The 112,393-nt window shown below is 62.9% G+C and carries 103 protein-coding genes and 2 pseudogenes (2 of these 105 only partly in view); 60 read left to right on the top strand and 45 right to left on the bottom strand.

All coding sequences use genetic code 11. The features are described from left to right. The 5 genes from LNV07_RS14190 to LNV07_RS14170 form a co-directional block, all read left to right on the top strand. Window positions 1-115: the 3' end of a VOC family protein gene (locus LNV07_RS14190; protein ID WP_263571818.1), read on the top strand. The gene continues 263 nt to the left of window position 1, outside the view; only the last 115 of its 378 coding nucleotides appear in the window; the start codon falls outside the window, past its left edge; the stop codon is at window positions 113-115. Then, on the top strand, window positions 112-603 hold the full coding sequence (locus LNV07_RS14185) for an EVE domain-containing protein (protein WP_263571817.1): 492 nt from the start codon (window positions 112-114) through the stop codon (window positions 601-603). Before LNV07_RS14190 ends, LNV07_RS14185 begins: the two co-directional genes overlap by 4 nt. A gap of 64 nt (window positions 604-667) precedes the next feature. Continuing rightward, complete coding sequence (locus LNV07_RS14180; RefSeq protein ID WP_263571816.1) at window positions 668-3,010, top strand: DUF3141 domain-containing protein; 2,343 nt, start codon at window positions 668-670, stop codon at window positions 3,008-3,010. Between the two features lie 10 nt (window positions 3,011-3,020). Then, window positions 3,021-3,965, top strand: a complete 945-nt coding sequence (locus tag LNV07_RS14175) for a phosphate acetyltransferase (protein ID WP_263571815.1) — start codon at window positions 3,021-3,023, stop codon at window positions 3,963-3,965. Continuing rightward, window positions 3,962-5,143, top strand: coding sequence for an acetate/propionate family kinase (locus LNV07_RS14170; RefSeq protein ID WP_263571814.1), 1,182 nt, complete (start codon window positions 3,962-3,964; stop codon window positions 5,141-5,143). Before LNV07_RS14175 ends, LNV07_RS14170 begins: the two co-directional genes overlap by 4 nt. Window positions 5,144-5,593: 450 nt before the next feature. Here LNV07_RS14170 and LNV07_RS14165 read toward each other — a convergent pair whose 3' ends face one another. After that, window positions 5,594-6,160 (bottom strand): GGDEF domain-containing protein, encoded by a 567-nt coding sequence (locus LNV07_RS14165; protein ID WP_263571813.1) that lies wholly within the window; start codon window positions 6,158-6,160, stop codon window positions 5,594-5,596. Between the two features lie 457 nt (window positions 6,161-6,617). Between LNV07_RS14165 and LNV07_RS14160 the strand changes: the two genes are divergently transcribed. From LNV07_RS14160 to LNV07_RS14090, 15 genes are all read left to right on the top strand, one after another. Further along, the gene (locus LNV07_RS14160) at window positions 6,618-7,130 is read left to right on the top strand and encodes a YbaK/EbsC family protein (RefSeq protein WP_263571812.1); all 513 of its coding nucleotides are present in this window, start codon (window positions 6,618-6,620) and stop codon (window positions 7,128-7,130) included. After that, window positions 7,127-7,360, top strand: a complete 234-nt coding sequence (locus LNV07_RS14155) for a DUF1289 domain-containing protein (RefSeq protein ID WP_263571811.1) — start codon at window positions 7,127-7,129, stop codon at window positions 7,358-7,360. Before LNV07_RS14160 ends, LNV07_RS14155 begins: the two co-directional genes overlap by 4 nt. A 16-nt stretch (window positions 7,361-7,376) precedes the next feature. After that, window positions 7,377-8,027, top strand: a complete 651-nt coding sequence (locus tag LNV07_RS14150) for a 2-hydroxychromene-2-carboxylate isomerase (RefSeq protein WP_263571810.1) — start codon at window positions 7,377-7,379, stop codon at window positions 8,025-8,027. Window positions 8,028-8,209: 182 nt separating this feature from the next. Then, window positions 8,210-9,898, top strand: a complete 1,689-nt coding sequence (locus tag LNV07_RS14145; protein WP_263571809.1) for an MFS transporter — start codon at window positions 8,210-8,212, stop codon at window positions 9,896-9,898. Window positions 9,899-10,060: 162 nt separating this feature from the next. Further along, window positions 10,061-10,264 (top strand): hypothetical protein, encoded by a 204-nt coding sequence (locus LNV07_RS14140; protein ID WP_263571808.1) that lies wholly within the window; start codon window positions 10,061-10,063, stop codon window positions 10,262-10,264. 87 nt (window positions 10,265-10,351) lie between these two features. Then, a complete protein-coding gene (locus tag LNV07_RS14135; RefSeq protein ID WP_263571807.1) occupies window positions 10,352-12,259 on the top strand; it encodes a type IV pili methyl-accepting chemotaxis transducer N-terminal domain-containing protein in 1,908 nt (635 codons plus the stop codon). A 29-nt stretch (window positions 12,260-12,288) separates the two neighbouring features. Next, on the top strand, window positions 12,289-12,951 hold the full coding sequence (locus LNV07_RS14130; protein WP_263571806.1) for a response regulator: 663 nt from the start codon (window positions 12,289-12,291) through the stop codon (window positions 12,949-12,951). Window positions 12,952-13,184: 233 nt separating this feature from the next. Beyond that, on the top strand, window positions 13,185-14,498 hold the full coding sequence (locus LNV07_RS14125) for an MFS transporter (RefSeq protein WP_263571805.1): 1,314 nt from the start codon (window positions 13,185-13,187) through the stop codon (window positions 14,496-14,498). A 30-nt stretch (window positions 14,499-14,528) separates the two neighbouring features. Continuing rightward, window positions 14,529-16,181: an MFS transporter gene (locus tag LNV07_RS14120; protein WP_263571804.1), complete on the top strand. Its 1,653-nt coding sequence runs from the start codon at window positions 14,529-14,531 to the stop codon at window positions 16,179-16,181. A gap of 26 nt (window positions 16,182-16,207) precedes the next feature. Beyond that, a complete protein-coding gene (locus LNV07_RS14115) occupies window positions 16,208-19,993 on the top strand; it encodes a nitrate reductase subunit alpha (protein ID WP_263571803.1) in 3,786 nt (1,261 codons plus the stop codon). A 160-nt stretch (window positions 19,994-20,153) separates the two neighbouring features. Continuing rightward, window positions 20,154-21,677 carry a nitrate reductase subunit beta gene (gene narH, locus LNV07_RS14110; protein WP_263571802.1) on the top strand — a complete coding sequence of 508 codons (1,524 nt, stop codon included), beginning with the start codon at window positions 20,154-20,156 and terminating at the stop codon, window positions 21,675-21,677. Between the two features lie 7 nt (window positions 21,678-21,684). Beyond that, on the top strand, window positions 21,685-22,374 hold the full coding sequence (gene narJ, locus LNV07_RS14105) for a nitrate reductase molybdenum cofactor assembly chaperone (RefSeq protein ID WP_263571801.1): 690 nt from the start codon (window positions 21,685-21,687) through the stop codon (window positions 22,372-22,374). Further along, window positions 22,371-23,093 (top strand): respiratory nitrate reductase subunit gamma, encoded by a 723-nt coding sequence (narI, locus tag LNV07_RS14100; RefSeq protein ID WP_263571800.1) that lies wholly within the window; start codon window positions 22,371-22,373, stop codon window positions 23,091-23,093. The genes narJ and narI overlap by 4 nt, the downstream gene beginning before the upstream one ends. 11 nt (window positions 23,094-23,104) lie before the next feature. Then, complete coding sequence (locus LNV07_RS14095; protein ID WP_263571799.1) at window positions 23,105-23,953, top strand: peptidylprolyl isomerase; 849 nt, start codon at window positions 23,105-23,107, stop codon at window positions 23,951-23,953. Window positions 23,954-23,969: 16 nt separating this feature from the next. After that, on the top strand, window positions 23,970-24,671 hold the full coding sequence (locus LNV07_RS14090; RefSeq protein ID WP_263571798.1) for a carbonic anhydrase: 702 nt from the start codon (window positions 23,970-23,972) through the stop codon (window positions 24,669-24,671). A gap of 3 nt (window positions 24,672-24,674) precedes the next feature. On the opposite strand, the gene LNV07_RS14085 is transcribed toward LNV07_RS14090, so the two are convergent. Together LNV07_RS14085 and LNV07_RS14080 are read right to left on the bottom strand one after the other, a co-directional pair. After that, on the bottom strand, window positions 24,675-26,240 hold the full coding sequence (locus LNV07_RS14085; protein WP_263571797.1) for a sensor histidine kinase: 1,566 nt from the start codon (window positions 26,238-26,240) through the stop codon (window positions 24,675-24,677). Between the two features lie 170 nt (window positions 26,241-26,410). After that, on the bottom strand, window positions 26,411-27,487 hold the full coding sequence (locus LNV07_RS14080; protein WP_263571796.1) for a GGDEF domain-containing protein: 1,077 nt from the start codon (window positions 27,485-27,487) through the stop codon (window positions 26,411-26,413). Between the two features lie 293 nt (window positions 27,488-27,780). Here LNV07_RS14080 and LNV07_RS14075 point away from each other — a divergent pair, with 293 nt between their 5' ends. Together LNV07_RS14075 and LNV07_RS14070 are read left to right on the top strand one after the other, a co-directional pair. After that, window positions 27,781-28,704 (top strand): DMT family transporter, encoded by a 924-nt coding sequence (locus tag LNV07_RS14075; RefSeq protein ID WP_263571795.1) that lies wholly within the window; start codon window positions 27,781-27,783, stop codon window positions 28,702-28,704. Window positions 28,705-28,714: 10 nt separating this feature from the next. Next, entirely contained in the window at window positions 28,715-29,503 is a 789-nt protein-coding gene (locus LNV07_RS14070) for an SDR family oxidoreductase (RefSeq protein ID WP_263571794.1), read from the top strand. On the opposite strand, the gene LNV07_RS14065 is transcribed toward LNV07_RS14070, so the two are convergent. The 6 genes and pseudogenes from LNV07_RS14065 to LNV07_RS14040 all read right to left on the bottom strand — a co-directional run bounded on the left by LNV07_RS14065 (window position 29,497) and on the right by LNV07_RS14040 (window position 34,366). Next, window positions 29,497-30,819, bottom strand: a complete 1,323-nt coding sequence (locus LNV07_RS14065) for a M1 family metallopeptidase (protein WP_263571793.1) — start codon at window positions 30,817-30,819, stop codon at window positions 29,497-29,499. The two genes, LNV07_RS14070 and LNV07_RS14065, sit on opposite strands and share 7 nt — an antisense overlap. A 32-nt stretch (window positions 30,820-30,851) precedes the next feature. Beyond that, window positions 30,852-31,610: an MgtC/SapB family protein gene (locus LNV07_RS14060; RefSeq protein ID WP_263571792.1), complete on the bottom strand. Its 759-nt coding sequence runs from the start codon at window positions 31,608-31,610 to the stop codon at window positions 30,852-30,854. 103 nt (window positions 31,611-31,713) lie between these two features. Beyond that, window positions 31,714-32,061 (bottom strand): FKBP-type peptidyl-prolyl cis-trans isomerase, encoded by a 348-nt coding sequence (locus tag LNV07_RS14055; RefSeq protein ID WP_263572070.1) that lies wholly within the window; start codon window positions 32,059-32,061, stop codon window positions 31,714-31,716. 30 nt (window positions 32,062-32,091) lie between these two features. Beyond that, window positions 32,092-32,436, bottom strand: a pseudogene (locus LNV07_RS14050) (FKBP-type peptidyl-prolyl cis-trans isomerase); the annotation flags it as partial. A 12-nt stretch (window positions 32,437-32,448) separates the two neighbouring features. Next, window positions 32,449-33,363, bottom strand: a complete 915-nt coding sequence (gluQRS, locus tag LNV07_RS14045) for a tRNA glutamyl-Q(34) synthetase GluQRS (protein ID WP_263572069.1) — start codon at window positions 33,361-33,363, stop codon at window positions 32,449-32,451. A 16-nt stretch (window positions 33,364-33,379) separates the two neighbouring features. Then, complete coding sequence (locus LNV07_RS14040) at window positions 33,380-34,366, bottom strand: LysR family transcriptional regulator (RefSeq protein WP_263571791.1); 987 nt, start codon at window positions 34,364-34,366, stop codon at window positions 33,380-33,382. A gap of 147 nt (window positions 34,367-34,513) precedes the next feature. On the opposite strand from LNV07_RS14040, the gene LNV07_RS14035 reads away from it, so the two are divergent. Together LNV07_RS14035 and LNV07_RS14030 are read left to right on the top strand one after the other, a co-directional pair. Further along, window positions 34,514-35,227, top strand: coding sequence for a pirin family protein (locus LNV07_RS14035; protein ID WP_263571790.1), 714 nt, complete (start codon window positions 34,514-34,516; stop codon window positions 35,225-35,227). A gap of 35 nt (window positions 35,228-35,262) precedes the next feature. Further along, the gene (locus LNV07_RS14030; protein ID WP_263571789.1) at window positions 35,263-35,988 is read left to right on the top strand and encodes a DUF599 domain-containing protein; all 726 of its coding nucleotides are present in this window, start codon (window positions 35,263-35,265) and stop codon (window positions 35,986-35,988) included. A gap of 40 nt (window positions 35,989-36,028) precedes the next feature. Here LNV07_RS14030 and LNV07_RS14025 read toward each other — a convergent pair whose 3' ends face one another. From LNV07_RS14025 to LNV07_RS13990, 8 genes are all read right to left on the bottom strand, one after another. After that, window positions 36,029-36,274, bottom strand: coding sequence for a hypothetical protein (locus tag LNV07_RS14025; RefSeq protein ID WP_263571788.1), 246 nt, complete (start codon window positions 36,272-36,274; stop codon window positions 36,029-36,031). Window positions 36,275-36,850: 576 nt separating this feature from the next. Then, complete coding sequence (locus tag LNV07_RS14020; protein ID WP_263571787.1) at window positions 36,851-37,621, bottom strand: ABC transporter ATP-binding protein; 771 nt, start codon at window positions 37,619-37,621, stop codon at window positions 36,851-36,853. Between the two features lie 21 nt (window positions 37,622-37,642). Further along, a complete protein-coding gene (locus LNV07_RS14015; protein ID WP_263571786.1) occupies window positions 37,643-38,758 on the bottom strand; it encodes a succinylglutamate desuccinylase/aspartoacylase family protein in 1,116 nt (371 codons plus the stop codon). Between the two features lie 11 nt (window positions 38,759-38,769). Beyond that, a complete protein-coding gene (locus LNV07_RS14010) occupies window positions 38,770-39,456 on the bottom strand; it encodes an ABC transporter permease (protein WP_263571785.1) in 687 nt (228 codons plus the stop codon). Continuing rightward, window positions 39,453-40,157, bottom strand: a complete 705-nt coding sequence (locus tag LNV07_RS14005) for an ABC transporter permease (protein ID WP_263571784.1) — start codon at window positions 40,155-40,157, stop codon at window positions 39,453-39,455. The genes LNV07_RS14010 and LNV07_RS14005 overlap by 4 nt, the downstream gene beginning before the upstream one ends. Before the next feature lie 39 nt (window positions 40,158-40,196). Continuing rightward, window positions 40,197-41,000: a lysine/arginine/ornithine ABC transporter substrate-binding protein gene (locus tag LNV07_RS14000; protein WP_263571783.1), complete on the bottom strand. Its 804-nt coding sequence runs from the start codon at window positions 40,998-41,000 to the stop codon at window positions 40,197-40,199. A 62-nt stretch (window positions 41,001-41,062) separates the two neighbouring features. Continuing rightward, a complete protein-coding gene (locus tag LNV07_RS13995) occupies window positions 41,063-42,019 on the bottom strand; it encodes an alpha/beta fold hydrolase (RefSeq protein WP_263571782.1) in 957 nt (318 codons plus the stop codon). Next, window positions 42,016-42,813 carry a sulfurtransferase gene (locus LNV07_RS13990; RefSeq protein WP_263571781.1) on the bottom strand — a complete coding sequence of 266 codons (798 nt, stop codon included), beginning with the start codon at window positions 42,811-42,813 and terminating at the stop codon, window positions 42,016-42,018. Before LNV07_RS13990 ends, LNV07_RS13995 begins: the two co-directional genes overlap by 4 nt. A 221-nt stretch (window positions 42,814-43,034) precedes the next feature. Between LNV07_RS13990 and LNV07_RS13985 the strand changes: the two genes are divergently transcribed. Further along, complete coding sequence (locus LNV07_RS13985; protein ID WP_263571780.1) at window positions 43,035-43,250, top strand: SlyX family protein; 216 nt, start codon at window positions 43,035-43,037, stop codon at window positions 43,248-43,250. A 25-nt stretch (window positions 43,251-43,275) separates the two neighbouring features. On the opposite strand, the gene LNV07_RS13980 is transcribed toward LNV07_RS13985, so the two are convergent. The 3 genes from LNV07_RS13980 to LNV07_RS13970 form a co-directional block, all read right to left on the bottom strand. Continuing rightward, window positions 43,276-43,821 carry a LuxR C-terminal-related transcriptional regulator gene (locus LNV07_RS13980; protein ID WP_263571779.1) on the bottom strand — a complete coding sequence of 182 codons (546 nt, stop codon included), beginning with the start codon at window positions 43,819-43,821 and terminating at the stop codon, window positions 43,276-43,278. Window positions 43,822-43,833: 12 nt separating this feature from the next. Next, window positions 43,834-44,940: a substrate-binding periplasmic protein gene (locus tag LNV07_RS13975; RefSeq protein ID WP_263571778.1), complete on the bottom strand. Its 1,107-nt coding sequence runs from the start codon at window positions 44,938-44,940 to the stop codon at window positions 43,834-43,836. Window positions 44,941-45,007: 67 nt separating this feature from the next. Then, complete coding sequence (locus LNV07_RS13970; RefSeq protein WP_263571777.1) at window positions 45,008-46,237, bottom strand: hypothetical protein; 1,230 nt, start codon at window positions 46,235-46,237, stop codon at window positions 45,008-45,010. Between the two features lie 112 nt (window positions 46,238-46,349). Between LNV07_RS13970 and LNV07_RS13965 the strand changes: the two genes are divergently transcribed. From LNV07_RS13965 to LNV07_RS13910, 12 genes are all read left to right on the top strand, one after another. Beyond that, complete coding sequence (locus LNV07_RS13965; RefSeq protein ID WP_263533218.1) at window positions 46,350-47,054, top strand: CoA transferase subunit A; 705 nt, start codon at window positions 46,350-46,352, stop codon at window positions 47,052-47,054. 2 nt (window positions 47,055-47,056) lie between these two features. After that, window positions 47,057-47,695, top strand: a complete 639-nt coding sequence (locus tag LNV07_RS13960; RefSeq protein WP_263571776.1) for a 3-oxoacid CoA-transferase subunit B — start codon at window positions 47,057-47,059, stop codon at window positions 47,693-47,695. A 220-nt stretch (window positions 47,696-47,915) separates the two neighbouring features. After that, a complete protein-coding gene (locus tag LNV07_RS13955) occupies window positions 47,916-48,662 on the top strand; it encodes an ABC transporter ATP-binding protein (RefSeq protein WP_263571775.1) in 747 nt (248 codons plus the stop codon). Continuing rightward, the gene (locus tag LNV07_RS13950; RefSeq protein WP_263571774.1) at window positions 48,659-51,091 is read left to right on the top strand and encodes an ABC transporter permease; all 2,433 of its coding nucleotides are present in this window, start codon (window positions 48,659-48,661) and stop codon (window positions 51,089-51,091) included. Before LNV07_RS13955 ends, LNV07_RS13950 begins: the two co-directional genes overlap by 4 nt. Before the next feature lie 17 nt (window positions 51,092-51,108). Continuing rightward, window positions 51,109-51,852, top strand: a complete 744-nt coding sequence (locus LNV07_RS13945) for a response regulator (protein WP_263571773.1) — start codon at window positions 51,109-51,111, stop codon at window positions 51,850-51,852. A gap of 5 nt (window positions 51,853-51,857) precedes the next feature. Then, entirely contained in the window at window positions 51,858-53,228 is a 1,371-nt protein-coding gene (locus tag LNV07_RS13940) for an ATP-binding protein (protein WP_263571772.1), read from the top strand. Between the two features lie 164 nt (window positions 53,229-53,392). After that, on the top strand, window positions 53,393-55,792 hold the full coding sequence (locus LNV07_RS13935; RefSeq protein ID WP_263571771.1) for a catecholate siderophore receptor Fiu: 2,400 nt from the start codon (window positions 53,393-53,395) through the stop codon (window positions 55,790-55,792). Between the two features lie 31 nt (window positions 55,793-55,823). After that, window positions 55,824-56,507, top strand: coding sequence for a Fe2+-dependent dioxygenase (locus LNV07_RS13930; protein ID WP_263571770.1), 684 nt, complete (start codon window positions 55,824-55,826; stop codon window positions 56,505-56,507). Continuing rightward, window positions 56,504-57,169, top strand: coding sequence for a PepSY-associated TM helix domain-containing protein (locus tag LNV07_RS13925; RefSeq protein ID WP_263571769.1), 666 nt, complete (start codon window positions 56,504-56,506; stop codon window positions 57,167-57,169). The genes LNV07_RS13930 and LNV07_RS13925 overlap by 4 nt, the downstream gene beginning before the upstream one ends. Window positions 57,170-57,178: 9 nt before the next feature. Next, window positions 57,179-57,694: a DUF2271 domain-containing protein gene (locus tag LNV07_RS13920; protein WP_263571768.1), complete on the top strand. Its 516-nt coding sequence runs from the start codon at window positions 57,179-57,181 to the stop codon at window positions 57,692-57,694. An 11-nt stretch (window positions 57,695-57,705) separates the two neighbouring features. Next, window positions 57,706-58,521, top strand: a complete 816-nt coding sequence (locus LNV07_RS13915; protein WP_263571767.1) for a DUF4198 domain-containing protein — start codon at window positions 57,706-57,708, stop codon at window positions 58,519-58,521. 169 nt (window positions 58,522-58,690) lie between these two features. Next, window positions 58,691-59,713 (top strand): FAD:protein FMN transferase, encoded by a 1,023-nt coding sequence (locus LNV07_RS13910; protein ID WP_263571766.1) that lies wholly within the window; start codon window positions 58,691-58,693, stop codon window positions 59,711-59,713. A 220-nt stretch (window positions 59,714-59,933) separates the two neighbouring features. On the opposite strand, the gene LNV07_RS13905 is transcribed toward LNV07_RS13910, so the two are convergent. The 5 genes from LNV07_RS13905 to LNV07_RS13885 all read right to left on the bottom strand — a co-directional run bounded on the left by LNV07_RS13905 (window position 59,934) and on the right by LNV07_RS13885 (window position 65,200). After that, window positions 59,934-60,305, bottom strand: coding sequence for a response regulator (locus tag LNV07_RS13905; protein ID WP_263571765.1), 372 nt, complete (start codon window positions 60,303-60,305; stop codon window positions 59,934-59,936). Next, on the bottom strand, window positions 60,302-62,737 hold the full coding sequence (locus tag LNV07_RS13900; RefSeq protein WP_263571764.1) for a PAS domain-containing sensor histidine kinase: 2,436 nt from the start codon (window positions 62,735-62,737) through the stop codon (window positions 60,302-60,304). Before LNV07_RS13900 ends, LNV07_RS13905 begins: the two co-directional genes overlap by 4 nt. Before the next feature lie 590 nt (window positions 62,738-63,327). Beyond that, window positions 63,328-63,777: an MAPEG family protein gene (locus LNV07_RS13895; RefSeq protein ID WP_263571763.1), complete on the bottom strand. Its 450-nt coding sequence runs from the start codon at window positions 63,775-63,777 to the stop codon at window positions 63,328-63,330. A gap of 49 nt (window positions 63,778-63,826) precedes the next feature. After that, the gene (locus tag LNV07_RS13890; protein WP_263571762.1) at window positions 63,827-64,240 is read right to left on the bottom strand and encodes a hypothetical protein; all 414 of its coding nucleotides are present in this window, start codon (window positions 64,238-64,240) and stop codon (window positions 63,827-63,829) included. A gap of 63 nt (window positions 64,241-64,303) precedes the next feature. Continuing rightward, window positions 64,304-65,200, bottom strand: a complete 897-nt coding sequence (locus LNV07_RS13885) for an alpha/beta fold hydrolase (protein ID WP_263571761.1) — start codon at window positions 65,198-65,200, stop codon at window positions 64,304-64,306. A 99-nt stretch (window positions 65,201-65,299) separates the two neighbouring features. Here LNV07_RS13885 and LNV07_RS13880 point away from each other — a divergent pair, with 99 nt between their 5' ends. Beyond that, window positions 65,300-66,295, top strand: coding sequence for a GlxA family transcriptional regulator (locus tag LNV07_RS13880; protein ID WP_263571760.1), 996 nt, complete (start codon window positions 65,300-65,302; stop codon window positions 66,293-66,295). A 173-nt stretch (window positions 66,296-66,468) separates the two neighbouring features. Here the strand turns inward: LNV07_RS13880 and LNV07_RS13875 are convergent, their stop codons facing one another. Further along, a complete protein-coding gene (locus LNV07_RS13875) occupies window positions 66,469-67,611 on the bottom strand; it encodes a GGDEF domain-containing protein (RefSeq protein ID WP_263571759.1) in 1,143 nt (380 codons plus the stop codon). Between the two features lie 192 nt (window positions 67,612-67,803). Here LNV07_RS13875 and LNV07_RS13870 point away from each other — a divergent pair, with 192 nt between their 5' ends. Next, window positions 67,804-69,684 carry a gamma-glutamyltransferase family protein gene (locus LNV07_RS13870; protein ID WP_263571758.1) on the top strand — a complete coding sequence of 627 codons (1,881 nt, stop codon included), beginning with the start codon at window positions 67,804-67,806 and terminating at the stop codon, window positions 69,682-69,684. Here LNV07_RS13870 and ubiM read toward each other — a convergent pair. The 3 genes from ubiM to LNV07_RS13855 all read right to left on the bottom strand — a co-directional run bounded on the left by ubiM (window position 69,681) and on the right by LNV07_RS13855 (window position 71,966). Next, a complete protein-coding gene (ubiM, locus tag LNV07_RS13865) occupies window positions 69,681-70,934 on the bottom strand; it encodes a 5-demethoxyubiquinol-8 5-hydroxylase UbiM (RefSeq protein ID WP_263571757.1) in 1,254 nt (417 codons plus the stop codon). The two genes, LNV07_RS13870 and ubiM, sit on opposite strands and share 4 nt — an antisense overlap. A 67-nt stretch (window positions 70,935-71,001) precedes the next feature. Continuing rightward, entirely contained in the window at window positions 71,002-71,493 is a 492-nt protein-coding gene (locus LNV07_RS13860; protein ID WP_263571756.1) for a disulfide bond formation protein B, read from the bottom strand. Then, a complete protein-coding gene (locus LNV07_RS13855; RefSeq protein WP_263571755.1) occupies window positions 71,493-71,966 on the bottom strand; it encodes a RidA family protein in 474 nt (157 codons plus the stop codon). Before LNV07_RS13855 ends, LNV07_RS13860 begins: the two co-directional genes overlap by 1 nt. A 130-nt stretch (window positions 71,967-72,096) precedes the next feature. On the opposite strand from LNV07_RS13855, the gene LNV07_RS13850 reads away from it, so the two are divergent. Continuing rightward, complete coding sequence (locus tag LNV07_RS13850) at window positions 72,097-74,577, top strand: DNA internalization-related competence protein ComEC/Rec2 (protein ID WP_263571754.1); 2,481 nt, start codon at window positions 72,097-72,099, stop codon at window positions 74,575-74,577. Here LNV07_RS13850 and mltB read toward each other — a convergent pair. The 4 genes from mltB to LNV07_RS13830 are packed head-to-tail and all read right to left on the bottom strand — an operon-like array spanning window position 74,560 to window position 79,689. Further along, the gene (gene mltB, locus LNV07_RS13845) at window positions 74,560-75,648 is read right to left on the bottom strand and encodes a lytic murein transglycosylase B (protein WP_263571753.1); all 1,089 of its coding nucleotides are present in this window, start codon (window positions 75,646-75,648) and stop codon (window positions 74,560-74,562) included. The genes LNV07_RS13850 and mltB overlap by 18 nt on opposite strands. 9 nt (window positions 75,649-75,657) lie before the next feature. After that, entirely contained in the window at window positions 75,658-77,724 is a 2,067-nt protein-coding gene (locus LNV07_RS13840; RefSeq protein WP_263571752.1) for a transglutaminase TgpA family protein, read from the bottom strand. Next, entirely contained in the window at window positions 77,724-78,737 is a 1,014-nt protein-coding gene (locus LNV07_RS13835; protein ID WP_263571751.1) for a DUF58 domain-containing protein, read from the bottom strand. Before LNV07_RS13835 ends, LNV07_RS13840 begins: the two co-directional genes overlap by 1 nt. A gap of 1 nt (window position 78,738) precedes the next feature. Beyond that, complete coding sequence (locus tag LNV07_RS13830; RefSeq protein WP_263571750.1) at window positions 78,739-79,689, bottom strand: AAA family ATPase; 951 nt, start codon at window positions 79,687-79,689, stop codon at window positions 78,739-78,741. A gap of 98 nt (window positions 79,690-79,787) precedes the next feature. Between LNV07_RS13830 and LNV07_RS13825 the strand changes: the two genes are divergently transcribed. From LNV07_RS13825 to LNV07_RS13795, 7 genes are all read left to right on the top strand, one after another. After that, window positions 79,788-80,723 (top strand): histone deacetylase family protein, encoded by a 936-nt coding sequence (locus tag LNV07_RS13825; protein WP_263571749.1) that lies wholly within the window; start codon window positions 79,788-79,790, stop codon window positions 80,721-80,723. A 52-nt stretch (window positions 80,724-80,775) separates the two neighbouring features. After that, window positions 80,776-82,065 (top strand): mechanosensitive ion channel family protein, encoded by a 1,290-nt coding sequence (locus LNV07_RS13820; protein WP_263571748.1) that lies wholly within the window; start codon window positions 80,776-80,778, stop codon window positions 82,063-82,065. 138 nt (window positions 82,066-82,203) lie between these two features. Continuing rightward, complete coding sequence (locus tag LNV07_RS13815; RefSeq protein WP_263571747.1) at window positions 82,204-82,839, top strand: CerR family C-terminal domain-containing protein; 636 nt, start codon at window positions 82,204-82,206, stop codon at window positions 82,837-82,839. An 11-nt stretch (window positions 82,840-82,850) separates the two neighbouring features. Beyond that, window positions 82,851-84,302, top strand: a complete 1,452-nt coding sequence (locus tag LNV07_RS13810) for an efflux transporter outer membrane subunit (protein WP_263571746.1) — start codon at window positions 82,851-82,853, stop codon at window positions 84,300-84,302. A gap of 20 nt (window positions 84,303-84,322) precedes the next feature. Then, entirely contained in the window at window positions 84,323-85,474 is a 1,152-nt protein-coding gene (locus LNV07_RS13805) for an efflux RND transporter periplasmic adaptor subunit (protein WP_263571745.1), read from the top strand. Between the two features lie 12 nt (window positions 85,475-85,486). Further along, entirely contained in the window at window positions 85,487-88,576 is a 3,090-nt protein-coding gene (locus LNV07_RS13800; RefSeq protein ID WP_263571744.1) for an efflux RND transporter permease subunit, read from the top strand. 31 nt (window positions 88,577-88,607) lie between these two features. After that, entirely contained in the window at window positions 88,608-89,750 is a 1,143-nt protein-coding gene (locus LNV07_RS13795) for an alpha/beta hydrolase family protein (RefSeq protein ID WP_263571743.1), read from the top strand. Here the strand turns inward: LNV07_RS13795 and LNV07_RS13790 are convergent. The 3 genes from LNV07_RS13790 to LNV07_RS13780 all read right to left on the bottom strand — a co-directional run bounded on the left by LNV07_RS13790 (window position 89,645) and on the right by LNV07_RS13780 (window position 93,284). After that, window positions 89,645-90,277, bottom strand: coding sequence for a hypothetical protein (locus LNV07_RS13790; protein ID WP_263571742.1), 633 nt, complete (start codon window positions 90,275-90,277; stop codon window positions 89,645-89,647). The genes LNV07_RS13795 and LNV07_RS13790 overlap by 106 nt on opposite strands. Before the next feature lie 476 nt (window positions 90,278-90,753). Continuing rightward, entirely contained in the window at window positions 90,754-91,596 is an 843-nt protein-coding gene (locus tag LNV07_RS13785) for a PEP-CTERM sorting domain-containing protein (RefSeq protein WP_263571741.1), read from the bottom strand. 194 nt (window positions 91,597-91,790) lie between these two features. Further along, entirely contained in the window at window positions 91,791-93,284 is a 1,494-nt protein-coding gene (locus tag LNV07_RS13780) for a DNA-3-methyladenine glycosylase 2 family protein (RefSeq protein WP_263571740.1), read from the bottom strand. A gap of 171 nt (window positions 93,285-93,455) precedes the next feature. On the opposite strand from LNV07_RS13780, the gene LNV07_RS13775 reads away from it, so the two are divergent. Beyond that, window positions 93,456-94,295 carry an isocitrate lyase/PEP mutase family protein gene (locus tag LNV07_RS13775; RefSeq protein ID WP_263571739.1) on the top strand — a complete coding sequence of 280 codons (840 nt, stop codon included), beginning with the start codon at window positions 93,456-93,458 and terminating at the stop codon, window positions 94,293-94,295. Between the two features lie 6 nt (window positions 94,296-94,301). Here LNV07_RS13775 and LNV07_RS13770 read toward each other — a convergent pair whose 3' ends face one another. Then, entirely contained in the window at window positions 94,302-94,907 is a 606-nt protein-coding gene (locus LNV07_RS13770) for a superoxide dismutase family protein (RefSeq protein ID WP_263571738.1), read from the bottom strand. 141 nt (window positions 94,908-95,048) lie between these two features. Between LNV07_RS13770 and LNV07_RS13765 the strand changes: the two genes are divergently transcribed. After that, window positions 95,049-95,579: a GNAT family N-acetyltransferase gene (locus LNV07_RS13765; protein ID WP_263571737.1), complete on the top strand. Its 531-nt coding sequence runs from the start codon at window positions 95,049-95,051 to the stop codon at window positions 95,577-95,579. Here LNV07_RS13765 and LNV07_RS13760 read toward each other — a convergent pair. The 5 genes and pseudogenes from LNV07_RS13760 to LNV07_RS13740 all read right to left on the bottom strand — a co-directional run. Further along, window positions 95,542-95,805: pseudogene (locus LNV07_RS13760) on the bottom strand (DUF3734 domain-containing protein); the annotation flags it as partial. The gene LNV07_RS13765 and the pseudogene LNV07_RS13760 overlap by 38 nt on opposite strands. 264 nt (window positions 95,806-96,069) lie before the next feature. After that, a complete protein-coding gene (locus tag LNV07_RS13755; protein ID WP_263571736.1) occupies window positions 96,070-96,243 on the bottom strand; it encodes a hypothetical protein in 174 nt (57 codons plus the stop codon). A gap of 182 nt (window positions 96,244-96,425) precedes the next feature. After that, window positions 96,426-97,802 (bottom strand): phenylacetate--CoA ligase family protein, encoded by a 1,377-nt coding sequence (locus LNV07_RS13750; RefSeq protein ID WP_263571735.1) that lies wholly within the window; start codon window positions 97,800-97,802, stop codon window positions 96,426-96,428. Further along, complete coding sequence (locus LNV07_RS13745) at window positions 97,762-99,588, bottom strand: PHA/PHB synthase family protein (RefSeq protein ID WP_263571734.1); 1,827 nt, start codon at window positions 99,586-99,588, stop codon at window positions 97,762-97,764. Before LNV07_RS13745 ends, LNV07_RS13750 begins: the two co-directional genes overlap by 41 nt. Before the next feature lie 80 nt (window positions 99,589-99,668). After that, window positions 99,669-100,532: an HDOD domain-containing protein gene (locus tag LNV07_RS13740; RefSeq protein ID WP_263571733.1), complete on the bottom strand. Its 864-nt coding sequence runs from the start codon at window positions 100,530-100,532 to the stop codon at window positions 99,669-99,671. 135 nt (window positions 100,533-100,667) lie between these two features. Here LNV07_RS13740 and LNV07_RS13735 point away from each other — a divergent pair, with 135 nt between their 5' ends. The 3 genes from LNV07_RS13735 to LNV07_RS13725 all read left to right on the top strand — a co-directional run bounded on the left by LNV07_RS13735 (window position 100,668) and on the right by LNV07_RS13725 (window position 104,406). After that, complete coding sequence (locus LNV07_RS13735) at window positions 100,668-101,339, top strand: transglutaminase-like cysteine peptidase (protein ID WP_263571732.1); 672 nt, start codon at window positions 100,668-100,670, stop codon at window positions 101,337-101,339. A 31-nt stretch (window positions 101,340-101,370) separates the two neighbouring features. Then, on the top strand, window positions 101,371-103,290 hold the full coding sequence (locus LNV07_RS13730) for a bifunctional diguanylate cyclase/phosphodiesterase (protein WP_263571731.1): 1,920 nt from the start codon (window positions 101,371-101,373) through the stop codon (window positions 103,288-103,290). A 177-nt stretch (window positions 103,291-103,467) separates the two neighbouring features. Continuing rightward, the gene (locus LNV07_RS13725) at window positions 103,468-104,406 is read left to right on the top strand and encodes a LamG domain-containing protein (RefSeq protein WP_263571730.1); all 939 of its coding nucleotides are present in this window, start codon (window positions 103,468-103,470) and stop codon (window positions 104,404-104,406) included. Here the strand turns inward: LNV07_RS13725 and LNV07_RS13720 are convergent. Continuing rightward, window positions 104,398-106,098: a M14 family zinc carboxypeptidase gene (locus LNV07_RS13720; protein ID WP_263571729.1), complete on the bottom strand. Its 1,701-nt coding sequence runs from the start codon at window positions 106,096-106,098 to the stop codon at window positions 104,398-104,400. The genes LNV07_RS13725 and LNV07_RS13720 overlap by 9 nt on opposite strands. Before the next feature lie 263 nt (window positions 106,099-106,361). Between LNV07_RS13720 and LNV07_RS13715 the strand changes: the two genes are divergently transcribed. From LNV07_RS13715 to LNV07_RS13695, 5 genes are all read left to right on the top strand, one after another. Next, entirely contained in the window at window positions 106,362-106,889 is a 528-nt protein-coding gene (locus LNV07_RS13715; RefSeq protein ID WP_263571728.1) for a TonB-dependent receptor plug domain-containing protein, read from the top strand. Window positions 106,890-106,947: 58 nt separating this feature from the next. Next, window positions 106,948-107,730 carry a TonB-dependent receptor domain-containing protein gene (locus LNV07_RS13710; RefSeq protein WP_263571727.1) on the top strand — a complete coding sequence of 261 codons (783 nt, stop codon included), beginning with the start codon at window positions 106,948-106,950 and terminating at the stop codon, window positions 107,728-107,730. A gap of 8 nt (window positions 107,731-107,738) precedes the next feature. Continuing rightward, window positions 107,739-108,425 carry a TonB-dependent receptor plug domain-containing protein gene (locus tag LNV07_RS13705; protein WP_263571726.1) on the top strand — a complete coding sequence of 229 codons (687 nt, stop codon included), beginning with the start codon at window positions 107,739-107,741 and terminating at the stop codon, window positions 108,423-108,425. 164 nt (window positions 108,426-108,589) lie between these two features. Further along, complete coding sequence (locus tag LNV07_RS13700) at window positions 108,590-109,378, top strand: substrate-binding periplasmic protein (RefSeq protein ID WP_263571725.1); 789 nt, start codon at window positions 108,590-108,592, stop codon at window positions 109,376-109,378. 19 nt (window positions 109,379-109,397) lie between these two features. Continuing rightward, window positions 109,398-109,946 carry a hypothetical protein gene (locus tag LNV07_RS13695; RefSeq protein ID WP_263571724.1) on the top strand — a complete coding sequence of 183 codons (549 nt, stop codon included), beginning with the start codon at window positions 109,398-109,400 and terminating at the stop codon, window positions 109,944-109,946. Between the two features lie 2 nt (window positions 109,947-109,948). Here the strand turns inward: LNV07_RS13695 and LNV07_RS13690 are convergent, their stop codons facing one another. Beyond that, the gene (locus LNV07_RS13690) at window positions 109,949-110,497 is read right to left on the bottom strand and encodes an NUDIX hydrolase (protein WP_263571723.1); all 549 of its coding nucleotides are present in this window, start codon (window positions 110,495-110,497) and stop codon (window positions 109,949-109,951) included. A gap of 52 nt (window positions 110,498-110,549) precedes the next feature. On the opposite strand from LNV07_RS13690, the gene maiA reads away from it, so the two are divergent. Both maiA and pgeF read left to right on the top strand, forming a co-directional pair. Further along, a complete protein-coding gene (maiA, locus tag LNV07_RS13685) occupies window positions 110,550-111,182 on the top strand; it encodes a maleylacetoacetate isomerase (RefSeq protein ID WP_263572068.1) in 633 nt (210 codons plus the stop codon). Beyond that, the gene (gene pgeF, locus LNV07_RS13680) at window positions 111,172-111,963 is read left to right on the top strand and encodes a peptidoglycan editing factor PgeF (RefSeq protein WP_263571722.1); all 792 of its coding nucleotides are present in this window, start codon (window positions 111,172-111,174) and stop codon (window positions 111,961-111,963) included. Before maiA ends, pgeF begins: the two co-directional genes overlap by 11 nt. Here pgeF and LNV07_RS13675 read toward each other — a convergent pair. Then, complete coding sequence (locus tag LNV07_RS13675; RefSeq protein ID WP_263571721.1) at window positions 111,895-112,179, bottom strand: hypothetical protein; 285 nt, start codon at window positions 112,177-112,179, stop codon at window positions 111,895-111,897. The genes pgeF and LNV07_RS13675 overlap by 69 nt on opposite strands. A 208-nt stretch (window positions 112,180-112,387) precedes the next feature. On the opposite strand from LNV07_RS13675, the gene phaC reads away from it, so the two are divergent. Beyond that, window positions 112,388-112,393 carry the 5' portion of a class I poly(R)-hydroxyalkanoic acid synthase gene (gene phaC / locus LNV07_RS13670; protein ID WP_397545572.1) on the top strand. 1,680 nt of this gene lie beyond the right edge of the window, so the window shows 6 of its 1,686 coding nt (coding positions 1-6); it begins with the start codon at window positions 112,388-112,390; its stop codon lies off the right edge, out of view.

Genomic DNA, 112,393 nt, shown 5'->3' with positions numbered 1-112,393 from the left:
GGCGCTTGGCCTGCCCATCATTCAGTCGCCCACCTCGATGGACTTCGGCTACACCTTCACCGCAGTTGATCCGGATGGTCACCGGTTGCGGGCCTTTGCGCCGCACCCGCAATGAGGGCGTTGAACGCAAGCCTGCCGGGTTTTGAGCCCGAGGCGTTGCCGGTGGTCCGAAACTGGATCGCTGTGGCCAGCGCCGAGCATGTGCGGCGCGGGCGTGCCGAAGGCTTTATGCAGGTCTGCCATGGCAAGGCCGCGCCGCTGCGGCGTTTGCGGCCCGGCGACCGGGTGGCGTATTACTCGCCCAGCACCCAGTTCGGCGGCAAAGACAGGCTGCAGTCCTTCACCGCCCTGGGCGAGGTGCTGGACCGCTCGCCTTATGCATTTGATATGGGCGGTGGCTTTGTGCCGTTTCGGCGCGATGTGGCTTGGCGGGCCAGTCGCGAGCTGCCAATACAAACCGTGCTGGAGCGGCTCGAGTTTTCGCGTGGACAAAGGAACTGGGGTTATCAGCTGCGCTTCGGCCTGTTCGAAATCAGCGATCACGATATGGGCTTGCTTGCCGAGGAGATGGCGGTGCGCAGGGCCTGCCATTCGCATGCTTGATACCGGTCAAAAATGATTCACATCCCCGTGCTAGGCTGACTTCAGTTCCATGGAGTAGGTCGATATGTCAACGGTACCGAATCAGCAAGTTCCCGCGGCCGCGATGGTCACCATGGCCGGCATGACGAGCGCCCTGCAAGCCTGTGGCCCGGCCGGCGAGTACATGGTGGATCTGATGCAGCGCAACGTTCTGTTCTGGGACGTGATGCGCCAGCGCAGCCAGCAGTATTACGATCAGAAGGGCAAGAACGTACCGCATGTGCTGAGTTTTGATGCCGAGCTGGTACTCGATGCCCGCCGCTTCGAGAAGCCGGTCAATTACTTGCTGGTGCACATCAAAGAAGCGCCCGGTGTGACGATTGATCCCTTGAAGCGGCCCTTCGTGGTGGTCGATCCGCGCGCCGGTCATGGGCCTGGCATCGGCGGTTTCAAGGCCGACAGCGAAATTGGTGTGGCCATGCGGGCCGGCCATCCTTGCTACTTCGTCGGCTTCACGCCCGAGCCGATGCCGGGCCAGACCATCGAAGACATCATGTATGCCGAGGCGATCTTCCTGGAAAAGGTGATCGCGCTGCATCCGCAAGCCGAAGGCAAGCCCTGTGTCATCGGCAACTGTCAGGCCGGCTGGGCGGTGATGATGCTGGCGGCGCTGCGGCCCGAGTTGTTCGGCCCCATCATCGTTCCGGGCTCGCCGCTGTCCTATTGGGCCGGCGTCGAGGGTGAGAATCCAATGCGCTACGCCGGTGGCTTGGCCGGAGGCAGTTGGATGACGGCGTTAGCGGGTGATATGGGCCAGGGCAAATTTGACGGCGCCTATCTGGTCGAGAATTTCGAGAAGCAAAACCCCGCCAACACCTTGTGGGGCAAGAACTACGCGCTCTGGTCCAAGGTTGATACCGAGGGGCCGCGCTTCATCGAATTCGAAAAATGGTGGGGCGGCCATGTCAAGCTCAACGCCGAAGAGATCCAATGGATTGTTGATGAGCTCTTCATAGGCAACCGCCTCGCCACCGGCGAGATCCTGACCAAGGCGGGGGAGCGGATCGATCTGCGCAATATCCGCTCGCCCATCGTCTGCTTTTGCTCCAAAGGCGACAACATCACGCCGCCGCAGCAGGCGCTCGGTTGGATCGTTGATCTCTATGCCTCCGACAACGAGTTACTCGCTTGCGGCCAGACCATCATCTACACGATCCATGAAACCGTCGGCCATCTGGGCATCTTTGTCTCGGCCGGCGTGGCCAAGAAGGAGCATCAGGAATTCGCGTCCAATATCGACCTGATCGATGTCTTGCCGCCCGGTTTGTACGAGGCGGTGATCTCGCCCAAGACGGCCGATACCGTCAATCAAGGCGACATCAACGACGAGTGGATCGTGCGCTTCGAGCCGCGCAGCTTGAGTGATATTCGGACCATCGTGGCTCCCAGCCTGGAGAACGAGCGACGCTTTGCCGCCGCCCGGCGGGTGTCGGAGATCAACCTCGGCCTGTATCGTTCGCTGGTTCAGCCCTTGGTCAAGTCGCTTGTCAATGATCAGACGGTCGAGTTGATGCGGCAACTCAAAGCTGCCGAGTTGCCGTTTGAGATCTTCTCGGAGCGTAATCCGCTGACCCCGCAAATTGCCCGCCTTGCCGAGCAGGTGCGTGAGCAGCGCCAACCGGTGTCGCCAGATAACCCCTTATTGCAGTGGCAAGCGATGGCGTCGCAGCAGATCACGGCTGCGCTGGACGCTTATCGTGATATGCGTGACAGCATGACGGAGAAAACCTTTCTGGCGATCTACAGCTCGCCGCTGCTGCAGGCCATGGTCGGCTTGGGGGCGCCGGACGAGGCGCCGCGCCGAGGCCCAGGGATCGAGGCCGAACGCCGGGCGGCCATCGAGCGACGCATTGCCGAGCTCAAGGCCGGCATCGCCGAGGGCGGCGCGCGCGAGGCGGCCATTCGTGCGCTGGTCTATATCGGCATGGGCGGGGAGGGCGTCGATGAGCGCAACTTCAAGGAGTTGCGCGAGATCCGTTCCAAAAATTACGCCATGCCGCTGCAGGAATTCAAGCAGACCCTGCGCGAGCAGTACTTCAGCCTGAAGCTCGATACCGAGGGGGCGCTCGCGGCGATTCCGCAGATGTTGCCTGCCGATGCCAGCAGCCGTGCCCTGGTGTTGGAGGCGATCCGCCGAATTCTTCAGGCGACCGGCACGGTGAGCGGCGAACGGGCGCAGCGCTTGGCGCAGATTGAGCAGCTGTTTGAGGTCGATCAGGTGCTTGCCCTTGAGCAGCCAGTAACTGCGCCAAAACCGGCAACTAAACCGGCGCCAAAACCGGCAACCAAGGCGGCAACCAAGGCGGCAACCAAGGCGGCCCGCAAGGCGCCAGCCAAGGCCAATGCCGTCAAGGCAAGCAAGCCCTAAAAGGAAGAGCATGGAACGCAAACACGAAAAATACGATCGCCTGATTGCGCACTGCAAGGAGTTGGCGCCGGTCGCCTGCGCGGTGGCGCATCCCTGCGATGAGAGTTCCTTGCGTGGCGCCTTGCAGGCCGCCGAGATGGGTTTGCTCAAACCCATTCTGGTCGGCCCCAAGCGGCGCATCGAGGCTCTCGCAGCGCAGTTCGATCTCGATATTTCCGGCTGTCAATTGTTTGATGCACCGCATAGCGTGGGCTCGGCCGAGATCGCCGTTCGCCTCGCCCGCGAAGGCAAGGCCGAAATGCTGATGAAGGGCAGCCTGCACACCGATGAGTTGATGGCCGCGGTCGTCAAACGCGATACCGGTTTGCGCACCGGTCGGCGGGTCAGCCACTGCTTCGTCATGGACGTGCCGGCGATCGACAAGGTGCTGATCATTACCGATGCGGCGGTGAATATCTTCCCGACGCTGCAGGACAAGGTTCACATCGTCCAAAACGCGATCGACCTTGCCCATGCGCTTGGCATGGCAGAGCCCAAGGTCGCGATCCTGTCCGCCATGGAGACCGTCAACCCGGCCGTGCCGTCAACGATCGAGGCGGCCGCCTTGTGCAAGATGGCGGAGCGCGGCCAGATTACCGGCGGCATCCTCGATGGCCCGCTGGCGCTGGACAACGCGATCGACCTGGGTGCCGCCAAGATCAAGAAGATCAACTCGCCGGTGGCCGGTTGCGCCGACATCCTGGTGGTGCCCGACCTGGAGGCCGGCAATATGCTGGCCAAGAGCCTGAGCTTTATGGCCGAAGCCGATGCCGCCGGCATCGTGTTGGGCGCGCGCGTGCCCATCATCCTGACCAGTCGGGCCGATTCGCTGCAAACCCGATTGGCCTCCTGCGCGGTCGGGGTCCTGGTCGCCCAAGCCAGGCGCGTGAACGCCGCCAAGGCAGTGGCGCCATGAGCCGGGCCATTCTGGTCCTCAATGCCGGCTCATCCAGCATCAAGTTCTCGCTCTTTCTTGAGCAAGGCGAGTCCTTGGAGTTCTTTCTTGGTGGCCAACTGGAGGGGCTCTACACCTCGACTCGCTTCAAGGCCAAGCAGGCGCAAGGCCTGTTGATGCGCGAAAACGATTGGCCGCAGGGGCTACCGCTTGGACATGATGGCGCCATCGCCTACCTGGCCGACTTTTTGCGTGAAGAACTCGGGCAGCACAGCTTGGTCGCCGTGGGCCACCGGGTCGTGCACGGTGGGCTTGATTTCGCCGCACCGCTGCGCCTGAACGCCGAGACGGTCGAGAGGCTTGAAAAGCTCAACCCGCTGGCACCGCTGCACCAGCCGCACAACCTCAAACCGATTCGCCTTCTGCTTGATCGCCTGCCCGATTTGCCTCAGGTGGCTTGTTTCGATACCGCCTTCCATCGCACGCAGCCCGAGTTGGCGCAGATGTTCGCCTTGCCCAAGGATTTGCATGACGAGGGCGTGCGGCGTTATGGCTTTCATGGCCTGTCCTACGAATACATCGCGTCGGCGTTGCCGGCACTCGACCCGGCCGCCGCGCAGGGCCGCTGCGTAGTCTTGCATCTCGGCAATGGCGCCAGCATGTGCGCGATCTCCGGCGGCAACAGTGTTGCTAGCACCATGGGTTTCACCGCGCTGGACGGCCTGCCGATGGGCACGCGCTGCGGCGCCTTGGACCCGGGTGTCATCCTCTATCTGATCGACCAACATGGCCTGGACGCGCGGGCGATCGAGGATCTGCTCTACAAGCAGTCGGGCTTGTTGGGCGTGTCCGGCCTGTCCAGCGATATGCGCACGCTGCTGGCGAGTGAGGAGCCGCGCGCCAAGCTGGCGGTGGACCTGTATGTCTACCGCATCGTGCGTGAGTTGGGCTCGCTGGCCGCCGCCTTGGGCGGGCTGGACGCGCTCGTGTTCACCGGCGGTATCGGTGAGAACAGCGCCGAAATTCGTGCGCGCGTGTGCCGTGCGGTGGCCTGGTTAGGTCTTGAGCTGAATGAGTCGGCCAATCAGAGCGGGCTCGCGAGGATCAGCGCACCGGCCAGCAAGCTGTCGGCCTGGAAAATTCCGACCGATGAGGAATTGATGATTGCCCGCCATACCCGGCGGCTGCTGGCTGAATAGAAGGCCGCAAGGCATCGTTCGCGCGCTCGACCCCTCGCGAACGAGCTCGGCAAGACCGTCTTCGATCCTTGCAAGCTTGGGCATTCTGTCAAAGAGATCGTCCCGCTGGTGCTGATGTGCGAGTCCCGCAGCCAGCGCCGTGCACGATCGAGCGAATCTTGAAAAGTGACGCCAGCGTTTGAGTCAAAGAAAAGCCGGCCTCATTGGGCAAACTGCACGGCCTTTTGTTGATGCAGGGCCAGGATCATGCCTGGGCCTTGGCGGGCGCCTGGGCGGCGCGGGCATCAAGGCCGTGCCGATCAGTTCTTGCCTTGATCGACAGGGTTTGCACAAACCCTCAAGAGCTCAGCGCTCCGAATCGCCCGGAGCGAAACCGCATGCCGGGTGGGATGGCAGGGCCGCAGCCAACATTGCGGCCCCCTTTGCCGAAGCCCCGTCAGAGGCGAGCAATCAAATGCTTGGCCAGACCTCTGCCTGAACATCAAAGCGTGGGTACCAATCGGAGGGCAGGGTGCCGGACCAGACCCGGTTGTGGTGCGGCAACAGGCGTTTTTTGCCAAAGGTCATGCGGGCATCTGCGAGGGCCAGCAGGCTGCGGGCGGTCCAGTCGGCCCCGGTCGGGCTGGCGGCGGCACCCAGCGTCACGGTCAAGGGCGCCGGGCCGGTAAGCGCTGCGAATTCTGTCTCGACGGCAAGACGCAGCGTCTCGGCGGTGGCGACAGCCGCGGCAAGGTCGGTGGCCGGCAGCAGCATCACGAATTCATCGCCACCCAAATGGGCGAGGCTGGCGCCGGCAGGCAGCAGCGAAGTCAATAGATTGGCCGCCCGTGTCAGCACGGTTTGGGCTTGTGCATGGCCTTGGTCTTCCAGATAGGCCTTGAAGTGGTCGAGATCCAGCGTTAGCACGGCCAGTGGCTGCGCGCTCGCTCGCGCCGCGGTGGCCGCCTGCTCCATCAGGCTCTGCAGGGCTTGGCGATCCAGCAGGCCGGTCAATTGTTCGGCAATCAGATTGGGCATTGAGCACTCCATTCAGGAACTGAGAGCCCATAGTATGCAGGCCGGCGAGCTTTGACATCCTCCAAATCCCGATGTTTTTGCGCTCAGTTCCTGATCCGGCTTAATTTGCCGACTCGCCTTCGATCAAGAACGGCTCGATCAGACGCGACGCGCATCGACCTTTCAGGCCCTAGAGGTGTTCGCAGACCCGCAGCGCAGGTCCCGGTGCGCCACCACAAGCCCTGGTCCCCTGATGATGGCGCGCAACTTGTCCGATTCCGGTCGAGGTGGCTCAGGTGGATGACACCGTGCCGGGCTTGCAAGTAGGCCACGTGCCAATTGCTTGACGATGGCGCGCATTTAGTCATCGACGGTGTGGCCGACCTGCTGCCGCTGATCGACGAAATTGAGCAAAGCATTGCCGAGGGTGAAAGGCCTGCCTGGGCAAGGGCACCTGCCGGCCTGAGACAATGGCGACATGAGTGAAATTCAAAACAGCAGCGAACGCCCGGACGGCTTTATTCGCGTACAAGCGGCGCTGGCCGAGGCCTGCCATGCCCACGCACCGGAATGGTTGGAGGTGGCCGCACGCACCTCGCAGGAGGCGGCCGATGCCTTGGGCGTGAGCCTGGGGCAGATCGCCAAATCGGTGGTTTTCAAACGCAAGTCGGACGAGGCCGCCGTGCTGGTGATCGCCTCGGGTGACAAACGCGTGGACGAGAAGAAGCTCGTCCCGCATGCCGGCCCGCTGGGCCGCGCCGACGCGGACTACGTCAAGGCGCGCACCGGTTTTTCGATCGGCGGCGTCTCGCCCTTGGGGTTTTTGCCGGCCGCTGATGCGCCGCAGCCCTTGCTCTTTATCGACCAGGAGCTGTTTCGCTTCGAGGTGATTTGGGCCGCAGCGGGCCACCCCAATGGCGTGTTCAAGATGTCGCCGGCCGAGTTGACCGCGCTGACCGGCGCGCCGGTGATCGACGTGGTGCAAGCATGACGACCCTTGTCAGCGCCCCTGCGGTCAAATCACCTTGCACCAATGTCTGCAAGATCCATCAGCCGACCGGTTATTGCGAGGGTTGCGCGCGCACGATTCCTGAAATCACTGTCTGGTCCAAGTCCGACGACGCTGCCCGCTTGGAGATTTTGAGCCGCTTGCCGCCGCGCCGCGAGCACTTGCTCGACCTTGGCATTTTCAGCGCCGCCGAACAAACCCACGAGCCTTGAAAGGCCAAGCCCCACCATGAAGCAATTGCGTTTTTATTTCGACCCGATCTCGCCCTACGCGGCGCTGGCCTTCGAGCGTCTACCCGAAGCCTTGAGCGGCATCAGCTACAGCGTCGAGTACCGGCCGATTCTGTTCGCGGCCCTGCTGCATGCCTTGGGCCAAAAAGGCCCGGCCGAGATCGAACCCAAGCGTCAGTGGACCTTCCGCCAAGTGGCTTGGGCCGCGCACCAGCTGAATATTCCTTTGCAAGTGCCGGCGCAGCACCCGTTCAACCCCTTGCCGCTGCTGCGCCTGGCCTGGGCCTGTGCGCCCGCCGGTGGCACGCCGAATCGCCTGCAGGTCGAGAAGATCCTCCGCCATGTCTGGCGCGGCGAGGGCGCCGATGCCAATCAGCCGGAGCGCCTGGCTCAGCTGACGCAAGACCTGACCCCGGTGCGCGATGTCGCCAGCGAGGAGATCAAGGAGGCCTTGCGCGGTGCGACCGAACAAGCGCTGGAACTGGGCGTCTTCGGCGTGCCGACGATTGAGGTGGATGGTCGTCTTTTTTGGGGCCTTGATTCACTCGAAATGCTAGCGGCTTATTTGCGCGGTGACCCCTGGTTTGAGCAGGGTGCCTGGGAGGCGGCCGCCAGACCAAGGCCCGGCGTGCGGCGCGCCAGCCATTGACCCCCGGGACTTACCCTTGATCTGGATTAAATTTTGCATCATGAAATCATAGGCAAGGGTTTCAGCGGATTTTGTAAGCGAACGTTCAGCGCGGCGTCAGAGTGGGGTCAGAGGGCGCTTCCATAGTTGCACCAAGAGCTGCCGGTCGGTGGTTCTCAGGCAACAATTTGGAGACATCCACCATGGCAACTGCAACAGCAGTCTCCACGAGCAACACGCCAATGACGGGTGAAGAGAAGAAGGTCATCTTCGCCTCCTCGCTGGGCACCGTGTTCGAGTGGTACGACTTTTACCTCTACGGTTCTTTGGCGCCAATTATCGCCAAGCAATTCTTCTCGGGGCTTGACCCGCAAGCGGCGTTCATCGCGTCCTTGCTGGCCTTTGCCGCCGGCTTCATCGTGCGCCCCTTCGGCGCTTTGGTGTTCGGCCGTCTGGGCGACATGATCGGTCGCAAGTACACCTTCTTGGTGACGATTCTGATCATGGGCTTGTCGACCTTCATCGTCGGCGTGCTGCCCAATTACGCCACCATCGGCGTCGCCGCTCCGGTCATCTTGATCGGCCTGCGCATGCTGCAAGGCTTGGCTCTGGGTGGTGAGTACGGCGGTGCCGCAACCTATGTGGCCGAACATGCGCCACATGGTAAACGTGGTGCTTACACCTCCTGGATCCAAACCACCGCAACGCTGGGCTTGTTCCTGTCGCTGATGGTGATTCTGGGTACCCGCACGCTGATCGGCGAGACCGCCTTCGGTGACTGGGGCTGGCGCGTGCCTTTCATCGTGTCGATCTTGTTGCTGGCCGTCAGCGTCTGGATCCGCTTGTCGATGAACGAAAGCCCTGCTTTCCAGAAGATGAAGTCCGAGGGCAAGACCTCCAAGGCGCCGCTGTCGGAATCCTTCGGTCAGTGGAAGAACCTCAAAATTGTCATGCTGGCGCTGTTCGGTCTGGTTGCCGGCCAGGGCGTGGTTTGGTACTCGGGCCAGTTCTATGCGTTGTTCTTCCTGACCAGCGTCTTGAAAGTGGAAATGTCCACGGCCAACATCATGGTGGCGGTTTCGCTGCTCTTGGGCACACCGTTCTTCGTGATCTTCGGCACCTTGTCGGACAAGATCGGCCGCAAGCCCATCATCATGGCCGGCCTGCTGCTCGCCATCGTTACTTACTTCCCGCTGTTCAAGGCGCTGACCAATGCCGCCAACCCTGACCTGGCCAAGGCGCAAGCTAGCGCCCAGATCACGCTGACGGTCGACATGGCCACTTGCTCCTTCCAGGGCAGCCCGATTGCTCGTGAAGTCGACTTCACCAGCAGCTGCGACATCGCCAAGCGTGCGCTGGCTCAATCTTCGGCCAGCTACGAAACCATTGCCGGCCCAGCCGGATCGGTGGCCCTGGTCAAGGTCGGCGACAAGGCCATCAATGGTCTGAACGCTACGGTGATGGCCGGTGGGCACAAGTTTGACGAAGCCAGTGCCAAGGGCATCGCCGCCTTCAAGAAGGAATTGAGCGAAGCGATGAAGGCCGCCGGCTACCCCGCCAAGGCCGACCCCGCCAAGATCAACCAGCCGCTGGTGGTGGCGATCCTGTTCGTGCTGGTCTTGTACGTGACCATGGTCTACGGCCCGATCGCCGCGATGTTGGTGGAGTTGTTCCCGACCCGCATTCGTTACACCTCGATGAGCCTGCCTTATCACATTGGCAACGGCTGGTTCGGTGGACTGCTGCCTTCCATCACCTTCGCGATGGTGGCGCAGAACGGCAACATCTATCACGGTCTGTGGTACCCGATCGGCGTCGCCGCAATGACGCTGGTGATCGGCCTGCTGTTCGTGCGTGAGACCAAGGACGTGGATATTTACGCGAACGACTAAGAGGCAATCGCCTCGGCGTCAAACGCTTGATTTGAACGGGGTGGCCTTCGGGCTGCCCCTTTTTTATTGACGGGCGCTTTTCGCTGACTTTGCTCAGGCTGGAGTCAGCAAGGCCGGCAACAATGAAATTTATCGCTCACCTTTTTGAACTGGAATCGAATCATGTGGAAAATTCTCGTCGGCTTCGCCGTCTTCGCTGCTCTGGCCATCTTCATCTTGATGAAGAGCGGCGGAAACATTGACATGGGCGGAGAGAAGCACGATGTGGCTGCGCCGCATGCCGAAGGCACGGCAGCTTCTGGCGCTTCGGCAGCATCGGCCGTAGCGGATGCCGCTGTAACGCCAGCTTCGGCTGCCTCTAACTGACCGGCGTTGCCGCGTCAAAGGAATCATTGGGCGGGCGTAGCTTGATATACATCAATAGCGCCCCGTCTTGCTGATGTACGCTGCGGCATGCGCAAGCTCTTTAGAAGTCTGGCGGGCAAGCTCGCCCTGATTCAAACCACCTTTTTGGTCGTGGCCCTGGCCTCGATCGCCTTCACGCTATGGGTGTCATGGCAGTTGGAAGGCGGGGCGGGGGCTATCAACGAGGCCGGTCGCATGCGCATGCTGACCTATCGGCTGACGCTGATGCATCAGGCCGGCGAGCACGCCGATGTGGTGGACGGTGTGGCCAAGTTTGACGCCATGGTGTTGAGCCTGCGTAACGGCGATCCTTCGCGGCCGCTCTTTATTCCCGACAACCAGGCCAGTCTCGACCGTTTCGCCGAAGTCGAGTTGGCTTGGCTGCCTCTGCGCGGCAAGCTGCTTGCGCCAGCCGATGGCGCGGCCCTGCGTCACCAAGCCGATCAATTCGTCAACACGGTTGATGCCTTTGTTTCGGCCATAGAGAACGCGATTGCCACTCGCACCGCCTTGCTCGGCGGCCTGTGTTTCGGCCTGGTGGTGCTGGTGGCGGCGGCCTCGGTGGTGTTTGTGTCCGGTACTTTTGTCTGGATTATTCAGCCGCTGCAGCGCCTGCGTGATGGCTTGAAGCAGATGGCGGCGCGCGATTTTTCTCAGCGCATCGATGAGCGCAACACGGTCGAAGAATTCGCGTCGCTGGCCTTGGGCTTCAATGCCATGGCCGACGCGCTCGAGGGCGCCTATCGGGGCCTGGAGCAAAAAGTGGCCGAGAAGACGGCGGATCTGGCGCGCCAGAACGAACGCCTGGCCGCGCTCTACGATGTCGCGCTGATGGCGGTGCAAAGCCAGCCCAGCATCGAAGATCTGGCGCAGGAATTTGCCTCAAAGATCAGCCGCATTGCCGGTGCCGACGCGGCGGCAGTGCGCTTGGCGGCCGAGGACGGCGAGCGCCTGCTGATGTTGGGTCAGGTGCGCTTGCCTGCGAGCATGGCCACGGCCGAGGCCTGTGTGCGGCGCGGTGATTGCGCTTGCGGCGAGCACCTTGAGACCGTGATCGGTGCTCGCATCATCCCGATCCGCGCCTTGGGTGAAAAGAAGCTCAAGCATTGCGAGGCTGCCGGCTATCAGACGGTGGTAGCGGTGCCCATGCGCACGCCCAATCGCACGGTCGGCGAGGTGGAGTTGTTCTATTACGGTGAGCGCCATATCTCGGACGAGGAGCGCCATTTGTTCGATGCTTTGGCCGGTCAGGTGGCGACCCAGCTTGATAACCTGCGCCTGGCCTCACGCGACCGTGAAATGGCCGTCAGCGAGGAGCGCAATCTGATGGCGCAAGAGTTGCACGACTCGATCGCTCAGTCTCTGGCCTTTTTGAAAATCCAGGTGCAATTGCTGCGCCATGCGATCAAAGATGGCAAAACAGCCGAGGTTGAAGCCAGCTTGGCCGAGATTGATACCGGTGTACGCGAGAGTTATGCCGATGTGCGCGAGTTGCTCTTGCACTTCCGCACGCGCCCCGGCCACGAGGACATTGCCCATGCGCTGCGCGCGACGCTGTCCAAGTTCGAGCTGCAAAGTGGTCTGAGCACGCATCTGACCATTGCCGGCCAGGGCGTGCCCTTGCCGCCGGATCAGCAGGTGCAGGTCTTGCATGTCTTGCAGGAAGCACTTTCCAATGTGCGCAAGCATGCCGGTGCAAAGTCGGTGGAGTTGCGTGTGACGCAGGCGCCGCAGTGGCGTTTCGAGGTGCGCGATGATGGCTCCGGCTTTGATGCGCTGACCGGGCGTTTCGATGAAACCCATGTCGGCCTGCACATCATGCGTGAGCGGGCTCAGCGCATCGGCGCCAAGTTGCAAGTCAACAGCCAGGTCGGGCAGGGCACGCAGATCAGTTTGACCTTGCCACCCCAGAGCCGCTTGGCGGCGCTGCAGAATCTTGAATCCGAGTCCGCATGAGTTATGCGGCTGAGCCCAGTGTGACTGCAATGAATATTCGTGTGATGGTGGTCGACGACCACAGCCTGTTTCGGCGCGGCCTGACCGCCTTGTTGGCGCATGAGCCGGGGCTGGAGGTGGTGGGTGAAGCGGCAGACGGCAGCGAGGCCTTGCGTCGGGTTAAAGACTTGCAGCCCGCCGTGGTCTTGCTGGACAACCACATGCCCGGTGTGCGCGGGGTTGATTTGCTGCCTGGGCTATTGGAAATCGCTCCGGATACGCAGTTCATCATGCTGACCGTCAGCGAAGACGAAGAGGACCTGGCCGCCGCCCTGCGCGCCGGTGCGGCCGGCTATTTGCTCAAGACCATCGATGGGCAAGACCTGGCGGCGGCGATCCGCCGGGCGGTTGGCGGGGAATCGGTGGTCAGCGCCGAGATGACGCACAAGTTGGTGCGCGTCTTCAAGGCGTCCAGCGCCGCGGCGCCGCCGGCTGCGCCCGTTAGCGCCTTGGTCGAGGAGTCGCTGCTGTCGCCACGCGAGCAGGAGTTGCTGCGCGAAATCGTGCGCGGCGCCAGCAACAAGGAAATCGCCCGCACGCTGGGCATCGCTGAAACGACGGTGAAGATCCACGTCCAGCATATTTTGCGCAAATTGAACCTGAGTTCGCGGGTGCAGGTGGCGGTGTGGGCGAGCGAGCGGGGCCTGGGCTAGTCGGGCTCTTGCATTGTTGGCCGCTGAAGCCGGCCGCAATCTGCCCAAGCTGAAGACGAGCTCCGCCTTGATCCAGCGCAAACCTTGGGCCACTGCCTGGTGAGCTAGTTCCAAAGAACTATCGGCGGCGTAGCGCCATCGTTCTTCTGCTGTCGGCAAGGGGGCCCATGGAAGGATGTTCGCGAGGGTCGTGATCTCGGATAGTCATAGACATACAAAAGAGGAGAACCTCAATGTCTGTGAATCCCGCAAGTCCCGCCGGTGCCAGTGGCCAAGCTGCCAGCAATGGCCGCAAGGCGCTCAGTGTGTTGATCGTCAGCACGCTGGCTTTCACCGTTTGCTTCATGGTCTGGATGATGTTCGGCGTGATCGGCATCCCGATCAAGAAGGCGCTGAATCTGAATTCGACCGAGTTCGGCCTGCTGACCGCGATGCCGGTCTTGAGCGGCTCGCTGATCCGCGTGCCGCTGGGTATCTGGACCGATAAATTCGGCGGCCGCATCGTGTTCTTCTGCCTGATGATGGCCTGCGTTTTGCCCATCTGGCTGATGAGTTATGCCACCGCCTACTGGCATTTTCTGGTGATCGGCCTCTTCGTCGGCCTGGCCGGCGGCTCTTTTTCCGTCGGCACGCCCTATGTGGCGCGCTGGTTCCCGAAGAATCGGCAGGGCTTCGCGATGGGCGTGTTCGGCGCCGGCAATTCCGGTGCGGCGGTCAACAAGTTTGTGGCCCCTGGCTTGGTGGTGGCCTTCGGCTGGACCATGGTGCCGCATGTCTATGCCGCCGTGTTGCTCGGCACCGCCATCCTGTTCTGGTTCTTCAGCCATTCGGATGACAAGCATCTGGTGACCAGCAATGCCAGCTTCGTGTCGCAGTTGAAGGCCTTGAAGGACCCGCGGGTCTTGAAATACTGCCAGTACTACTCCATCGTGTTCGGCGGTTATGTGGCGCTGAGCCTGTGGATGGTGCAGTACTACGTCGGCGAATACGGCCTCGACATTCGCGTTGCCGCCTTGCTGGCCGCCTGCTTCTCCTTGCCGGGCGGCGTGTTGCGTGCGGTGGGGGGTTGGATGTCGGACAAGCATGGCGCGCACAACGTCACCTGGTGGGTGCTGTGGGTCAGCTGGATCTGTTTGTTCATCTTGTCCTACCCGCAAACCGACTTCACCGTGATGACGGTGAACGGCGCCAAGACCTTCCACATCGGCCTGAATGTCTATGTTTTCACCGGCCTGATGTTCACCCTGGGCATTGCCTGGGCCTTCGGCAAGGCCAGCGTCTTCAAGTACATCAGCGATGACTACGGCGCGAATATCGGCACCATCTCCGGCATCGTCGGTCTGGCCGGCGGCCTCGGCGGCTTCGTGCTGCCCATCATGTTCGGCGCCTTGATGGACTTGACCGGCATCCGCTCCAGCGCCTTCATGCTGATGTATGCGGTGGTCTGGGTCTCGCTGATCTGGATGTATTGGACCGAAGTTCGCAAGACCGAAATGATGGGCAAGAACGCCCCCGCTTCGCCCATTTCGCAGTCCTTCGCTCGCTGAGTCGAGCGTCAACAAAGGAATAAAAAAGATATGAACACCATGAGCAAGGCCGGCGCACCCGTCGCCGATGGCGGGTCGGCAGATATTGCCGACTGGCGGCCCGAGGACGAAAAGTTCTGGGAATCTACCGGCAAGAAGATCGCCTACCGCAACCTCTGGATCTCGATCCCTGCGCTGCTCTGCGGCTTCGCGGTCTGGGGCATGTGGGGCATCATCACGGTGCAGATGCTCAACCTGGGCTTCCCCTTCAGCAAGGACGAGCTGTTCACGCTGACGGCCATCGCCGGCATCTCGGGCGCCACCATGCGCATCCCGGCCTCCTTCCTGATCCGCATGGCGGGTGGGCGCAACACCATCTTCTTGACCACCGCGATGCTCTTGGCTCCCGCCATCGGCACCGGTGTGGCGCTGCAGCATCCCGAGTGGCCGCTGTGGGTGTTCCAGCTGATGGCGCTGTGGTCGGGCGTGGGTGGTGGCAACTTCGCCTCCTCGATGTCCAATATCAGCCCCTTCTTCCCCAAGCGCTTGCAGGGCACCGCCTTGGGTCTGAATGCCGGTCTGGGTAATTTCGGCGTCACGACGATGCAGATCGTGATCCCGCTGGTGATGACGGTCGGCCTGTTCGGCGCCTTTGGTGGCGACTCGCGGCCGCTGATCAAGGACAGCGGCTGGATTCTCGGCAAGATTCTGGCCGGCACGCCGACCTGGATTCAGAACGCCGGTTTCGCCTGGGTGGTGTCCTTGGTGCCGCTGTCGATTCTGTGCTGGTTCGGCATGAGTAATCTGAAGACGGTGTCGCCCGATACCGGCTCGCCGCTGACCGCTTTTGCCAAGATCACCTATCTGTACTCGCTGGCCTTTGTGCCATCGATCGGCATGCTCTACCTCTACCTGCCGGCTCCGACGGGCCTGGGTCTGCTGAATATGTGGGTGGCGATTCCACTCGACATCATTGCGGCTTTGCTGGTGATGAAGCTGGCCGCCTTCGGCACAATGAAGGAGGGCGTGGCCAAGCAGTTCGCGATCTTCAAGAACAAGCACACCTGGGCGATGACGGCGCTGTATGTGGTGACCTTCGGCAGCTTCATCGGCTTCTCGATGGCCTTGCCCTTGGCGATCACGGTGATCTTCGGCTTCATCCATGCGCCCGATGCCGCCGGTGTGATGCAGCATGCGCTGAAGAATCCTAATGCCCCGTCGGCACTGACCTATGCCTGGATCGGCCCCTTTGTCGGCGCGGCGGTGCGCCCCATCGGCGGCTGGATCGCCGACAAGGTCGGTGGCTCCATCGTCACGCAGGCGATCTCGGCCATCATGGTGTTCGCTTCCGCAGCGGTTGGCTACGTGATGATGCAGGCCTACAGCTCAAGCACGCCGGAGCAGTATTTCCAGCTCTTCATGGGCCTGTTCATCCTGCTGTTCGCCGCCACCGGCGTGGGCAACGGCTCGACCTTCCGCAGCGTTGGCTTCATCTTCGACAAGACCCAAGCCGGCCCGGTGCTGGGCTGGACCTCGGCCGTCGCGGCTTACGGCGCCTTCATCGCCCCGGTGCTGATCGGTCAGCAAATCAAGGCCGGCACGCCGCAATACGCGTTCTACGGTTTTGCCGTCTTCTACGCCGTTTGTCTGGTTTTGAACTGGTGGTTCTATCTGCGCGCCAATGCCTACGTCAAGAACCCCTGAATTGAGAGAAAAAAAGGAATAAGACCATGAGCCATTTCCTCGACCGTCTGAGCTACTTTGCTCAGCCCAAAGAAAGCTTCTCCGACGAGCACGGCGTGACCACCGCCGAAGATCGCACCTGGGAAGACGCCTACCGCGCCCGCTGGGCGCATGACAAGATCGTGCGCTCCACCCACGGTACCAATTGCACCGGGTCCTGCTCCTGGAAGATCTATGTCAAGGGCGGCATCGTCACCTGGGAAACCCAGCAGACCGACTACCCGCGCACTCGGCCCGATCTGCCCAACCACGAGCCACGTGGTTGCGCGCGGGGAGCGAGCTACTCCTGGTATCTGTACAGCGCCAACCGGGTCAAATACCCGATGGTGCGCGGCTCCTTGCTCAAGCATTGGCGCGCCGCACGCGGCGTGGCCAAGAGCCCGGTCGATGCCTGGACCAACCTGGTCGAAAACCAGGAACAGCGCACCGAATGGCAAAAAGACCGGGGCCTGGGCGGTTTTGTGCGCTCGACCTGGGATGAGGTCAACGAGATCATCGCCTCGGCCAATATCTACACGGTCAAGAAGCATGGCCCCGACCGCGTGATCGGCTTCTCGCCGATTCCTGCCATGTCGATGATCAGTTATGCCGCCGGCAGCCGCTACTTGAGCCTGATGGGCGGCGTTTGCATGAGCTTCTATGACTGGTATTGCGACCTGCCACCGGCCAGCCCGCAGGTCTGGGGCGAGCAGACCGACGTGCCCGAGAGCGCCGACTGGTACAACAGCAACTACATCATCGCCTGGGGCTCCAACGTTCCGCAGACGCGCACGCCGGACGCTCACTTCTTCACCGAGGTTCGCTACAAGGGCGCCAAGACGGTGGCGGTGACGCCAGACTATTCCGAAGTCGCCAAGCTGGCCGACATCTGGATGCACCCGAAGCAGGGCACCGACGCCGCGATCGCGATGGCGATGGGCCATGTGATCTTGAAGGAGTTCTACTTCGACAAACGTTCCGCCTACTTTGACGATTACGCCCGCCGCTACACCGACCTGCCGCTGTTGGTGAAGATGAAGAAGACCACCACCGCCGACGGCCGCGAGTTGCTGGTGCCCGACCGCTATCTGCGCGCCAGCGACTTTGGCGGCAAGCTCGGCCAGGACAACAACCCCGACTGGAAGACACTGGCCTTTGATACCGCCGGCAAGGTGGTGCTGCCGAACGGCTCGATCGGCTTCCGCTGGGGTGCCGGCGAGCGGCCGGACCTGGGTAAGTGGAACCTCGAATCGAAAGAGGCCGTACACGACAGCGACGTCAAGCTGAAGCTGTCGGTGCTCGAAGATGGTGAGCAGGCGCATGAGATCGCCACCGTCGGCTTCCCTTATTTTGGCGGCATCGACACGCCGAACTTCCAGTCCAACAAGCAGCAAGACGTGCTGAGCCGCAATGTGCCGGTCGTGCGCATGAAGCTGGGCAAGCATGCCGACGCGGCCGAATGCCTGGTCGCGACGGTGTTCGATCTGCAAGTCGCGCAATACGGCATCAACCGCGGCCTGGGTGATGACTGCCCAACGAGCTACGACGACAACCTGCCCTACACGCCAGCCTGGGCGGAGTCCATCACCGGTGTGAAGCGTGAGCAGATCATCACCGTCGGCCGTGAGTTCGGTGACAACGCCGACAAGACCCGTGGCAAATCGATGGTCATCATCGGTGCGGCGATGAATCATTGGTACCACTGCGATATGAACTACCGCGGCATCATCAATATGCTGATGATGTGTGGCTGTATCGGCCAGTCGGGCGGCGGCTGGGCCCATTACGTCGGCCAGGAAAAGCTGCGTCCGCAGACCGGTTGGACGGCTTTGGCCTTCGCGCTCGACTGGATCCGCCCACCGCGGCAGATGAATTCGACCAGCTTCTTCTACGCCCATACCGACCAGTGGCGCTATGAGAAGCTGGACGTGTCCGAGATCCTGTCCCCGCTGGCCGACAAGGCCAAGTACGGCGGCAGCCTGATCGACTACAACGTGCGCGCCGAGCGCATGGGCTGGTTGCCATCGGCCCCGCAACTGCAGACCAACCCGATGCAGGTGGTCAAGGACGCGGCCGCAGCCGGCATGGACGCCAAGGACTATGCGGTCAAGAGCCTGAAGGAAGGCTCGTTGCGCATGAGTTGCGAGGACCCGGACCACCCGGCCAACTGGCCGCGCAATATGTTCGTCTGGCGCTCCAACATCCTCGGCTCCTCGGGCAAGGGCCATGAGTATTTCCTCAAGCATCTCTTGGGCACGACCCACGGTGTGCAGGGCAAAGACTTGGGCAAGGATGATGTCAAGCCGGAAGAAGTGGAATGGCATGCCAAGGCGCCCGAGGGCAAGCTGGACTTGCTGGTGACGCTGGACTTCCGCATGAGCACGACTTGCCTGTACTCGGACATCGTCTTGCCCACCGCGACCTGGTATGAGAAGAACGACCTCAATACCTCGGACATGCATCCCTTCATTCACCCGCTGTCTACGGCGGTGGATCCGGGCTGGCAGGCGCGCAGCGATTGGGAGATCTACAAGGGCTTCGCCAAGTCCTTCAGCGAGCTTTGCGTCGGCCATCTGGGCGTCGAAAAAGAGCTGGTCTTGACGCCGTTGATGCACGACACCCCGGCCGAGTTGGCGCAGGCCTTCGAGGTGCAGGAATGGAAGAAGGGAGAGGTCGAGCTGATCCCCGGCAAGACCGCGCCGCAGATCGCCGTGGTGGAGCGCGACTACCCGAACCTGTACAAGCGTTTCACCGCGCTTGGCCCCTTGATGAACAAGGTCGGCAACGGCGGCAAGGGCATCAGCTGGAACACCGAGACCGAGGTCGAGCAACTCGGCGACTTGAACGGCCGTGTGCGCGATGAAGGCGTGACCAAGGGCATGCCCAAGATCGAGACCGATATCGATGCGGCCGAGGTCGTGCTGCAGTTGGCACCCGAGACCAACGGCCATGTGGCGGTCAAGGCCTGGGAGGCTTTGAGCAAGCAGACCGGTCGCGAGCATGCGCACTTGGCGCTGCACCGCGAGGACGAGAAGATCCGCTTCCGCGACATCCAGGCGCAGCCGCGCAAGATCATCTCCAGCCCGACCTGGTCGGGGCTTGAGAGCGAGAAAGTCAGCTACAACGCCGGCTACACCAATGTGCATGAGCTGATCCCATGGCGCACTCTGACGGGCCGTCAGCAGTTCTACCAGGACCACGCCTGGATGCAGGCCTTCGGCGAGGGCTTCTGCAGCTATCGTCCGCCGGTCGATTTGAAGACCCTCGTGGAAGTGCAAGGTCTCAAACCCAATGGCCATACCGAGATTGCGCTCAACTTCATCACGCCGCACCAGAAATGGGGCATCCACTCGACCTATAGCGACAACATCATGATGCTGACGCTGAACCGGGGCGGCTCGGTGATCTGGATCAGCGAGGACGATGCCAAGAGCGCCGGCATCGTCGACAACGACTGGGTCGAGCTGTTCAACGCCAATGGCGCGATTGCGGCGCGGGCGGTGGTCAGCCAGCGGGTCAAGAACGGCATGGTGATGATGTATCACTCGCAAGAGAAGATCATCAACACACCGGGCTCGGAGATCACCGGCACGCGCGGCGGCATCCACAACTCGGTCACCCGCATCGTCACCAAGCCGACCCACATGATTGGCGGTTATGCGCAGCTGAGCTACGGCTTCAACTACTACGGCACGATTGGTACCAACCGCGATGAGTTCGTGCTGGTGCGCAAGATGGCCAAGGTGGATTGGCTGGACGACGAGCCCACCAACGCCGCCGCTGCGCACGCCTGAAACGTGACTCAAACATGTTGATGAGACCAGTTTCGACGGCCCGGCGGTGCGGACTGATAGCCAGCTCCTTGCTTCTATTAGACACAGTTCGCACCCCCGTGGCTTTCGAATCCGGTTTATCAAATCCCACAAGACAGCAAGTTATTCAAGGAGTCACGCGATGAAAGTGCGCGCTCAAATCGGCATGGTGCTGAACCTGGACAAGTGCATTGGTTGCCACACTTGTTCGGTCACCTGCAAGAACGTCTGGACCAATCGCCCCGGTGTCGAATACGCCTGGTTCAACAATGTTGAGACCAAGCCCGGCATCGGCTACCCGAAGGAATGGGAGAACCAGGACCGCTGGAACGGCGGCTGGCACCGCAAGGCCAATGGCGCGATCGAACCGCGCCAGGGCGGCAGGTGGAAGTTGCTGATGCGCATCTTCTCCAACCCCAATCTGCCCGAAATCGACGATTACTACGAGCCCTTCACCTTCGACTACGACCATCTGCAGTCGGCGCCGAAGTCGAAGGCGCCGCCGACGGCACGCCCGCGCAGCCTGATCACCGGCAAACGGATGGAGAAGATCGAATGGGGCCCGAACTGGGAAGAAATTCTCGGTGGCGAGTTCGCCAAGCGCAGCAAGGACCAGAACTTCGAGAACGTCCAGAAGGAGATGTACGGTCAGTTCGAAAACACCTTCATGATGTACTTGCCGCGTCTTTGCGAGCATTGTCTGAACCCAGCCTGCGTAGCGTCTTGCCCGTCCGGCTCGATCTACAAGCGCGAGGAGGACGGCATTGTCTTGATCGATCAGGACAAATGCCGCGGCTGGCGCATGTGCGTGTCGGGCTGCCCTTACAAGAAGATCTATTACAACTGGCAGTCGGGCAAGGCCGAGAAATGCATCTTCTGCTATCCCCGCATCGAGGCCGGCCAGCCGACCGTCTGCTCGGAAACTTGCGTTGGACGAATCCGTTACCTGGGCGTGCTGCTGTATGACGCGGACCGCATTCAGGAAGCCGCCAGCGTCGTCAATGACAAGGATCTGTACCAGGCGCAGCTGGATATCTTCCTCGACCCGAATGATCCCAAGGTGATTGAGCAGGCGCGCAAGGACGGCATCCCCGACGCCTGGATGGCGTCCGCCCGCAAGAGCCCGGTCTACAAGATGGCGGTGGAGTGGAAGGTGGCCTTGCCGCTTCACCCCGAGTACCGCACGCTGCCCATGGTCTGGTATGTGCCGCCGCTGTCACCGATCAGCGCTGCCGCCAACTCGGGGGCTTTGGGTATCAATGGTCAGATTCCGGACGTCAAGCAGTTGCGCATCCCGGTCCAATACCTGGCCAATCTGCTGACCGCAGGCGATGTGCCGCCGGTTGAGCGGGCGTTGGAGCGGATGCTGGCGATGCGCGCCTACCAGCGCAGCAAGCATGTCGACGGCGTCGAGAACAAGGCGGTGCTGGATCAGGTCGGCCTGCTCAAAAACGAGGTCGAGGACATGTACCAGACCATGGCGATTGCCAATTACGAAGATCGCTTCGTGATCCCGACCACGCACCGCGAATATGCGGAGAACACCTTTGATATGCGCGGCGGATGCGGCTTCAGCTTTGGTAATGGCTGCTCCGACGGGCAGACCGAGACCAGCCTGTTCGGCGGCCCCAAGAAGCGGACTATCTCGATTAAAGCTACGGTGTGAGGCGGCGATGAAAACAGCAATTTTTTCCAAATCCTGCCGCGTGTTGGCCCGCTTGCTCGACTATCCGCATGCAGAAATGCGCGCAGCCTTGCCGGAGCTGTTCGCCGTCTTGACGGAGGAGGGCGCCTTGAGCCCGGTCCGTCTGGCCGAAATGAAGGCCTTGATGGCAACGTTGCAGCAAGGCGACGCCTACGAGGTCGAGGCTCGCTATGTCGAGAGCTTCGACCGCGGCCGCGCGACCAGCCTGCATATGTTCGAGCATGTGCATGGCGACTCGCGCGACCGTGGGCCGGCCCTGGTTGACCTGCAGCAGACCTACGCGGCCGGCGGCATGTTCTTTGAAGCCAGTGAACTGCCGGATTACTTGCCGGTGGTGCTGGAGTTTGCATCCACCCAGCCGGCCGAGACGGCCAAGGCCTTTTTAGCCGAGATGGCGCATATCCTGAACGCCATCCACAGCGGCTTGATCAAGCGCGACAACCCTTATGCCGCAGCGATTGGCGCTGTGCTGGAGTTGGCCGGTGAGACGCCGCAAGCGGTGCAGATCACCGTCGACGAGGCGCTCGATGAGGCCTGGCAAGAGCCGGCCGCTTTTGATGGCTGCTCCAGCAAAGGCCAGAGCAAGCCCGGTGCGCCTCAGCCGATTCATATCGTCAGAAAGACTCATCATCATCAACAAGAAGGAGTGCGGCCATGAACTCGCTCGATTTCGCCCTCTTTGGCATCTATCCCTATATCTGCCTGGCCGTCTTTCTGGTCGGCAGTCTCTTGCGCTTTGATCGCGATCAGTACAGCTGGAAGAGCGATTCTTCGCAGCTGCTGCGCGCGGGCTCGCTGCGCTGGGGCAGCAATCTCTTCCATGTCGGCGTGCTGTTCCTGTTCTTTGGCCACAGCTTCGGCATGTTGACGCCGCACTTCATGTACGAGCATTTCATCAGCGCCGGCAACAAGCAGTTGATGGCGATGATCAGCGGCGGCATCGCCGGTGTGTTCGGCTTCGCCGGTGTCTCCATCCTGCTGCACCGGCGCCTCAGCGATGAGCGCATCCGCATCAACTCCAAGCCCAGCGACATCTTGTTGCTGGTGCTGCTGTGGGTTCAGCTGGCGCTGGGTCTGGCAACCATCCCCTTGTCGGCGCAACATCTGGACGGCGGCATGATGATGAATCTGGCCGGTTGGGCGCAGCGCATCGTGACCTTCCAAGGTGGCGCGGTGGAGTTGCTGGCTCATGCGTCCTGGGTTTTCAAACTGCATATGTTCCTCGGCATGACGGTGTTCCTGGTCTTCCCTTTCACGCGTTTGGTCCATGTGTGGAGCGGCTTCGGCACGGTCGCCTATCTGTTCAGGCCTTACCAGATGGTGCGCAGCCGGCGCTTGTCGCTGCCGCCCGGCCACAATCAACCGCAACAACATTGATAGAGGTCAGCATGAGTCAAAACCAAGGATGCGGCGGCGGGAGCTGTGGCTGCGCCAGTACGGCGCCCGCCGTTGACGATGTCAAGGTGGCCGTGGCGATGGTCAACGGCGTGCCCTTGCATGGCGAGGGCGAGTCGCCGGACCCGGAGGCCTTGCGGCAGCGTGCCTATAGCGAGCTGTTGCGTCAGGCCGCGCAGAGGAGGGGGCTGTTGGCGGTCGGTGATCTGCCTTCGCTGGACGGCGTGCTGAGCGAGGCGGCGTCCGATGCCACCCTGGCCCTGCTGGAGCGCGAGCTGCAATTGCCCGAGCCCGACGAGGCCAGCTGTAAACGCTATTTCGATGCCCATCCGGCCCGCTACCATCTGGGCGAAAAGGTCCAGGCCAGGCATATTCTGTTCGCCGTAACGCCGGGTGTCGACGTGCCGGCCTTGCGTCAGCGGGCCGAGGCCTTGCTGGTGGGCTTGCGCTGCGAGGCGCTGGACAGCCCCGCTTTTGCCAAGGCTGCGGCCGAAAATTCCAACTGCCCGAGCGGCGCCGAAGGTGGCGATCTGGGTTGGCTGGAGGCACAGGACTGCGCGCCCGAGTTTGGCTCGGCCTTGTTTGCGCAGGACGAAGCCAACGCCCATATCGGCGTGCTGCCGCGTTTGATCAGCACGCGGTTCGGCTTTCACATCATCCAGGTCTTGGCCCGCGAGGCCGGTGTGGCGCAGAGCTTCGAGGCTGTCAAAGGCTCGATCGCTCAGGTGCTGCGTCAGCAGGCCTATATGACGGCGCTGCGCCAATATTTGAGCTTGCTGGCGGGTGAGGCGGAATTGACGGGGCTTGATCTGGAAACCGCGGACTCACCGCTGTTGCAGTGATTTTCGGTATCAGGCCATGAGCGATGAACTGCTGACGCGCCTGCGTCGTTTCAACACCGACTACTTCCCTCAGTACCAGGCGCAGTTCAAGGATCTGGTCGACCAGGGCCAGCATCCGACCACGCTGTTCATCGGCTGCTCCGACTCGCGTCTAGTGCCCTATATGCTGACCGGGGCCGGGCCGGGCGAGCTCTTCATGGTCCGGAACGTTGGCGCCTTTGTGCCCCCGTACGATGGCTCCAGTGGCCTGCACGGCACCGCCGCCGCGATCGAATACGCGGTCTTGGCGCTGCATGTCCAGCACATCATCGTCTGCGGCCATAGCCATTGCGGCGGCATCCGCGCGCTCTATGGCGAGGTGCCCCCCGAGGCCACCAATTTGAAGTCCTGGCTGGAGCTGGGTCGCGAGGCGACGCTGCCGGTGCAGCTCAGCGATGAGGCCTTGCGCCGCACCGAGGAGCGCTCGGTGGTGCTGCAACTGGAGCGGCTGATGGACTACCCGATGGTGCGCTCGCGCGTCGAGGCGGGGCAGATTGCCTTGCACGGCTGGCACTGCGTGATCGAGGCCGGCGAGGTCAATGTGTTTGATGTCAACCTGGGCCGCTTTGTGCCGGCATCGAGCGCCGAACACAGTGGCACCGGACCCTACCGGGCGCATGCCGAGGAGCCCGGCGCCTTGTTCAACGAGATTGACGACGCCTGGGCGCCGAAAGCTTGACGGCTAATGCAGTGATGCTTCGGCGCCACCGCGCTCCGGCGCCACCGTCGGCAGGCGAATCATCATGCGCGCACCCTGGCCGGGTGAGCTGATCACCTCGATCTGACCTCCCAGCACATTGGTGACGATGTTGTGCACGATGTGCATGCCCAGACCCGAACCGCCGGTGCCGAGCTTGGTGGTGAAGAAGGGGTCGAAGATGCGCCGGCGCACCGATTCGTCCATGCCGCGCCCGTCATCGCTGATACTCAGTTCCACCTCATCGGCGCTCAGTTGCGCGCAGCGTATTGTGACCAGCCCTTCGGTCTTGCCCTCGAAGCCATGCACCAGCGCATTGATCAGCAAATTCGTCAGCACCTGGCCCAGTGAGCCGGGGTAGCTATTCATTGCCAGGCCTGCGCCCAACTCGGTCTTGATGATGAAAGGCGTGTGTTTGAAGCTGGGCTCCACCATGATCAGCACATCTTCGACGACACGCGCCAACTCGAAGTCACGACGCAGGTCGGTGGTTTGGTCGATTGCCACTTGCTTGAAGTCACGCACCAGATCGGCGGCCTTCTGCACATTGCGCTGCAGGATGTCCTGACCGCGACGGGTGTCGCGCACCAGGTCTTCGAGCAAGCTGCGCCGCATCGGCGTATTGCCCTGAAGCATCTCGTCCAAGGCCTTGTAGCGATCCGCCAGCGAGGACACCACGGTCAGAGAATTGCCCAGCGGGGTGTTCAATTCATGGGCGACTCCGGCGACCAATCGGCCCAGCGAGGCTAGTTTTTCAGACTCCACCAATTCATGCTGCGCGGTTTTTAAATGTGCCATCGCCAGCGTCAGTTCGTCATTGCTGGCGGTCAACTCCGTGGTCCGTTGTTCGACTTGTTCTTCCAGGGTGTTGGCATGTTGGCGCAGCGCTTCAAAGGCGGCCAGCAGCGATTGGCGCATCCTCTCCATGGCCAAGCCAACCCGGGCAATCTCGTCATGGCCACTCAAGGTCAGGGGCTGTTCAAGCTTGCCAGCGGCCAGTTCTTCGGCTGCCTGCGTCAATTGCGTCATTGGCAGCAGCACCCGCCGGCGCATCACCCACAAAATCAGAATCGAGGAGGACGTTAACGTCAATACGCTGCGCCAAATGGTGCGCACCGTGTCTGCTTGTTTGGCTGCCACCAGCGGCGCGGCGCTCATCTCTATCGTCAGTTCGGCGATCTGGCGGCCGTCGCGTTTGACGGGTAAGGTCTTGCTGAGGGTCAGGTCTGGGTCGCCGGCTCGTTCCGGCCAATGCTGCTCTTGAAACGCGGTCGACGCAGACTGTTCCCGAACCACCACCGAGATGAAGCGGGGGTCATCGCCCTGCGCCTTGATCATCGGTTCGGCCAAATCGGGCGAAACCTGCCAGACCGGTTCGGCCAGCGACAGCGCCATGACCTGGGTGATGCGCTCAAGATCTTTGCCCAAATTCTCTTTGGCGGTACTCCGGGTGGACTGCGCGTCCCACAACAGGGCCACGGCGGTCGGCACCAGCAAGCCGATCAACAGGGCGATCACGACCGCATAGCGAAGTGAAGCGCGTTCAAACATCAGCAATTGCCCCAGGGCACTTGGTCGGCAGCAGCCATCGCTTGTGGGTACTCACAAATGATCCTGAATGACATTGTCTTTGCCGGGAAACTTTTGGAAGCCCAGTGTAGGGGCAAGCGGGTGTTGATGGGCGCTACTGTTGCTAGGATTTCTACCCACCTTGACGCGGTTCAGGCGGCCGCCAAGACGGTGACGCAGTTGCGGCCGGTGTGCTTGGATGCATAGAGCGCCCGGTCGGCGCGTTTGAAAAACGTTTCGGCGCAATCACCGGCGCTCATTTGAGCGACGCCCAGCGAGATCGTCACGCGCTTGATGTCTTGTGCGCTGTCACCGCGCCGAATGCGGCCCGCCGCCACGCTGCTGCGCATGGTTTCGGCCATTGCTTGCGCCTGCTGCAAATTGCCCGTTGGCAGCAGCATGGCAAATTCTTCACCGCCAACACGGGCCGCAATCGTCGCTGCTTTGGCTGCCCCGATGGCTCCGGCTTGCTCAGTTATTGCTGTTTGCTCCGCCACGTTCTTCAAGGTTTGAGCTACGGCGCGCAATACCCGGTCACCGAAGGCGTGGCCATAGCTGTCATTGATCTGTTTGAAGAAGTCGATGTCGCCCAGCACCAGGCATGGAGCCTGCGCGGCGTCAGCCATTGGCGCGCTGATGCATTGCTGCAATTGCTGGTCAAAAGCGCGCCGATTGGCCAGGCCCGTCAAGGCATCCAGCAAGGCTTCGCCGCGCGCTCGCTGCACTTCTTCGCGCAAGCTATGGATTTCGCCCTGACTGCTGTCCAAACGCTGTTGCAAATCGCTCAAGGCACCGCGAATTTCGCGCGTTCCGCACAGCAATTCCTGCAGCACATCGGCCTGCGCCTGCGGCGGTGGGTTGCTCAATAGCTGTTCCACCCAGGCCGACAAGGAGGTGTCAAAGCGTGCCGATTCTTGACCCGCTTGGGCGGCTGACGCGGCCATTGAATCCAGCACTTGGCTGAAGCCATCGGCGATTCGGCCGCCCAGGGCCGGGTCCAGCTCACAGACATGCTCCCGGTACATGGCCCAGGTCTGTTGCTCGTCCAAGGTGTTGCCACCGGCGGTGTGAATTTGCAATGCTTGGTTCAGCCTCGGATTTCTGCCGCTGACAAATTCATACCAAACGGCATAGCTGGTCGGATGAAGGGCCGCCCGCTGTTTGGTCATCAGGGGCAAGGCCGCACGCAGATGCTCGGCGCTGCGCGCCATGCTGTCGCTATATCTCATGTCCTCATCCTCATATTATTCCCCGTCCATTTGCATAGTTAGCTGCGCTAATCTTCAAGTCGAACCAGACCATGGCGTTGACCAGGCGCGCAGGTTTGATGGTCGCTCACGCTTTTGGCCGCGTCGGCGCGCTGCGATGCAATCAGCGAGACCGGCACCCGCTGGTATCGACCGCACAATCGCGCTCATAAGGGGAATTTGAATGCTCATCTAAGCTTGACGAAGCAAGCGTTAATTAATGCCGAACCTTCGCAGCCAAGCTTGGCCGCGATGCGGAATTTAGAATCAAGGCAATGACAGCTCCCGTTTCTTCTCGGCCAGTTCCCCCTCGGCCCGCTTTGCTCTTATGGCCCGGCCTTGCCTTGGCCTCGCTAGGCGCGGTGGCTTTTTCCGGCAAGGCCATCATCGTCAAGCTCGCCTACCGCCACGGCGTTGACGCCGTAACCTTGATCATGCTGCGCATGCTGTTTGCGCTGCCGCTGTTTGTGGCCCTGGCCTGGTGGGCGGGTCGAGGCAAGCCGGCCTTGACTCGGCGCGACTGGATCGTCATTTTCGGCCTGGGCTTTAGCGGCTACTACCTGGCCAGTTTTCTGGACTTCGCGGGGCTGGCCTATGTCAGCGCCAGTTTTGAGCGTTTGATTCTTTACTTGAATCCGACCATTGTTTTGGCGCTGGGCTGGCTGCTGTTCAAACGGCGGGTGACGGCGCGGCAATTGCTCGCCTTGGCCGTCAGCTATGCCGGCGTACTGCTGGTGTTTGGCCAAGAGCTGCATCTGCAAGGCGCCAATGCCTTGCTTGGCGCCGCCCTGGTATTCGGTAGCGCCATCAGTTATGCGGTCTATCTTTTGTTCAGCGGTGAAGAGGTCAAACGTCTCGGGGCCTTGCGTCTGACCGGCTTGGCCACAACGGTGGCTTGCCTGCTCTGTATTGGGCAGTTCCTGGTCCTGCGGCCGCTGAGTTCGGCCTTTGCCGTGGCACCCGCGGTCTTGTGGCTGTCGCTGCTGAACGCCACCGTCTGCACTTTTGCGCCGGTCTTGATGGTGATGATGGCGATCGAGCGCATCGGCGCCACTTTGGCGGCGCAGACAGGCATGATTGGGCCGATGTCAACCATCTTGATGGGCAGCCTGATTCTGGGCGAGCCCTTCACGCCCTGGGTCGCTGCCGGCACTTTGCTGGTGATGACCGGGGTTTGGCTGTTAACGAAATGGCGTTGAGGTAGAAGCAATGGATCTTGGACTGAATGGCCGTTGGGCCTTGGTATGTGCGGCGAGCAAGGGCTTGGGTGCGGCCTGCGCCGAGGCGCTGGTGCGTGAGGGCTGCAACGTCGTCATCACCGCACGCGGCATGGCGGCCCTGGAGGAAAAGGCCACCGAGTTGCGCCTGCTCGATCCCGCGGTGCAAGTGCTGGCCGTGGCGGGCGACATCGCCACGCCCGAGGCCAGAGCGGCGGCGCTTGCCGCCTGTCCGCAGGTGGATATCTTGATCAACAACGCCGGCGGGCCACCGCCGGGCGACTTCCGGGACTGGGACCGCGCGGTTTGGTTGGCCGCCATCGACGCCAATATGTTGACGCCGATCGAGCTGATCAAAGCGACGGTTGACGCGATGGCCGCCCGTGGCTTTGGTCGAGTAATCAACATCACCTCGGGCGCGGTCAAAGCGCCCATCGATGTCTTGGGTTTGAGCAACGGCGCACGCTCGGGCCTAACGGGTTTTGTCGCCGGGCTGGCGCGCCAGTCGAACTTGGCCGGGCGCAATGTGACCATCAATAATTTGCTGCCCGGTGCTTTTGATACCGAGCGGCTCCACAAGACCCTCGCGGCCGGCGGGGCGAAGGCTGGCCTATCGAGCGAGGAATTCGCAGCCAGGCGCCGAGCCGGCATTCCGGCCCAGCGTTTTGGCAGCGCGGCCGAGTTCGGCGCCATCTGCGCGATGTTGTGCAGTCAGCAGGCTGGCTACCTGACCGGGCAGAACATCTTGCTGGATGGCGGCGCTTATCCCGGCGTTTATTGACCGGTCGAGGCGGCGTAGACCCAAGCATCGAACAGCGGCTGCAAGCTGCGCCCGGCCGCCGCTTCCATGGCGGCTTGCAGATCGCCGGCGCGCACTTGGCGGCCGGCATTGTTCTGGCTGTAGCGTTTGAAGCCGGCCCAGAAGGCCTCCTCACCCATGTCCTGGCGCAGCGCATGCATGAAGAGGGCGCCCTTGCTGTAATGGATAGAGCGTTTCAGGCTCAGTGAGGGATAGTCGCCCGGCCAACTCAGCGGCTTGTCAAAGCCCGCATCCTTGGCCCGCTGCCAGCCGCGCGTGGCAATGTCGAGTTCGCGCTGGTAGGCGGCCTCGCCCCAGCGTTGCTGCTTCCAGGCGGCGGTCATGAAGACGGTGATGCCTTCATTGAGCCAGAACTCGCTCCATTGTTCGCAGCTGATCCAAGTGCCCCACCATTGATGGGCCAACTCATGTGCAATGACCCAGTCCTCTTGCTCGTTTTCCAGGATGGGGTCCAGCATCTTGTGGCCAATCGCCGCGTAACTGCTCATCTCCTGGGCGACGCCGCCGGGCAGCAGCAACTGGCTGTACGCGGGGTGCGGCAGGGTCAAGCCAGCCTTGGCGCTGAAGAAGGCCAGCATCGCGGGTGTGGTTTTGAACTTGGATTGCAGCGCAGCGGCGTCATCGCCAACGCTCAAATAATGCAGCTCCTTGCCGTCTACGCTTTGGCTGGTTCGCGTGAAGCGGCCCGCCGCAAAGCCCAGCGTGTAGAGCGGGTAGGGTGCAGCTTCCAGCCACTGCTGCTGCTGCTGCTGTTCTACTGGCTGCGGCGCGACCGGCACGCCGCTGGCCAAGGAGCTGAAACCGGCGGGCAGCTCCAGCGTGGTCTTCAGGCTGGCGCGCCCCAGATCGGATCCCAGGCAGGGCAGCCAGCGGCAGGTATGAAAGGCAGTGTAGACATAGTCGGGGCCAAATACCAAGCCCTCGCCGGCGCGGGCGAGATAGTCCAGTTTGAGGGACATATCCAACCTTGCGGCCAGCAGCGGAGGCATCTTGATCAGCCAATAGCCGTCGTGTTTTTCGGGGCTCAGGGCGATGCCGTCGACGCCGGCGCTGTGAATCTCCAGAGCCGGCGCGCTCAGACGCAATTCGTCTTCAAGCTGAGCCCCTCGGCGCAGGCTGACAACGGCCTGTGCCGCCACGGTCTTGGTCTCGAAGTCGGGCCGCAGCCTGAGCTCATAAGCGGGAGCCTGCCACTGGGCTTGGGAGGGGGAGGCATTGAATGCCAGGGCGAGGCTGGCGGCGACGAAAACGGGGCGGTCCAAAGAGAATATGCGCATCCGTGCAATTTAAGGCTTAGGAAGGCTGTGCTTCAGTTTCTGGCATGCGTGACGCGGTACTGCACCACGCCCGGGATCTCGGTCACTCGGCTGGCAAAGCGCGTTAGCGTCTGGCCGCCAAAGTTGTGCTTGGCGGTACAGACAAAGCGCCATTCTTCCTGCTCGCCCACCATCTCGACACTGAGGGAGCCGGGCGCAAAACGAAAGCCCAAGCTATTGCTGAAATCGGCCAGTTCTTGCTGGGCAAATCTGCGCATGGGTTCGCCGCGCAGCATCACCGCAATGGCAGGGTGCGAGGGCAGGTGCGATTCCAGCTTGGCGCCCCACATCATCAGGCTGGCACAGAGCAGGGTCAGCATGATGGCGGCGAAATAGAAACCCATGCCGAGCAAAACGCCTATCGACGAGGCAGCCCAGATCGAAGCGGCGGTGGTCAGGCCGCTGATATTCATGCCCTCTTTCATGATCACACCGGCGCAGAGGAAACCGATGCCGGTCACGATGCCTTGGATGACCCTCGTTGGGTCGGCCAGCTGCGGGGCCAAGTTGCCGCCTTGCATGCCGCCGTACCACTGCTGCGGATAGGCCAGCAGGATGATCACGCCGGTCGAGGCCATGCAGACCAGCGCGTAGGTGCGCATGCCGGCGGCGCGGCCGTGATAAGCCCGCTCATAGCCCAAAACCAGGCCCAGTCCCATCGCGCCGAGCAGGTGGAACAGCATCAGCACATTGGCCTGCCATTGCTCGGCGGTCCAGTAGCGCAAGAGGTGATCGAGGTCGAGTAGGTTCAAGGCAGGTCTCCCTCCGTGGCTGAGTCAATACTAACCCGTTTGTGGCTCGGCTCTAGCCAAAAAAAAGGCCTCAATCGAGGCCTTTGTATATGAGTCCGGCGTTTTAGACCGACAGCAATTCCACTTCAAACAGCAGCGTCGCATTGGGCGGAATCACGCCGCCGGCGCCGCGTGCGCCGTAGCCCATATCGGCCGGGATCACCAGCATGCGGGTGCCGCCAACCTTCATGCCTTGCACGCCTTCGTCCCAGCCGCGAATCACTTCGCCGCCGCCCAGGGCAAAGCGGAAGGGGTCGCCGCGGTCCTTGCTGGAGTCGAACTTCTTGCCCTTGTTGCCGTTCTTGAACAACCAGCCGGTGTAATGCACGGTGACGCGCTGGCCGGCCTTGGCCTCCAGGCCGGTGCCGACTTCGGTGTCTTCGAACTGCAGACCGCTTGGATTGGTCGTCAGGTTCAGCTCGACGGCGGTGTCGCCGCCGCTTAAGGCCAGCAGCTCGACTTCGAAAATCAGCGTCGCGTTGGGCGGAATCGCGCCGCCGGCGCCGCGTGCGCCATAGCCCAGCTCGGGAGGAATGACCAAGGTGCGGCTGCCGCCGATTTTCATGCCTTGCACGCCTTCGTCCCAACCACGGATGACCATGCCGCCATCGAGTTCGAACTTGAAGGGCTGGCCCCGGTCCTTGCTGGAGTCGAACTTCTGGCCTTTGACGCCGTCATTGAACAACCAGCCGGTGTAGTGCACCGACACATCGTGGCCGGACTTGGCGACCGCGCCTGTGCCCTCAACGGTGTCGTCGATCTGCAGGCCGCTTGGGGTGGTGATCATGATGAAAACTTCCTATTTGTGTGAATACGTGGCCGGCATCATGCCACCAAATGAGCTTTGCCAGCGCTTGACGGCTTGGGCCAGTATCTCAGCCACCGTGTCGCCTTCGACCTGCAGGCCCAGCACGCTCGCCGCCGAGCGCAGGGCCAAGGCAGCGTCCCTCAGCTCAAGCGCGGCAGCGCCGTTTTGCTTGGACAGCTTGTTGCCGTCCGCGCCCAGCACCAGCGGCGTGTGCAGATAGCGCGGGGTGGGCAGGCCGAGCAATTGCTGCAGCCTGATCTGGCGCGGCGTGTTGTCGGCCAAGTCGGCGCCGCGCACGATGTCGGTGATGCCTTGCGCCGCGTCATCAATGACGACGGCGAGCTGATAGGCCCACAGGCCGTCGGCGCGCTTGAGCACAAAGTCGCCGACCTCGCGGCTGAGGTTCTGCGTCTGCGCGCCCAAGCGCCGGTCTTGCCAAGTCAGGGTCAGGTCTTGCATGCCGGCGAGGTCAAGCGTGCTGCGCAGGCGCCAGGCCCGGGTTGTGCGGCCTTGCAGGCCAGCGCGGCAGGTGCCGGGGTAGACCAGTTCGCCATGGCGCTCGCTCTGCCATCCTTGCGCCTGCAGCGCGCCGGCAATTTGTTTGCGTGAACAGGCACAGCCATAGACCCAGCCGCTGTTCTGCAGCGTGGCCAGGGCCTGCTCATACAGCGACCCGCGCGCCGACTGCCAAAGCGGCGGCTCGTCGGGGTGCAGGCCGCATTGCGCCAGCTGGTCGAGGATCACGCGGTCGACGCCGGGCGGGCAGCGCGGCCCGTCCACATCCTCGATGCGGATCAGCCAGCGCCCGCCATGCGCGCGCGCATCGAGCCAGCTGGCGAGTGCGGCGACCAGCGAGCCCGCATGCAGCGGGCCGGTGGGCGAGGGGGCAAAGCGGCCGATGTACATGCTCAATTCAGCGCGCTCACAAGATCAAGCCGGCATGCTGCTCCAGCAGGGCCTGCCTTGTGGTCGGACTTTGCAGCTGCTCCAACCACCAAGCCAAGGCGCGCCCGGGCGGTTGGCCGCCCGCGGCCGAGGTTTTGCGCCAGGAGTAATGCAGCGGAAAGATGCGTTGCCCTTGGCTCGTTTCCTTGATGACAAGCCGGCCGGCCTCGACATGACGGCGCACCATCTCCAGCGGCATGCTGCCGCAGCCCATGCCGCGCAACAAGGCCTCGAGTTTGGCGGCCATCGAGGGCAGGGTCAGCACTTCCTGGCCGGGCATCACGCCAATGGTTATCGGGGTCAGGCTGCGTGCAGTGTCGGCCACTGCAATGATGCGGTGGCTGACCATGGTGGTTGACTCCAGCGGCTCGGTAGCGTTTGCCAGCGGGTGATGAGGTGCAACGCAGAAGACCATCTTCATCTCGCCCATCAATTCGCAATGGACCGCCGCGCCGGGTGGCTGGGCCGAGGTGCCGATGGCCAGGTCGGCCTGGCCCGAGATCAAGGCCTCCCAGGTGCCGGACAAGACCTCGACGCGCAGCTTCAGCCGCGTCGGAGGCCCCGTGTCGCTGCCGTCCAAGCCTGCCGGCAATTGGTAGAACGCTTCCATCAGATCGAACAAGGCACGGCGGGCGACGGCATCGTCGATGACGATGGTCAGCTCACTCTCCCACCCGGTGGCAATGCGGCGCACGCGGTTGGCCACCGCATCGATTTCCTGTAGCAGGCGGCGGCCTTCCAGCAGCAATTCTTTGCCGGCCGCGGTCAGCTCGGCCTGGCGCGAGCGGCGATCGAACAGCAGCACGTCGAGCGCCTCTTCCAGTTGGCGCACGCTATACGTCAAGGCCGAGGGCACCTTGCCCATCTCGCGCGCGGCCGCCGCAAAGCTGCCGCTGCGGGCGATGGTGTCCATCATGATCAGCGCCTCGGGTGTCAGCGCGCGGCGTTTTTCCGGGTTTTGCATGCGGTGCTTGGATTCACATATGGGCGGGGAGCTTCATCTTATTTGAATGGTGACATCAAGCCGCTGCGACGATGGCGGGTTGGCCCGCTTTTACAGTCAAGGCCTGGTCACCAAAGTGGTAGACCAAGCCTCAGGAGTCGAAAGAACATGCTTGAACTGATCAAATCTTCGGAGCGCGGCTATGCCGATCATGGCTGGCTGAAGTCGTTTCACAGCTTCTCGTTTGCCGACTATATGAACGAGAAGCGCATGGGCTTCGGCGCGCTGCGCGTCATCAACGAAGACCGCATTGCCGCCGGCACCGGCTTTGGCACCCATGGCCATCGCGACATGGAAATCATCAGTTATGTGCTGGCGGGCGAGTTGGCCCACAAGGACAGCATCGGCGATGCACCTTCAGGCCCCGGCGTGATCCGGCCCGGTGATGTGCAGCGCATGAGTGCGGGCAGCGGCGTGCGCCACAGCGAGTTCAACCATGCCGAGGGGCAGAGCACGCATTTTCTGCAAATCTGGATCCAGCCCGACCGGCTCGGCTTGGCGCCCAGCTATCAGCAAGAGCATTTCGCCGCGAGTGAGAAACGCGGTCGGCTGCGTTTGATTGCTTCGGGCAACGGCGAGCAAGGCTCGGTGACCCTGAATGCCGACGCCGAGCTATATGCCGGTTTGTTCGATCTTGACGAGCGTGCCGAGCTGGCGCTGGCGGCCGGGCGCATCGCCTATGTGCATCTGGTGCGTGGCAGTTTGAGCGTGAACGGTCAGTGCTTGCAGGCTGGCGACGCCTTGCAGCTCAGCAACGAGACTCGCTTGCTGATAGAAGGTGGGCAGGACGCGGAAGTGCTGGTGTTTGATCTGGCGGCTTAATATGCAGGCCTTCCGAGCCCCCTGAATATTGCCCCATGAAAGAGATGCTGAAAGTCCTTGCCTTCTTGCCCTTGGTCGATTGGTTGGCCTTGTTGGGGTTTTTCTTGGGTTGGCTGGGCTACGCCAACTTCGCCAGCCGACGCTCGCACTTTGATGGCTCGCTGCTGGCCGCCACCAACCGGGAGCGCTGGCGCTGGATGTATCGGGCCACGTTCCGGGAGGTGCGGGTGGTGGATGGCGTGGTGGTGCAGAACCTGTCCACCAGCCCGTCCTTTTTTGCGTCCACGACGATCCTGATCATCGGCGGCCTCCTGGCGATGTTGGGGGCGGGAGAGAAGGCATCCGAGATGGTGGCCGACTTGCCCTTTGCGGCGCGTACCACGGAGCTCGTGTTCGAGCTGAAACTGGTGCTGCTGACGGCGATCTTTGTCTATGCTTTTTTCCGCTTCACCTGGAGCATGCGGCAATACACCTTCGGCGCACTGCTGGTCGGTGCGGCGCCGGATTGCCTGATTTTCGAGCGGGGCGAAGCCTCGCGCGAGGACTTCGCCGACCGCGCCGGCCGCGTGATGGGCCTAGCCGCCGAGACCTTCAATGACGGCCTGCGCTCCTACTACCTGTCCTTTGCCGTCGTGGCCTGGTTCTTCTCGCCCTGGGCTTTCATGTTTTCCACTGCCGGCGTGATCTTCATCCTCTACCAGCGCGAATTCCGCTCCGAGGTCCTGGAGGTCTTGCGCTCCGGCGCGGGCGACTCCCCGTGAAGCAGCCGGAGCTTTGGGCCGATCGATCTGCGCTTGCTGCCTAGCGGTCAGCCCCTGAGCCAGGGTTGCGCGACATGTCTTGGACGCGAATCGAATCACGTACATCGTTTTTGTCCATTTTTCCAACGTAGAGCGGGCCACGGTAGGGAATGCGCGTGCCGGTCACGTAAGTTCTGTCCTCATCCTGATCGGCATCATTCTTGGCGCCGGTACTGCTGCAGCCCGACGCCACAAAACTCATCAACAAGGCGATCATGATCACGCTTGTGCGCTGTTCTTGGTTCATGTCTAACTCCCGATTCAATGGTGGTGAATCTATATTAGCGACCCGGATCGGGCCCCATCAACATCGCCGGCACGCCGGTCTTGTCGATGTGCTTGGATTTTGCGGCAGTTTTTCCTGTCGCACCAGTGCGGGGAAACCTGGGGCGCGATACCGGCGAAGTCGTCGGTCAGCTCGGCAAAGACCCAGCCCGGGAGTCGACGGCCTAAGGCGCCGCCGCCGTTGCTGCCGTCAATGGTAGGGTGATGTAGGCACGCTGGTGCCTTGACCCAAGTGGGACTCCAATCGAATAGACCCGCCCATGAGCTTGCGGATCAAGAGCCGGCTGACCGGGGATTCCCACCCCCAGCGCGCGTTGATCCGCAGTGTTCCTGTGTCGAAGCTATATGCATGCTCAGGCTAAGCAGCATCTCCGCACAAGCTAAACACCATGGCCGATCTCCGGTTGTCGCTGGTGACCCGATCTCGGTGTGTAGCTCTACGCGCCTTGGCGCGCAAGCTACGCTGTTGGAGATCGGCCCCCCTGCATTTACATTGCGGCGACCACGCAGACCAGGGCTCTGCCTTGGCCAGTTGCCGCTATTTCAGCCCGCCGCTCAGGAACTGCTGCAGCCTTGGGCTTTGCGGCCTGACCAGCACCTCGCGCGGATTGCCTTCTTCCTCGACCCGGCCTTGGTGCAAGAACATCGTGTAGTTCGAAACCTCGCGGGCAAAGCCCATCTCATGCGTGACGACGATCATCGTGCGCCCCTCGGCCGCCAGATCACGCATCACCTTGAGCACCTCGCCGACCAACTCGGGGTCCAGCGCCGAGGTGGGCTCATCAAACAGCATCACCTCGGGTTCGACCGCCAAGGCGCGCGCTATCGCCACGCGCTGCTGTTCGCCCCCCGACAGTTGTGCCGGGTATGCGTCCTTGCGGTGCGACACGCCGACCCGCGCCAACAAGGCCTCGGCCTTTTCGATCGCCTCGGCCTTGGGCACACCCAAGACATAGACCGGCGCTTCGATGACGTTTTCGAGCACCGTGCGGTGGCCCCAGAGGTTGAAGTTCTGGAACACCATCGCCAGGCGCGAGCGCCAGCGCTGCAACTGCTTGGCATCGTCGGCCTTCAGGCTGCCGTCACTGTCACGCACCAGCTTCAGCTCTTCTCCGGCCAGCGACAGTCGGCCCTCAAACGGCTGCTCCAGCAGGTTCAGACAGCGTAAAAAAGTGCTTTTCCCCGAACCGCTGGAACCGATCAAGGTGATCACATCGCCGGTTTTGGCCGATAGTGACACGCCCTTCAATACGACGCGCTCGCCGTAGCGTTTGTGCAGGTTTTCGACAATCAGACTGGCTTCGGACATCTCGAGCTTTCTTGTTTCAACTCAGGCACTGAGCAATTTGCCGGTGCGCAATGCTTCGCGCCCCGCGACCTTGGCGACCGTCATGCCGGCACTCGCGAAACGAACAAAATCGCGGGCAAAAAACAGGCCATCGACAGGGCTCTTCAGCTCGGCAACCGCGCCGCTCAAAGGGCAGATCACATGGGCCAACACATCGCCGACGGCGACCGCCTCGCCGGCTTGACGCAGAAAGGTCAACACGCCGGCGCTCGCGGCCTTGATCGGCATGCAGCCCGCCAGTGGGCGGGCATCGCCGGCGGCCGCGGGCATGGCCGGCACCTCCCCGCTGATCAGTCCGCGATAGCCAAGGAAATCGATAATGTTTTGCGCGTCCGCCTCAGCCAGGCCATGCTCCACATCGGCGGCGCCGCGCAACTCGACCGTTACGGCGAGGCAAGCCTGCGGAATCGGGAAGCGGCCCTCAAAGCGCTTGGCCCATTTCCACCAGACCTGCGAGCAGGCCTCATCAAACGGGTTGTCGCCGGAGTCCTGCGCCAGCAAGGTCACGCGTGCGCCGAGGTAATTGGCCAGCGCCTCGCATTCGGGCCAGCAGGGCGTCTCGGTGTAGAGATGCATGACGGCCTGCGCGTCGCAGTGCAGGTCGAGCACGATGTCGGCATCGCAAGACAGCGCCATCAAGGTGCGGCGCAGCGACTTCAACTCGGTGTCGGCCACAGAGGCTTCGACTGCCTGCTTCAACTCGCGCCGCAATACCTGCACGTTATGGGCCGAGTCGGTGCCCAGTTGCGCTTGTGCCGCCAGCGCTGCCGCTTCGGTCTGGTCGGGGTAATGGCGGTTGAAGTTCTCGCCGCTGCCGGTCTCGAAACGGCCTTGATGCATATGCAGCAAATATTGCGACAAGCCGATCGGATTGGCCATCGGCACCAGGATGATCTCGCCGCTGATCCGTCCGGCGGCCTGCAAGGCGTTCAGCTTCAGGCGCAAATGATGGGCGACCAGCATGCCGGGCAATTCGTCGGCATGCAAAGAGGCTTGGATATAGGCTTTGCTGCCGCCGGTCTTGCCGTAATGCAGCGAGATCAGCTCGCGCTGGGTGCCCGGTGCGGGCGAAAGAAGGGCGTGTTTTTGTAGTTGCATAGTGGCGAGGATCAGCGTGGCATCAAGGGCTTGAGCCAGCGCGCTTCGGCCTTGTGGAACAGGCCCACCAGCGTCAGCGTCATCAAGAAGTAAAAGACCGCTGCGGTAATGAAGGCGGAGAAGGGGATGTAGTGGGTCGAGTTGACCTGCCTGGCGGCGCCGGTCAGATCAAGAATGGTGACGATGCTGGCCAGCGAGGTGCCATGCAGCATGAAGATGGCCTCATTGCTATAGGCCGGCAGCGAGCGGCGCAAGGCCGAGGGCAAGACAATGCGGCGAAACATCACCCATCGACTCATGCCTATCGACTTGGCCGCCTCGATCTCGCCGGCCGGCAGCGCCTTGATCGAGCCGGCGATGATCTCGGTCGTATAGGCGCAGGTATTGAGCACAAAAGTCAGGCAGGCGCAGAACCAGGCCGAACTCAGAAACGGCCACAGCACGCTCTGCTGCACCGCCTCGAACTGGGCCAGACCGTAATAGACCAAGAACAGCTGCACCAGCATCGGCGTGCCGCGAAACACATAGGTGTAGACCCAGACCGCGCGTGAGATCCAACTGCCCCGCAGACTGCGCAGCACACCCAGCGGCACGGCAAACAGTAGGCCCAGCAGCAGCGAAACCAGCAGCAATTGCAGGGTGGTCCAGGCTCCGCTCAGATAGAGCGGCAGGTTCTCGATGATGGTGTCGAGATTCATAAGGCGTTCTTTCTCACACCGGTAGAGAAGCGCCGCTCAAGCCAGTTGAACAAGAACTCGGACGCCGTCGTGAACAGCAGGTAGATCAGCGCCACCGCCATATAGAACATCAAGGGCTGACGGGTGGAGCCGGCCGCTTGCTGGCCGCGCGTCATCAGGTCGGACAAACCGATCACCGACACGATGGCCGTGCTCTTGATAAGCACCAACCAATTATTTGACAAGCCCGGCAGCGCGTGGCGAAACATCTGCGGCAAGGTGATGCGGTAGGCAATCTGCCAGTTCGTCAAGCCGAAAGCCAGGCCGGCCTCGCGCTGACCCGGCGGCACCGCCAGGAAGGCGCCGCGGAAGGCTTCGGTCAGGTAGGCCCCGAAGATGAAACCGATCGTCAGCACGCCGGCCACATAAGGGTTGATGTCGACGTACTCCTCGTGGCCGAGCGCCAGCAGCGCCTCATTGAGGCCGATCTGGCCGCCATAGAAGATCAGCAACATCAAAACCAGGTCCGGTACGCCGCGAATCAAGGTCGTGTAGAGATAGGCCAATCCACGGGCCCAGCGCCATTTGGATAATTTGGCCAGGGCGCCCATCAGGCCCAGCGTCATCGCCATCGTCATTGAGGCCAGGGCTACGCTCAGCGTCACCCCGGCCCCTTCGAACAGGCTGGGCAGGAAGTCAATCAACAAGCCATGCAAAGCCATTGGCGCTATCTCAATTTCTATCTGTCAATTTGGAAACAATTACTTCTTCGGGGCGAGATCGTAAGGGAAGTATTTGTCATTGAGCTTTTTGAACGTGCCGTTGGCAGCGATCGTTGCAATCGCGTCATTGAACTTCTTGCCCAGCACCTTCTCATCGGCCTTGCGCATGCCGACGCCTGAACCGGTGCCGAAGTATTTGACGTCGTCGTAGCTCGGTCCAACCATCGCGAAACCCTTGCCGTCCGGCTTGGCCAGAAAGCCTTGATCGATCGCCACCAGGTCGGCCAGGGTCAGGTCGATACGGCCCGATTTCAGATCCAGAAAGGCCTGATCCTGGGTCGCGTAGCGGACGATTTCGCTTTGCTTGAAGATCGCGGCGGCGTAGGTTTCATGGATGGTCGCGCGCTGCACGCCGATCTTCTTGCCCTTCAGGCCGGCGGGCGTGAAGTCGAGCTTGGCGTCGGCCTTGCCGGCGAATCGTGCCGGCGTGTTGTAGTAGGCATTGGAGAAGGCGATGGCCTTTTTGCGATCATCGGTGATCGACAAGGAGGCAATGATGGCGTCGATCTTGCGGGCTTGCAGGGCCGGGATCAGACCGTCGAAGTCGACCTGAACCATCTCGCATGTGACTTTCATTTCGGCGCAATAGGCATTGGCGAGGTCGATCTCGAAGCCCTGGACCTTGCCGTCCTTACCCACTTCGGAGAAGGGCGGGTAAGCACCTTCGACACCAATGCGGATCTTTTTCATGTCCGCGGTTTGCGCTTGGGCGCTGAAGGCGGTGAATCCGGTCAAGGCACTGCAGGCGATGGCGGCGAGGGCAATCAGATGACGTCTTTGCATGGCTACTCCAAGAGTGTGAAAAATAAAGCCTACATCTTGCTATGGATATAGGGCTTGCGGACCTAGGGTTTGAGCGTAGTGAGAAAGCTTTGCACCGTTGCAACGGTGGCGATCGGATCTTCTTCTTGCGGAACATGTCCCAAACCGGGAAACGTAATCAGTTGGCTGGCCGGAATATCGCGCGCGAAGGCCGCGCCGTTGCTGGGCGGAATCAGCCTGTCTTTGGCTCCCCAGAGGATCAAGGTCGGCTGATGCAGGGTCTTGATGCGTTCGGCTTGATCACCCAAGACCATCTGATTGATGCGCTGGCGCAAAGCGGCCCGGTTGCCCGCGCGCAGGGTCAACTCGTAATAACGCTCAAGCAGCGCCGGGCTGATCTTGGCCGGATCGCCGTAGACACTCTTGACGCTGTGCTCGATGACGGAGCGCGGCAGCATGTACTCGCTCAAGACCCCGAGACCGGGCAGGCGGGCCAATTGAAAGCCGATCGGCACCGACTCGGGCGTGAAGGCGTAGCCGCCGGCGTCGACCAGGATCAGCGCGGCCACCCGTTCGGGTGCGGCCGCTGCCACCATCCAGGCGATCTCGCCGCCGAGCGAATTGCCGCCCAGCACGACCCGGTCAAGCTGCAAATGATCGAGCAGCTTGCGCACAAATTCGACGTAAGCGTCGGCGCTGTAGTCACCCGAAGCAGCGGGACCGGTGAGCCCGAAACCGGGTAGATCAAAGCTGATGACGCGGCGCGTCTTCGAGAGTTCCTTGACCCAGCCCTCCCAGGTGTGCAGGCTGGCCGAGGTGCCGTGGATCAGCACGATGGGGAGCTTGTCGCCGGCCGGGCCCTGGTCGCGCAAGTGCACCAACTGCCCTTGCAAATCGATGAACTCGGAGGGCGGCGGTGCCCAGCGCAGGACCAGACTTTCCAGTGGGCGATCGGGGGCCTTGCTGGCGGCGAAGCCCAAGGCGCCCAGCAGCAAAAGCAGGCCCAGCGCACGCAGCAGGCTTTCCGCCAGGCGACTCATCCCTCGGCAGGGGCGCGGTGAGCCTCGCTGGCCGGGCGGCAGATTTCCGTTGACGCGAGCAGGCCGGCGTCGAGCGCCTCGCGCTGGTCAAACACAAAGCAATCGCCCCGGTAATGGGCGCCGCCGGCCTCCTCGAAGTATTTGAGAATGCCGCCTTCGAGTTGGTAGACCGGGCCGTCCAGGCCTTGTTGTTCGAGGTAGATGGCGGCCTTCTCGCAGCGGATGCCACCGGTGCAGAAGCTGACGATGGTCTTGCCCATCAACTCGGCGCGGTGCTCTTGCACCGCCTGCGGGAATTCGCTGAATTTGTTGATGCGCCAGTCGATCGCGCCCTCAAAGGTGCCGTAGTCGATCTCGAACGCATTGCGGGTGTCCAGCGTCACGACCGGCCGACCCTCGTCGTCATGGCCTTGCGCCAGCCAGCGCGCCAGCGTCGTCGGGGCGAGAGTCGGCGCACGCGGCAGCGCGTCGGGCCGGATGGCCGGGTGGTTCATGCGGATGATTTCGGCCTTGACCTTGACCAGCAATTTCCTGAACGGGACGGCCTCGCTCCAGCTTTCCTTGGGCTCGAGGTCGGCGAACCGGCCGTCGGCCTTCAGTGCCGTCACCCAGGCGCGCACGTTTTCGGCGCTGCCGGCCAGAAACAGATTGATGCCTTCCTCGGCCAGCAGCACGGTGCCCTTCAAGTCCAGCGCGGCGGCCCGCTCGAACAAGCTGTCGCGCAGCGCGTGGCAGTCCGGCAGGCCGACGAACTTGTAGGACGAAATATTGAGAATGGGCAGGATGTTTTGCATGATTGGCGCAATTGTAGGCAAGCGGCCGTGTTCATTCCGAGCAATGCGGACGCAGAGTGAAGTGCGGAGCGCGCAGCGGGGTCCGGCTGCGCTCAATTGAGTCGCGGGGTGTCACTTTGGATGGCGGCTGCGGGCACCGACCGGCTGCTCGGCATCAAACCGGACCGGACGCTTGTTTGGGGCTGAACTGCGCGCTTGCCAGAATGAAGTCCAATACCGCCATGGACTCAACAAATATCGAACATCGCCTGACCGAGCTGGAAATCAAGGCCAGCTTCTCCGAAGATCTCTTGGATCAGCTGAACCTGATCATCACGCGCCAACAAGAACAAATCGATTTGCTGCTGCGCGAGCTTGCTGCCCTGCGCCAACAGGCGCCCGAGTCAGGGCCGCCCGTGTTTCGCAGTTTGATGGATGACTTGCCTCCGCACTATTGAGCGTGTTGAACCTGCGCGACCGAGTCTAGGCGCTCAGCATCTTGTGGATCAGCTCCGGCGTTGACGCCGCCGAGTATTTTTTCATCAGGCGTGCCCGGTACACGTCGACCGTGCGCGGGCTGATGTCAAGCCGGCGACCAATCATCTTGCTGCTCAGGCCCTCGATCAACAGGGCGGCAATCTCGCGCTCGCGTGCGGTCAGGTCGGCCTTCAGTTGGCGATGGGCCGACAAATCCTCAAAGCTCCAAATGCCTTGCGCATGCGGGTCGGCCGGGTTCAAGGCTCGGCCCGAGACATGGCACCAGAACAGCTCGCCGCTGCCGACCCGTTTCATCACCCGGTCATCGGCGTAGAAGCCGCCGGCGTCGAGACTGGCGACGATGCGCGCGCCGGTGCGTTCAAACTCGATCAGGCTGGGGTAAAGCACCTCGAAACTGCGGCCAACCAGCTGGTTTTGCTCGGCGCCGAACATATTGAGCAAATGGCGGTTGCAGTCGACGATCAAACGATTGGCCGACAGCACCAGGCCAATCGGCGCCAAATCAAAGGCAGTGCGGTAGTCAAGTGGCATTGAAGCGGCGAGTTAGGGCAAATAGATGATGCGCAGGGAGCTGTCGACCAGGGCCAGCGGCAAGAAGCCGACAGCCTGGGCATGTGCTTGCAAATGACTCTTCATGGCCTCGGCATTGCCCAATTCGAGCGGCGCCCGACGCCGGCCGCCAAATTGCTGCACGGCCCAGGCGGCGCGGAACTGGGCCGCTTCGCGCTGCAAGACCGCGCCGAGGAACTGCTGGCGCTCCGGCCCGATGCTCATCACCGGCTCCGCCGGCAGGTGGGCGCCCAGCAGGCTGCTGCGCCCCATGAACAGATCAACCAGCGCCGAACGGTTGACATCGCGAACTCCGCTTTGGACCGAAACCACCACGGCCACGGTCGCCCGCGAATGCGCGGCGCTGATCTGCGCAATGCGGCCATTGGCCTGCAATTGCTCCAGCGCCGCGTTGAGTTGGCGCGCATCGAAACGCCCGCGCGGCGAGAAGGTACAGCGATAGGGCCGAACGCCCAGCGGCAAGCGCCAGGAGGCGAGCTTGTCTTCGCCGCCCTGGGCGACGAACCAGCCCAGCACCTCGCGGTTGCCGATGCCGTAAGGGTGACGATCTTTGGCCAGTTTGATCAAGAGGCGTTCTTCGTCCAGCGCATCGTCGCGTTTGAGGCGACCCTGCGCGAACAAGGGCTCCAAGGTCCCGTAGGCCTGACCCTGCAAGGTGCCCACCACAGTGCCTGGCGCTATTTGCTCGGCCTTATCTACGCCCGGGGCGCCAGGGTGGCCGCTGAGCATTTCTTGCAACTCGAACAGCTCGGCGCTTTGCGCCAGGGCTTCTTCCTTGGGCAGGTTGAGGGGGCTCAGATTGCAGGCCATGTCCGCTTCACCATTGCTCAAGGCCGTCTCGACCCGCAGTCGGGGCAGGGCAATGAATTCGACATTAGTTTTGAGCTGCGTCGCGACCGCTTGGGCAATTTCGACGTCGATGCCGCCCACCGCTTGGTTGTCGCGCCAGACGGCAAACGGCGGCGCCAATGACCGTGAGACCGCCACCCGCAGCGCGGGCCGCTCTTGCGCAGGTGCCTGTGCTTGCGCCTGCGAGCGCAGCGGCATGCCTAGCGTCAGCAGTGCAACGCTAGTCAGCAAACACCGCAGCAAGCATCTCTGAAAAGGTCGAAGTAGGGTGAGCATGTACATGTGCATGGACTCCGACTCAGAACACGAAGTCCAGGCTGACCGTCAGCATTTGGGCCTTGCCATCCCACACAGGGCTGCCGGCCGTCAAGCGGATCTCGCCGTCGTGCGGCGTGCTGCTGTCTTGGGTGGCCGTCCAATGCTCGTACTGAAACTTCAGGGCGGCCTTCTCGGTGAAGTCCCAGCGCAAGCCGAGCAGCTCGACGCGACGACCCCAGGGACTCTGCAGGCGCCGGTCAAAACCTGCGATCGCCTGAACAGTCCCCGGGCCGCTGCCCGCCTTGGCTTGCAGGCCCAGCGGCGCCTCAGAATAACGTGAGGCCCCGACGGAGAAATAGGGTGTCAGCTGGCCGAAGCGCCGCGCCACCAAGGCATACCAGGCCCCGATCTCGGCGCTGAATATCGAGTTGCCGCCGCGCTGCATGGCCTCCGCGGTGAGGGTCCAGTCACCGCTTTCCCAATTCAGGCCGATATTGATCAGGTGACCCTCGATATCGCGGGTGCGCGCACGCTCCGGCAGCACGCTGGCGCAGTTGCTGCAGGGGCTGCCGGGCTGCTTGAGGGCCTCGAACTGTGCTTCCAGGCTGGCTTCATGCAGGTCAAAACGGTAGGAAGCCAGACCCATGCGCAGCGACAAACCTTCGCGCTGCCAGCGCAAAGTACTGGCCAGCAATGACTTGGTGTCGACCCGGCCGCGCGGCAAGCTGACCGAGTTGCTGCCCGCTCCCAAATCCAGGGTCAAGTTGCCGCCCAAGGCCGGGTTGCTCCAGCTGGCGTTGATGCCGTCCACCGGCTCGCTGCCATTGAGCCCATAGACTGCCGCCATGGGCCGCACCGTGGTGTGCGCGAAGCCGACCCGACGTGTCTCCGAGTGCAGGAAAATCGGCAAGGGCTGACGCCCGAGTCGCACTGACCAGTCAGCACTGGGTCGCCAGCCCAGATAGGCCCATTCGGTGCTGGGTGAAAACCGGTCCACCAAATCGTCGCGTAACTGGACTTGCCAGACCAGCTCCAGCTGCTCCAGCATCTGCCAGCCGACCTGCGCGCCCAGCACGGTGTCGCCGTCCCAGCGCCATTGGCCGTCCTGTGAAGCGTTCTTGACTCGTTCCCCAGGACGTACGGCAACCACGTTTTGATCGCCCCGGTAAGCCGACAAGCTGCCGAAACCGCCGAACTGAAGGCCCTCGGCATAGGCGCCGCTCATGGCCAATATGGCGAGTGGGGTCAATAGCGCACGCCATCTTCTCATTCGGATCTCCATGTCCCCACATCGTTTTGCTTTAGGCGATTCTACGTAAGCGATTTTGCCTCGCGCTCGTAGTACGCTCTGCCGCGTCCGACAAATTAACGGAGATCCATTGATGAACAAGATTTTCCCCAGTGCCGCCGAGGCGCTCAAGGGTATTGTCAAAGACGGCCAGCTGATGGCGGTCGGCGGCTTCGGCCTGTGCGGCATCCCTGAGGCCTTGATCGCTGCGCTGCGCGACAGCGGGGTCAAGGATCTGACGGTGATTTCAAACAACGCCGGCGTTGACGGCTTTGGCCTCGGTCAGTTGCTGGAGACGCGCCAGATCAAGAAGATGATCTCCAGCTATGTGGGCGAGAACAAAGAGTTCGAGCGTCAATACCTGGCCGGCGAGTTGCAGCTCGAGTTCACGCCGCAGGGCACGCTGGCCGAGAAGCTGCGTGCCGGCGGCGCCGGTATTCCGGCCTTCTTCACCCGCACCGGCGTGGGCACCATCGTTGCCGACGGCAAGGAGCTGCGCGAATTTGACGGCCACACCTATGTGATGGAACATGCCTTGTGCCCCGAAGTGTCCTTGGTCAAGGCCTGGAAGGCCGACAAGAGCGGCAATCTGGTGTTCCGCCGCACGGCGCGCAACTTCAACCCGGCCGCCGCGATGGCCGGCAAGATCACCGTGGTCGAGGTCGAGCAATTGGTCGAGGTCGGCGAGATTGACCCGGACGCCGTGCACCTGCCGGGCATCTATGTGCACCGCATCGTGGTGAACGCCAATCCCGAAAAGCGGATTGAAAAACGCACATTGACTGTCAAGGGAGATTGATCATGGCCTGGACTCAAGACCAAATGGCGGCGCGTGCCGCGCAGGAGCTGGAAGACGGTTTCTACGTGAACCTGGGCATCGGCATCCCGACCCTGGTGGCCAACTTCGTGCCGGCAGACAAGGAAGTCTGGCTGCAGAGCGAAAACGGCATGCTGGGCATTGGCCCGTTCCCGACCGAGGAGGAGGTCGATGCCGACCTGATCAACGCGGGCAAGCAAACGGTCACGACCATTGCCGGTTCTTCTATCTTCGGCAGCCATGACTCCTTCGCGATGATTCGCGGCGGCAAGATCAATCTGTCGATTCTGGGCGCGATGCAGGTCAGCGCCAAGGGCGATCTGGCCAACTGGATGATTCCGGGCAAGATGGTCAAAGGCATGGGCGGCGCGATGGATCTGGTCGCCGGCGTCAAGCGTGTGATCGTGCTGATGGAGCATGTGGCGCGCAAGAAAGACGGCACGGAAGACATGAAGATCCTGCCTCACTGCACCTTGCCGCTGACCGGTGTGGGCGTGGTCAATCGCATCATCACCGATCTAGCGGTGATGGACGTGACTGCGGCTGGCTTGATGCTGGTCGAGCTGGCCGAGGGGGTCACGCGCGAGCATGTGCAGGCCAAGACGGGCGTGCCGCTGCTTTAGGTTGCTGCTATCGCAAGCATGCGATGCAGTGAGAAGGCCGGCGCAAGCCGGCCTTTTTGCTTTCTGGGCGGATTTGTTTCTGATCTGTTTCTGCGCCCGCTTGGATACAAGCGCGTGCGAAAAAGCCCTGCTCACGACATAGGCCAGCAAAGCCAGGCGCTTTCAATCGAGTCATCGGATTTCCGATCCCTTCGCAACCGACTCTTTTGGAAAGCACGCCATGACGATTCAACAAATGCCGCGAGCCTTGATCAGCTTGCATCAGGTCAGCAAAAGCTACCCCAGCCCCTCGGGCGCCTTTGTGGCGCTGAAAGATGTCTCGCTGGAGATCGGGCGAGGCGAATTCGTCGGTCTGCTCGGCAAGTCCGGCAGCGGCAAGTCGACCTTGTTGAATCTGATCGCCGGCATCGACCGCGCCACATCCGGGACCATCACGGTGGCCGGCCAGGCCTTGCAGGGTTTGAACGAGCAGCAATTGGCGCATTGGCGCGGCGGGGCGGTCGGTGTGGTGTTCCAGTTCTTTCAGCTTTTGCCGACGCTGACGGCGCTGGAAAACGTGATGCTGGCGATGGACTTTTGCCAGAAATTCCCGGCCCGCGATCGGCGCGCCCGTGCGCTGGCTTTGCTGGGCCAGGTCGGCGTGGCGGAGCAAGCCGGCAAGCTGCCCGCGACGCTGTCGGGCGGCCAGCAGCAGCGCGTGGCCATCGCCCGCGCCTTGGCGAATGCGCCGGCGCTGATCGTCGCCGATGAGCCCACAGGCAACCTCGACTCCGCCACTGCCGCCACCGTGCTGGCGCTGTTTCGTGACTTGGCCAGCGCCGGCACCACGATGCTGGTGGCGACCCATGATGAAGACATCGCTCGCCTCAGCGATCGCTGCATCCATGTGGCCGATGGTGGCTTAAGCAATTCCGCCAAGCCCATCAAAGACGGCCAAGTCGCCGTCAGCGAAAGGGCCATCCGATGAACAGCTCCTGGCGCAAAGCCATTGCCGACTTTTGGCAGGAACGCACCCGCACGCTGCTGGTGGTCTTGGCCATCGCCCTGGGTGTGAGCGGCTTTACCGCTGTGCTGGCCAGTTATGCCATTCTGACCCGCGAACTCAATGACGACTACCTGGCCACCAATCCGGCCTCGGCGACGCTGTTTGTCGACCGTGTCGATGAAGCGACTCTGGCGGCCGTGCTGCAAAACCCTGCCGTCGGGGCGGCCGAGGCGCGCCGCGTGGTCGCGGGCAAAATCAAGTCCGGCCCGGCCGAGTGGCGCAGCTTGGCGTTGTTTGTGGTCAAGGACTACCGGGCGATGCAGGTCAGCACGTTGCAACCCGAGCAGGGCGCTTGGCCGCCGGCCCTGGGTGAGGTCTTGATCGAGCGGGATGCTTTTCAGGTCGCCAAGACCCGGCTGGGCGTCAGCCTCACGGTCAAGCTCGGGCAGGGCCGAGAGCAGCAGTTGCGAATCAGCGGTCGCGTCCATGATGTGGGCCAGGCGCAAGCGCGCATGGACGGTATCGTCTACGGCTATATCAGCCAAGAGACCTTGGCTCAGCTCGGCGAAGAGCCTTTTTTGAACCAGCTCAAGATCGTGGTGGCGCAAGATCGCTTCAACCCCGCCCATATCCGCGACGTGTTGGCGCAAGTGCAGCAGACGCTTGAGGCGCGGGGGCTCGCGGTCAGCAAGGTCGATATGCCGGTGCCGGGCGAGCACCCGCACAGCCGCATCATGGGTAGCTTGCTGCTGGTGATGGCCGGCTTCGGCGCGCTGGTCTTGCTGCTCAGCGGCGTGCTGGTGGTGAACCTCACCCTGGCCTTGATGGCGGGGCAGATCCGCCAGATCGGCGTCATGAAAGCGATCGGCGGCTCGCGCTGGCAGATTGCCCGCATCTATTTCAGCCAGGCACTGTTCTTGGGGCTGGCGGCCTTGCTGTTGGCCGTGCCCGCCGGCCTGGCGGCGGCTCAAACGCTGTGCCGCTATTTGGGCGAGTTTTTGAACTTTGACATCCACAGCTTCGCCGTGCCGGTTTGGCTTTATGTCTTGATCGCCTTGGTGGGGGTGTTGGTGCCGCTGCTGGCGGCGGCCCGGCCGATTCTGAAGGCCAGCGGCGTCTCGGTGCAGGCGGCCTTGAGCGACTTCGGCGTCAGCCAGCAGGCCCGGCAAGCCTTTGGCGCCAGCGCCATCGATCGCGCCCTGCTCAATCTCAGCCGTGGTGCGCGTCCGCTCTTGTTTGCCTTGCGTAACGCATTCCGCCAGCGTACCCGGCTGCTGCTGACGCTGCTGACCTTGTCGACCGCAGGTGTGTTCTTCATGGCCGCGCTCAATGTGCGGGCGTCCATCATGGCCACGCTGGACAGCTTGTTCGAGACCCAGCGCTTCGACCTGACGGTCAGCCTGGCCGAGCTGACGCCGGATGCGCTGATCGGCCGCGCGCTGCAAGCGAGCAACGGTATCAAACAGGCGGAATATTGGATCAAGACCGATGGCGCCATTCTGGATAACGGCAAGGCTCCTAGCATCATTGTTGACGCCAACGGTGAGGGCGCTGCCGGTGACTTCGCGGTCGTGGCCTTGCCGGCCCAGACGGCGCTGTTCAAGCCTCACATCGTCGCCGGCCGTATGTTGCTGCCCGGTGAGACCGATGCGGTCGTGCTCAACCATGTGCTGGCAAAGAAGTCGCCCGGCAGCCTGATCGGCAGCACCGTCAGGCTGCAGCTGGGCAGCCGCAAAACCGGCGTCCAGCAGGCCGACTTCAAGGTGGTGGGCATCGCCAGAGAAGCCTTCCGCCCCGCGACCGCCTATATCCCGAAGGCGTTTTTTGACTTGAAGCAGCCTAGCCTCAGCAACGCGGTCAGCCTGGTCTTGAGCCAAAACGACGAAGCGGCGATCAAAGCCGTCAAGACCGAAGTCGACCGCCAAATGGCCTCGCAAGGCGTGCAGGCGCGCGGCAGCTATAGCAAGGGCGAGGGCCGCTCGGTGATTGACGAACATATGCTGATGATTTATGTCTTCCTGATCATCATGGCCGCCATCATCGGCGGCGTCGGTGGCCTGGGGCTGATGACGACGATGAGCCTGAATGTGCTGGAGCGGCGCCGCGAGATGGGCGTGCTGCGGGCAATCGGCGCCAGCCCCCAGGGGGTCGGGCTGATGGTGGTCAGCGAGGCGGTCTTGATCGGCTTGATCAGCTTCGTGCTCGCTATGGCTGCGGCTTGGCCGCTCAGCGCGGCGATGGGGGATTTGTTGGTGGGCCTGATGCTGGGCAGCGTGCTGGACTTCCGCTTTGATCCCAGCGGCATCTGGATCTGGCTCTTGATCAGCTTGGGGCTCGCCGTCATGGCCAGTATTGTGCCGGCCTGGCAGGCCTCAAGAACTTCGGTCCGCGAAGCGATCGCCTGCCAATAGAGGCTATAAAGCTCGGTATGGAAAAAGAGGATCACATTCTGGTCGTCGACGATGACGAAGACATTCGCGAGTTGCTGCGCCAGTACCTTGAAAAGAACGGCTTCAAGGTCAGCACGGCGGCCAATGGCCGGCAGATGCGGGCGCTGATGAGCAGCAGCGCCCGCGTCGACATGATCGTGCTGGACCTGATGATGCCGGGCGAGGACGGCTTGACGCTGTGCCGCGAGCTCCAGACCGGGGCCGCCAACCCAGTGCCGATCTTGCTATTGACAGCCCGTAACGAAGAGGCCGATCGCATCCTGGGCCTGGAGATGGGCGCCGACGATTACCTGACCAAGCCCTTCGCCTCGCGCGAATTGCTGGCCCGCATCAAGGCCGTCTTGCGGCGCGCCCGCATGGTGCCGGCCCATTTGCAGCTCAAGGACAGCGGCCATCTGCTGAGCTTCGGCGCCTGGACGCTGGACACCCATACCCGCCATCTGCTGGACGGCAGCGGCGCCCTGGTCTCGCTCAGCGGCGCCGAGTACCGGCTGCTGCGGGTGTTTCTGGAGCACCCGCAGCGGGTCTTGACCCGCGACCAATTGCTGAGCCTGACCCAGGGCCGCGAGGCGGATAGCTTTGATCGATCGATCGACATTCTGGTCAGCCGTTTGCGCAAGCGCTTGCGTGACGATGCGGGCGAGACCGACTTCATCAAGACGGTGCGCAGTGAGGGCTATATGTTTTCGACGCCGGTGCAGCTGCGCGGGGACAGCGCGTGACGGTGATGCGCTCAATCGCCGAGCGTTTAACGCGCTACTTGCCCGCATCGCTGTTTGGCCGCTTGGCGCTGGTCTTGTCGGCGGCGCTGCTGGCCGCTCACATCGTGGGCGCGGGTTTGAGTCATCTGGACATCTTCGATTTCGAAGCAACAAAGGTCGGCGAGCATTTGGCCAAAGACACCGGCGTCTTGGTCCAGCAGCTGGAGATCAGCGGCCCGGCCTTGCGCAGCGCCTGGCTCGACAAGATGCAACGCAAGTCTTACCGCTTCAGCCTCGGGCCGGTCGATGCTGCCGGCCTTGTGATGGATGCCAAGCTACTGCAAGCCAAACGCAAGCGGGAGCTGTTGGCCGACTTGAGCCAGGAACTGGGCACCGGCTACCCCTTGGCGGTGCTTGCCGGGGCGACGCCGGACGAAGAGATGCGGCTTCGCTTGCTGTTGCGGGACGGCACGCCGCTGACGATTCAGGTCTTCAAGCTGCGCTTCCCGGTCTCCTGGTGGGGTGGCGCGCTGTTTGTCAGCCAGGTGCTGATCATGCTGGCCTTTATCTGGCTGGGTGTGCGCCAGGCCACCCGGCCCTTGCAAGCGCTGGCCGAAGCGGCCGAGCGTTTGGGCCAAGGCTTGGGCCAATGCGTGGGAACGTCACTGCAGGGCGCGGCGATTGCCGAAGACGGGCCGACCGAGGTGGCGCGCGCGGCCGCGGCCTTCAACGCGATGCAGCAACGCATCACCGATCATCTGGCCGAGCGGGTGCAGTTGCTGGCCGCCATCTCGCATGACTTGCAAACGCCGATCACCCGCATGCGCTTGCGCGCCGACTTGCTGGACGACGCGCTGCTGCGCGACAAGCTGGGCCGCGACCTCGACGCCATGCAGGCGATGGTGGAGGAGGGTATTGCCTACGCTCGCAGCGCGCAAAGTGTCAACGAAGCGGCGTGCCGGGTCGACCTCGGCGCCTTGCTCGACAGCCTGGTTTGCGACTATGTGGACGCCGGCCATTCGGTTCAACTCGGTGGCGAGCTCAAGGCAGTCTTGGTGACGCGCCCCCACACGCTGCGCCGCATGGTCGTCAACTTGCTGGACAACGCGCTCAAGTTTGGCCAGGACGTGGAGGTCTGGGTCGACCAGCCCTCGGCCGAGGCTTTGTGTATCTCCGTGCGGGACCGTGGCCCCGGCATCCCTCCCGATCAGTTGGCGGCCGTGCTGCAACCCTTTTACCGGGTGGAGAGTTCGCGCAACCGCAGCACCGGCGGCACCGGTTTGGGCTTGGCCATCGCGCAGCAGCTGTCGGCTGCGCTGGGCGCGCGCTTCTCCTTGGCGAACCGGGACGGGGGCGGCCTGGAGGCGCAAATCATCTTGCCGCTTTCGCTTGAATAGACACGCAAGCTCACTTAGATTTGCAAATCTAAATAAGAACGTTTATCATTTGAGTTCTGTCGCAGAGTAGACCCAGGCTATCCCCAGGTAAGGCGCGCACGCAAAAAAAGCGGCGCAGCGCCCGCGCTCGAAGAAATCCAATTCGATCCCTGGAGTGTTCCTCAATGTCTTTCATCAAGAGCCGCAAGCATGCGGCTATGCCGGCCAGCGTTTCATCCGCATCTTCTTCTTCGACGGTCGCCGGCGCGACCTTGCTGGCCCTGACGCTGCCGATCGGCGCATGGGCGCAGACCCAAACTACAGAGTCGGCCGACAAGGCGCTGCCGGTGGTGCGCGCCAAGGCCAAGGCCGTGGTCGAGAACGAATTCAAGGCCGAGTCGGCCTCGTCGGCCAAGTTCGTCAAGCCGCTGCTGGACACGCCGCAGACCGTCACCGTGATCAACCGTGAGTTGATCCAGCAGCAGGGCACTGCGTCTTTGAGCGAGGCCTTGCGCAACACGCCCGGCATCACCTTCACCCTGGGCGAGAACGGCAACACCAATACCGGCGACACCGTTTTCATGCGTGGCTTCGACGCCAGCGCCAACATCTTTGTGGACGGCGTGCGCGACCTCGGCGGTATCACCCGCGACACCTTCAACACCGAGGCGGTCGAAGTGGTCAAGGGCCCGAGCGGCGCCGACAACGGCCGCGGCTCGCCCAATGGCTTCATCAATATGGTCAGCAAGAAGGCGCAGTTACGGGACTTCGCCGAGGGTTCGGCGCAGGTCTCCAGCGGCAGCCGCGTGCGCGTGACGGCCGATCTGAACAAAAAGCTCGACCTCGGTCTGCCCGGCGCGGCATTCCGTCTGAATGTGTTCAGCGACCGCGGCAATGTGCAGGGCCGCGATGTGCTGGAGCGCAACCGTTGGGGCGTGGCCCCTTCCTTGACGCTGGGCCTGGGCACAGCCACCCGCGCGACGCTGAGCTATCTGCATGTGGACCAGGATGCCACGCCGGACGGCGGCATCCCCGGCGTGGGCTTGATGGGCTTTAGCAATCAGCTGGTTTTCAAGGATCTGGCCGGTGCCAATGCCAAACCGCCGGTGGGTGGCGTGCTGGCCACGGCGATCAAGCCGGTCGATCGCAGCAACTTCTACGGCAGCAAGAACGATTTCGACAACACGCAAGCCGATATGTTGACCCTGCTCCTGGAGCATGACTTCGCGCCGGGCAGCAGCCTGCGCAATATCTCGCGCTTTGGTCGCACCCAGCAGGACATGAATCTGACCAACATCATCATCAGCAGCTCGCCCGGCAATTGGTCCATCATCGGTGATGCCGCCAAACCCGCAGACTGGACGGTAGGCCGCGCCCGCCTGGGCCGCGATCAGCGCAACCAGATTCTGGCCAACCAGACCAGCCTGAACAGCGCGTTCACGCTTGCCGGCGTCAAAAACAATATCAGCACCGGTGTCGAGTTCACGCATGAAAAGCAAAACACGGCCGGCTTTGCTTACGTCAATACAGATGGCGACCGCGCCAATCTGTATGCGCCCTCGGTCAATGCCAAGTTCGCGCCGCTGACCCGCAACGGCGCCAGCACGGCCGGCGAGACCACCACCGCTGCGGCCTTTTTGTTCGACACCCTGGACCTCAGCGATCGCTGGCAGCTGAGCGCGGGCCTGCGTGCCGAGCGCTTCCGCACCGAGTACACCAGCATCCCCGCCACGGCCACGCCGCCGGTGGCCGCCACCGCCTTGGCGGGTAGCGACAGCTTGCTCAGCGGCAAGCTCGGCCTGCTGTTCAAGCCAAGCGCCGACGGCAGCGTTTACCTGTCCTATGCCACCTCGCAAAAGCCGCCCGGCAGCGACAACTTTGCGCTCAGCAGCGCGACGCCCAGTGGCGACACCAAGGCGGTCAGCATCAACGCAGCTAACTTGAAGCCCCAGCAGGCCAATAACTTGGAGCTGGGCGCGAAATGGGACTTGTTCGACAAGCAAATGCTGGTGACCGCCGCGCTGTTCCGCTCCGAGAACGAGAATGAATTGGCCCGCGCCGGCAGCGCCACCGGCGAAGTGACGCAATACGGCAAGAAGACGGTCAAGGGCCTGGAGTTGGGCGCGGCCGGCGCGGTGTCGAGCAACCTGCAATTGCAGGCCGGGCTGGTGTGGATGGACAGCAAGGTCAACGAGGCGGTCACGGTGCTGCCCGGCCAGGTCGATGTGCAGACCGGCGCTCAGCTGGTCTACACGCCGAAGTTGAGCTTTACGTCTTGGGTCAACTACAAGCTGCCCGATGGCTTGTTGCAGGGCCTGAGCCTGGGCGGTGGCGCGCGCTACACCGCCAGCCAGACCACGCAGGTCAATAACGGCGCGGCGCCTGTGATCGGCATAGCCGGCATCCCGAGCTACTGGGTGTTCGACGCGATGGCGGCCTATGAGATCAACAAGAACCTCGGCCTGCAGTTCAATGTGTCCAACCTGGCCGACAAGTTCTATCTGGCCGCGGTCAACAACGGGCGCAACCGCTTCACGCTGGGCGCGCCGCGCAGCATGGGCCTGGCGCTGAATCTCAAGTACTGATCAAGCAAGACTAGAAAAGGGCAGGGCGACGATGTTGCTGCATATCCAGGGCGTGCTGACGGCCGCCGAAGTGGGCGAGTTCCGTGAACGTTTGCTGAACGAGGGCGAGTGGGGCGATGGCCGCGCGACGGTGGGAGCCTTGGGTGCGCAGGTCAAGCGCAACCAGCAGCTCAAGCCCGGCTCGGCCTTGGCGGTGGAACTGGGTCAGCTGATCCAGCAGCGGCTGAAGGCTCATGCGCAGTTCTTCTCTGCGGCCTTGCCTTTGCGCATGCTCAGCCCCTTGTTCAACCGCTATGCCGGCGGCGAGCATTACGGCCTGCATGTGGACGGCGCGGTGATGAGTCAAATGGGCAGCCATCAGCCGCTGCGCAGCGATGTGTCGAGCACGCTGTTCCTGTGCGAGCCGGATGACTATGTCGGCGGCGAGTTGGTGGTGCAGGACAGCTATGGCAGCCATGAGGTCAAGCTGCCTGCGGGCGACTTGGTCTTGTACCCGTCGACCAGCTTGCATCAGGTGATGCCGGTGAGCTCGGGCGAACGCATCGCCGCCTTTTTCTGGACCCAGAGCATGGTGCGCGACGACGGCCGCCGCGCGATGCTCTATCAGCTCGATCAAAGCATTCAGAGCCTGCGCGCTCGCTTTGGCGAGATTGACGAGGCCGTCAGTTTGAGCGGCCACTATCACAACCTCTTGCGGCAATGGGCCGAGACATGAGCGCTACTGCCTATATTGCCGGCGAGCCAGCGCCGACAAAAGCGCAGGCCAAGAGCCGGGCCGCCTACCTGAAGCAATTGCACCTGTGGCATTGGGTCAGCAGCGCAATCAGCCTGGTGGCGCTGCTGATGTTCAGCGTCACGGGGCTAACGCTGAATAATGCCGGCTTGTTTGAATCCAAGGCAAGGATTTCGAGCGGGCAGGCGCAGTTGCCCGACGCGGTGCTGCGGGCCACGCTGGTGGCTGCACATTCGGGCACCAAGAAGTCCGAGTTGCCGCCGCCCTTGCAATATTGGTTGCGCCAGCAATGGGACTTCAAGACCGAAGGCCTTTTGGCCGAATGGGCGCCTGACGAACTCTATTTGTCCCTGCCACGCCCCGGCGGCGACGCCTGGCTGCGCATCGCCTTGCCCAGTGGTGAGGCCGAGTTCGAGCGCAGCGAGCGCGGCGCCGTCGCCTATCTGAATGATCTGCACAAAGGGCGCCATACCGGCCAGGTCTGGAGCTGGTTCATCGATCTGTTCGCCGTCGCCAGCCTGCTTTTTGCGATCACCGGCTTGTTGATTCTGAAGATGCACGCGGCCAAGCGCCGCAGCGTCTGGCCCCTGGTGGCCGCAGGTTTGCTGCTGCCGGTCGTCTTGCTACTTGTATTTGTTCATTGAACTTTCTCCATGCAAAACAAACTTCTTCTTTCCTACACGGTCTTGCTTGCCAGTGCGAGCACCGCGCTGCCCGCCTGGGCCGCCGAAGTGCAGCTCAGTCTGGAGCTGCCGCGCCTCAATGTGGCCGAATACCACCGCCCTTATGTGGCGATATGGGCCGAGCGGGCCGGCGAGCCCGCCACCAGTCTGGCGGTCTGGTATGACCAGAAAAAGGCCAATAACGCCGGCGCCAAATGGCTGCCCGATATGCGCCAGTGGTGGCGCAAGAGCGGCCGCGATCTCAGCATGCCGATGGACGGCGTCAGCGGCGCCACCCGCCCGGTGGGCGAACACAAAGTCGACCTGAGCAAGAGCCTGGGGCGCCTGCCCGCCGGCAAATATGAGCTGGTGGTGGAAGTCGCCCGCGAGGGCGGCGGCCGCGAGGTTCAGCGCTTGGCCCTGCAGTTGCCGATTGCTTCAGCTTCGCAGGTCAGCGTGCAGGGCGAGCATGAGTTGGGCGCCTTGTCTTTGTCGGTCAAACCTTGAGGGGAATACATATGAAACTATCCATCACAGCGCTTGGCTTGGCCGGTTTGGCTCTGCTTGCGGCCGGCACAGCGCAAGCGCACCGCACCTGGCTGCTGCCCCAAACAGCGCATATCAACGCGGCAGCCGGCGCCAAGCCGACGCTGGTCAGCATCGATGCGGTCGCCTCCGAGGAGTTGTTCGAATACGAGATCGGCCTGCAACTGGGGCAAGTGCTGGTGCTCGGACCTGACGGCAAGGCGCTAACGCCCGAGCCTGCCGTCACGGCGCGCAACCGGACTAGCTTCGATGTCAAGCTCGAACAGGTCGGAACCTACCGCATCAGCAACAACGCCGAGTCGGTGTTCGCCAGCTACAAGCTGGGCGGCGACACCAAGCGCTGGCGCGGCAAGCCGTCTGAGATGGCCGCGCAGATCCCGGCCGAGGCCCAGGAACTGCAAGTCACGCGCACCTGGATGCTCAGCGAGACCTTTGTCAGCAAGGAGCGAGCCGGCCTGCCGCCCGCTCAGCCCGGCAGCGAGGGTCTGGCCCTGCAAGCCTTGACGCCGGTCACCGATCTCTCCAATGGCGACGCCGTGCATCTGCGCCTGCTGCTTGACGGCAAGCCGCTGCCGGATGCGACCGTGACCGTCTTGCGCGGCGGCAGTCGCTACCGCTACAAGCTCGGCGAGCTGACGCTGAAAACCGACGCACAGGGCGAGTTGAAAATCACCTGGGCCGAGCCCGGTCGCTATTGGCTGGGCTTGGGTCACGAATCGGCCGCCACGGCCGAGCAGCCTGCCAAGCGCTACCGTTACAGCGCCACTTTTGAGGTACTGCCCAAGTAAGAACTTATCCGTGAATAGCCGGGGTCGGCGCGGCGGTCGCTTTGAACGCATGGCGTTGTTGCAAATGCTCGCGATACCAGCGGGTATCGCTGCGCTTTGCGCCTAGCCCTGCGCCCAAATCACCTCGCCTCCCTCAGCCCTTCTATTCACGGACAAGTTCTAAATCGCGATGACCCTAACGATGGAAAGGCGCGTGCTGCTGCCCGCGCGGATTGACCCGGTTACGCCCGTCCTGGGCGAGCAGCTTTATGCACTCGACGGCCTGAGCATGGGGACCCGTTGGAACGTCAAGTTCTATGGGCCGCGTGCGCTGGACTGCGCGCCGGTGCGGCGCGGTCTGGAGGCCCGGCTGGCCGAGGTGGTGGCGCGCATGAGCCCCTGGGAGCCGGATTCGGATGTGTGTCGCTTCGGGCGAGCTCAACCGGCCAGCTGGGTCGCCATTTCTCCGGCTTGCGCCCAGGTCTTGATCATGGCCTTAGACGTGGCGCGGGCCAGCGGCGGCGCCTTTGATCCGACGGCGGCGGCCTTGGTGCGGGCATGGGGTTTTGGCGCCGGTCTGCGCCATGACGCGCCGGGCTTTGTGCCGCCAGCCGGCGTGCAAGCGCCTGCCAACATCGGTTGGCAAGACCTGACCCTGCGTGAAGCCAGCGGCGACTTTGAAGTCTGGCAGCCGGGCGGCCTGGAACTGGATCTGTGCGGCATCGCCAAGGGCTTTGCGGTCGATCAACTGGCCGATTTCTTGCTCGACTGTGGCCTCGTTCACCATCTGGTCGAGGTCGGTGGTGAGCTGCGCGGCAGCGGCCTCAAGCCCAATGGCCAGCCCTGGTGGGTGCAGCTTGAAGGCGTGCCCGGCGCCAATGGGTTGAGGGACATGGCGCTGGCTTTGCATGGGCTGTCGGTGGCCACCAGCGGCGACTACCGGCACATCTTCGTCGACGCGCAAGGACTGCGTCGCTCACACACCATGGACCCGCGCAGCGGCGAGCCGATCGGGCATGGCCTGGCCAGCGTCAGCGTGCTGCATCCGAGCTGCTGTTTGGCCGATGCTTGGGCGACCGCCTTGCTGGTCTTGGGGCCTACTGCCGGACCGACCTTGGCGGCGCAACTCGGGTTGGCTGCCCTGTTTGTGTTGAGGGAGCCGAACTGGCGGGAGGTTCTCAGTCCGGCCTTGCAAGGCTTGACGGCAGAGTAAGGTTCGCGTCGCTGGGTGCAAACAATCGCGTTCAGCGTGGGTGTCCGTGCTTGCTCGTTGATGCGCAGGTGCCGATGATCTTTGCTAGCTCGGGGGGGGCGACTGCAAGGTGCCCGTTGCAGTCGCCCATCAAGCGAGATCGCCCGACGCCGGAAGGCTGGAAGCCGACCACCGTGATGGGCCGCTTCCTGGAAGGCCAAATTCAGACCCGACTGCGCTGTCAGCCGTCTTTGAACTCCGCCTCGATGACCTCGCGCAACTCATGCTCCTCGAATGGCTTTGCCAGATAGCCAGCGGGCTTTGCGAGTTGGGCTCTTGCCCTATCCGCATCGCCAGAAAAGGCGCTTAGGAAAGCCGTGGCTATATCAAACTGTGTGCGGATGCCCTGGGCCGCGGCAATACCATCCATGGCACTGCCCAGGTGCACGTCCATCAGCACCAGGTCGGGCCGTAACTCTCCAGCCATCTCAATGGCCTGCTCGCCAGTGCCCGCCGGGCCAAGCGGTTCGTAGCACAGGTCGCAGAGTTGCATGGCAATATCGCGGGCAATGAGCCGTTCGTCTTCGACAACCAGATTTTTGCGTTTGATCATGGCGGCATCACCAGTGCTGCTGGTGCTTGCACGGCAAACACAACGCTGAACCGAGCGCCCGCACCGGGTACCGCGTCTATCACCAAGGTGCCGCCGAGCTGTTGGCTCAGGTCAGTTACCAGTTGCAGGCCGAGCGAGGCTTTGCGCTTGTTGTCAAAGTCTGGGGCCAGGCCCACACCGGTGTCGCTCACCCCCAAGCACCAGCGGCCATCCGGTGGGTTGCCTTGGTCGCTTGCTGGTTGCAACGCCACGCTTACTTCACCTGCTCGTCCCTCGGGAAAAGCATGTTTCAGGCAATTGGCGATCAACTCGTTGAGCAGTAGCCCCGCCGCCGTGGCTTGGTCCATGCATGACTGCACCGAGCCCAGGCTCAAAGTGAGCCGCACCGCGTCGCGGTGTAGCTCTTGAGTCTTGAACGCCTGCGTCGCTACTCGACTCAGAAATACCCCTAAATCCACTGACGCAAAAGTACCAGAGCGGTACAGGGACTCATGCAGTTCCGCCATGGTGCGGATACGACCGCGCATGTACCCGAGCACTTCCTTGGTGTCGGCTACCAAGCTGCGACCGGCCTCCAGGCGCAGCAGGCTGTTGATGACTTGCAGGTTGTTCTTGACGCGATGGTGGACTTCTTTGAGCAGGGCGTCTTTGTCAAGCAAGGATTGCTGCAGATCGACCTCAGTCCGCTTGCGCTCGGTGATGTCCTGCACCGTGCCGACGATGTGGGTGGGTCGGTTCTCGGCGTCATCAATCCGCCCGCCACGACCACTGAGAAGCCGGACCGTGCCGTCGGGCCAGACGCAGCGAAACTCAAGCTCAGCAGGCTGTTCTCCCGCACCGCAGGCGCGCACCCATTCCTTCATTGTCGGACGGTCTTCAGGATGAATCAGATTGACCAGCGCCTCAATGGTCGGGATGAAGGTTTTCGGTGAGACGCCGTAAACGCGATACGTCTCGTCCGTCCATTTGATCGGGCCGGTGAAAGCCCAGGACCAACTGCCAATACGGGCAATGCGTTGGGACTCCAACAGGAGACGCTCTTTCTCCTGCAATACCGCCTCCGCCTCCTTGCGCTCGGTGACGTCGCTGTTGGTTCCGATCATGCGCAGCGGCCGCCCCTCGTCATCCCTTTGAACAACCAGGCCGCGCCCGAGCATCCATTTGGTGCTGCCATCCTTGCAAATGACGCGGTGTTCGTTGGCATAGTGCGGCGTCTGTGCATCCAGGTGCGCTTGCACTTGCGCCAGCACGCGGCTTTTGTCCTCTGGATGCAGGTGGGAGCTCCATACATGCGGGTCGCGGCCCGCCGCCTCGTTTTCCAGGCCCAGCATGGCCAGCCAGCGCGCGCTGTAGAAAACATGGTTGTTTTGAATGTCCCAGTCCCACAAGCCGTCCCCCGAGCCTTCAATGGCAAACCGCCAGCGGTATTCACTCTCCCGCAGGTTTTCTTCGGTCTTCTTGCGCTTGGTGATGTCGCGAAGGATGACCGTGTAAACCTTCTCGCCGTCGATCTCGATAAATGAAATTGAGGCTTCTATGGGGAATTCCTCGCCATTGGAACGCAATCCAACAAGCTGCCCAAGATTACCCATACGACGCGTGGTTTGGCTTTGTTCACCAAAAGCGTGTACATGCTTGCTATGTACTTCACGAAACCGGGATGGTATGAATTGCTCAATAGAACGCCCCATGGCCTCTTCGACCGGCACCCCGAATGTCTCTGCCGCTGCTGGGTTATATAGAACCACATCCATATTGGCATCAATGGAGATGATGGCGTCCATTGACCCATCAACCAACCCCTGAATCCGCCGAGCCGCCTTTATCTGAGCCTGGAATAAAGCCAGTACCTGAGCCCGCTTCAGTTCATCAATGCTGCTGATCACGACATGCAGCAGCACACCACCGTTTTCATCCTGCGCGACCGTGGCCGCAAAATGAACCCAATGTTGGTCCCCGTTAGACTTGATAACTCGCAGCTCACACGCATTGGGTTCACCCGTCTTGAGGAGCTTCTGCTGCATCAGGTCGTAAATGTCCGAGTTTTGTCCGAACATGAACTTTTTAATTGGCTGCTTTATCAGTGCATTGCGTGCCACACCCAGCAGAGTCGCCATGGTCAGGTTAGCTTGTTGGATCACACCGTTTTCACTAATGGTGCAGTAACCTACTGGCGCAGAGTCGTACAAATCGACATAGCCTGCTTGATCCTTCGCTTGGCGCAGTTCCTCGTTTCGCAACTCCAACTCAATCTGGCGTAGCTGCAATTCGTGCAACGCCAGCTTTATCATTTCGGGCGATTGCGGTTGGAGCTTATCTGCCCGTTCTTGCAGAATAGCCTCGGCCCGTTGACGCAGGACTGATGCAGCATTTGCGGGATCGACCTGCAAGGCAGAATTGGAATTTTCCTGCTGATGGTTATTTGTGCTCATGGTCGCCCTGCGGTGCGCTTATTGACAAACGTCTTAATTATGCCGATCGAAGAATTCGTATGTTGGTTTCCGATCTGACGAAATTCAAATTCCAATACTGCGCCGCCGTGAGTAATAGGTTTCTGGCAGCCAAATCCAATAGCTGTGTGACCGGAGTGAGTCTTCTAGAGCCATTCACGGCCAAATCCCCAACAACTTCTATCGCGGTGCGCGGTGCAAAGGCGGCGCTTTCCTGTGGGTGTAAGTCCCACTCGGTCACGAGTCCGACTGAAGTAAATGTCAAGTGTCGGGCAAGCCAATTGAACTTCCGAAAGACCGGAATCGCTGCATCCTCGACTTAGATGTCGGCACTTTGGACGCCCGCAACGGGCACGGAGTTGACCTCCAGATTCGGCGAGTGATCGAAAAAAGTCGGCCGTGTACTTTCCGCCAAGCGAGCGTGGCAGCCCCCATTGAATCCTCCGGAAAACACAGAAGATCGGGTCGCGACCGCATCATGCCACCATGGTTGAATCGCGCCATTGTCTACTTGTATTGGTCGCTAGCAAGGAGACTGCTGCGTGACCGCGATGCCGACTTGACCGGCTGTATCAGCCCAGCAGCCCCGCCAGCAGCAACGACTTCCACGCGATCACCCAGCAAACCGCCAGGCCAGGTAAATAGAGCACCGTGCGCCAAGGCTGCAAGCCCAGCAAGAAGACAACCGTGTGGGCGTAGCGCAGCAGCACATAGGCACCGAACAACTGCGCGGCAGATTCGGCCGGGGCGCCAAGCAGCGTATAGGCGAACGCTAACGCAAAAAACAGCGGCAGGTTCTCGGTGTCATTGCGCCAGACATTGGCGCAGCGGCGCACAAAGTCGGCCTCGGCATCCGCCGTCCGCCTTCGCATCAGGCGCGCATCTTCCGGGATCGGGTAGATGCCGGCGCGCACGCGGCTGACTACCTGCAGCACGCTGATCAGCGTGGTTTTGGTGAACAGCGCCACCAGCGCCAGCGTGAAAGCGGGCAGGGCGGTGTAAGCGAGTACGGATGAGCTCATATTGGTTTTCCGATACAAAAATTTTGGAGCCTGGAGCCTGCCGTGCCTCCTAGATGCTGCGCCATGTTTTGCTGGCTTCGTCGAAGCGGTGCGTCAGCATGAAGCGGGCGGTTTCGAGCTGCATTTGATGGCGGCCGAGCCGACTCATCACTCGGGGTGCGCCCTCGACAGCGACCCATGCGCCTCGGTTTTCTTCCCAGCGATTCGTTTGCAGGAATTGCTCCCGGCTGGCGATGGCCGCTTCGCGTGAACTCGGGGCTTTGGGCAGGTCCATGCCGGGTTTGAGCCGCCATACGCTGTTGATCGAATCCCAGTCGTGCATGGCCAAATGGGCTTCGGTCTCCTGGATGACTTGTTGGCGGCTGAGGACTTTTTCCTGCACCTGTGCCTGGGCCAGCGTCGGCGCGGTCAGGGAGATCAGCAGGGCGCTCAGCAGCAGGGACGGAATGTGATGTGTGTTCATGATGATTCTTTCTATGCGAGTAAATAATCGACCAGTTGCGGGTCACCGCTGTTTCGGCTGCGTTCAAGAAAAGTAGGTCAAGATCAGGTCGGCGATCAAGGCGGCGTCTTCCTCGAGGGCGAAATGCCCGGTGTCGAGGTGGTGGATGGCGAGGTCTGGCAGGTCGCGGCCATAGGCGTCCGCGCCGGCGGGAGTGAATAGCGGGTCGCCATCGCCCCAGACCACCAGCGTCTTCGGTTGCTGCTCGCGCAGATAGGCCTGCCATTGCGGGTATTTGGCGAGGTTGTTCTGATAGTCGCGAAACAGCGCCATCTGCGCCTGCGCGCTGCCCGGTCGGCTCAGCAAGGCGGTGTCATGGGTCCAGGTGCGGGGGTCAAGATCGGCCGGCTTGCGGCTGCCCGCCGCGTATTGGTATTGCACCGTCGCGGGTGCCAGCAACTGGCTCACGCCGCGCTCGTCTTTGCTTTGCCACAGCGCCATAAAGGCCTCGCTTGTGAGGCGGCTGATGCCCTCGACATAGCTGTTGGCGTTTTGTATCACCAGGCCCAACACGGCCTGCGGCTTGGCCGTCGCCAGACGCAGCCCGATCGGGCCGCCGTAGTCCTGCATATAGAGGTAGTAGCGATCAAGCCCGAGTTGCTGCAGCAGCGCTTCGACATGTTCGGCCAGGTGGTCAAAGCTGTATTCAAAGTCGCCGGGCTGTGGTGCTGCCGAGTCTCCGAAGCCGACATAGTCGGGCGCAATCACATGAAAGCGCTCGGCCAGCAGCGGCAGCAGATTGCGGTACATGAAGGAGCTGCTGGGGAAGCCGTGCAAGAGCACAAAGGTGGGATTCTTGCGGTCGCCGGCTTCGCGGTAGGCGATGTTCAGGCCCTTGACCTGTGCATGCCGCAAAACAGCGCTGTTCGTAGCTGCTTCGGCTGGATGGCTGGCGTGGGTTGTGAGCGTGGTGGCTGACATCAAGGACTCCGGGTGGGAAGGAACGATGTCAGTGTCCGTTTGGCCGTGGTTTTGCGAAAGTGGCTAAAATGACATTGTTATGTCTTTTTTGGACAAGTCATGAATTCCCCCAAACAGGTTTCGGTGGGCATCCTGGTCTACCCGGGCTGCCTGCCCAGTGGCGCGGTGGGCCCGGCCGATGTGTTCCGCATTGCCAATACCCTGGCGCGGATTCGCCCGGCCACGCAGCGGGTTTCGTTCGAGCTCGAGTGGCTGACGGCGCGCAGCAAAAGCTTTGCCCTCGGCGGCTTGAGTTTCGAGCTCAAACCGCTGCAGCGCAGCCGCCCGGACGTGCTGCTCTTGCCGGGCATTTATCACGACAATGTGCGCGACTTGGCGACGGTCATCGAGGCGGCGGGTGAGGAGCAAAAGGTCTTGCAGGGTCTTGAGGCCGAGCTTCCCTTGATAGCGTCCGCCTGTTCGAGTACCTGCTTGCTGGCCGCTGCGGGCCTGCTCGACGGACATAGGGCCACCACCAGCTGGTGGTTGAGTGCCTTCTTCCGCAGCCATTACCCGCTGGTGGAGCTGGATGCGGAGCAGTTGCTGGTGCATGACCGCGGCTTTGTTTCCTCCGGCGGCATCACCTCCTACTTTGACCTGGCGCTGTGGCTAATCGCTTACTTCGGCGGTGAAGACCTGCGCCAGCAAACGGCGCGGGTGCTGGTGATGGATGCGCAGCGCGCCTCCCAAGCACCTTATATCGCCAGCGCGATGATAGAAGGCGCCGGTCATGTCGTGATCGAACGCGCCCGCGCTTGGCTGACCGAGCGCTTGGCCCAGGACTGGACGCTGCCCGAGCTGGCCGCCTACTGCAACACCAGCCCGCGCACGCTGCTGCGCCGCTTCCATCTGGTGCAGGGCTGCACGCCGATTCAATATGTGCAGCAGTTGCGGGTGGAGCGCGCGCGTGGGCTGCTGGAGTCCACCCAACTGTCCTTGCAAGACATCACGCTGCGCTGCGGCTACGAGGATGTATCGACCTTCAGCAAGGTCTTCAAACGCTGGGCCCAGTTGACGCCGCGCGACTACCGCAATCGCTTTGGACTGCGGGTCTGAGTCAATGGAAAATGTGGACCGATGCTGGCTCAGAGGGTGAGAACTTTTGTAGCGAGCGGTCGTCAGGCTAGGCGGACGGAGCGCAGGAACCGGAACGTACTCCATGTACGTGAGGATTCCGAGCATCCGGCCAACGACGCATGGCGGCCGCGCAGTAAAAAGTTCTCACCCTCTCAGTCCGGCTGAAGCACCACGCGGTCACGGCCCTTGTGCTTGGCCTCATACAGCGCCCGATCCGCGCGGCGCAATACCTGTTCCCGGTCTTGGTCCGAGGCCAGCCAGCCCGACACGCCAAAGCTGGCGTGCAGGGCAATCTTCTCGCCGCTCGGCGCCATGAGCTCCAGCCTCGCAATCGCGGCCCGCAGCCGCTCCGCCTTGGGCAGGCCTTCGGACGCCATCTGCGCCTCGGGCATCAGGATCAAGAACTCTTCGCCACCGACACGGCTGACATGGTCGGAGTCGCGTGCGCTGGCCCGCAAGGCCCGCGCTACCGCAATCAAGGCCTGGTCGCCTAAGGCGTGGCCATAGCGGTCATTGATGCTTTTGAAATGGTCGACATCCGCGCTGATCACCACGAACGGTTTGCCGTAGCGCTGCGAGCGGTCCCACTCCAGTTGCAGCCTTTGGGCCATGGCGCGGCGGTTGGGCAGGCCGGTCAGCACATCGTGGGTGGCCTGGCGTTGCAGGCTTTGCTGCATTCTGAAGCCGACCAGAAATAAAAAAAGATAGTTGAACGCTGCCGCGCTGACCAGCGTCACCACCCAGATGGCCATCGGCAGTTCCCCTTTTTGCGCGCTGATGACGGGCGCCCTGCCCAACAGGCCGAGGATCAGGAAATAGCCATTCATGCCGATCAAAATCAGCGAAGGCAAGGTGGCTGCGACGGCCAGGCGCAAGCCGAATTCGCGCATGAAGGCCGGCCTCGATTGCACAAAGCCGCCGACGATCACGACGATGTTGAAGAAGCCCGCGACTGCCAAGCGCGAGGCTGTGTCAGACGGGCCGACCCACCCCAGGCCCATGGCGGCCGCGCCAGCGAGGGCTATGGATAGACGGTCATTCGGGCGCAGCCCCAGAAAAAGCAGCACCCCTCGGCTTGCCAGCATGAGACTCAGCAGCGAGGCCGCGCTGGAACCCGTGTGCGTGAGCCATATAGGGCCATCGGGGCGCCAGCCGAGCAAGGCGACCGAGCCGGCGCTGGCCAGGGCATAGCCCATCCACTGCAAAATGGCGCGTCGCTCGTCCTTCAGCGCTGCGCTGGCCAAGGCCCAAAGCAGCACATACAGGGCAAGTTGGAGGCTGACGAGCAAGGGCATTGACTAAGCGTCCGAAGCGGCCGAGACCGCGTTTCGATGATCGCGATGGCTGGGCCGGCGATGGGTGTTGGCGGTGTGGTGTAAGGCGTGCAACTTTACCCCCATCCATTCGAATGAAGTGTTATGCGTGAATTTCACTGGCAGGTCACGCTACCATCGCAGCGGTTTTCGCTACGAGTCAAATCAGCAACGATGAATTCTCTATTCAATGCCAGGCCTTGTTGGCCCTTGCCCGCTTTGCCCGCCTTGTTTGCTTTGTGGTTGACGGCTTGCTCGACGCCTCTTCCTCAGGTTCCCGCGACTGTTCAAGTGCCGGCGGCGAGTCCGACTGCCGTAGCGGCTAGCTCCACCATACCCGTACAACCCGAAGGCCCCAGCGGCTGGAGCCAAAAGCCCGGTTGGGCCGCACAGCGCTTCGCGGTCGCCGCCGCCCACCCGCTGGCGGCGGATGCCGGCTACGAGATGCTGCGTGCCGGCGGCAGCGCCTTGGATGCTGCCATCGCCACCCAGTTGGTGCTGACTCTGGTCGAGCCGCAATCCAGCGGCATTGCCGGTGGCGCTTTCTTGATGCATTGGGACGGCCGACAAGTCGTTGCGCTGGACGGCCGCGAGACCGCACCGGCCGCCGCCGACGAGCGGCTGTTCCTGAAGCCCGACGGGCAAACGATGAACTATGTCCAGGCGGTGGTCGGTGGCCGCTCGGTCGGTACGCCGGGTCTGCTGCGCATGCTGGAGCAGGCGCATGTCAAGTACGGCAAGCTGCCCTGGGCGCGGCTGTTCGAGCCGGCCATCAGGCTGAGCGAGAACGGCTTCGAGCTTGGCAGCCGTATGCATCAAATGCTCAGTGGCGACCCGCAGATCAAGCGCGACCCGCAGGCCGCCAAGTACTTTTTCGATGCGGCCGGGGCGCCATTGCCGGTGGGTACGCTGCTGCGCAACCCCGCCCTGGCCGAGGTCTTGAGAAAGGTGGCCAAAGGTGGTTCCGAGGCCTTTATGCGCGGCCCGGTCGCGGCCGACATCGTGCGCCGGGTGCGCGGCCACGCCAGTAATCCGGGCTTGCTGAGCGAGGCCGATATGGCCGGCTATAGCCCCAAGTGGCGCGAGCCAATGTGTAGCGATTGGCGCGAAACCTGGCGGGTTTGTGGCTTCCCGCCGCCTTCGTCGGGCCACCTTGCCGTGATGCAGATGCTGGGTATGACGGCGCAGCAAAGCGCCGCGCAGTCGCTGGATGCGGGCCTGCCGAGCGCCGCTTGGCTCAACCGTTACGCGCAGGCCGCCAATCTGGCCTTTGCCGACCGCGCTCAGTTCGTCGCCGACCCCGATTTTGTGGCCGCACCCGGTGGCGATTGGGCCAGCTTGTTGGCGCCCGACTATCTGCGTCAACGCGCTGCCCTGATCGGCCCGCGCAGCAGCGGGGTGGCCAAGCCCGGCCAGCCGGGGCTGCTCAAAACCGCCTATGCCCCGCAGGCTGCACAGCCCGAGTACGGCACCAGCCACATCAGCGTGGTCGACGCCGAAGGGCGGGCGGTGTCGATGACGACGACGGTGGAGTCGGTGTTTGGCTCGCGCATCATGAGTGACGGCGGGACCGGTCTGGTCGGCGGATTCTTGCTGAATAACCAGCTGACCGACTTCGCGCTGAATCCGCGCGACGCCGCCGGTCAGCCGGTCGCGAATCGCTTGGAGCCGGGCAAGCGGCCGCGCTCCAGCATGGCGCCGACCCTGGTGTTCGACCGCCGCGACGGGCGCTTGTTGATGAGCTTGGGATCGCCCGGCGGTGCGGCCATCATTCACTATGTCGCCAAGATGCTTATCGCCACCCATGATTGGGAGATGAATGTGCAAGAGGCGATCTCGCTGCCCAATTTCGGCGCCTTCAATGGGCCAACGCTGCTGGAACCCAATCTGTTCCCGGCCGGCACCGCGGCCGGCCTGCGGGCCTTGGGCCATGAGGTGGTCGAGCGCGACTTGACCAGTGGCTCGCAAGCCATCATGCGCCGGCCCGCAAAGGACGGTGGCGGCTGGCTGGGCGGCGCCGACCCGCGCCGTGAAGGCGTGGTGCGCGGCGACTAACTCGCGCCGACCAGGCTGCGCAGCTGGCGCAGCAGGCCCGGCTGGCGCCCCGTCAGCTGGGCGCTGATGGCGGCCCTCACAGGCGGCAAGGCTTGAGCGGCTTGCAGCACGCCGCGGCGCAGCAGGCGGGCGGCCGGGCGCTCGTCGGTGAAGAGCTTGACCACCGCATTGGTGCCCTGGTAGATCGCCCAGGTATTGCGCCGGTGCTCGCTGGCATAACGCTGAAGTGCTGCGGAGCCGCCCAAATCCTGGCCCTTCTTTTTGGCCTCGGCCAAGAGGCCGGCCAGCAAGCTCAGGCCGTACAAGCCGAAGTTATAGCCATGCGCGGTGACCGGGTGCATGCCGACGGCCGCGTCGCCGACCAGGGCCAGGCGCTGGGCGGCAAAGCGGTGCGCGTAGGTGGCCACCAGCGGGTAGAGATGGCGAGCGCCGACCGGCTCAAGATCACCCAGCCGGCCGCGCAATTCGCTGCTCACCCATTGCATGAACTGCGCCTCGTCCCAGGCCATCATGGCCGTGGCCCGGTCGGCCGGCAGCGTCAGCACCAGCGAGCTGCAATCGCCATTGAGCGGCAAGATCGCCAAGGTGTGGCCGTAGTGAAAACACTCGAGCGCGATGCCTTGGTTGGCTTGTGCGTGCTTGATACGGCAGACGATCACGCTGCGGCCGAAGTCGCGCATCTGCGCCCCGACGCCGGCCTGGCGGCGGATGTTTGAGAAGCGGCTGTCGGCGGCAATCAGCAACTGGGCCGTCAAGCGTTCACCGCCGCTCAGCGTGAGGCTGGCCGCTTCTGCCCCGATCTCGAGGCCGCAGACGCGGCTGTCGGCGCGGATCGTGATCAAGCCCTGCCGCTTCAGCGCGCCTTGATAGGCCACCCTGCGCAGCCAATGGTTGGACACCAGACTGCCCAGCACCTCGCGGCCCGAGCCCTCGGCGTCGAAGGCCAGGTGATCCGGGCTGTCGCCATTGAAGACATGGGCGCGGCGCAGCGGCGCAATTTCGGCGGCCGGCAAGTCCTGCCATTGGCCCAAAGCCTGCAGGATGGCGATGCCTTTGTGCGTGAGGGCAATCTCGCGGCCGTCTTCGGCCGGCTGCTCGATCGAGGCGAGGCTATTGGCCTCCAGCACGCAACTGGCGATGCCGGCATCCGCCAGCGCGCAAGCCATGCCGAGACCGGCCGGGCCGGCGCCGACGATCAAGACTTCTTGCGGGGCCTGAGGTGAAATATTCGAATGGCTGACTGATTGCATGCGCGTGGCCCAGATTGGCTAAGCCCGCAAGGGTAGCCGGCCACGCCCATGCAAGCCTTGACCTGGGTCAGCGCTTCTTCACGGCGATCAGGCTGGCGACGCCGATGGCGGCGAACAGCAGGCCGCTCCAGACCTCGTAAGGCAGGCCCAGCAAACGGTAGGCGGCAGCCTCGCTGCAAGAGGCCGTGACCATGAAGACGGAGGGCAGCAGGGTTTCCAGATCAAGCGCGCTCAGCAAACGGTCGGCGAAGGTCATGTCGCAGGACGCGAGTTTGGCGGCGACCTCATGCTGGAAGGCGGCCGCAGCCACCCCCGCCACGCCCAGACCGGCGATCAAGATCAGGCCGGCCCTGCGAATGCTGCGATGGCGTCTGAGCAACCATCCCAGCCCGGCCACCAGGCCGATCAACAAGAACACGCCGCGCTGCATCACGCACCAGGGGCAAGGCTTGACCCCGAATTGATGCTGGGCCACCAAGGCGGCGGCGACGGCTGCGAGGCTGATGAAGAAGATGGCGGCGAGCGCCTGGGCCGGGAATCTGGAACGTTTGAGGAACATCAGTCGGCCGCCACTTCCGCGATCAGATCGATCTCGACGCAAGCGCCCATCGGGTTTTGCGCGACGCCAAAAGCGCTGCGGGCATGGGCGCCGATAGCGGGGCCGAAGACCTCGGCCAGCAACTCGGAGCAGCCATTGGTGACCAGGTGCTGCTCGGTGAAGTCACCGGTGCTGTTGACCAAGCTCATCAGCTTGACGATGCGGGTGACCTTGTTCAAATCGCCCAAAGCGGCGTGCAAGGTGCCCATCAGGTCGATCGCGATCGCGCGTGCGGCAGCTTTGCCGGTGGCGGTGTCGACATCGCGGCCGAGTTGGCCGGTCCAGACCTTGCCGTCTTTTTTGGCCAGATGGCCGGACAGGAAAATCAGATTACCCGTGCGCACAAACGGCACATAGGCCGCAACCGGCACCGCCAGCGGCGGCAACTCGATACCCAGGGTCTGAAGCTTGCTGTAGATGGGGGTGGCGTTCATGGGGTGGACTCGCGTTGATTGACTGGCTCTGCCGCCAGTGTATGGGTAGGATCAGGTGGCGCGCATCCTACACCGAGCCGACTCGGCGCCGAGCAAGGCAAGCCGAGCAAGCCGCGTCGCATTGCCCCCTATGGCACATAAATCAGAAGCCATCCATCTAGCCCTGCCGGCCGCCGCATGGCTGTTGGGCCTGAGCCTGCTGCAGCAATGCGCCCGTTTACCCAGCGCCGCCGAATACCTGTGCTTGCTGCTGCTCATGCTGGGCGCAGCCTGGGCTTGGCGCCGCTTGCTGGCAACGGCGATCACCCCGGCCGCGCTTTGCCTGGCGCTGGCCGTCGGCTTGCTGGCCTTTGTGCAGGCCGCTTGGCGGTCCGAGTTGCGCCTGAGCGAGAGCTTGCCCGCGGCCTGGGAGGGCCGTGATGTGCTGGTGCTGGGCCGGGTCGACTCGCTGCCAATCGCGACGCAAGGCATGTTCGGCGCGGCGGGTTGGCGCTTTGAGTTCGAGGTCGAGGAGGCTTTCGCCGGTGCCACGCGGCAATCACCCGCTTTGCGCTTGCCGCCGCGCTTGGCGCTGGCCTGGTATGCGCAGGGCGACGACGCGGCCGCGCCGCTGCTGCGCGCCGGCGAACGCTGGCAACTGCTGCTGCGCCTGAAGCGCCCGCATGGTTTGATGAACCCCTATGCCTTCGACTTTGAATTCTGGATGTTCGAGCAGGGCCTGCGCGCCAGCGGCGTGGTGCGGCCGATGGGCGGCCTGCGGCTGGCGGCCGCGCCTTGGTGGTCGCTGAATGCCTGGCGCTCGGGTCTGCGTGAAGCCTTGATGCGGCGCGTGCCCGACAAGACCCATGCCGGCATCCTGGCCGCCCTGAGTCTGGGCGATCAGGCGGCGATTGCCTCGGCCGACTGGGCGCTGTTCCGGGCCACCGGCGTCAGCCATTTGCTCAGCGTCAGTGGCTTGCACGTGACCATGTTTGCCTGGGCCGCGCAATGGCTGCTCGCCTGGGGTTGGCGGCGCAGCGCGCGCCTATGCCTGCGTTGGCCGGCGCCGAATATCGCACGCTGGGCGGGCGTGCTGGCGGCCCTGGCCTATGCCTTGTTTTCCGGCTGGGGCGTGCCGGCGCAGCGCACCGTCTGGATGCTGGTCACGCTGGCCTTGTTGCGCAGCCTGGGCCTGCGCTGGCCCTGGCCCTTGTGTCTGCTGATCTCGGCCTTGGCGGTCACCTTGGTCGACCCTTGGGCGATCGGGCAGGCGGGCTTTTGGCTGTCCTTCGCGGCGGTGGGTTTGCTGATGGCCAGCGGTGATGAGCAAGCACCGGTGAAGAAAGGCTGGCGCGAGCATTTGCGCGCCGGCCTGCACAGCCAGTGGGTGGCCACTGGCGGCCTGGCACCCTTGAGCTTGCTGTTCTTTCAACAGATTTCCCTGGTCGGTTTGCTGGCCAATCTGCTGGCGATTCCCTGGGTCAGTTTCGTCATCACGCCGCTGGCCATGCTGGGCGCCCTTGTCCCCGCCTTATGGCAATTGGCGGATGGCGCGGTCCAACTTTTAATGGCTTACCTGCACTGGCTGGCGGCCTGGCCTTTGGCCCTCTGGACGGTGCCGGTGGCGCCGCCATGGGCGCAGGCCTTGGGGCTGCTGGGCGCAGTTTTTCTGGTCTTGCCGCTGCCGCTGCGCCTGCGCGCGATCGGGCTGGTCTTGACCCTGCCCATGCTCTGGCCGGCGCCGCCGCGCCCCGCACCGGGCGAGTTCGAACTCTTGGTGGCCGATATTGGCCAGGGCACCGCCGTGCTGGTGCTGACCGCCACGCATCAAATGGGCTATGACAGCGGCCCTGCTTATGGGCCCGGCGCGGATGCCGGCCAGCGGGTGCTGTTGCCGCTGATGTTCGCCTCGGGTGTCAAGCGGCTTGATCTCTTGATGCTCAGCCACCGCGACAGCGACCATACCGGCGGCGCGGCCTCGCTGCTGGCCGGGCTGCCGGTGGCCGAGCTGAGCAGTTCGCTCGAAACCGGCCATCCGCTGCTGCGCAGCCATGTGGCACAGCGGCGCTGCGTGGAGGGGCAGAGCTGGGTCTGGGACGGTGTGCACTTCGAGGTCTTGCACCCGCAACTGGCCAATTACCTGCAGACCCTGACGAGCAATGCGATGTCCTGCGTGTTGCGGCTGACTTCGGCCTCGGGTCATAGCGCGCTGCTGACCGGCGATCTGGAGGCGCCGCAGGAGTTGGCGCTGATTGAGCGCCGGGCCGTCGGTAGCTTGCAAAGCGAGGTCTTGATGGTGCCGCACCATGGCAGCAAGACATCAAGCAGCGACGCATTCTTGGACGCCGTGGCGCCGCGCTGGGCGATCATTCAGGCGGGCTACCGCAACCGCTTTGGCCATCCGGCACCGTCTGTTTTGGCACGCTACCAGGCCCGCGACATCGAGGTGCGCGGCTCGGCTGAATGCGGCGCCTGGCGCTGGCGCAGTGGTGACTTGCTCGGCCAATGCCAGCGCGAGCAGGCCAGGCGTTACTGGCATTGGCAAGCGGAGTCGCCGGCAGGTCTGCAGGGACCTTGGCAGTTAGCGCCCGACCCTGGCTCCGAGCCGGCCGAACTACCGAGCCTGCCTTAGCGTCTGCAGCGTGCGGCCCATTTCGATCACGGCCATCGCGTAATAGCTCGACCAGTTGTAGCGCGTCAGCGCATAGAAGTTCTCGCTGCCCAGCCAATAGACCGGCGCGGCCGCGCCCATTTGCAGTTCGATCACGGCCAATGGCCCGGCATGTTCAAGTGCTGCCTCGGACGGCTGCGCGCCGGCCGCCTGCAATTGCGCGACGCTGAAACTGGGCTTGATGTCGGGCGCCAGCAGCAGCGCGCGCGCCGTCGTCTCGACCGGCAGGGCGACGCTGTAATGGGTCGTCATGCCGCGCTGCCAGCCAAAACTGGCCAAGTAATGGGCGACGCTGCCGATCGCGTCGACCGGACTCTGGATCAGATCGACATGACCATCACCGTCAAAGTCGACGGCATGCTTGTTCCAGCTGCTAGGCATGAATTGCGGCCAACCCATCGCGCCGGCAAAGGAGCCCTTGACGCTCAAGGGGTCCAGGCCTTCGCGCCGGCAGAGCTTGAAGAATTCGGCCAACTCGGCGCGAAAAAATGCGCTGCGGTCGCTGCGCCCGCTGGGGAAATCAAAGGCCAGCGTGCTCAAGGCGTCGATGACCCGAAAGCCGCCGGTGATCTGGCCGTAAAAGGTCTCGACCCCGATCAGGCCGACGATCAACTCGGCGGGCACGCCGTACAGGGCTTCGGCTCGCGCCAGGGCGGCGCCGTTTTGTTCCCAGAATTCCAGCCCGGCCTGCAGGCGCCTCGGCTCGACAAAGCGGGCCCGGTAGGCGCCCCAGTCTTTGGCGCTGCCGGGCGGGCCGGGCATGATCAAGCGCTGCACGGTCGGGTGGCTCTTGGCCTGGGCCAGCTGAGCCTGCAAGAGCGCGGCATCCCAGCCCTGTTCGGCGGCCAAGTCGGCGCCAAAGCGCATCAGATCGGCGCGTTCGCCGAAGGCTTGCGGCGCCTTGTCATGAACCTTGCTGGTGTTGGCGGCTTTGGCTTTCTTTTTGCTCGTGTTTTTGGCCGCTGCATCGGGGCAGCTTGAGAGCAGGGCGATCGAAAGAATCGGGAGAAGGAGGGCGCTGAGCTTGTACATCGGTATGAATTAGCGAATCTTGCCCCGCAGCATACGACCTGCGGCGCGGAATTCGCGCAGCCATTGCCGGCGGCCCCAGGCGGCCCAGCGAGGTTTCGACTCGCCGGCCAGGTTTGGCCGCCCATAACGCGCCACTTCGAGGGCCTGCAACAGCCGCGCTGCCGGCTCGGCGGCCTCGCCATGTTTGGCGCGCAGCAACTCGGCCCAGTGGCGCGGCCCTTGATGCGCGGCCGCGTCCTGCAGGCCTTGTCGGTGCAGCTCGCGCAGAATGCGGGCGCGCTGGCGGCTCCAGGCGTCATGCGGGCGGGCGCTCCATTGCGACCAAGCCCCGCCGGCCACCGCAATCAAGCCAATCAGGGCGGCGCTGACCTGGCCCAGCAACTCCCAGTCGGGTGACGCAAAACCGGCGCCTTTGAGCAGATCGAACTGGCTTTGGCGCGAATAGTTCAAGACGCTTTGCTGCCAACGATTCTCGACCGCCTCCCAGCCGCGCCGCATCGACAGCCACAAGTTCGGGCTGAGCTGGCCGAAGGCGCCTTCAAAAGCGCCCGCAAACGCACCTTGTGGCGGGCGCAAGGCCAAGCCCAGCTGAATCCGATCCGGTGCGATGGCCGCCGTCGGGTCGGCGCGCAGCCAGCCGCGCCCGGGCGCCCAGTACTCGGCCCAGGCATGGGCATTGCTGTTGCGCACGATCCAGAAGCCGTCTTGCGGCTCGGCGTCCATGCCCTGAAAGCCGGTCACGACGCGGGCCGGCACGCCCATCGCCCGCATCACGACCACAAAGCCGGCCGCGAAATGCTCGCAAAAACCCAGCCGCCGGTCGAACCAGAACTCATCGATCAGATGCGGCGTGACCTCGCCGTAACGACCCGGCGCGAGGGTGTAGATGAAGTCGGCGCTGGCGATATGGCCGAGCACGGCCGCCGCCAAGGCCGGGTTCAGCGCTTGCGGCTCAAGCGCGGCGAAGCGTGCCTCGCGCCTGAGCTTGGCCGCCCATTGCAGGGTGCGCGGATTGAGGCCCGGCGGCAGCTCCAGATAGTTCTGCAAGGCCAAGCTGGGCGTCAGCGGACCATGGCTGAATTCGGGATAGACCTTGGCGTTCAGGCGCAGCCGCTCGGTGATGGGCCTGCCGGCCAGCCATTCCAATTCGGGCGCGCGCTTGATCGTCAAGGCGTCGAGTGGCCGCTCGGTGCCGGCCGGCTCGGCGCTCATCTCCAACAGTGGGAGCACCTTGCTGCGCAGCGGCTCCACGGTGATTTCGTAGTCCAGCGGCTTGCCACCGACCTGCAGCGCGTCGGTGTTGCCGGGCCAGTTCAAGCCGGCCGACTGCCAGCTTCGACCGTCGAAATGCCCCAAAACCGGGCCACGGAAATAGCGCGCGGCGGGCGGCGGCGGCGGGCCTGAAAAACGCAGGCGCAGCGCCACGCTGTCGTCATTGGCGATCTCGGACATCGCGCCAAAGTCGAGCCGGTCCGACAGGCCGGTGCGCCCGACCGAGTCGGCCGGGATGCCCCAGAGCGGCCCAATGCGGGGGAACAGCAGGAACAAAAACAGCATCACCGGCAGGCCGTACAAGGTCGTGCGTGCCGCCAGCTTTGCGGCCAGGCGCAGGCTAGGCTGGCCCACCGGCATCTGCGCCAGCACCAGCGCGCTGAGCAAGGCCCAGACGCTCAAAAGCGTCCAGGCGGCGGTCAATATCGACTGCGAATAGAGGAAATGCGTCAGCACCAGGAAGAAGCCGAGAAAGAACACCACAAAGGCGTCGCGGCGCGCGCGCAACTCCAGCGTCTTCAGCGCCATCAGCATCACCAGCATGGTGATACCGGCCTCGCGACCGATCAGCGTGCGGTGGGTCAACCAGGTCAGGGCGGCGGTCAATACCAGCACCGTCACCAAGACCCAGCGGCCCGGTAGCGGCTCGCCGCGCCAGGCCAACAGCGCGCGCCAAGCCAAGATCAAGGCGGTGATGGCGCTGGCCCAAGCTGGCAGATGGCCGGCGTGGGGCAGCACCACGGCGGCAATCGTGGTCAGCAAAAAGAGGGTGTCGCGGCCATCGCGACTCAGGCTGCGGCCCATTATTTGCGCGCCTCGGCTTGGCGGGGCCGAGCGTCCTGGCAGGCCAGCATTGTCAGGTGTTCCAGGCATTGCTGAGCATGAGCGTCGCCCAGGTCGGGCGGCCATTCACCGCTGGGCAGTCGCAGGCCGTAAGGCGCTTGCAGGCGCTCCGCCGCCAGCAGCCAGGCGCATAGGCGCGAAGCCCTGGCCGGCTCGGCCAGGGGCGCGGCATCACGCCAGTCCAGCCACAGCGTTTGCGCGACCGGTGCATGGGTATCGCGCACCCATAACTGCGAGCTCCCCTGCTCCAGGCTCAAGGCGGCCTTTTTCCACAAGACCTGGCGCATCGAGTCGCCACGCCGGTAGCCCCGCACGCCCTCGAAGTCTTGGCCGCGTTGCAATTGCTTGCTCGAGTTGCCGCTGCCTTGCGCCTGGGCCTGTTGAGCCGGGAAGGGTGGTGTGGGCTGCTCGGCTTTGGGATAGATCCAGACCTGCGCCGCCGGCCGCCAAACGCTCCAAGACCGGAACAGTCCGAGCGGGAAACGGGTCACGATCTGCAGCGCCGGCAGGGTCCGCCGGCCACAAGCCCCGCTGGGAAAACGCACCGTCAGCAGCGCGTGGCCCAAGGCCGGCACATCGGTCCAGGCAATTTCGCTGCGTGCTGCGCCTTGCACATGCACGCCAATACCGAAGCGCGCGGCCCCGTCATTGTGCAGACGCAGTTCCAGCTGCACATCGTCGCCGGCGAAAACGGCGGCGGGAGGCTTCAGATCCAGGCTCAGACCGCGCAGATTGGCGTGGGTGTTGTGCATCGAAGCCAGGCCGGCGCCGGTCAGCAAAAACGTCAGCAGATAGCCCAGGCTGAGCTGATCATTGATCGAGGCCAGCAGCAGCAGGGCCAAGGTGGCGCAAAACGCCAGGCCAGGCCGGCTCGGCAAAATATAGATATTGCGTTGCCCCATCAGATGGCTGTCGCTCAAGGGGTGGCGCGCCGACCACCAGCGCTGCCAGGACTGCTTCAAGCCGAGTTTCATTTCAAGGCAGATTGATCGCTTCAATCATCGCCCGCACCTGCTCGCGCGGGCCGCGGCCGCTGCCGGCCTTGGGCCTCAATCGATGTGCAATCGTCTGCGGCAAAATCGCCTGCACATCATCGGGCGAAACAAAGTCACGGCCGTCGAGCAGGGCGCGGGCACGGGCGGCGCGCAAGACGCCCAAACCCGCGCGTGGGCTCAGGCCTTCAGCGAACCATTGGCCCGAGCGGCTTGCCTCGATCAAGGCCTGCAGGTAATCCAGCAGCGCAGCGGAGGCATGAATGCCGCGCACCGCCGCTTGCGCCGCCAGCAAGTCCTCGGCATTCATCACCGGCTGCAAGCCGCGCAGGGCGATCCGGCTGTCTTGGCCCATCAGCAATTCGCGCTCGCTGGCGCGGTCGGGGTAGCCCAGCGAGATGCACATCAAAAAACGGTCCAGTTGCGACTCGGGCAGCGGGTAGGTGCCGAGTTGCTCGCTCGGGTTTTGTGTCGCGATGACGAAAAATGGCTGCGGCAGCGCATGGCTGATGCCGTCGACGCTGACCTGGTTTTCTTCCATCGCCTCCAGCAGCGCGCTCTGCGACTTCGGCCCGGCCCGGTTGATCTCATCGGCCAGCAAGACCTGCGCGAACACCGGGCCGGGGTGGAACACGAAGTCGGCCTTGTCGTGCACGGAGTCGCGCTCATAAATGCTGACGCCGAGCAGGTCGGACGGCATCAGATCCGAGGTGAACTGCAGGCGCGAGAATTTCAGCCCCATCGAGATGGCGAGGGCATGGGCCAGCGTGGTCTTGCCGACACCGGGCAGGTCCTCGATCAGCAAATGGCCGCCGGCGATCAAGCAGGCCACGCAGTCGGCGATCTGGCTCCGTTTGCCCTTGATGATCGTGCTAACCTGTTGTTGCAGAGCCATCAGCTGAGCCGAAATATGCTGGGTTGAAGATGTCGTCATCGGGCAATCTTATGAGTTTGTGAGTCGCGTTGATCAAACGAAGCAAGTAGCTCTGGCGCCAACTGAATGAGATCACAGTCCTCAGAAACAATAGAACCATGTCCACTGCTTATTTCAGCCACCCCGACTGCCGCCGGCACGATATGGGCGCCGGTCACCCCGAATGCCCGCAGCGCTTGACGGCGATTGATGACTGGCTTTTGGCCACCGGTATCGACCTTGCCTTGACCCGGGTGGAGGCCCAAAAGGTTGATCTCGCCGATGTGGAGCGCGCCCATACCCATGGTTATGTGGCCGAAATCTCCGACATCCTCAAGGCCTGTGAGGCCAGCGGCGAGTCGCGTGCGGTGGACCCCGATACCGTCGCCTGCCCCAACACCTGGTCGGCTGCGCTGCGCGCGGCGGGTGCGGCGGTGCAGGCGACCGAGATGGTCTTGAACGGCGGCTGTGAGAACGCGTTTTGCGCGGTGCGCCCGCCTGGCCATCACGCCACCCGTGACCAAAGCATGGGTTTTTGCTTCTTCAATAATGTGGCCGTGGCGGCCCGTTACGCGCTGGATGTGCGCGGCCTGCAGCGGGTGGCGATCGTTGACTTTGATGTCCACCATGGCAACGGCACCGAGGACATCATTGCCGGCGACGAGCGCGTCTTGATGGTCAGCATTTTTCAGCACCCGCTCTATCCCTATAACGGCGCCGTGCCCAAGGGTGAAAACATGATCAATGTGCCGGTGCCGGCCTATACCAAAGGGGCCGAAATCCGCGCATTGATCGAGTCGATGTGGATGCCGGCGCTGGAGGCGTTCAAACCCGAGATGATCTTTATCTCGGCCGGCTTTGATGCCCACCGCGAGGACGATCTGGGGCAGTTGGGCCTGGTGGAGTCGGACTATGAATGGATGACGCAGCGCATCAAGAGCGTCGCTGACAAGCATTCTCAGGGTCGCATCGTCTCTTGCCTGGAAGGCGGCTATAACCTCGACGCCCTGGCCCGCAGCGTGGGTGTGCATTTGCGCGTGCTGGCCGGAATCTGACCGGCCTCGGCGCCAAGGCTGCGCGCCTGTCAAATAGATCTGATCCTGAACAATGACAAGTAAAGCAATTGATTTCGCCGAGTTGCGCGAGTTGGGCGAGGCCCTTTTAAGCACGAATTCCCTGGTCGGCCTGGCGATCTTGACGGCCTGTCTGGGCCTGTCCTGGGTTGCCGTTAGCCTCTTGCAGCGGCGTATCCATCACCAACAACAATCGGTGTTTTTTGGTCAGCGCATTTTTGACGGTGTGCTGTTCCCGATCTTGGCCTTGCTGCTGGCTTTTTCGGCCAAGGCGGTGCTGCCGATGCTGGGCATTTCCCACGCGGTATTCAAGCTGGCGGTGCCGGTCTTGGTGTCCTTGTTGATCATCCGCCTGACGGTGCAAGTGCTCAGAACCGCGTTGCCGAAATCGGCGTTGATCGAGTTGGTGGAGCAGTCGGTGTCCTGGGCCGCCTGGGTCGGCTCGATCTTGTGGGTGATTGGCGTGCTGCCCTGGCTGCGTGATGAGTTGAACGACATCACCTTCAAACTCGGCGCCACCAGGATATCGGTCACCAATCTGCTTGAGGCCTCGATGACGGCCATGATCGCGGTCGTGCTGGCGCTTTGGCTGTCATCGGTGATCGAGGCGCGGCTGCTGCGCCGCTCGGTGGGCGATTTGTCGCTGCGCAAGATCGCCGCCAATGTCAGCCGGGCCTTGCTTTTGCTCGGTGCGATTTTGTTTTCGCTGTCGGCGGCCGGTATGGACTTGACGGCGCTGGGCGTGATGGGCGGCGCGGTCGGTGTCGGCATTGGCTTGGGCATGCAAAAGCTGGCCTCCAACTATGTGTCGGGCTTTGTCATTCTGGCCGAGCGCTCGCTGCGCATCGGCGATATGGTCAAGGTCGATAACTTCGAAGGGCGCATCACCGACATCAAGACCCGTTTCACGGTGATCCGGGCCTTGAACGGGCGCGAGTCCATCGTGCCGAATGAATTGCTGATCACGCAGCGGGTCGAGAACTCTTCGCTGGCCGACCCCACCGTCTTGATCAGTACCGTGGTGCAAGTTGCCTACGGCACCGATCTGGACCTGCTCTTGCCGCAATTGAGTGATGCGGTGCGGCATATCCCGCGCGTGCTGAAGGAACCCGGCCCCTCGGTGTTGTTGACCCAGTTTGCCGCCGACGGCTTGGAGCTGACGGTGAGCTTTTGGATCTCCGATCCCGAGAATGGACAGGGCGGGGTGCGCTCCGAAGTCAATCTCAGCCTGCTCAGAAAGCTGAATGAATTGGGTGTCGAAATCCCGTTCCCGCAGCGGGTTATGCATCACCAGGTGCTGCCTTCGGGCTTACCTACTGAGTAAACCAGCCCTGTGAATGGCCTTGCCAGTGGCTATGGCTGTGCCGAAAGTCACGCTAAAGGGCTTGCCGCGGTGATTGAATAATTTAATCAATCGATTGATTAAGTTTGAGTACCATGAGGCATGCCAAAAACACCGCCCATGCCAGAAGAACTCAGCGGACGCCGGGCTCGTCTGTTGCGAGAGGCCCGGCGCATCTTTGCCGCCAAGGGCTTCGACAAGGCCAGCACGCGGGAAATTGCCTCGGCGGCCGAGGCCAATATCGGCCTGATTGCCTATTACTTCGGTGACAAGCAAGGCCTCTACCGTGAGGTCCTGGTGCAGCCCATCAAGGACGTGATGGCCGGCATGCCTGACGCGGATGCGTCGCTGCCGCTGCAGCAATGGTTGCAGAGCTTTTACGGCGCGTTTTTGCGCCCTCTGTACGACGCCGATTCCGGTTTGAGCGAGAGCACGCGGATCTTCTGCCGCGAGATGATCGCCCCCAGCCCGATCTGGGCCGACATTTGCGCCGAGCATATTGCGCCCCAGCATTTCGCCCTGGTTGACATGTTGGCGCAGCGCTGCGGTGCGTCCGCCGTCGATCCGGAATTGCATCAACTTGCCTTTGCCCTGGTCGCCTTGGCCCATGACTATTGGCTGTCGGCCGACGATATGGAAGGCTTGTTGCCCGGGGTCGTGCGTGGCCCGGGCGCGTATGAGCGCACCCTGAACCGCCTGGTCACTTTTGGCCGGGCCCTGATTGAGGCCGAAGGGCTTCTGCGAAAGAGCCGCTGAAGATGAAAGCCATGCCTTTTTTGAAACCAGGCTTGCGCCCGCCATTGCTGGCGGCCGCCATCGTCTTGGGTCTGAGCGCTTGCGCCGTCGATCCGCCCCCCAAATCCGCCATCGAACGGGCCGAGAAAACGCCTGCTGCTTGGGTGGCGCCGCTCCCGCATGGCGGGCAGGCCGCGTCGCTGCAGGACTGGTGGTCGCAGTTTGATGACCCCATCTTGGGTCAGTTGATCGCGCAAACCCAGGCCGCAAGCCCCAGCCTGCAACAAGCGCTGGCGCGTATCAGACAGGCGCGCGCTCAGGCCGCGCAGGCCGGTGCCGCGCAATGGCCGGGCGTCAATCTGAGCGCATCGACACAGGGCCAGCGCCTGCCTTTGATCAGCGGTGTGCCGACGCAGACCATGAGCAGCGTCGGTTTGGACGCGGCCTGGGAGATTGATCTCTTCGCCCGCGTGCGCCAGCAAGGGGAGGCGGCCGAAGCGCGTGCTCAAGCCAGCGAGTTGGATTGGCATGCCGCGCGGGTCAGCTTGGCCGCCGAGGTGGCGCAGAGTTATGTCGGCCTGCGTGCTTGCGAACGGCTGCTGCAAATCAGCGAAGCGGACAGCCAGGCGATGGTGCGGCTGAGCCAGTGGTCGGCCGACAAACTCAAGGTTGGTTTGGAGTCTGCCGGCAATGCTGCGCTCTTGCAGGCCGCCGCCGCCGAGGCCCAAAACCGCCTCTTGAGCCAGCGCGCCGACTGTGAACTGGTGATCAAGGGCTTGGTCAGCCTGAGCGGGCAAACCGAGGCGGCGCTGCGGGCGCAACTCGCCCCTTCATTTGCTCGCCTGCCGGGTACTCAGGGGCTCAAGGTCGAGTTTGTGCCGGCCGACATATTGACGCAGCGCCCCGACCTGGCGTCGCTGCAGCGGCAAGTGATGGCGGCCTGGTCCGAACGCGGGGCCGCAGAAGCCGGGCGTTATCCGCAACTGCAGCTCGGTGGCTCGATTTCGTTGTCGGCGCTGCAGGTCAGTGGTGGCGGACGGACCGATGGCAACGGCTGGAGCTTTGGGCCTTCGCTGAGCTTGCCGATTTTCGATGCCGGTGCGCGGCGCGCGCAGGCGGATGGCGCACAGGCGCGCTTTGATGAGGCCTTGGCCGGTTATCGGGCCGCTGTTTTGCAGGCGGTACGCGAGGTCGAGGAGGCTTTGGTGCGGCTGGACTCGGCTCAGCAACGTGAGCGATATGCGCAAAGCGGCGCGGACGGCTATCAACGTTCGGCCTTGGCCACTGCCGGTAGCTGGCGCGCCGGTTTTGCCAGTGCGGCCGAGCTGGAGCAGGCGCATCGCCTGACCTTGAACGCCCAGTCGGCCTTGGTGCAGGTTCAAGCGGCGCGATTGGCCGCATGGTTCTCGCTCTACAAGGCCAGCGGAGGCGGCTGGAAAAAGCCTGCCAAGTTCGCAAGCCCTGAGTCCGAATCGACCCTTTGAACCCATCTCAGCAGAGCGTTATGACAATCAATATTCGCAAGCAAAAATTCTCTCCGGGTCTGACCGCCATGCTGATTGCTGCGGCGCTGCAAAGTCCGCTGCGGGCCGCCGAGCCTGGCATCGCGGCCAAGGCGCGCCCGGCCTTGACGGTCAACTTGGTGATTGCCGAGAAGAGCGATTGGGCGCAGACGCTGGCCGCCAATGGCAGCGTGGCAGCCTGGCAAGAGGTTGTGATTGGCAGTGAAATCGGTGGCCTGCGCCTGGCCGAGGTCGAGGTCAATGTCGGCGACAGCGTCAAGCGCGGCCAGTTGTTGGCTCGATTGAGCGCCGACACCGTGCAGGCCGAGTTGGCGCAGGCACGCGCGGCCGCGAGCGAGGCGCGTGCCAATGTGAGCGCCGCCAAGCTCGACGCCGACCGCGCCCGCGAGCTGAAGAGCAGCGGCAGCGATGCCTTGAGCGGCCAAGCTTTGCAGCAATACCTGACCCTTGAGTTGACCGCTGATGCCCGCTACGAGGCTGCGGCCGCAAGAGTCAAGACCGACGAGTTGAGGCTGGCGCAAACGCGCATCACGGCGCCGGATGACGGCGTCATCTCGGCCCGCATCGCGGCGGTCGGTGGGGTGGTGCAGCCGGGGCAGGAGCTGTTTCGCTTGATTCGCAAAAACCGCCTGGAGTGGCGCGCGGAGGTGCCGGCCGCCGAACTGATGCGTCTGCGCCCCGGCATGCCGGTGGCGGTAGTCGGTCTGGATGATCAAGCCATCGCCGGCCGCTTGCGCATCACTTCGCCCAGCGTGGACGCGCAAACCCGCATGGGGCTGGCCTATGTCGACCTGCCGGCCACGGCGGCTGGATCCGCTTTCAGGGCGGGCAGTTTTGCGCGCGGAGAATTCAAGCTCGGCAGCAGCAGCGCCATCAGCCTGCCGCAAACGGCGCTGCAGCTGCGCGACGGCTTTGCCTATGTCTTTCAGGTCGGTGCGGACGGCCGCGTGCAACAGCGCAAGGTCACGGTCGGCCGCCGCAACGGTGAGCGCGTCGAGCTGACGGGCGGCCTGGAGTCGGGCGCCCGCGTTGTTGCCAGCGGAGTCGGTTTCTTGAGCGATGGCGATCTGGTGCGGGTGGTGGATGCAGCCCCGGCAGCCCCGGCGGTCAAGCCAGCCAAACCCGTCAAATAAGCGGAGCCCGAGATGCTGAACGTTTCCTCCGCCTCGATCCGCAACCCGATTCCGGCGATCTTGCTCTTCATCATGCTCACGCTCGGCGGTCTGCTGGGCTTCAAGGCGATGAAGGTCCAGAACTTCCCGGACATCGACCTGCCCACGGTCACCGTGACGGCGGCCTTGGCCGGCGCCTCGCCGGCCCAGCTGGAGTCGCAGGTTGCGCGCAAGCTGGAGAATCAATTCGCGACCTTGCAAGACGTCAAACATATCTACACCACGGTGCAAGACGGTATGGCCATCGTGACGGTGGAGTTCCGGCTGGAGAAGGGCACGCAGCAGGCGGTTGACGATGTGCGCGACGCGGTCTCGCGGGTGCGCTCCGACTTGCCGGCCGATATGCGCGACCCGGTGATCTCCAAGATGGAGTTGTCGGGCATGCCCATCCTGACCTATACGGTGGCCTCGCCAAGAATGGACACCGAAGCCTTGTCCTGGTTTGTGGATAACCAGGTCGCCAAGCGCATCCTGGCGGTGCGCGGGGTTGGCGCGGTGGCGCGGGTCGGGGGCGCCAGCCGCGAGGTGCGGGTCGAGCTGGACCCGGCCAAGTTGTTGGCGCTGAATGCCACCGCCGCCGATGTGTCGAGGCAACTGCGCCAGATCCAGCAAGAGGCCTCGGGCGGGCGCGCCGATATCGGCGGCGCCGAACAATCGGTGCGCACGCTGGCGACGGTGCAGAGCGCGCAAGAGTTGGCCGCCATGGACATCGCCTTGTCGGACGGCCGCCGTATCCGCCTGGATCAGGTGGCGCTGGTCAGCGACACGGTGGCCGAACAGCGCTCGGCCGCGCTTTTGAACGGCAAGCCGGTGGTCGGTTTCGAGATCACGCGCACGCGCGGCGCCGGTGAGGTGGACGTGGCCGCCGGCGTTCGAGTGGCGCTGGCCGAGCTGCGCGCCGCCCATCCCGAGATCGAATTTGCCGAGGCTTACAACTTTGTCGACCCGGTGGAGGAGAATTTCGACGGCTCGATGGTGCTGCTTTACGAGGGTGCGCTCTTGGCCATCATCGTGGTGTGGTTCTTCTTGCGCGATTGGCGCGCTACGCTGGTGGCGGCCACCGCCTTGCCCTTGTCGGTGATTCCGGCGTTTGGTGTGATGTATCTGCTCGGTTTCACGGTTAACACGGTGACGCTGCTGTCTTTGTCGCTGGTGGTCGGTATCCTGGTCGACGACGCCATCGTCGAGATCGAAAACATCATGCGCCATCTGGCCATGGGCAAGACCCCGTATCAAGCGGCGATGGAGGCGGCCGACGAGATCGGCATGGCCGTCATCGCGACCACCTTCACCTTGATCGCGGTGTTTTTGCCGACCGCCTTCATGGGTGGCATTCCCGGCAAGTTCTTTGTGCAATTCGGCTGGACGGCGGCGATCGCGGTGTTCGTTTCGCTGGTGGTGGCGCGCATGTTGACGCCGATGATGGCGGCCTACATTCTGAAGGCCCCGAAGAAGGACCACACCGAGCCGCGCTGGTTGACCGTCTACACCGGCTGGGCCAAATGGTGTTTGCAGCACAGGCTGCTGAGCTTGGCCGGGGCCTTGGCATTTACCGTCGGCTCGCTCGCCCTGGTGCCGTTGCTGCCAACCGGCTTCATCCCGCCGGACGATTTGAATCAAACGCAGGTGACCATCACCTTGCCACCCGGCAGCACCTTCACGCAGACCGAGGCCTTGGCCGAGCAGGCGCGCCGGATCGTGGCAGCTAACCCCCATGTCAAGCTGATCTATACGGCCATAGGCGGCGGCAATGCCGGCGGCGACCCGTTTGCGGTCAGCGGCGCTGCGGAAGTGCGCAAGGCGACCTTGACGCTGAATATGACGCCGCGCGGCGAGCGCAAGGGGCTGAGCAAGCAAGACCTGGAGGCGCAATTGCGGGAGGCGCTGGATGTCTTGCCCGGTGCCCGAGTCAAGGTCGGTTTTGGAGGCAGCAGCGAAAAGTATGTGATCGTGCTTGCCGGTGAAGACGGGCGCGCGCTGGCCGAACATGCGCAATTGGTCGAACGTGAGTTGCGCGGCATTCATGGTATCGGCGCGGTCACCTCGACCTCCAGCCTGGTGCGCCCGGAGCTGATCGTGCGGCCCGACTTTGCGCGTGCCGCCGACCTGGGCGTCAGCGCGGCGGCGATCGCCGACACCTTGCGCATCGCCACCGCCGGTGACTATGACCAAGGGCTGGCCAAGCTGAATCTGGCCCAGCGCCAGGTGCCTATCGTCGTCAAGCTGCGCGCCGAGGCCCGCAGCGATTTGGCCTTGCTGGCCAGCTTGCCGGTGCCGGGCAGCCACGGCACCACCGCGCTGTCGAATGTGGCCACGCTTGAGATTGCCAGTGGACCTGCACAAATAGATCGTTATGACCGGCTGCGCAATATCAACTTCGAGATCGAGCTGAACGGCCAGCCGCTGGGCCTGGTCGAGAAGACCGCGCTGGGCCTGCCATCATTGAAGAATCTGCCACCCGGCATCCTTCAGACCACGGTAGGTGATGCCGAGGCCATGGGTGAGTTGTTCGCCAGCTTTGGCCTGGCGATGTTGACCGGCGTGCTGTGCATCTACGTCGTGTTGGTGCTTTTGTTCAAGGACTTCATCCAGCCGGTGACGATTCTGGCGGCGCTGGTGCTGTCGATTCCGGGTGCGTTTTTGGCGCTCTTCATCACCGGCACCGCGTTGTCGATGCCATCGATGATTGGCTTGATCATGCTGATGGGCATTGCCACCAAGAATTCGATCCTGCTGGTCGACTATGTGGTGATCGCGCGCCGCGACCATGGCTTGGCGCGCATGGCCGCCATCCTTGACGCTTGCCACAAGCGCGCCCGGCCCATCGTGATGACGACGATCGCAATGGGCGCAGGTATGTTCCCGATCGCCATGGGTTGGGGGGTGGACCCGAGTTTTCGCGCGCCGATGGCGATCGTCGTGATTGGCGGTCTGATCACTTCGACGTTCTTGAGCTTGCTGGTGATCCCGGTCGTGTTCAGCTATGTCGATGACGGCATTCAACGCATCGCTCGCCTGTTCAAGCGCAAGGCGGCGCTGCCTGTTGAAGCCCTTGAGTCTTGATTTCCGGAGCCCAGCAACCATGATCCATTGCATGAAGAAACCGCTCTTGCCCAATTTGCTGCGTGCCGCCTTGGCATTGAGCTTGAGCTTGGGGCTAAGCGCTTGCCGCACACCCGAGGCCGGGGCGCTGAGCGGTGACCCCTTGCCGGGGATGGACATTACGGTCAGCTCCGATGTGGCGCCAGGCTTCAGCACCGAGGATATGGACTGGCAAGACGGCGCCCGCCAGCGTGCGGTGCCGGCGCGTTTGTACTGGCCGGCGGATGCGTCGCCAAGCGTGGCTGCGGTGCCGCTGATCGTCTTCTCGCACGGCATCGGCGGCTCGCGGCGCAGCTATAGCTATCTGGGCGCCTACTGGTCGGCCAAGGGCTACGCGACGCTGCATGTGCAGCATGTCGGCAGCGACCGCGCGCTCTGGTTCGGCAACCCCTTTGGTCTGGTCGGGCGCTTGCAGGACGCGGCCAAGGAGACGGAGGCGTTGAGTCGGGTTGCTGATGTGCGCTTCGCCTTGGACCAGTTGTTGCTTGGCCCCCATGGCGCTCAGATTGATCCGGCCCGGGTGATTGCCGCCGGCCATTCCTATGGCGCCAACACGGTGATGTTGTTGTCCGGTGCGCAGGTGCAGCGAGGTGGCGTGGTGATGGACCAGTTGCGCGACCCACGCTTCAAGGCGGCCATCATCATCTCGGCGCCACCGTTTTATGGCGAGACCGAACGCACCGCTGAAATTCTTAAACCGATCACCATCCCGACCTTGCACATCACGTCTACCGAAGACGTGATCGTGATTCCCGGCTATCACTCGGATGCGAGGGACCGGATCGCCGTGTTCAATGCGACCGGCGGGGCGGCCAAGTCCTTGGTGGTGTTCGAGGGCGGCTCGCACAGCATGTTCACCGACCGTTCCGGCACCGGCGGGGTGACGCTCAACCCGCTCGTCAAGACGGCGACCAAGGAAGTCGCCTTGGCCTTTTTAAGCCAGGTCTTCGAGGGGCAAAGCGAGCCGCTGCAGCAGTGGAACGAACGCCATAAGGCGATCGTCAACCAGACCCAAATGGGGGCAGGGCTTCAGCCGTTCAGCGTCGTGCGCCCTGCGGGCTCGCAGCTGTCCACGGGCTTGGGGATGCTGCCCTCCAGATCGGAGATCCAGCAGGCGTCCAGCACCGAGCAGTAGCAGGCTTCGATGCTGATCTTGGCGCGGCCTTGGCGGTCAAACTGATGCCATAGCTGCAAGGCCTCGGCATCCTTGGCGGCCGGCTGCGCCCAGGAAAACATCTTGATGCTGCTGCCGGGTGAAATCAAGCGCGGCGCAATCGTCGAGGTCATGATTTCGAGCGGCAATTTAGCGGTTTCAGGGCTCGACGCGCGAACCTGGGCGCGCAGGCTCTTGATCGGCTTGCCATCGGCTTTCATCTCGAACCAGACGATGCGGGCCGGGCCGTTGCCATCATTGGTGACCGAGAAACTCAGTGCAGCCTGGCCGCCTTCAAAATTGCTGTTCATGAATTGCAGCAGCGGAGTCGAGCTGGCCAGAACGAGGCGAGAGTTCTCTTTCACCAGGGCCTGCATTGCGGCGCTGGTACGCATCGAGCTATAGACCGCGCTGCCCGTGCTCAGCACCATGCTGGCGGCGACGGCAATATGGAACCATTTCGGCGCCGGGTCGGCTTCGGGCTTGATCAGTTTGGTGGTTTCAATCATGGGGTGAATCTGTGGCAGTGGCGGCCGACTATAGCGCTCGATACGGCCACCGCTTCGCTTGAAGTCACCTGGGGATGCCGGCGTAAGCCAAAAGGCGAATGGGTGTAGTGAAGGTCGGGATGGGGTGCGAGGCGCGTTTTGCAGCCAATGCCCGCAGCCATGGCAAGAAATGCAAGGCCGCAGATCGCCCGAGGCCGTGCTCGCGGACAAAGCGAAGAGTTATGCCGAGCCGATGCCTGGCCGATGCCGATCTTGTGCTGATCTTGTGCTGATCGTCCCCTTGAGCGTTCGCCTCGCTTCGAGGGCTGGTGGGCCTGCGCTCACCGGTTCAGGGCGCGCCGTGCTCGGCCTTTGGGTCCGGTCGCTGAGGCAGCCCCGGCATCAAAGGCTGCCTTTGAGCGCTGCTGCGACAGGCCTCGCCAGTGAAAAAAAGGCCCGCTTCAGCGGGCCCTTGTTCCTTTGCGTGCCGACTTTTTTCAGCGGGCTTGGCCGGCTTTTCTGCTGCGCAGCGCCAGCACTGCCAAGCCCAGGGCCAACATCAAATAACTGCTTGGCTCAGGCACCGCGCTGACGTTGCGCAGGCCCACCGATTGAATCAAGGAAGAGAACTCGGAATAGGCGAAGGCGCGGTCTTTCACGCGCTCGGCGTTGGGCATGCTGGTCGGCGAGGCGCCGGTGGCCATCACCGAGTAGAGCGAATCACCTGGGTTGGCCAGCGCGGAAGTCGGGTGCAACAGTGTCAGGCTATGACCGATTTCATGGGCGACGGTGCCGGCCAGCAGGTTGATGCGCTGGGTGTCGTTGCTTGCCAGGCCCAGCAGGCCGGAGATGGAGTCGGTCAGGGTCGAGCCGAAGATGCTGCCGTTGGCAACACTCGCCACGCCACTGCTATTGCGCACGCAACTCAGGCAGGCTTGGCCCAGGAACCCTTGGTTGGGGTTGGCGTCGCCGATCGCCATGTAGTACCACTCGCTGTCGCCATTGCCGGGGCCGGTCAGCCCATTGCTGAGGCTGAAGTTGATGTTCAACTCTTTGCCATTGGGCAAGGGACTCAAGGCATTGCTGCCGAAGGTCGGGTACTGCAGATAGTCCTTGTTCACCGCAGTGAGCGTGGCGGCGCGCACGCCCGCCAAGTCAAGGCCGGTAAAGCCCCAGCTGGCAAAGCTCTCTGACAGCGTGCCGACGCCATTGATGTCGGTCGTGGCACCGGGTACGAAGTCCAGAACAATCGTCAAGGCCTGCGCCGACTGAACTGCGGCCACGCCGAGGCCCAGCACCATTGCCGCGGTCAGTAAGCTGCGCTTGGATTGAAGTTTCATATTGAGGTCTCCGGCTCTCTGGGGTTTGCGCAAAGTTTTGCTGCGCTTGTCATGTGCTTTGGTTCCGGCGGGCGGGCGCAAAGTGCGTAGGCGTGATCTTGCCATTGGCCGGCCGCCGATTCAGCCCAAGTTTCCCTAAGCAGTACGCCACCCCTCGGTCAGGCGGGGTGGGTAAACCAGGGATTGGCGGCGCCTCACTCCGTCAATGACTGCCACAGATGCTGGGCCGCATAGGCTCGCCAAGGTCGCCAAGCCTGAGCCCGCTCGCTCAACTGCTTGGCGTTGGGGCGGCTGCCTTCGAGGCGCTCTATCGCTTGCATCAAGCCGACATCGCCAGCGGGGAAGGCGTCGGGTTCGCGCAGTTGGCGGATTGCGATGTATTGCGCCGTCCAGTCGCCAATGCCGGGCAGGGCCAGCAATGTTGCCAAACCCTCGTCGAGGCTGGGCCCGGCGGTCAAGAGTTGCGGGTTGGCGAGCAATGCGCTGGCGACGCCCGACAAGGTGGCGGCCCTTGTTCTGGGCATGCCCAGCGTTCCCAACTCGGCGTTGGCCAGACGCTCGGGCGAGGGGAATACCCGGCTCAGGCCTTGCTGATTTGCCGTGAGGTCGGTCATCGGCTCACCATATTGTTCGACCATCTTGCCGGCCAGTTTGATCGCCGCGCCGACGGTGATCTGCTGGCCCAGCACTGCCCGCATGGCCAACTCGAAACCGTCCCAGTTGCCCGGCACACGCAGGCCCGGCCGGGCCTGTGTGAGCTTGGCCATCAAGGGGCAGGCGGCCGATAACTGGGCCTGGATCACGGCCGGATCGGCCGCCAGATCGAACATGCGGCGCAGGCGCGCAATGATGGCCGGCAGGGCGGCCAAGTTGGGGAAACGCACCAGCACCCGCAGCGCCTGGTTTTGTGCGGCATGGCTGACGGCGACGCTGCCCTGCACGCCATTGAGGCTGATGCTGCGCGTATAGGTCTCGGCCTGCACCGTCTCCATGCCGGGGATGGCGCGGGCCGCCAAAAAGCCCAGCATCGCCGGCCAGTCATAGGGCGGGCGGTAGCGCAACAAGAGGCTCACCTCGCCTTGCGGGCCGGCCGAACAATCGGGCGCCGAGCCATGCCTGAGTGCGCTCGGTGCGCGCGCGAACAGCTGCTGAAACACCTCGTTGAAGCGCCGGACGCTGCCAAAGCCGGCCGCAAACGCGACCTCGGTCAGTGGCAGGCGGGTCTCGTGAATCAGCTGCTTGGCCAGCAGCACGCGGCGGGTTTGCGCGACGACATTGGGCGCCGCGCCGACATGTTCGGCGAACAGCCGGCGCAGTTGACGTTCGCCCACTCCGAGCTTGCTGCACAGGCTGTCCAGATCGCCGCTGTCCAGCTCGCCCGCCTCGATCAAGGCGAGCGCGCGCGTGACGGTGTGCGAAAAGCCAATGAAGCCGCTGTTGGACACACCGCGCCAGGCGCCCGAGTCGGGTGCTGCTTCGGGGCGGCAGCGCAAACAGGGCCGAAAACCGGACTCCTGTGCGGCCGCCGCGGTCGGCATGAAGACGACGTTCTCGGACTTCGGCGTGCGCGCCGGGCAGATCGGCCGGCAGTAGATGCCGGTGGTTTTGACGGCGATGAAGAAGCGCCCGTCAAAGCGGGCGTCGCGGCTGGCCAAGGCGCGGTAGCAATTGTCGTGATCCAAATTCATGGCCGCGATCCTCCGAGTTTCGGCTCCGGCTGTCTAGCGGTTTTCGGACCTGGCCATTGGAGGCGGTGCGCCCCGTTGGCAAAAAATGCCGAGGTCCGAAAAGCGCGAGTCTCGGCGCTGAAGCCTGGGCAAGATGCAGGCCTTCCCAATCTATCGCTGGCTTTTTTTATCATGCAAACTCAACTCGAACTCACCCAACAATTTCGCCAACTCAATCAGCAAGGCAAGTTTCTGCTGCCCAATGCCTGGGACTGCGCCAGTGCCAGGATCTTTGCCGCCGAAGGCTTCCCGGCCATCGGTACGACCAGCGCCGGCATCGCTTATGCACGCGGTTTCCGGGATGCCGAGTTGATCGGGCGCGACGCGATGCTGCGCGAGGTCGGGACAATAGCGGCCTGCGTCAAGGTCCCGGTCAATGCCGATATCGAAGCCGGCTACGGCGCCGCGCCGGCCGAGGTGGCACAAACCGTCCGGGCGACGATCGCGGCCGGGGCGGTGGGCGTCAATCTGGAGGACAGGGTGCATGGTGAGGTGACGGCCCGGCTGTTTGCGAGCGACGAGCAAGTGGCGCGTATCGCCGCAGCGCGAGCCGCCGCGAGCCAAGCCGGCTTGCCGCTTTGGATCAATGCGCGCACCGACACTTTTCTGCTCGGCCTGGGTGTCGATGCCGAAGACCGTTTCGCCCAGACGGTGGCGCGTGCCAACGCCTATTTCGCGGCCGGCGCAGACATGGTGTTTGTGCCCGGTCTGGCGGACTTGGATGCAATCCGCCGGCTCTGCGCGGCGCTGCAAGGCCCGGTCAACTTGATGGCGATGCCGGGTGCTCCGTCGGCGCCGGAATTGTTTGCGGCCGGCGCGCGCAGGGTCAGCTTGGGGCTATGCCCGATGTTGGCCGTGATGGGCCTGGTGCGAGACATCGCGCAAGAAGCCAAGGCCGGCGGCACCTGGCAACACATGACGCGCAGCTTCTACGGCTTTGCCGAGGCCGAGGCGCTGTTCTCGGCCGAGTAAATCAGTTCAGTGCGCGGCAATCACGCCGCATGCAATCCGCGCGCCCGAATTGCCGGTCGGCTGGGTCGCGTAGTCATCCGGGCCGATATGCACGATCACGCTGCGGCCATTGATGCTGGCCGGTCCGGCGGCCACAGTGGGCCCATGCAACATGAACTTCTGATCGGCGACGCCATTGGCGTCGGCCTTCAAGGCGGGCATATCGCCGGCATGGTGGGCGGCGGCTTGCGGGCCATGCGGCTTGCCGTCAGGGTTGAAGTGGCCGCCGGCGCTTGTGCCATCGACGCTGGCGCAATCGCCTTTTTCATGCAGATGGAAGCCATGCTCGGCATTCGGCTTGAGTCCGCTGACTTTGGCGTGCACCATCACATGGCCGTCCTTTTCATGGAACATCACCATGCCGCGCACGTTATTGCCCTGGGTGGGCGTCAGCGAGGCCATCGCCATGCCCGCCATACTCATGCCGCCCATGCCTATGCCCATGCCCATGCCCATACTCTTGTCCGCCCCGCCCGCATGATCCTGGTGGCTCGTTCCGGGGGTGGCGCAGGCGCTGAGTGCGACAACGGCCGCTAGAGCAAGGTAGCGAAAAGGCGTGTAGCTGATGGACATGAGGGACTCCGTTAGACGTTGAGGCAGGTGCCGACTTTAGCCGCTTTGGCCATGCCTTGGCGCGGCAAAATTCATTCTGTTCGGCAAGGTCTTGCTAGACTGGCGGCCGGCAAATTATTGAACAATTTGGAGCTGCTTGACATGACTGTTCTGACGACCACCCGTCTGCGGCTTGAGCCCATCTCCGATGAGCATTTGAGCGGCTTGTTCGAGCTCAATTCGGATATCGAGGTGATGCGTTACATCACCGGCAAGCCCGATACCCTCGACGATACGCGGGCGATGATAGAGCGCTGCAAGGCGCGCTGGGCCGAATGGGGCTACTCCTGGTGGGCAATTTTCGAGCTGTCCAGCGGCGCCTTGATCGGCGCCGGCGCGATCCAGCATCTCGACCGCGATGCGATCAACCCGCTTGAGATCGGCTGGCGTTTTCGCAAGGACAAATGGCATCAAGGCTTTGCCTCGGAGGCGGCGCGCTGCATGGCCGGCTTTGCCTTTGAGACGCTGAAGGGCGCGCAGTTGCTGGCCGTTTGTCACCCCGACAACAGCGGCTCCGCCCGGGTGATGCAGCGCCTGGGCATGCACTACCGAGGCATCGAGCCCTGGTACCAAATGGACTGTGCGGTCTATGAAATCAGCGCCGAGCAATGGTGGGATCAGGCGCCTCGCTGAGGTCATACACATGCACGCCATGCTCGCGGTGCTCGCGTTCCAGCCAGCGCGGCGAATGCAGGGTTTGGGCCCTGTCGGCATGGCCGGCATGCCAATGCTCGTTCATGGGAAACCGAGAGAACTCGACATCTTTTGACTGGGTCTCGTAATGCTTGCTGCGATAGATCAGATCACGACATCGACCGACCCGTCGCAGCGCAAATTCGCCAAGGCTCGCACATCGGGGTCGTCCTGCAAGTCTTTCGGCCGTTTCGCGAAAATTCGAGGGATAGGCCCCGCGTTCCTAGGCACCCAAGGCGCCGCCGCCTTGCAAGAGCAGGATGGTTTCGCCGCAAGCTGCGGTGGCCTTGTGTTGCTTGTTCTTGCTCGTCATCGTCCAGCGCCCAAGTCAAGCGGCTAAGTGTTTAAAGCGCCGACGTCATAGGAGCGACCCGGCTTGGTGTCGATGCTGACCAGCCTGTCATGTCTTTCGACGCCTCTTTACAACGCATTACGGCGCGCCTTCGCTGAGCCAGCGAATCAGCAGCTCGGCGGCTTCGGGACTGAGCCGTTGGTGGGCTGCGATCGGTCGCCGCAAAGCGCCCGCACGCAGTGCTTCGGCACGCTTTTTCAATGCGGCCTCGTCGCCGCGGGACTTGGCTGCTTTTTCGGCCAGTCTGGCCATCGTCGGCGCGTTTTTGAGGGGAGGCTGGCCGTGGCAGTTGTAGCAACCCATGTCCGATGCCAGTTGCTGATTTGCCAGCGCAGACGCACATGGCAGGCTCAATGCAATGAATAGGCAGCTTGCGGCAGCCAGCAAGCTGCCTGGTGCCTTTGGGGAAGCAAGCTGATGCTGGAGGCAATTGTTCATGACGAAACCTGGCTTTCAGATTTGCTTGTCGCTGCGGCCACGATACGTTTGTGTTTGCCGCTGCGCCCGAGCGTGAATGGCTTGGCAATGCAGGTGCTGATCGGTAGGTCGGCAGCTCCTTGCTCCAGCACAAACTCACGTAGAACCCGACGATAGCGTTCGCGCGCCGTTCGGCTTTGATCGGCGTCGGCGCCCAAGATCAATTGGAGGCCACCGTCGGCAAGTTGCTGGAGCTGGAAGTCGAACAAGCCGGCCTCGTCTTCCAGCACCGTTGTCAAGGCCAGTGGCAGCAAGCTCACTCGGCGACCGGCCCGGCCGGGCATAAACAACATGTCGTCACGGCGCCCCAAGACCTCGACCACCGGCAAGGCGGAGCCACAGGTGCAGAGCTCCTGCGCCAGCGTGATGCTGTCACCAAGGTCAAAGCGAATCAGCGGTTGAACATGGTTGGCCAGGTTGGTCAGCAAGGTGGTGTGGGAGGCTTGGCCTCGCGGCGTGGGCCTGTATTGGGCGTCGACCGGCTCCAGAATCACCCAGTCGGCGTTGACATGCAACTGGCCCGCCGCGCATTCCCAGGCGATGGGCAAGAACTCCGAAGCACCGTAGCTATTGCGAAGCGCGCAGCCGAAGGCGGTTTCGATACGGTTGCGCATCGCTGCAGTCAAGGTTTCGCCGCCGGTCCAGATTTCTTGTGGCCGGCAGCGCAAAGCGCCGTGCTCGAACTCCTGCGCCAGCAGCAGCGCGGCGGTCGGGTAGGTGGCGATGATGCTGGGCGCGAAGGCGTTGAGCTGGCTCAGCAGCTCGGGCGTGGCCTGCAGGATGGAAAAGCTGCGCCATCGGCCGGTCAACCAAGGCTGGGCGCGGCGCAGTCGTTCAACCGACACATGGCTGGCGAAATGCCCTCCGGTTGCGCCGACAAAGGCAAAGCGCTCGCTCAGATAGAGCGGGTCCCACAGCCGCTGCCAAGGCCGGGGCGACTGGCGGCGGGTGGCTTCCAGGGTCTCGTAGAGCGCCATGGCGGCGGGGTCCTGCACATAAATGCCCGCCTGGCCGCTGCTGCCCGAGCTTTCCCACACCGTGTAGCGGCCGAGGTAGCTTTCGGCAATCCGTTTGGGGTCGCGGCAGAGTTGCTGCAAGTCCGCCAGCTTCAGTTGCGGGTCGCACAGATGCTGCTCAAACTGCTGCATCAGCATGGTCTTGCTGAGCACCGGCAACTCTTGCAGCGTCAGCTCGGTGAGCCTGCGGCCGGCGAGGAGTTGGCGGTAGAAGGGCGCCGCACGCGCGGCCTCCAAGAGTGCCAGTAGCCGCTTGGATTGGAGGTCAGCGATGGCCTCAATCTGGATAGCATTGGCGTACATAGAGCCCGGGCGCATCGCCCAGCTTCATTGATTCGGGCCTTGCCCGCGCCTTGTTGATCTTGCCGATGCCGGTTGAGCGCGCGGCCAGCCAGTCATGCCAAGCCGGCCACCAGGAGCCGCTCTGTGCCTCCAGGCCTTGGGGCCATTCCTGTTGCGGAACCCAGGCGCCATGGCGGGGTCGGGTGTCGATGCGGAAACTGCGCCCCGGGTGACCGGGCTCGGAGATGATGCCGGCGTTGTGGCCGCCGCTGGTCAGCACAAAAGTGATCTCGGCCTCGCACAGATGGTGCAGCTTGTAGACCGACTGCCAGGGCGAAACGTGATCGCGTTCGGTGCCGACCAAAAAGATCGGCAGCTCGATATCGCCCAGTGACACGCTGCGCCCATCAACCCGGTAGCTGCTGGTAGCCAAGGCGTTATGCAGGTAGAGCGCGGTCAGGTATTCGTGGTGCATGCGTGCAGGCATGCGGGTGGTGTCGGCGTTCCAGTCCATCAGGTCGGTGTGCGGTTCGCGTTCGCCCATCAGGTATTCGCGCATACGGCGCGTCCAGACCAGATCGCGGGAATGCAAGAACTGGAACGAGCCGGCCATTTGTTCACCGCTGAGGTAGCCTTTGCCGCGGGTGATTTCGTCCACATAGCCAATTTGGCTTTCGTCGATGAAGAGGCCCAGCTCGCCCGGCTCGGAGAAGTCGGTTTGCGCCGCCAGCAAGGTCAGCGAGCGCAGCTCGGGCAGATTCTCGGCGCCGGCCACGCCGCCGCGATCGCCACGAGCCTCGCCGGCTTGGCCGTCCCGACGGCCGAGCGCCGCCGCCGCGATGCTCAGCAAGGTGCCGCCCAAGCAGTAACCCATTGCATGGACGGGCTGCTTTTTGCCATGAATGTCGCCAATTGCCCTCAAAGCCTCGAATATCCCCAGGCGCAGATAGTCATTCATGCTCAAGTCATGGTCGCTGGCGTCCGGGTTGCGCCAGGACAGCATGTAAACCTGATGACCCTGCTCGACCAGATAGCGCACCATCGAATTGTGTGGCGACAAGTCGAGGATGTAGTACTTCATGATCCAGGACGGCACGATCAGCAGTGGCTCCGGATAGACCTGCTCGGTCTGCGGGCTATAGCGGATCAGCTCAACTAGGTGGTTGCGCATCACCACTTGGCCGGGCGTGATGGCGACATCGCGGCCGGGGACATGACGGTTTGTTTCGGTGGGCTGAGTCGGTATCAAGCCGCCGCTGACGTCTTCCAGCCAATGGCGTGCACCTTGAAGCAAATGGGCGCCCCTGCTGGCGACGGCATCCTGCAGCACGACCGGATTGGTCGGCAGCCAGTTGGCAGGCGCCAGCATATTCAAGGCCTGACGGGCGAAGAACTGCGTCATTTCGGCATGGTGCGCGCTCATGCCAGGCATTCGCGCGGCCTCGCGCCAAAACTCCTCGCTCTGGCGAAAGCCGCTGCGCAATGCCGTGAACGGCCATTGCGCCCAGGCCTGATGGCGAAATCGGGGGTCGCTGTCTTGCTCCCCGATTTTTGCGCTGGTCGAGTCGTCCGCCCTGGGCACACTGTCTTTCAAGGTCTGTGTCGCCAGCTGTGCGCCCAATCTGGCCAACTCCAGCTGGCGGCCCGGCGACACGGCCAAATGCCAGGCCCAATCAGCCAAGGCCAAGGACAGCGCCACCGGCGATATGCCCGCCGTCAATGGCGCGGCGCTGGCATGCAGCAGGCGATCCAGGCGTTGCGTCGGCAACTCCACATTGCGAGCTGGCGGGGAGGGGTCGAAAGGGCTGTTGAGTCGCTGCATGGTTTCGATTTTGCGGTCGAAAGCAGCAGCTCTATTTGATTTTGGGCAAGAGCCCGGCAATCCCTACTTGAGTTGCTGGCTCACAAGTCGTCCAGAATCGGGCGCAGCAAATCGTCCCATTGCTCGACGTCGGCCAGGCTGACGCTCAGCCACTCCAGCGCCGAGGGCGCATATGCGGCCCAGTCGGCGTCTTCTGGCAGACCTTCGTGCAAACGCATCAAATGCTCGGCAATCAGACCGGCCGCCACCAGCGTGTGCACCTCGGGCTCGACCATTTTGTCGCCCAGCGAAAGCAGGTCGTGATGCAGGCGGATGCCGGCCATCAACTCGGGCGCCATATTCCAGGCGCGGGCCAGCAGCGCACCGGCCACCGCATGGTCGGTGCGATGGTTGGCGTTCTCGGTCGCGATATAGGATCGGTCCACGCGGGCCGAGGCTTCCACCATGGTTGATCCGTAGCCGCGCACGCATTGCAGCAAGACCGGCATGCCGATATGGCAGAACAGGCCGTAGGTATGCGCCAGGTCGACCGAAATGCCCGGCAACTGCCTGGCCACAAAGGCCATCGCAGCGGCGCGCTTGGCCGAGCGCTCCCAAAAGCGCGCCAAATGCGGGCTGTTGACGGGGATCGCGTTCTTCAGCAAAAAGCCCGTCATGATGGCGGTGGTTTCTTTCAGGCCGATGCGCGTCATCGCCTGCCCGACGGTCGTGCAGGGCATGCCGTCGGAGATGTGGACGGGGCTGTTGGCCATGCGCAGCAGCGTGGCCGACATCGCCACATCACTGGCCGCGATGCGCGCCACCTCGTTCAGATCCGGTTGCGCCTGGGCCATCGTCTGCTGCAAGCGCGCCAGCAACTCGGGGCAGGGCGGAATGATGATGGTCTTGAGCGCTCCGCTCTTGCGCGAGTTGTCAATTTCTTGGCGAATTGCTGGGATGCTCATTGAATAGGGGCCAATTAATCGCGACTTCAGGGATGGGCGAGCCGCACAGCCTGTAAAGTGCCTTGCATTATCAGCATAGTCAGCCTCAGTCTGAGCGCTTATTGCTCGCTGCGACGAACAAGTTTCCGCTAAAGCATGGCCTTTTTCACTCGCAGAAAGTTCCCGAGCAAGCCGCACTGGGCTTGTGGCGGACTGCTGCTCGGGGTCTTATGGCTGCTGCCCAGTGCGGCCTTGGACAACAACCGTTTTTTGGATGCTGCCGCCAAGTTCAACCCCCGCACGGTTCTTGAAGCGCAGGCCTTGCTGCAGACAATTGAGCGCGCCGCAGCACTGGACGAGGCGCAGCGGCTGACGGCCATCAATAGCTATTTGAATCGCCGTATCGAGTTCCACGATGACATCGAGGTTTGGGGCAAGACCGATTACTGGGCCAGCCCCTTGGAAGCGCTGGACAAGGGGCGCGGCGACTGTGAGGACTACGCGATTGCCAAATATCTGAGCCTGCTCGCGGCCGGCACACCGGTGGCCAAGTTGCGCATGGTCTATGTGCGCGCGATGGTGGGCGGGCGCTCGCTCGCGCATATGGTGCTGGCCTACTATGCCGAGCCGGGAACGGAGCCTTTGATTCTGGATAATCTGATCGCAGATGTGCGCCCGGCCTCGCAGCGTCCGGACTTGCAGCCAGTCTTCAGCTTTAATGGCGAAGGCTTGTGGCAAGGAGTGGGCGCAACAACGGCCGGCGATCCCTTGGTGCGCTTGTCGCAGTGGCGGGAGTTGCTGGCCAAGGCCCGCGCGGAAGGTTTTTGAACGAAATGAAAACAATAGATTGGGATTTGCCATGTCCTTGATGCGTCAAGTCTGGTTGCTGGTGTTGGGCGTGGTCTTGCTGGCCTTGGCCGGCAGTGTGGCCGTGTCCACTTTTTCGACCCGGCAACTGTTGCAAACCCAGTTGCAGATCAAGAACAGCGACAACGCGTCAGCGCTCGCCTTGGCCTTGTCGCAGCAGCACGGCGATGCTGAGTTGATGGAGCTGCTGATTTCGGCGCAGTTCGACACCGGCTATTACCAAAGCGTGGTCTGGCGCAAGGCCGATGGCAAGCTTGCGTTCGAGCGCCGTACCTCCGCCCAGTCGGGCAAGGCGCCGGCCTGGTTTGTGTCCTTGTTGCCCATTGCCGTGCAGCCCGGCGTGGCGCAGGTCTCGAACGGCTGGAACGCGATCGGTTCGGTCGAAGTGCTCTCCCATTCGGCCTACGCACATGATGAGTTATGGCGCAGTCTGACCCGCATGGCCTTGCTCTTGGGAGCCTTGGCGCTGCTGGCGAGTGCAGCCGCCTATTTGGCGCTGCACCGCATCCGTCGCCCGCTCGATAACGCGGTCGCGCAGGCGCGGGCCGTCGTCGAGGGCAGTTTCCAGATCATCGAAGAGCCCCATGTCCCTGAGCTGAAGGGCCTGACTCAGGCGATGAACGCGATGGTGTTGCGGGTCAAAAGCATGTTCGAGGCGCAGGCCGATCAGCTGCAAGTGCTGCGGGTGCAAGCGCATTGCGATCCGTTGACGGGCATGAGTTCACGCAAGCATTTTCTGGCCGAGTTGGAGTCGGCGCTGACGCGCGATGAAGGCCCGCTGCAAGCCGGGCTGGTGCTGGTGCGTTTGCGCGATCTGGCCGGCCTCAATCAGCGTTTGGGACGCCCGGCGGTGGATCAAATTCTGCAAGCCATGGCCAAGGCCGTGATGGCCTATCCCGAGCGCGTGCGTGGCTGTTTGGCTGGCCGACTGAACGGTGCCGATTTTGCGCTGTGGCTGCCCGCACCCGACGTAGCCGCCGAGACGGCGCAAGCCTTGGCCGATGCCTTGCATGCCAGCTTGCCGGCCTTTGGCGGCGGCATCCAGGTGGCCTTGGGTGCGGTCGACCTGCCGCGCGAGTCGGCCGTTGGCGTCTGGTTCGGTGAAGCCGACGCGGCGCTGGCGCGGGCCGAGAATCAGCCCGGCTTTGTGGTCGAGTCGATCAATGCGAGCGCGCCCCAGCAACGGGCGCAAGGCGAGCGGGCTTGGCGGGAGCAGATCAGCGATGCAATCAAAGATCGGCGCGGCAAGCTGCTGCAATACCCGGTTTTGGACCGTGAGGGTCGGGTCTTGCATCTGGAATGCCCGCTGCAATTACAGTTGGAAGAAGCGGGCGAGTTCGAGCCGGCCACGCGCTGGCTGCCGCTGGCGGTGCGCAGCCGATTGACGGCCGATGTGGATCTGCTGGCGGTCTCGTTGGCGCTGGAGGCCATCGCCCAAGACGGCCAGCAACGCTGCGTCAATATCGCGCCGACTTCTTTGCTGGATGGCAACTTTGTCGCCCGTCTGCGTGATCAGGTCTTTCATGCGCCACAAGCCGCCCGCAAACTCGGCCTGGAGTTGGCCGAGAGTGCCGCGACCAATCATTTCGATCTGCTGTTCGAGATGGGCCGCCAGTTGCGACCGCTGGGCGTGAAGCTCGGGCTTGAGCATGCCGGCGCCGGCCTGGCGCAGGTCGATCGCCTTTATCAGGCCGGGCTGGACTATGTGAAGCTCGATGTCTCGGTCGTCACCGGTGTGTCGGGAGACGCGGCCCGCGCCGCCTTTGTGCGCGGCATGTTGGTGATGCTGCGCAGCCTGGCGCTGAAGGTCTACGCCGAAGGCCTGCGCGACGCGATGGACGTGCAGGCGCTGTGGGACTGCGAGTTGGACGGTGTGACGGGGCCTTGGGCGACGGCGCGCTTGAAGGCCTGACCTTGCGTCCAAATGCTAGTGCTCGGGACTTGGCGTTAACCCACCCCCCGATAGCAGGGTGAACCCCCGGAACCAGGGGGCGCTGACGCCTGCGCAATCCCTAGAATGAAGTGGCTGCTGCTGCGAAGTCTGCTAGCGAAGTAGTAAATCCCACTTCATCTTTAATAGGCGCCCACTATGAAACGCTTTTTATCGTCACGCATTGCAAATTTTGCTTCACGAGCGGCCTGTGCCGCCCTGTGTGGCGGCTTGTTGACCGCCACCGCTCAGGCGGCGCCATTGATTGGTCTTTACACCTTTGAAGGTGCTAATGGCAACTTTGCCAATGTTGTCGACGCCAGCGGCAACGGCAAGAACCCGACTTTTTATGAGCAGGGCCTCGTCTCGGTGACAACCGGCGGCCAGGGCTACCAGGGTGAAGCCGCCAAGTTCGCGCCGACCGGCAGTTGGTTCAACCCGGCGCCCAATGCAGCCCAGAACAGCGGCGGCGGCTTCACGGTCGGTATTGATATTTCGCCGAGCAAGGGCGATCTGACGATCGGCGGCTGGCTCAAGCTCTCACCGACATCCGCGACCACGCAGAACCCGAAGTACACTTTTTTCAGCCATGACGATGGGTGCTGGGACCGAGGCCTTTGGTTGGATGCTGCGGCCGGCAACTGGCAGACAACCGGTGGAAGCAACTGCACCGGCCCGCGCAACACGGGTGCCACGATGACGCTGAATGACTGGCATCTGGTGGTGGTCAGCATGGCCGGCATCAATGCCAGCCTCTACATTGACGGTGTGCTCAAGTCGACCACAGTTTCGGATGACTACGGAACGACCGCACCTGATCTGCGTTTTGGCGCTTTTGACCGCAGCGGCGGCACCGAGCCCTGGGAAGGGCTGATGGACAACTTGTTTGTCTTCTCCAGTGCCTTGACGGCCGGTCAAGTCAGCAGCATCAACAGCGACGGCTTGGCCGGCATTCAACGGGTTGCCGGCCTGGCGGGTGACCCGAGTGCCTCCGTGCCTGAGCCGAGCTCCTTATTGTTGGTGGCCTTGGCAGCCGGTGCGCTGGGATGGAGTCGCCGCAAGCCTTCTGCGCTTAGTTCTGCGCAGCGTTCAGAATAGGCTGATGACAGGATAGCGCCGCCATTCAGGCTCGGCATAACGCTGAGCCTTGGCGTAGATGAAATCAAGCAGGGCCGCTTGATTGGCGAGCAGTTCGGGGTGCTGGGTTTTCCAGGCCTCGAACTCGCTGCGCAAGCCGGGCTCCGTCTTCAGTAGCTCCAGCGCCGTGTCCTCGAACACATAGTCGGAGTAGTTCTCCTTCTTCTCCAGGATGCTGTTGAAAAAGCCCCAGCGGAAAAAGCTGTCATGCGCCTGCGGCTCCAGCGTTTCCACCGCATAGCGCGCATGGGGCTGATCCAGCGCCACCAGCACGTCACCGGCACGCGCTTGCACGCTCACCGCTTGCCGGCGCAGCGCCATTTGTTCGTGAAACAGCCGGCCCTCGTAAGGCCCCGGGCGCGAGCGAACCTCATCGACGATATAGGCCTGCCCCTGCAAGATCTGATCCGCGCTCAGGCGTTGCAGCTGCACGCCATTCCATTGCAGACGCTCAATCACTTCGCGCCAGGCTTGCGGAATCAGATATTGCTTGGGCGTGCTGACTTCCAATTCGGTCGTGCAGCGCTTGTACCAGGCGATGTCGCGCTCCCAGGGCTGGCTGCGGTCGTAAGTCAAGCGGCTGTAGTTGCCCAGCAAGCTCGGCCGCTGCAGCGCCGCATAGCCCTTGAAGCGAAAGCTGGCCGGGCGGCTGTAATCGGTCCGCCACAAGACCGGCCAGTTGCGCCGAGCTTGTGAGGCCTGCCTGGCGGCCCGGCGCAGCATCTGCAACTCGCCCGCGTTGACCACCGTGAAGGCCAGCACCACTTCGACCAGCGCGCGCATCGAGGCATAGCGGTCGGCAAAGGGCTTCAGCATATGGGTCTCGGGCATGAAACCTATGCAGTGGTGCAGGGCGGCGAAACCGGTCGAGAAGCGCGGCGTTTCAAGAAAGTCTTCGATGCCGTCATCGGGCGTCAGCTTGACCGGATTGACATAGGGGCAGGTCGGCCAACCGCGCTCGGTCATGGCCGCGTAAATGGCCGGCAGCATGCGGTCCATCAGATAGGGCCCCAGCCCGTCGCCGAGCTTGTCGAACTGGGTATGAATCAAGGTCATCGTGTAGGCGTAATCCGCACCGTTGGAGGTGTGGGTGTCCACCATCACATCGGGGTCCCAGTCGCTGAAGAAGCGGTTGAAGACCTGGGCGGCCAGGCTGTCGCATTTGATGAAGTCGCGGTTCAGATCGAGGTTGCGGCCGTTCGCCCGGAAGCCGAATTGCTCCGGCCCATCCTGGTTGACGCGCGAACTGGCCTGCCGGTTCAGGCAGCCGTCGACGTTGTAGACCGGGATGAATAAGAACACCGTTTCACCCAGGGCCGCCAGCCGTTCGGGCTGGGTGCAAAAGTCGCGCACCAGCGCCATGCAGGCATCAATGCCCTCGGGTTCGCCGGGGTGGATGCCGTTGTTGTTGAAGAACACCGGCCGCCCGGCCTGCTTGAGGGCCAAGCGCTCGAAGACGCCGTCAGCGCTGACCAGCCCCGCATGGATGGGCAGACCGTTGTCGGAGCTGCCGATCTGGAAGAAGCTCAAAACCCGCGGGAAGCGTGCCTGCAAGCGTTCATAAAAAGCAATGCATTCGGCCCACTGGGTGGTCTGATTTTGATTGCCTTGTTCAAACGGCGTGAGCAACAGGTCGGTGGCGGTGTCGGTCATGGTGGATGCGGCGAGCAGGGGTGGCAGGATGGGCTAAGGCGCGAATTATGGTCTCACCAAACCTCAGTTCAAAGCCAATGCCAGGGTCAGGTCATGCCTGTCGCGCAACAGGCAATCTGCTTGCTTGGTCTGGCCCGAAAAAACCTGAACAGGTGCTGTCTTTCTTTGCCTATTCCCATGGCGAGGCCTCTCGTGTTCTTGTCCTCTTCCTCGTATGCTTTTGCTTCGAATTCAAGCTGAGCGTCTTGTTTAAAGGGATTGCCATGCAAACTATTGCAAGCTGTAGCGGCATCCTTGCCACGTTGACGGTGGCCTTGGCGCAGGCGGCCGGGCCGGCCAGTGATGAGGAGCTGGCCGCGGTCTATGGTGATGCCGAGTTGATCAGCATTGCCACCGGCACTCGCCAGCCCCTGCGTCTGGCGCCGTCGGTGGCCAGCGTCATCACGGCCGCCGACATCAAGGCCTTGGGGATAAGCAATCTTGAGCGTCTGCTCGAAGGCGTGCCCGGCCTGCATGTCACGCGCGGAGGCGCCAACTACGAACCGCAATACGTGATGCGCGGCATTGTCAGTGGGCAGACCCCTCAATTGCTGCTGCTGCAAAACGGGCAGCCGATGACGACCATGTTAGTCGGCAACAAAGGGCAGATGTGGGGAGACTTCCCGGCCCAGCAGATCGCGCGCGTCGAGATCATTCGCGGCCCCGGCTCAGCGCTCTACGGCGCCGAGGCTTATAGCGGCGTCATCAACATCATCACCAAGACGGCGGCGGACCTGGCCGCCCTTTCATAGTCGCGAGGCCTGGTGGCAACATGGCCGCAAGCTCGGCGACTGGGAGCTGGCCGCCTATTTGCGGGCGGGCAGCACGGCCGGCCCCAAATCCATCATCGAGGCCGATGCGCAAAGCAGTCGCGACAAGGCTTTTGGGACTCATGCCAGCCTTGCGCCGGGGCCGCTCAACGCTGGCTATGACGCGCTCGACGTGCATCTCGACCTGTCACGCCCGCAGTGGCGGTTGCGGGCCGGCTACAAGCTGCGCGACGACATGGGCACAGGCGCCGGCATTGCGCAGTCGCTTGATCCGGTGGGCCGGGGGCGCTCCGAACGCATCAACACCGACCTGGGCTGGAGCGCTGCTCCGCTTGGCCGCGACTGGAGCCTGTCGGCCAACGCCGCCCTGTTGTTCTACAAGCAGCAAATTCCGGTCAATTTGCTGCTGTCGCCGCCGGGTACGCACTTCCCGACCGGGCTGTTGCCCGACGGCATGGTCGGCCACCCCGATACCTCGGAGCGCCAACTGCGCCTGAGCGCCGTGGCCAGCTATAGCGGCTGGCGCGGCCATGTGCTGCGCCTGGGTGTCGGCCACGATGATTTGAATCTTTATCACACCGCCACTTTCAAAAACTACATCGCCAACGCGGCCGGCGTGCCCGTGCTGCAGGGCCCGGTGGCCGACTACTCGGCGTCCTCGCCGTTTATGCTGCCGCAGCGACGCAAGGTGGACTATCTGTATCTGCAGGATGAGTGGCAGCTGGCACCCGAGTGGAGCCTCACCGCCGGCCTGCGGCATGACCGGATCGGCGCGGTGTCGGCTCTACCAGCAAGCCGCGCCTGGCCTTGGTCTGGGCGCTGAGCTATGACATGACGGCCAAGCTGCTGTACGGTTCGGCCTTTCGCGCGCCTTCGTTCAATGATCAGTTCGGCATCAATAATCCGACGCTGCGCGGCAACCCGAACATACAGCCCGAGACCATCAAGACGCTGGAGGCCGCGTTGGACTGGCTACTCGACAAGTCCCTGCACCTCAATCTGAATCTGTTTGATTTTCAAATGAACGACATCATTCGCGGTGTACCCAATAGCGAGCCCAACACCGGTTCGACGGTACGCAATGTCGGTCGCCAGGACGGTCGTGGCCTGGAAGCGCAACTGCAGTGGCAGGCCGATAGAAGTCTGCATCTGAGCGGCAGCTATAGCTATCAGCGCAACAGCGACCATGCCACCGGACTCGACGCCGGCTATGCGCCGCGCCACCATTTTTACGGTCGTGCCGACTGGCAAATCGTTGAAGCGCTGCAAATGAATGCGCTGCTCAATTGGGTCGCCGGGCGGCAATGCACGCCCGGCGACAGCCGCCCCCCGGTGGCCGACTACCGCACGCTGGACCTGAGCTTGACGCGCCAACTCGGCGCATGGTCCTTGTCCGACGCGCTGCTGAATATATTCAATGCCGATGCGCGTGAGCCCACGCCCGCGCCGGGCTTGATTCCGAACGATTTGCCCCTGCCGGGTCGTTCTTTCTTGCTGCAAGTGGTCTATCGGCTGTGAACTGCAAACGCGAGTCAGGGTCAGGGTCAGGTCATGCCTTCGGCTCAAATGCCCGAAAACTGAGCCGGTCTTGCCGCGCAGTGGCGACCAATTTGGCTTGCTCGCGAAGGTTGGCCGGCTAGCTTCATAATCCCCCGATATTTCGAAACGGAAAGGTTTTTTGCATGCTGTCTCGCCGTTCACTTCTGCTTGGCTTCTGGCTGCTCTGCCTTGCTTGCGCCGGGCTGCCGACTGCCGCGCATGCGGAGGAAGCTCCCGCGCTGCAGATTTGCACCGGCGACGATGAGAGCTTCCCTTGGCAGCTGAAAGACAGGCCGGGGGTATTGATGCACATGATGCGCATGGTGGAGCAGAGCGTGGGCGGCAAGTTCGTCATTACGCCCAAACCCTGGAAGCGCTGTTTGCTGGAACTCAAGTCAGGGCAGGTGGATGCCGCGTTCAAGGCCAGTTACAGCGCCGAGCGGGCCGCGGACGGTGCAGCGTATCCCATGCAGAGCGGGCGGCTAGATGTGGACAAACGCCTGCTGGTGGACAGCTACAGCCTGTTTCGACTCAAGGGCGCGCCGATCGAATGGGACGGTACGAAACTCATTGCCACCGGGGTGCTGGGGGCGCAAAGTGGGTTTTCCGTCGTGGCCCAATTGAAGGAGCTGGGCGCCAAGGTGGATGATGGCAATCGGCAGGCCGAAGCTTGTCTGCAAAAACTGCTGAGGGGTTATGTGGTGGCCGTGGCCTTGCAGACCCAGGAGGGCAATAGCTTGCTGGAACAGAACCCGGAATTCGCGGCGCGCATCGAACGTATACAGCCGGTGCTGGTGTCAAAACCCTATTTTCTGGTCTTTTCCCGCAACTACATTGCGGAGCATGAGTCGCAGGCGAGGTTGATCTGGACCCAGATCGCACAGGTGCGTGAATCGGATGCCTACAAGAAGCTGCTGAGCGACTTCAAATAGCTTGGGCGAGGCCTTCTTCATGACCCACCCGCAGTTGATCGCGACCGGACGCTTGCGCCATCGGTTTGTTGGCCTGCTTGTTGCCGCCGCTATCGCCACCATCGCAAGCAGGGGCGCGCAGGCGGCCGAACCGATCACCCATTTCAATGTGGTGCTGCTGCAGCCAAGCGCGGTGCTTGAAGAGCGCGTGCCCAGCATTGATGCGATGGCCGCCTATGTCAAAGCCGTCGAGGCGGCAGCACGTGAGGCGGTGATCGCCAGCGGGGTTCAGCAATCGGTCGGGGGCTTTATCGTGGTGGCGGTGCGGCCCGGCCTCAAGTCGAATGTCTGGCTCGACTTCGACGCCATGCTGGACTTGGGCCTGAAGCAGCAGATCGGCACGCGGGTCAGGGCGGTGGCGCCGTTCGAGGCGATCAAGGGGCCGGTCGTGTTCGCGCTGAAAGTGGCCACCTGGAACGGCAAAGAATCGAAGCGTTTGGCGCCGGCGCCGCTTGAGTGGAAGCAGGCCCCGCGCGCTGGCGGCCCGCTGGAGGTGGGTGAGTTGGTCGAGAGTCTCTGGACCGACTAGTTTCAGCCAATATCCCCGCAGTGAAGATCGAAGGGGCGGCCCAAGCGGCGGTCCTCAAAAAAATGCTTCAAGGTCTCGCGCACGGTGCGGAAGGCCAAGTCATCCCAGGGAATTTCATGCTCGTGGAAGAGCTTGGCTTCGAGCGTCTCCGGGCCCGGATTGAATTGATCCGACAGCAGGCGGGCGCGGTAGTAGAGGTGGATTTGCCCGACCTTGACCACATTCATCAGGCAGTAGAGCGGCTGCAACTCGATTTGCGCACCGGCCTCTTCATCGGTCTCGCGCTGTGCGCCCTCGGCCGCTGTTTCACCCAGTTCCAGGAAGCCGGCCGGCAGGGTCCACAAGCCATATCGAGGTTCGATCGCGCGTCGGCATAACAGCACTTGCTCACCAAAGACGGGCAGGGTGCCGACCACATTGATCGGGTTTTCGTAATGGACGCTGGCGCAGGCGGAACAGGTGGCGCGTTCGCGGTTGTCATCGGCCGGCACGCGGTAGTCGACCGCGGCACCACAGCTGGGGCAATGTTTGAAGCGTCTTGGGTTCCACATAGGCCAGAGTTTAGCGGCCCGGCATGAAGCCTTCATGGCATCATCCGCATCCATGGAACTCTTCAATTACTTTCGCTCCTCGGCCTCTTATCGCGTGCGCATTGCGCTGGCGCTGAAAGGGCTTGATTACGACTACCGCGCGGTTCATCTGGCCAAGAACGAACAGTTCGATCCGGCCTATGTCAGCGCCTCGCTGTCCAAGCTGGTGCCGCTCTTGCGTGACGGCGACGCGGTGATCAGCCAGTCGATGGCCATCATCGAATACCTCGATGAAACCCACCCTTTGCCGCCGCTGTTGCCTGCCGACGCCTTGGGCCGTGCGCAGGTGCGCGCGCTGGCGCAAGACATCGCCTGCGAGATTCATCCGCTCAACAATCTGCGCGTGCTGCGCTACCTGAACAAGGAAATGGGCGTCGATGAGGACAATAAAAACCGCTGGTACCGTCACTGGGTCGAGACCGGCCTGGAGGTGGTTGAGCAGCGCCTGAAAGCAGGTGCAGGCCGGTTCTGCCACGGCGATACGCCGGGCCTGGCCGACTGTGTGCTGGTGCCGCAGATCTTCAACGCCCAGCGCTTTGACTGCCGGCTCGACCATGTGCCCGAGGTGATGCGGGTGTTCGCCAACTGCATGGCGCTGGACGCCTTCGCCAAGACCCAGCCCTCCGCCTGCCCGGATGCCGAGTGAAGGCCAGGTGATGATGGATGCCGACTGGTTGCAGCCCTCATGGCCGCTGCAGAGCGAGGGTGTGAGATCCTTCATGACCACGCGGGCCGGTGGCGTCAGCGGTGGTGCTTTCGGGAGCATGAATGTCGGCGCGGCGGTGCAGGATGATCCGGCCGCAGTGGCCGAGAACCGCGCGCGAGTCGATCGGGCCTTGGCAGCCAAGGCGGTGTTTTTGCGTCAGGTGCATGGCAGCGAGGTCGTGCTCTTGAATCCGTCCCATGCCTTGCACGCTGCCGAGGCGCCGGTTGCCGATGCCAGCGTCAGCACGCTGCCGGGCTTGGCCGTGGCGATTCAGGTGGCCGATTGTTTGCCGGTCTTGTTTGCAGCGCCCGGCGGCGTGGCTGGTGCTCATGCCGGCTGGCGCGGGCTGGCGGGCGGCGTGCTGGAGAACACCGTCGCGGCGCTTTGCCGGGCGGCGGCTTGCCAGCCGGCTGATGTGCAGGCCTGGCTGGGGGCTTGCATCGGCCCCGAGGCCTTCGAGGTCGGGCCCGAAGTGCTGGGGGCTTTTGGTGCCCGAAGCGATGCCGAATCGAGCGAGTTTTTTCGGTTCCGGCCCAACGCGATGGGCGAAGCGCGCTGGCGCGCCGATCTGCCCGGGCTGGCGCGTCAACGCTTGTTCGCTTTGGGTTTGACTCAGGTCGGCGGTGGCAGTTGGTGCACCTTCAGCGACGCTTCACGGTTCTTTTCTTACCGGCGCGAGCATGTCAGCGGGCGCATGGTCGCGGCCATCTGCCTGGCCTGATTCGGCCGTAGCTGCTTCCCTCTCCAGCTGTTCTTGCCGTCTGCGAGCCTTTTTTCGGTGTGGCGTGCCGAGCAAATACAAGACGATGGAAATCGGCAAGACCCCGTAAAGCAGCAGCGTCACGATGGCGCCCAGAATACTGCCCTGGCTGCTGGTGGCTTCGGCCAAGGCCATCATCAGGGCCACATAGCCCCATGCAATTGCGATCAGATACATGGTTGGAGCTTGTCCGTAAGACCCCGGCTGTTGACGGATAAGTTCTTAGTCATAAGCGGGTAAGACAAGGAGGTTACAACAAGGTCTGCGATGATGGGATTGCTTAGCGCACAAGTCTTTGAGCCCACCTGCTAATTGTTTGAGGAAACCCATGACCCGTAAGACGAAAGCCGCCGAGGCTGCCGCTCCCAATACAGTCCCTGAGGCCATGTCC

The organism is Roseateles oligotrophus (genome assembly GCF_025717515.1).
GTDB classification, from domain to species: domain Bacteria; phylum Pseudomonadota; class Gammaproteobacteria; order Burkholderiales; family Burkholderiaceae_C; genus Paucibacter_A; species Paucibacter_A oligotrophus.
This window is presented reverse-complemented; position numbering and strand designations above follow the sequence as displayed.

Coding starts and splice junctions, on each gene's coding strand:
- LNV07_RS14180 (WP_263571816.1), top strand. CDS start 668: ATGTCAACGGTACCGAATCAGCAAGTTCCCGCGGCCGCGATGGTCACC.
- LNV07_RS14130 (WP_263571806.1), top strand. CDS start 12,289: ATGAATATTCGTGTGATGGTGGTCGACGACCACAGCCTGTTTCGGCGC.
- LNV07_RS13735 (WP_263571732.1), top strand. CDS start 100,668: ATGGCCTTTTTCACTCGCAGAAAGTTCCCGAGCAAGCCGCACTGGGCT.
- LNV07_RS14085 (WP_263571797.1), bottom strand. CDS start 26,240: ATGTTTGAACGCGCTTCACTTCGCTATGCGGTCGTGATCGCCCTGTTG.
- LNV07_RS13775 (WP_263571739.1), top strand. CDS start 93,456: ATGCAAACTCAACTCGAACTCACCCAACAATTTCGCCAACTCAATCAG.
- LNV07_RS13855 (WP_263571755.1), bottom strand. CDS start 71,966: ATGAACGCCACCCCCATCTACAGCAAGCTTCAGACCCTGGGTATCGAG.
- mltB (WP_263571753.1), bottom strand. CDS start 75,648: ATGTACAAGCTCAGCGCCCTCCTTCTCCCGATTCTTTCGATCGCCCTG.
- LNV07_RS13720 (WP_263571729.1), bottom strand. CDS start 106,098: ATGACCGACACCGCCACCGACCTGTTGCTCACGCCGTTTGAACAAGGC.
- narJ (WP_263571801.1), top strand. CDS start 21,685: ATGAAAACAGCAATTTTTTCCAAATCCTGCCGCGTGTTGGCCCGCTTG.
- LNV07_RS13800 (WP_263571744.1), top strand. CDS start 85,487: ATGCTGAACGTTTCCTCCGCCTCGATCCGCAACCCGATTCCGGCGATC.
- LNV07_RS13825 (WP_263571749.1), top strand. CDS start 79,788: ATGTCCACTGCTTATTTCAGCCACCCCGACTGCCGCCGGCACGATATG.
- LNV07_RS14170 (WP_263571814.1), top strand. CDS start 3,962: ATGAGCCGGGCCATTCTGGTCCTCAATGCCGGCTCATCCAGCATCAAG.
- LNV07_RS14115 (WP_263571803.1), top strand. CDS start 16,208: ATGAGCCATTTCCTCGACCGTCTGAGCTACTTTGCTCAGCCCAAAGAA.
- LNV07_RS13700 (WP_263571725.1), top strand. CDS start 108,590: ATGCTGTCTCGCCGTTCACTTCTGCTTGGCTTCTGGCTGCTCTGCCTT.
- LNV07_RS13890 (WP_263571762.1), bottom strand. CDS start 64,240: ATGAACACACATCACATTCCGTCCCTGCTGCTGAGCGCCCTGCTGATC.
- LNV07_RS13900 (WP_263571764.1), bottom strand. CDS start 62,737: ATGAGCACAAATAACCATCAGCAGGAAAATTCCAATTCTGCCTTGCAG.
- LNV07_RS13970 (WP_263571777.1), bottom strand. CDS start 46,237: ATGAGAAGATGGCGTGCGCTATTGACCCCACTCGCCATATTGGCCATG.
- LNV07_RS14005 (WP_263571784.1), bottom strand. CDS start 40,157: ATGGCTTTGCATGGCTTGTTGATTGACTTCCTGCCCAGCCTGTTCGAA.
- LNV07_RS14025 (WP_263571788.1), bottom strand. CDS start 36,274: ATGAACCAAGAACAGCGCACAAGCGTGATCATGATCGCCTTGTTGATG.
- LNV07_RS13860 (WP_263571756.1), bottom strand. CDS start 71,493: ATGTTCCTCAAACGTTCCAGATTCCCGGCCCAGGCGCTCGCCGCCATC.
- LNV07_RS13915 (WP_263571767.1), top strand. CDS start 57,706: ATGAAACTATCCATCACAGCGCTTGGCTTGGCCGGTTTGGCTCTGCTT.
- pgeF (WP_263571722.1), top strand. CDS start 111,172: ATGCCGAGTGAAGGCCAGGTGATGATGGATGCCGACTGGTTGCAGCCC.
- LNV07_RS13875 (WP_263571759.1), bottom strand. CDS start 67,611: ATGCCCTTGCTCGTCAGCCTCCAACTTGCCCTGTATGTGCTGCTTTGG.
- LNV07_RS13820 (WP_263571748.1), top strand. CDS start 80,776: ATGACAAGTAAAGCAATTGATTTCGCCGAGTTGCGCGAGTTGGGCGAG.
- LNV07_RS13935 (WP_263571771.1), top strand. CDS start 53,393: ATGTCTTTCATCAAGAGCCGCAAGCATGCGGCTATGCCGGCCAGCGTT.
- maiA (WP_263572068.1), top strand. CDS start 110,550: ATGGAACTCTTCAATTACTTTCGCTCCTCGGCCTCTTATCGCGTGCGC.
- LNV07_RS14095 (WP_263571799.1), top strand. CDS start 23,105: ATGAGTCAAAACCAAGGATGCGGCGGCGGGAGCTGTGGCTGCGCCAGT.
- LNV07_RS13940 (WP_263571772.1), top strand. CDS start 51,858: ATGCGCTCAATCGCCGAGCGTTTAACGCGCTACTTGCCCGCATCGCTG.
- LNV07_RS14015 (WP_263571786.1), bottom strand. CDS start 38,758: ATGCAACTACAAAAACACGCCCTTCTTTCGCCCGCACCGGGCACCCAG.
- LNV07_RS13715 (WP_263571728.1), top strand. CDS start 106,362: ATGCAAACTATTGCAAGCTGTAGCGGCATCCTTGCCACGTTGACGGTG.
- LNV07_RS13785 (WP_263571741.1), bottom strand. CDS start 91,596: ATGAAACTTCAATCCAAGCGCAGCTTACTGACCGCGGCAATGGTGCTG.
- LNV07_RS14185 (WP_263571817.1), top strand. CDS start 112: ATGAGGGCGTTGAACGCAAGCCTGCCGGGTTTTGAGCCCGAGGCGTTG.
- LNV07_RS13990 (WP_263571781.1), bottom strand. CDS start 42,813: ATGCAAAACATCCTGCCCATTCTCAATATTTCGTCCTACAAGTTCGTC.
- LNV07_RS13965 (WP_263533218.1), top strand. CDS start 46,350: ATGAACAAGATTTTCCCCAGTGCCGCCGAGGCGCTCAAGGGTATTGTC.
- LNV07_RS13815 (WP_263571747.1), top strand. CDS start 82,204: ATGCCAGAAGAACTCAGCGGACGCCGGGCTCGTCTGTTGCGAGAGGCC.
- LNV07_RS14175 (WP_263571815.1), top strand. CDS start 3,021: ATGGAACGCAAACACGAAAAATACGATCGCCTGATTGCGCACTGCAAG.
- LNV07_RS13960 (WP_263571776.1), top strand. CDS start 47,057: ATGGCCTGGACTCAAGACCAAATGGCGGCGCGTGCCGCGCAGGAGCTG.
- LNV07_RS13750 (WP_263571735.1), bottom strand. CDS start 97,802: ATGCGCCCGGGCTCTATGTACGCCAATGCTATCCAGATTGAGGCCATC.
- LNV07_RS14155 (WP_263571811.1), top strand. CDS start 7,127: ATGACGACCCTTGTCAGCGCCCCTGCGGTCAAATCACCTTGCACCAAT.
- LNV07_RS14035 (WP_263571790.1), top strand. CDS start 34,514: ATGCTTGAACTGATCAAATCTTCGGAGCGCGGCTATGCCGATCATGGC.
- LNV07_RS14120 (WP_263571804.1), top strand. CDS start 14,529: ATGAACACCATGAGCAAGGCCGGCGCACCCGTCGCCGATGGCGGGTCG.
- LNV07_RS13995 (WP_263571782.1), bottom strand. CDS start 42,019: ATGAGTCGCCTGGCGGAAAGCCTGCTGCGTGCGCTGGGCCTGCTTTTG.
- narH (WP_263571802.1), top strand. CDS start 20,154: ATGAAAGTGCGCGCTCAAATCGGCATGGTGCTGAACCTGGACAAGTGC.
- LNV07_RS13740 (WP_263571733.1), bottom strand. CDS start 100,532: ATGAGCATCCCAGCAATTCGCCAAGAAATTGACAACTCGCGCAAGAGC.
- LNV07_RS13880 (WP_263571760.1), top strand. CDS start 65,300: ATGAATTCCCCCAAACAGGTTTCGGTGGGCATCCTGGTCTACCCGGGC.
- LNV07_RS13885 (WP_263571761.1), bottom strand. CDS start 65,200: ATGTCAGCCACCACGCTCACAACCCACGCCAGCCATCCAGCCGAAGCA.
- LNV07_RS13790 (WP_263571742.1), bottom strand. CDS start 90,277: ATGATTGAAACCACCAAACTGATCAAGCCCGAAGCCGACCCGGCGCCG.
- LNV07_RS13780 (WP_263571740.1), bottom strand. CDS start 93,284: ATGAATTTGGATCACGACAATTGCTACCGCGCCTTGGCCAGCCGCGAC.
- LNV07_RS13755 (WP_263571736.1), bottom strand. CDS start 96,243: ATGGCCAGACTGGCCGAAAAAGCAGCCAAGTCCCGCGGCGACGAGGCC.
- LNV07_RS13925 (WP_263571769.1), top strand. CDS start 56,504: ATGAGCGCTACTGCCTATATTGCCGGCGAGCCAGCGCCGACAAAAGCG.
- LNV07_RS14040 (WP_263571791.1), bottom strand. CDS start 34,366: ATGCAAAACCCGGAAAAACGCCGCGCGCTGACACCCGAGGCGCTGATC.
- LNV07_RS13830 (WP_263571750.1), bottom strand. CDS start 79,689: ATGACGACATCTTCAACCCAGCATATTTCGGCTCAGCTGATGGCTCTG.
- LNV07_RS13810 (WP_263571746.1), top strand. CDS start 82,851: ATGCCTTTTTTGAAACCAGGCTTGCGCCCGCCATTGCTGGCGGCCGCC.
- LNV07_RS14075 (WP_263571795.1), top strand. CDS start 27,781: ATGACAGCTCCCGTTTCTTCTCGGCCAGTTCCCCCTCGGCCCGCTTTG.
- LNV07_RS13770 (WP_263571738.1), bottom strand. CDS start 94,907: ATGTCCATCAGCTACACGCCTTTTCGCTACCTTGCTCTAGCGGCCGTT.
- LNV07_RS13695 (WP_263571724.1), top strand. CDS start 109,398: ATGACCCACCCGCAGTTGATCGCGACCGGACGCTTGCGCCATCGGTTT.
- LNV07_RS13835 (WP_263571751.1), bottom strand. CDS start 78,737: ATGAAACTCGGCTTGAAGCAGTCCTGGCAGCGCTGGTGGTCGGCGCGC.
- LNV07_RS13870 (WP_263571758.1), top strand. CDS start 67,804: ATGAATTCTCTATTCAATGCCAGGCCTTGTTGGCCCTTGCCCGCTTTG.
- LNV07_RS13705 (WP_263571726.1), top strand. CDS start 107,739: ATGACGGCCAAGCTGCTGTACGGTTCGGCCTTTCGCGCGCCTTCGTTC.
- LNV07_RS13765 (WP_263571737.1), top strand. CDS start 95,049: ATGACTGTTCTGACGACCACCCGTCTGCGGCTTGAGCCCATCTCCGAT.
- LNV07_RS14020 (WP_263571787.1), bottom strand. CDS start 37,621: ATGTCCGAAGCCAGTCTGATTGTCGAAAACCTGCACAAACGCTACGGC.
- LNV07_RS13895 (WP_263571763.1), bottom strand. CDS start 63,777: ATGAGCTCATCCGTACTCGCTTACACCGCCCTGCCCGCTTTCACGCTG.
- LNV07_RS13725 (WP_263571730.1), top strand. CDS start 103,468: ATGAAACGCTTTTTATCGTCACGCATTGCAAATTTTGCTTCACGAGCG.
- LNV07_RS13980 (WP_263571779.1), bottom strand. CDS start 43,821: ATGCCACTTGACTACCGCACTGCCTTTGATTTGGCGCCGATTGGCCTG.
- LNV07_RS13910 (WP_263571766.1), top strand. CDS start 58,691: ATGACCCTAACGATGGAAAGGCGCGTGCTGCTGCCCGCGCGGATTGAC.
- LNV07_RS14125 (WP_263571805.1), top strand. CDS start 13,185: ATGTCTGTGAATCCCGCAAGTCCCGCCGGTGCCAGTGGCCAAGCTGCC.
- LNV07_RS14090 (WP_263571798.1), top strand. CDS start 23,970: ATGAGCGATGAACTGCTGACGCGCCTGCGTCGTTTCAACACCGACTAC.
- LNV07_RS13920 (WP_263571768.1), top strand. CDS start 57,179: ATGCAAAACAAACTTCTTCTTTCCTACACGGTCTTGCTTGCCAGTGCG.
- LNV07_RS13840 (WP_263571752.1), bottom strand. CDS start 77,724: ATGGGCCGCAGCCTGAGTCGCGATGGCCGCGACACCCTCTTTTTGCTG.
- LNV07_RS14165 (WP_263571813.1), bottom strand. CDS start 6,160: ATGCCCAATCTGATTGCCGAACAATTGACCGGCCTGCTGGATCGCCAA.
- LNV07_RS14150 (WP_263571810.1), top strand. CDS start 7,377: ATGAAGCAATTGCGTTTTTATTTCGACCCGATCTCGCCCTACGCGGCG.
- LNV07_RS14065 (WP_263571793.1), bottom strand. CDS start 30,819: ATGCGCATATTCTCTTTGGACCGCCCCGTTTTCGTCGCCGCCAGCCTC.
- LNV07_RS13730 (WP_263571731.1), top strand. CDS start 101,371: ATGTCCTTGATGCGTCAAGTCTGGTTGCTGGTGTTGGGCGTGGTCTTG.
- LNV07_RS14070 (WP_263571794.1), top strand. CDS start 28,715: ATGGATCTTGGACTGAATGGCCGTTGGGCCTTGGTATGTGCGGCGAGC.
- LNV07_RS13905 (WP_263571765.1), bottom strand. CDS start 60,305: ATGATCAAACGCAAAAATCTGGTTGTCGAAGACGAACGGCTCATTGCC.
- LNV07_RS14135 (WP_263571807.1), top strand. CDS start 10,352: ATGCGCAAGCTCTTTAGAAGTCTGGCGGGCAAGCTCGCCCTGATTCAA.
- LNV07_RS14000 (WP_263571783.1), bottom strand. CDS start 41,000: ATGCAAAGACGTCATCTGATTGCCCTCGCCGCCATCGCCTGCAGTGCC.
- LNV07_RS13950 (WP_263571774.1), top strand. CDS start 48,659: ATGAACAGCTCCTGGCGCAAAGCCATTGCCGACTTTTGGCAGGAACGC.
- LNV07_RS14010 (WP_263571785.1), bottom strand. CDS start 39,456: ATGAATCTCGACACCATCATCGAGAACCTGCCGCTCTATCTGAGCGGA.
- LNV07_RS13745 (WP_263571734.1), bottom strand. CDS start 99,588: ATGCAGCGACTCAACAGCCCTTTCGACCCCTCCCCGCCAGCTCGCAAT.
- LNV07_RS13930 (WP_263571770.1), top strand. CDS start 55,824: ATGTTGCTGCATATCCAGGGCGTGCTGACGGCCGCCGAAGTGGGCGAG.
- LNV07_RS14160 (WP_263571812.1), top strand. CDS start 6,618: ATGAGTGAAATTCAAAACAGCAGCGAACGCCCGGACGGCTTTATTCGC.
- LNV07_RS13795 (WP_263571743.1), top strand. CDS start 88,608: ATGAAGAAACCGCTCTTGCCCAATTTGCTGCGTGCCGCCTTGGCATTG.
- LNV07_RS14140 (WP_263571808.1), top strand. CDS start 10,061: ATGTGGAAAATTCTCGTCGGCTTCGCCGTCTTCGCTGCTCTGGCCATC.
- LNV07_RS13985 (WP_263571780.1), top strand. CDS start 43,035: ATGGACTCAACAAATATCGAACATCGCCTGACCGAGCTGGAAATCAAG.
- LNV07_RS14030 (WP_263571789.1), top strand. CDS start 35,263: ATGAAAGAGATGCTGAAAGTCCTTGCCTTCTTGCCCTTGGTCGATTGG.
- LNV07_RS13690 (WP_263571723.1), bottom strand. CDS start 110,497: ATGTGGAACCCAAGACGCTTCAAACATTGCCCCAGCTGTGGTGCCGCG.
- LNV07_RS13955 (WP_263571775.1), top strand. CDS start 47,916: ATGACGATTCAACAAATGCCGCGAGCCTTGATCAGCTTGCATCAGGTC.
- narI (WP_263571800.1), top strand. CDS start 22,371: ATGAACTCGCTCGATTTCGCCCTCTTTGGCATCTATCCCTATATCTGC.
- LNV07_RS14145 (WP_263571809.1), top strand. CDS start 8,210: ATGGCAACTGCAACAGCAGTCTCCACGAGCAACACGCCAATGACGGGT.
- LNV07_RS13805 (WP_263571745.1), top strand. CDS start 84,323: ATGACAATCAATATTCGCAAGCAAAAATTCTCTCCGGGTCTGACCGCC.
- gluQRS (WP_263572069.1), bottom strand. CDS start 33,363: ATGTACATCGGCCGCTTTGCCCCCTCGCCCACCGGCCCGCTGCATGCG.
- LNV07_RS14080 (WP_263571796.1), bottom strand. CDS start 27,487: ATGAGATATAGCGACAGCATGGCGCGCAGCGCCGAGCATCTGCGTGCG.
- LNV07_RS13850 (WP_263571754.1), top strand. CDS start 72,097: ATGGCACATAAATCAGAAGCCATCCATCTAGCCCTGCCGGCCGCCGCA.
- LNV07_RS13675 (WP_263571721.1), bottom strand. CDS start 112,179: ATGTATCTGATCGCAATTGCATGGGGCTATGTGGCCCTGATGATGGCC.
- LNV07_RS13945 (WP_263571773.1), top strand. CDS start 51,109: ATGGAAAAAGAGGATCACATTCTGGTCGTCGACGATGACGAAGACATT.
- ubiM (WP_263571757.1), bottom strand. CDS start 70,934: ATGCAATCAGTCAGCCATTCGAATATTTCACCTCAGGCCCCGCAAGAA.